Genomic DNA, 99658 nt, shown 5'->3' with positions numbered 1-99658 from the left:
GTGAAACGATGCATCGCCGATGGTAGTGTGGGGTTTCCCCATGTGAGAGTAGGTCATCGTCAAGATTAAATTCCGAAACCCCATTTGCGAAAGCAGATGGGGTTTTGTTTTGGGCGGTTGGAAAGTCTAATGATGCCTCTGCTGCCATTCTCAGTGCCAGTGTTCGGCCTTTCTATGCAATGACTCTGCGCATGGCTATCATGCGTGCCTCTTTGTGAGGCGATACTTGCATGCTGACGTTGTTGAAACTTCTAAAAGATGGTCGATTCCACTCGGGAGAATCGCTTGGCGCTGCTTTGGGGATTAGTCGCAGTGCTGTCTGGAAGCAGCTGCAGAATCTTGAGGCGGAGCTGAATTTACCCATCCATAAGGTCCGCGGCCGCGGATATCAGTTGGCCTCGCCGCTGGTGTTCCTGAATGCTGAAGAGATCGTGCTGAATACGGCTCCTCTGTCATGGGCAGTTCAGGTTTTCGATTCAATCGACTCTACCAACGCCGAGGCTCTTCGCCTTGTCAATGCGGGTATGGAACCCCCATTTATCGTGCTGTCGGAGCAGCAGACAGCGGGTAGAGGCAGGCGCGGCCGCAAGTGGGTGAGCCCATTTGCGCAGAACATCTATTACAGCCTCGTGTTGCGCATCGAAGGTGGGTTGCGGCAACTGGAGGGGTTGAGCCTGGTTGTCGGGTTAGCTGTAATGCATGCCTTGCGAGAATCTGGGGTGCAAGGTGCTGCCCTGAAATGGCCGAACGACGTTCTAGTCGGGCAGAAGAAAATTGCCGGTATCTTGCTGGAGTTGGTGGGCGATCCCGCTGACATCTGTCACGTTGTCTTGGGCATTGGTATCAATGTCAACATGCAGAAGGCCGACGATGTTGATCAGGAATGGACATCGGTGCAATTGCAGACGGGTGTTTCCATTAATCGTAATCACTTGGCCGCGCAACTGAGTCGTCATCTAAACAGCTACCTCGAGCGACACAGGGCCTCCGGCTTTTCGGAGCTTCAGGAGGAGTGGGAGCTGAATCACCTGTGGCAAGGTAAGGCGGTGTCTCTTATTGCCGGTATCAACCACATAGATGGTGTTGTTTTGGGAGTGGATCGTCAGGGTGCTTTGCGTCTGGATGTTGATGGTGTCGAAAAAATATACAGTGGCGGTGAGTTAAGCCTGAGGTTGCGTGATGATTCTTGAGCTCGACTGTGGGAATAGCTTTATCAAGTGGCGCGTGATCAGTTCGGGTAGCGCGAGTGCCTGTGCGGAGGGCATTGTAAGCTCAGATAGCGCACTGATTGACAGTCTGTTGGCCCTTCCGGGCCTGCTCCTTACGCGCTGCCGGCTTGTGAGCGTCCGCGCGTTAGAGGAAACCAACAAGTTGGTCGCGACGTTGGAGCAGGCATTTGGAGTTGTTGTGTGCTGTGTGGCTTCCTCCAGGGAGATGGCCGGGGTGCGCAATGGCTACGAAGATTACGAGCGTCTTGGGCTTGATCGCTGGCTGGCGGTGCTTGGCGGATATAGGCTGGCTACGGGCGCATGCCTTGTACTCGATTTCGGAACCGCCGCAACTGCAGATTTCGTTACGGCCGATGGCGAGCACTTGGGCGGATTCATTTGTCCTGGCATGCCGCTGATGCGCAACCAGTTACGCACCCATACCCGCAAGATACGTTACGACGATGCGGCGGCCGAAAAAGCCCTTGAATGTCTTCATCCTGGTCGAACAACCGTCGAGGCTGTCGAGCGCGGGTGTACTCTGATGCTCCGAGGGTTTGTGCTGACCCAGCTTGAGCTGGCCCGTCACTATTGGGGGGATGACTTTACGGTCTTCCTGACGGGTGGGGATGCGAATCTGGTAGCTGACGCGGTTCCACAAGCCCGGTTGGTTCCTGACCTTGTATTCGTCGGGTTGGCAATGGCATGCCCTTTATCTTGAGGTGATTATGCGTTGGCTGTTTTTGCTTTTGCTCGTTCTCAACATTTTTTATTACATATGGCATCAGCAAGAGGCGCCGCTGCGTGCCAAGGACGTCACTCCGCTGAGTTTGTATCGGGGCACCCAGCAGGACATTCGCCTTTTGAGCGAGTCGGCTGATGCTACGACGCGCGCGGATAGAGCAAAACTGCCAGAAGTGCAAAATACATGTATGTACATCGGTGGTTTCACTGACAAGCGTCAGGCACAGGCCCTTGAGCAGCGACTGATCAGTCTGGATATAAAGGTCAGGATTCAACTGCTAAGTACGACTGATGCTTCGGGTTACTGGCTTAGAATCGCCCCCGAAAGTCGGCGCCTGGCTAACGATCTACCCTTTGAAAACCTTGCTAAGGAATTCAACGAGTTAAAACATAAAATAATGCTGTGCGAAGGCATTGCAACTCGCGAATAGTTTGCATAGAATGGCGCCCGCTTCGCAGTGAAGAGCTTTTAAGAGCTTCAGTGTGAAACACGTCAACGCAGCTAACCTCATATTTTTAAATGAGAAAATGCTTGACAGAAGGCCGGCCTAATGTAAAATGCCGGCTCGCTTAGGAGGGGTTCCCGAGCGGCCAAAGGGATCAGACTGTAAATCTGACGTCTACGACTTCGAAGGTTCGAATCCTTCCCCCTCCACCATTTTTAGCGTGAGCTGCAAGCTCCGCGGGTATAGTTTAGTGGTAGAACCTCAGCCTTCCAAGCTGATGATGCGGGTTCGATTCCCGCTACCCGCTCCAGATTTGCAGGTTGTGCAAGGTGTTTTGCTCTTGTAGCTCAGTTGGTAGAGCACACCCTTGGTAAGGGTGAGGTCAGCGGTTCAAATCCGCTCAAGAGCTCCATATAACAAGGCAGATATGAAAATATCTGCCTTTGTTTTAACGGCTGCCTCGGCTTGGTTGTGTTGCTTCTGGCTTTAAAGGCTGGGTGGATTCAAGTCTCGTGGGGTTGGTTGTTGTAAAGTCTTTTTCAGGCCTGCATAATGGTCGGCCTGATTTTGTTTTAGGTCAGTAGCTCAATTGGCAGAGCGACGGTCTCCAAAACCGTAGGTTGGGGGTTCGATTCCCTCCTGACCTGCCAGATTCACGTAATGTGTCTGGCTTTCTTTTCACAGGATCTTCATAGATGACTCCTAAGGCTGAAGCTCAAAGCTCTCGTTTCGATCTGGTCAAGTGGCTTGTTGTTGTCGCTTTGGTGGTCGTAGGCGTTGTTGGCAATCAGTACTATTCTGCTTCGCCGATCCTGTACCGCGTACTCGCTTTGCTCGCCCTGGCTGCTGTAGCTGCATTTGTCGGTCTGCAGACCGCAAAGGGTAAGTCTTTCGCAGTATTGGTGAAGGAAGCTCGCACAGAAATTCGTAAAGTCGTTTGGCCGACTCGCCAAGAAACCACGCAGACCACATTGATTGTCGTGGCTGTTGTTCTGGTTATGGCGTTGCTGTTGTGGGGGCTTGATTCCCTGCTCGGTTGGCTTGTTTCCTTGATTGTTGGCTAAGGGTGTCCCGTGGCTAAGCGTTGGTACGTTGTGCATGCTTATTCGGGTTACGAGAAGCATGTGATGCGCTCTTTGCTGGAGCGCGTAAAGCTCGCAGGCATGGAAGATGGCTTTGGCGAAATTCTCGTTCCCACTGAAGAAGTGGTTGAAATGCGGAATGGTCAGAAGCGCAAGAGTGAGCGCAAGTTCTTCCCTGGCTACGTGCTGGTTCAGATGGACATGAATGAAGGTACTTGGCACTTGGTCAAGGACACTCCTCGTGTGATGGGCTTCATTGGCGGTACTGCTGATAAGCCTGCTCCGATCACCGACAAAGAGGCGGAAGCGATTCTGCGTCGTGTTGCTGATGGCAGCGACAAGCCAAAGCCGAAGACCTTGTTCGAACCGGGTGAGGTTGTTCGTGTCACAGATGGTCCGTTCGCTGATTTCAACGGTACTGTCGAAGAAGTTAACTACGAAAAGAGTCGTGTCCAGGTGGCAGTGCTCATTTTCGGTCGCTCCACTCCAGTGGAGTTGGAGTTCAGCCAGGTCGAAAAGGTCTAGCTGGCAAAGCATCCCAACCCCGCAGCCTTAGGCTGTGGGGTTTTGTCGTCACTGGGATAAACGCGCAAGTAACCGGGGAGCCTTTCGAGGCGTTCGAACCCGTAATTGGAGTGCCTCATGGCCAAGAAGATTACCGCTTACATCAAGCTGCAAGTGAAGGCCGCTCAGGCCAACCCTAGTCCACCCGTCGGCCCAGCTCTGGGTCAGCACGGCGTGAACATCATGGAATTCTGCAAGGCTTTCAACGCCCGTACTCAGGGTCTTGAGCCAGGTCTGCCGACTCCAGTGATCATTACTGTATACAGCGACCGTAGCTTCACTTTCGAAACCAAGTCGACCCCGGCTTCGGTTCTGTTGAAGAAAGCTGCTGGTCTGACTAGCGGTTCCGCTCGTCCTAACACCGTTAAGGTTGGCACTGTTACCCGTGCTCAGCTGGAAGAAATCGCGAAAACCAAAAACGCGGATTTGACTGCAGCTGATATGGATGCAGCCGTGCGTACCATCGCCGGTTCTGCTCGTAGCATGGGCCTTAACGTGGAGGGTGTGTAATGGCTAAGCTGACCAAGCGCCAAAAGGCTATCGCCGGCAAAATCGAAGCAGGCAAGGCCTACAACTTTGTAGACGCTGCTGCCCTGCTGACCGAGCTGTCGACTGTCAAGTTCAGCGAGTCGGTTGACGTTGCTGTAAACCTGGGTGTTGACCCGCGTAAATCCGACCAGGTCGTTCGTAGCGCTACTGTGCTGCCACACGGTACTGGCAAGACTGTACGTGTAGCTGTCTTCACCCAAGGCCCGGCAGCTGAAGCTGCTCTGGCCGCCGGCGCAGATCGCGTTGGCATGGACGACCTGGCTGCCGAAATGAAAGGCGGCGACCTGAACTACGACGTAGTTATTGCTTCCCCGGATGCAATGCGTGTTGTAGGTCAGTTGGGTCAGATCCTGGGTCCGCGCGGCCTGATGCCTAACCCTAAAGTCGGCACCGTAACTCCAGACGTAGCCACCGCTGTTAAAAACGCCAAGGCTGGTCAGGTTCGTTATCGCACCGACAAAAACGGCATCATTCACACCTCCGTTGGCAAAGTCGGCTTTGACGCCGTCAAGCTGAAGGAAAACGTTGAAGCGCTGATCGCTGATCTCAAGCGTATCAAGCCAGCTTCCTCGAAAGGCATCTACGTCAAGCGCGTCACCCTGAGCACCACTATGGGCCCAGGTCTGGTCATCGACCAAGGCTCGCTGGACGTATAAGACACAGGTTGGCGCAAGTGATTGCGCCAATTGAAAGATTGGGGTCCCTGCCTGGCGGGGGCTATCCAAGACCGTAGGCGACGCAAGTCTTAAACCAACAAGCCTACGCAGATGGTGCTCCCGGTTCCTTACCGAATCAGACACCAAAACGACATCCGGCTCCGGCCAGATGAAACGGTAACAAGCAGGAGTTAAACCCGTGGCAATTAATCTCGAAGACAAGAAGGCCATCGTCGCTGAAGTCAACGAGGCTGCCAAAGCTGCTCTGTCCGCTGTCGTGGCTGATGCCCGTGGTGTGACAGTAGGCGCTATGACCGGACTCCGTAAAGAGGCTCGTGAAGCTGGCGTATACGTACGTGTTGTACGTAACACCCTGCTCAAACGCGCCGTTGCTGACACTGAATACAGTGTTCTCAACGACGTGTTCACCGGCCCGACTCTGATCGCGTTCTCCAAGGACCATCCAGGCGCTGCTGCCCGTTTGTTCAAGGAATTCGCCAAGAGTCAGGATAAGTTCGAGATCAAGGCAGCTGCGTTCGAGGGCAAGTTCCTCGCAGCTAACCAAATCGACGTACTGGCAACACTGCCGACCCGCGACGAAGCCATTTCGCAGCTGATGAGCGTGATTCAAGGCGCTACCAGCAAGCTGGCTCGTACCCTGGCTGCAGTTCGCGAGCAAAAAGAAGCTGCCGCAGCCTAAGGCTGAGTCACTTCTCTCGCGTATTTTTGTTTATTTCGATGGCCGCGTAGGCCGTCCCCCAATTCAGGAAATACAGCAATGTCTATCTCCCAAGACGATATCCTCAACGCCGTAGCTGAAATGTCGGTTCTGCAGGTTGTTGAGCTGATCAAAGCTTTCGAAGAAAAATTCGGCGTTTCCGCTGCCGCTGCTTCCGCCGGTCCAGCTGCTGCTGCTGCCGTTGTTGAAGAGCAAACCGAATTCAACGTCATGCTGCTGGAAGCTGGCGAGAAGAAAGTAAACGTGATCAAGGCAGTACGTGAACTGACCGGTCTGGGCCTGAAAGAAGCCAAGGCTGTAGTTGACGGCGCTCCTGCCATGGTTCTGGAAGCAGTGACCAAAGATGCCGGCGACAAAGCCAAGGCAACTCTGGAAGAAGCAGGCGCTAAAGTCGAGCTGAAGTAAGCATCGACCTTGCGTCTCCAGCCCAAGCGTCAAGCTTAAGGCTGATGGCTGGTGGCTCTTGCCACCGGCCTTTTTCCGTTCTTGGCTGTCGACTCGGTCGCCGCCATTAACGCGCTGTAGCCACCCGAAGCGGTGGTGCAAACCATGGGGTTTGCAAGATTTTCTGGCTGCTCCCGTCGGAGGGGCCAAACAAGCAGGTGACCAAGCTGGGGAACGCTGATGGCTTACTCATATACTGAGAAAAAACGTATCCGCAAGGACTTTAGCAAGTTGCCGGACGTCATGGATGTCCCGTACCTTCTGGCTATCCAGCTGGATTCGTATCGTGAATTCTTGCAGGCGGGAGCGACCAAAGATCAGTTCCGCGACGTGGGCCTGCATGCGGCCTTCAAATCCGTTTTCCCGATCATCAGCTACTCCGGCAATGCTGCGCTGGAGTACGTCGGTTATCGCCTGGGCGAACCGGCATTTGATGTCAAAGAATGCGTGTTGCGTGGCGTAACGTACGCCGTACCTTTGCGGGTAAAAGTCCGTCTGATCATTTTCGACAAAGAGTCGTCGAACAAAGCGATCAAGGACATCAAAGAGCAAGAAGTCTACATGGGCGAAATCCCATTGATGACCGAGAACGGTACCTTCGTTATCAACGGTACCGAGCGCGTAATCGTTTCCCAGCTGCACCGTTCCCCGGGCGTGTTCTTTGACCACGACCGCGGTAAGACGCACAGCTCCGGCAAACTCCTGTACTCCGCGCGGATCATTCCGTACCGCGGTTCGTGGTTGGACTTCGAGTTCGACCCGAAAGACTGCGTGTTCGTGCGTATCGACCGTCGTCGCAAGCTGCCGGCCTCGGTACTGCTGCGCGCGCTCGGCTACACCACCGAACAGGTACTGGACGCTTTCTATACCACCAACGTATTCAGCCTGAAGGATGAAACCCTCAGCCTGGAACTGGTGCCTTCGCGCCTGCGTGGTGAGATTGCCGTTCTGGATATCCAGGACGAGAAGGGCAAGGTCATTGTTGAGGCTGGCCGTCGTATTACTGCGCGCCACATCAACCAGATCGAAAAAGCCGGTATTACCTCTCTGGACGTGCCTCTTGACTACGTCCTGGGTCGCACTACCGCCAAGGTTATTGTTCACCCGGCTACAGGCGAAATCCTGGCTGAGTGCAACACCGAGCTGAACACCGAGATCCTGGCAAAAATCGCCAAGGCCCAGGTTGTTCGCATCGAGACCCTGTACACCAACGACATCGACTGCGGTCCTTTCGTCTCCGACACCCTGAAGATCGACTCCACCAGCAACCAATTGGAAGCGCTGGTCGAGATCTATCGCATGATGCGTCCTGGCGAGCCACCTACCAAAGACGCTGCCGAGACCCTGTTCAACAACCTGTTCTTCAGTCCTGAGCGCTATGACCTGTCTGCGGTCGGCCGGATGAAGTTCAACCGTCGTATCGGGCGTACCGAGATCGAAGGTTCGGGCGTGTTGTGCAAGGAAGACATCGTTGCCGTATTGAAGACCCTGGTCGACATCCGTAACGGCAAAGGCATTGTCGATGACATCGACCACCTGGGTAACCGTCGTGTTCGCTGTGTCGGCGAAATGGCCGAAAACCAGTTCCGCGTTGGCCTGGTACGTGTTGAGCGTGCGGTCAAAGAGCGTCTGTCGATGGCCGAAAGCGAAGGCCTGATGCCGCAAGACCTGATCAACGCCAAGCCAGTGGCTGCAGCGGTGAAAGAGTTCTTCGGTTCCAGCCAGCTCTCGCAGTTCATGGACCAGAACAATCCGCTTTCCGAGATCACCCACAAACGCCGTGTTTCTGCACTGGGCCCGGGCGGTCTGACCCGTGAGCGTGCAGGCTTTGAAGTGCGTGACGTTCACCCGACGCACTACGGTCGTGTTTGCCCGATCGAAACGCCGGAAGGCCCGAACATCGGTCTGATCAACTCGCTGGCCGCTTATGCGCGCACCAACCAGTACGGCTTCCTCGAGAGCCCGTACCGTGTGGTGAAAGACGCTCTGGTCACCGACGAGATCGTGTTCCTGTCCGCCATCGAAGAAGCTGATCACGTGATCGCTCAGGCTTCGGCCACGATGAACGACAAGAAAGTCCTGACCGACGAGCTGGTAGCGGTTCGTCACTTGAACGAGTTCACCGTTAAGGCGCCGGAAGACGTCACCTTGATGGACGTTTCGCCCAAGCAGGTAGTTTCTGTTGCAGCGTCGCTGATCCCGTTCCTGGAACACGATGACGCCAACCGTGCGTTGATGGGTTCCAACATGCAGCGTCAGGCTGTACCGACTCTGCGTGCTGACAAGCCGCTGGTAGGTACCGGCATGGAGCGTAACGTAGCGCGTGACTCCGGCGTTTGCGTCGTGGCTCGTCGTGGCGGCGTGATCGACTCTGTTGATGCCAGCCGTATCGTGGTTCGTGTTGCCGATGACGAAGTTGAAACTGGCGAAGCCGGTGTCGACATCTACAACCTGACCAAATACACCCGCTCGAACCAGAACACCTGCATCAACCAGCGTCCGCTGGTGCGCAAAGGTGATCGCGTTCAGCGCAGCGACATCATGGCCGACGGCCCGTCCACCGACATGGGTGAACTGGCACTGGGTCAGAACATGCGCATCGCGTTCATGGCATGGAACGGCTTCAACTTCGAAGACTCCATCTGCCTGTCCGAGCGTGTTGTTCAGGAAGACCGCTTCACCACGATCCACATTCAGGAACTGACCTGTGTGGCGCGTGACACCAAGCTTGGCCCAGAGGAAATCACTGCAGACATCCCGAACGTGGGTGAAGCTGCACTGAATAAACTGGACGAAGCCGGTATCGTTTACGTAGGTGCTGAAGTTGGCGCAGGCGACATTCTGGTGGGTAAGGTCACTCCGAAAGGCGAGACCCAACTGACACCTGAAGAGAAGCTGTTGCGTGCCATTTTCGGTGAAAAAGCCAGCGACGTTAAAGACACTTCCCTGCGTGTACCTACCGGTACCAAGGGCACCGTCATCGACGTACAGGTCTTCACCCGTGACGGCGTTGAGCGTGATGCTCGTGCACTGTCCATCGAGAAGACTCAACTCGACGAGATCCGCAAGGATCTGAACGAAGAGTTCCGTATCGTTGAAGGCGCGACTTTCGAACGTCTGCGTTCCGCTCTGGTAGGCCACAAGGCCGAAGGCGGCGCAGGTCTGAAGAAAGGTCAGGACATCACCGACGAAGTACTCGACGGTCTTGAGCACGGCCAGTGGTTCAAACTGCGCATGGCTGAAGATGCTCTGAACGAGCAGCTCGAGAAGGCCCAGGCCTACATCGTTGATCGTCGTCGTCTGCTGGACGACAAGTTCGAAGACAAGAAGCGCAAACTGCAGCAGGGCGATGACCTGGCTCCAGGCGTGCTGAAAATCGTCAAGGTTTACCTGGCAATCCGTCGCCGCATCCAGCCGGGCGACAAGATGGCTGGTCGTCACGGTAACAAGGGTGTGGTCTCCGTGATCATGCCGGTTGAAGACATGCCGCACGATGCCAATGGCACCCCGGTCGACGTCGTCCTCAACCCGTTGGGCGTACCTTCGCGTATGAACGTTGGTCAGATCCTTGAAACCCACCTGGGCCTCGCGGCCAAAGGTCTGGGCGAGAAGATCAACCGTATGATCGAAGAGCAGCGCAAGGTCGCAGACCTGCGCAAGTTCCTGCATGAGATCTACAACGAGATCGGCGGTCGCAACGAAGAGCTGGACACCTTCTCCGACCAGGAAATCCTGGATCTGGCGAAGAACCTGCGCGGCGGCGTTCCAATGGCTACCCCGGTGTTCGACGGTGCCAAGGAAAGCGAAATCAAGGCCATGCTGAAACTGGCTGACCTGCCGGAAAGCGGCCAGATGCAGCTATTCGACGGCCGTACCGGCAACAAGTTTGAGCGCCCGGTTACTGTTGGCTACATGTACATGCTGAAGCTGAACCACTTGGTAGACGATAAGATGCACGCTCGTTCTACCGGTTCTTACAGCCTGGTTACCCAGCAGCCGCTGGGTGGTAAGGCTCAGTTCGGTGGTCAGCGTTTCGGGGAGATGGAGGTCTGGGCACTGGAAGCATACGGTGCCGCATACACTCTGCAAGAAATGCTCACAGTGAAGTCGGACGATGTGAACGGTCGTACCAAGATGTACAAAAACATCGTGGACGGCGATCACCGTATGGAGCCGGGCATGCCCGAGTCTTTCAACGTGTTGATCAAAGAAATTCGTTCCCTCGGCATCGATATCGATCTGGAAACCGAATAACACGTGACGCGAATCGAGAGCGTGGCAGCGATGCCCGCTCTCTGCTCCGCCAGGAGGAAAGGCCTTGAAAGACCTACTGAATTTGCTGAAAAACCAGGGTCAAGTCGAAGAGTTCGACGCCATCCGTATTGGATTGGCATCGCCTGAGATGATCCGTTCGTGGTCGTTCGGTGAAGTTAAAAAGCCGGAAACCATTAACTACCGTACGTTCAAACCTGAGCGTGACGGCCTGTTCTGCGCCAAGATCTTTGGCCCGGTAAAGGATTACGAGTGCCTGTGCGGTAAGTACAAGCGCTTGAAGCACCGTGGTGTGATCTGCGAGAAGTGCGGCGTTGAAGTTGCACTGGCCAAGGTTCGTCGTGAGCGCATGGCGCACATCGAGCTGGCTTCGCCGGTTGCCCACATCTGGTTCCTGAAATCGCTGCCGTCCCGTATCGGCTTGCTGATGGACATGACCCTGCGTGATATCGAACGCGTTCTCTACTTCGAGAGCTATGTCGTTATCGATCCAGGCATGACCACCCTTGAAAAGGGTCAGCTGCTGAACGACGAGCAGTACTTCGAAGCGCTGGAAGAATTCGGTGACGATTTCGATGCCCGCATGGGTGCCGAAGCTGTCCGTGAACTGCTGCACGCTATCGACCTGGAACACGAGATTGGCCGTCTGCGTGAAGAGATTCCGCAAACCAACTCCGAAACCAAGATCAAGAAACTGTCCAAGCGTCTGAAGTTGATGGAAGCCTTCCAGGGTTCCGGCAACCTGCCAGAGTGGATGGTGCTGACCGTTCTGCCGGTTCTGCCGCCAGACCTGCGTCCGCTGGTACCGTTGGATGGCGGTCGCTTCGCGACTTCCGACCTCAACGACCTGTACCGTCGCGTGATCAACCGTAACAACCGCTTGAAGCGCCTGCTTGATCTGTCCGCTCCGGACATCATCGTGCGCAACGAAAAGCGTATGTTGCAGGAAGCTGTCGATGCCTTGCTCGACAACGGTCGTCGTGGCCGCGCTATCACCGGTTCGAACAAGCGTCCTTTGAAATCCCTGGCTGACATGATCAAGGGTAAGCAAGGTCGTTTCCGTCAGAACTTGCTCGGTAAGCGTGTTGACTACTCCGGTCGTTCGGTAATTACCGTAGGCCCGACCCTGCGTCTGCACCAGTGCGGTCTGCCCAAAAAGATGGCACTTGAGCTGTTCAAGCCATTCATCTTCGGCAAGCTGGAAATGCGCGGTCTTGCGACCACCATCAAAGCGGCCAAGAAAATGGTCGAGCGTGAACTGCCAGAGGTTTGGGACGTTCTCGCTGAAGTGATCCGCGAACACCCGGTTCTCCTCAACCGTGCACCGACCCTTCACCGTCTGGGTATCCAGGCGTTTGAACCGGTACTGATCGAAGGTAAGGCTATCCAGCTGCACCCTCTGGTCTGTGCTGCGTACAACGCCGACTTCGACGGCGACCAAATGGCCGTGCACGTACCGCTGACACTGGAAGCTCAGTTGGAAGCGCGTGCGTTGATGATGTCGACCAACAACATTCTGTCGCCAGCCAACGGTGAGCCAATCATCGTTCCGTCGCAGGACGTTGTATTGGGTCTGTATTACATGACCCGTGAAGCGATCAACGCCAAGGGCGAAGGTCGTGTCTTCGCGGACCTGCAGGAAGTTGACCGTGTGTTCCGTGCCGGCGAAGCCGCACTGCACGCCAAGGTCAAAGTGCGGATCCACGAAACCGTCAACGACCGTGACGGCGGCAGTGTGAGCAACGTGCGTATCGTCGACACCACTGTTGGCCGTGCGCTGTTGTATCAGGTTGTGCCAAAAGGTCTGTCGTACGACGTCGTCAACCTGCCGATGAAGAAAAAGGCGATCTCCAAGCTGATCAACCAGTGCTACCGCGTGGTTGGTCTGAAAGAGACCGTGATCTTCGCTGACCAGTTGATGTACACAGGTTTTGCTTATTCGACCATCTCCGGCGTTTCCATCGGTGTTAACGACTTCGTTATCCCGGATGAAAAAGCCCGCATCATCAGTGCCGCCACCGATGAAGTGAAAGAGATCGAAAGCCAGTACGCCTCCGGCCTGGTAACCCAGGGCGAGAAGTACAACAAGGTGATCGACCTTTGGTCCAAGGCCAACGACGAAGTGTCCAAGGCAATGATGGCCAACCTCTCGAAAGAGAGAGTCATCGACCGCCATGGCGACGAAGTTGACCAGGAGTCCTTCAACTCCATGTACATGATGGCCGACTCGGGCGCACGGGGTTCTGCTGCGCAGATCCGTCAGCTCGCCGGTATGCGTGGCCTGATGGCCAAGCCGGACGGCTCCATCATTGAAACGCCGATTACTGCGAACTTCCGTGAAGGTTTGAGCGTACTTCAGTACTTCATCTCCACTCACGGTGCTCGTAAAGGTTTGGCGGATACCGCGTTGAAGACGGCTAACTCCGGTTACCTGACTCGTCGTCTGGTAGACGTTGCACAGGATCTGGTTGTTACCGAGATCGACTGCGGCACCGAACACGGCTTGCTGATGACGCCGCACATTGAAGGCGGCGACGTTGTTGAGCCGCTGGGTGAGCGCGTACTGGGTCGAGTCATTGCCCGTGACGTGTTCAAGCCGGGTACCGAGGAAGTTATCGTTCCTGCTGGCACCCTGGTTGACGAGAAGTGGGTCGAGTTCATCGAGCTCAACAGCATCGACGAAGTGATCGTTCGCTCGCCGATCAGCTGCGAAACCCGCTATGGCATTTGCGCCAAGTGCTACGGCCGTGATTTGGCTCGTGGTCACCAGGTGAACATCGGTGAAGCGGTCGGCGTTATCGCTGCCCAGTCCATCGGTGAGCCGGGTACCCAGCTGACCATGCGTACGTTCCACATCGGTGGTGCGGCAAGCCGGACCTCCGCAGCCGACAGCGTTCAGGTGAAGAATGGCGGTACTGTCCGTCTGCACAACCTGAAACACGTTGAACGAGTGGATGGCCACCTGGTTGCTGTGTCCCGTTCCGGTGAGCTGGCAATCGCTGATGACTACGGTCGTGAGCGTGAGCGTTACAAGCTGCCGTACGGTGCTGTGATTTCGGTTAAAGAAGGTGACAAGGTCGACGCTGGCGCAATCGTGGCCAAGTGGGATCCGCACACTCACCCAATCGTTACCGAAATGAAAGGTACCGTGACCTACGTGGGCATGGAAGAAGGCATCACGATCAAGCGTCAGACCGACGAATTGACCGGTATGACCAACATTGAAGTACTCGATGCGAAAGATCGTCCAGCTGCCGGTAAAGACATCCGTCCTGCCGTGAAGATGGTCGACGACAACGGTAAGGACTTGTTGCTGCCAGGCACTGACGTAATCGCTCAGTACTTCCTGCCAGCCAACGCCCTGGTCGGTGTGGCGGATGGTGCGAAGATCGCGATCGGTGATGTTATCGCGCGTATCCCGCAGGAAACTTCGAAGACCCGCGACATCACCGGTGGTCTGCCGCGTGTTGCCGACTTGTTCGAAGCGCGTCGTCCGAAGGAAGCGTCGATTCTGGCTGAAGTCAGCGGCACCATCGCGTTCGGTAAAGAGACCAAGGGCAAACGCCGTCTGGTCATTACCCCGAACGACGGTACCGATCCGTACGAAGAGCTGATTCCGAAGTGGCGTCACCTGAACGTCTTCGAAGGCGAACAGGTAAACCGCGGCGAAGTTATCTCCGACGGCCCGAGCGATCCACACGACATCCTGCGTCTGCTGGGTGTGAGTGCGCTGGCCAAGTACATCGTCAACGAGATCCAGGACGTTTACCGCCTGCAGGGCGTGAAGATCAACGACAAGCACATCGAGACCATCCTGCGTCAGATGCTGCGTAAAGTTGAAATCGCTGAATCCGGCGATTCCAGTTTCATCAAGGGCGACCAGATGGAACTGACTCACGTACTGGTAGAGAACGAGCGTCTGGGCGCGGATGACAAGTTTGTCTCCAAGTTCACTCGCGTGCTGCTGGGTATCACCAAGGCGTCGTTGTCCACTGAATCGTTCATCTCGGCGGCCTCCTTCCAGGAGACCACTCGCGTACTGACCGAAGCAGCGGTAACCGGCAAGCGCGATTACCTGCGTGGCCTGAAAGAAAACGTGGTCGTGGGTCGTCTGATCCCGGCTGGTACCGGTTTGGCTTACCACAGCGAGCGCAAGCGCCGCCGTGATGCTGACAAGCCGCTGCGCGTAAGCGCCAGTGAAGTGGAAGCTGCACTGACCGAAGCGCTGAACTCAAGCGGTAACTGAGTTCTGCGATAGATGAGACTGGGCCCTGGCAGCCCCATTCGTCGGATCGAGGCATTTATGCCCCGATTCGACGGGCGGGGAGGTCGGGGCCTTGCCTTGACTGGGGGCAAGATCCTCTTTAGACTCTTGTACCCCTAAATTTGGCGGGAATTCGTTCCTGCCATTTTGCTTTTCTTGCAAGACAATAGCGTCGCAAGACAACAGTGGAGCTAGTAGATGGCAACTATCAACCAGCTGGTACGTCAGCCGCGTAAGCGTATCGTCGAGAAATCCGACGTGCCTGCGCTGCAGAACTGCCCGCAACGTCGTGGCGTATGCACCCGTGTGTATACCACCACGCCGAAAAAACCTAACTCGGCACTGCGTAAAGTATGCCGTGTGCGCCTGACCAACGGTTTCGAGGTTTCCTCGTACATCGGCGGTGAAGGTCACAACCTGCAAGAGCACAGCGTGGTACTGATCCGCGGCGGTCGTGTAAAAGACTTGCCAGGTGTTCGTTACCACACCGTACGCGGCTCCCTGGATACTTCCGGCGTTAAAGGCCGTAACCAGGGTCGTTCGAAGTACGGTACCAAGAAGCCTAAGTAGTAGTCGCTTCTTGTAAAACTGAATCATCTTATTTTCTGAGTCGATAAGAGTAAGGTCGGAGGCGCCCCGAAAGGGCACTGATTCCGAACGAACCTGAAGACCGTTTGAGGGCTTATCCATGCCAAGAAGACGCGTAGCAGCCAAGCGCGAAGTGCTTGACGATCCAAAATACGGAAGCCAAATTCTGGCCAAGTTCATGAACCACGTAATGGAAAGCGGTAAAAAAGCCGTTGCCGAGCGTATCGTTTATGGCGCGCTGGAAAAGGTTAAAGAACGCAAGAACAGCGATCCCCTGGAAATCTTCGAGAAAGCTCTCGACGCCATCGCTCCGCTGGTCGAAGTGAAGTCGCGCCGTGTAGGCGGTGCTACTTACCAGGTTCCGGTCGAAGTTCGTCCGTCCCGTCGTAACGCCCTGGCAATGCGCTGGTTGGTAGACTTCGCCCGCAAGCGCGGCGAGAAGTCTATGGCTCTGCGTTTGGCCGGCGAGCTGTTGGACGCTGCTGAAGGTAAAGGTGCTGCTGTTAAGAAGCGTGAAGACGTGCACCGTATGGCTGAAGCCAACAAAGCTTTCTCGCACTACCGCTTCTAATCTTAGCTTCACTAATTTTGCGAGGGCTTTATGGCTCGTACTACACCGATTAGCCGTTACCGTAACATCGGTATCGTCGCTCACGTGGATGCTGGTAAAACCACCACCACCGAGCGCGTGCTGTTTTACACCGGCAAAAGTCACAAAATGGGCGAGGTGCATGACGGCGCCGCGACCACAGACTGGATGGTTCAGGAGCAGGAGCGTGGTATTACCATTACTTCTGCTGCTATTACCGCCTTCTGGAAAGGTTCCGAGAAGCAGTACAAAGATGAGCACCGCTTCAACGTAATCGATACCCCGGGCCACGTAGACTTCACCATTGAAGTTGAGCGTTCCCTGCGTGTACTCGACGGCGCTGTTGTTGTGTTCTGCGGTACCTCGGGTGTTGAGCCGCAGTCGGAAACCGTATGGCGTCAAGCCAACAAATACGGCGTTCCACGTCTTGTTTATGTAAACAAGATGGACCGTGCTGGTGCCAACTTCCTGCGCGTGATCGGTCAGATCAAGCAGCGTCTGGGTCACACTCCGGTGCCAATCCAGTTGGCTATCGGTTCCGAAGACAACTTCCAGGGCCAGATCGATCTGCTGACCATGGAAGCTGTTTACTGGAACGATGCTGACAAGGGTATGGTTCCTGTTCGTAAGCCTATCCCTGCTGATATGCAGGAGCTGGCTGACGAGTGGCGCAACAACATGGTTGAGGCTGCTGCCGAAGCCAATGAAGAGCTGATGAACAAGTACCTCGAAGGTGAAGAGCTCACCAACGTGGAAATCAAGGCCGCTCTGCGTCAGCGTACTATCGCTGGCGAAATCGTCCTGGCTGTTTGCGGTTCTTCGTTCAAGAACAAGGGCGTTCCCCTGGTTCTCGATGCTGTGATCGACTATCTGCCGGCCCCGGTTGATATTCCAGCCATCAAGGGTACCGACCCGGATGACGAGACTATCGAGCTGGAGCGTCATGCAGACGACGCAGAACCGTTCTCCGCTCTGGCATTTAAAATTGCCACTGACCCATTCGTGGGTACCTTGACCTTCGTCCGTGTTTACTCGGGCGTGTTGAACTCCGGCGACGGCGTGATCAACTCGGTTAAAGGCAAGAAAGAGCGCGTGGGTCGTATGGTGCAAATGCACGCAAACGCCCGTGAAGAGATCAAGGAAGTACGCGCTGGTGACATCGCGGCCCTGATCGGCATGAAGGACGTCACCACTGGTGAAACCTTGTGCAACGCTGATAAGCCAATCATCCTCGTTCGCATGGACTTCCCGGAGCCGGTTATTTCGGTTGCCGTAGAGCCCAAGACCAAGGATGACCAGGAAAAAATGGGTATCGCTCTGGGCAAGCTTGCTCAGGAAGATCCATCTTTCCGCGTCAAGACTGATGAAGAGACTGGTCAAACGATCATCTCCGGCATGGGCGAGCTTCACCTGGACATCCTGGTTGACCGGATGCGCCGTGAATTCAACGTCGAAGCCAACATCGGTAAGCCTCAGGTTTCCTATCGTGAGCGCATCACGAAGAACTGTGAAATCGAAGGCAAGTTCGTTCGTCAGTCCGGCGGTCGTGGTCAGTTCGGTCACTGCTGGATCCGTTTTGCTCCTGCTGACGAAGGTCAGGAAGGTCTGCAATTCGTGAACGAAGTAGTGGGTGGTGTGGTTCCTAAGGAATACATCCCTGCTATCCAGAAGGGTATCGAAGAGCAGATGAAGAACGGTGTTGTTGCCGGCTATCCGCTGATCGGCCTGAAAGCAACCGTTTTTGACGGTTCTTACCACGACGTCGACTCCAACGAGATGGCGTTCAAGGTGGCTGCTTCCATGGCAACCAAGCAACTGGCCCAGAAGGGCGGTGGTGAGTTGCTTGAGCCAATCATGGCGGTAGAAGTTGTTACACCTGAAGACTATATGGGTGATGTCATGGGCGACCTTAACCGTCGTCGCGGCATGATCTTGGGTATGGAAGACACGGTTTCCGGCAAAGTGATTCGCGCCGAGGTTCCGTTGGGTGAGATGTTCGGTTATGCGACCGACGTTCGCTCCATGTCCCAGGGTCGCGCAAGCTACTCTATGGAATTCAAAAAATACAACACAGCTCCGGCGCACATCGCTGAAACTGTATCCAAAAAACAAGGCTGATTCAGTCCTTTAGGCAAGGAGTTAATTGTCGTGGCTAAAGAAAAATTTGATCGTTCCCTACCGCACGTCAACGTTGGCACTATCGGTCACGTTGACCACGGTAAAACCACTCTGACCGCAGCTCTGACTCGCGTCTGCTCCGAAGTTTTCGGTTCCGCAGTCGTTGATTTCGATAAAATCGACAGCGCTCCAGAAGAAAAAGCTCGTGGTATCACCATCAACACCGCGCACGTAGAGTACAACTCTTCGATTCGTCACTACGCTCACGTTGACTGCCCAGGTCACGCTGACTATGTGAAGAACATGATCACCGGTGCTGCCCAGATGGACGGCGCAATCCTGGTTTGCTCGGCCGCTGATGGTCCGATGCCACAAACCCGTGAGCACATCCTGCTGTCCCGTCAGGTAGGCGTTCCGTACATCGTGGTTTTCCTGAACAAGGCTGACCTGGTAGACGACGCTGAGCTGCTGGAACTGGTTGAGATGGAAGTGCGCGATCTGCTGAGCACTTACGACTTCCCAGGCGACGACACTCCGATCATCATCGGTTCCGCTCGTATGGCTCTGGAAGGCAAAGACGACAACGAAATGGGCACTACCGCTGTTAAGAAGCTGGTAGAGACTCTGGACAGCTACATCCCAGAACCAGTTCGTCTGACCGACAAGCCGTTCCTGATGCCAATCGAAGACGTATTCTCGATCTCCGGTCGCGGTACTGTTGTGACTGGTCGTATCGAGCGCGGTATCGTTCGCGTTCAGGATGCACTGGAAATCGTTGGTCTGCGTGACACCACCAACACCGTCTGCACAGGTGTTGAAATGTTCCGCAAGCTGCTCGACGAAGGTCGTGCTGGCGAGAACTGCGGCGTTCTGCTGCGTGGTACCAAGCGTGACGACGTTGAGCGTGGCCAGGTTCTGGTTAAGCCAGGTTCGGTCAAGCCGCACACCAAGTTCACCGCAGAAGTTTATGTTCTGAGCAAGGAAGAAGGCGGTCGTCACACTCCGTTCTTCAAAGGCTACCGTCCACAGTTCTACTTCCGTACTACTGACGTGACTGGTAACTGCCAGCTGCCAGAAGGCGTTGAAATGGTAATGCCAGGCGATAACATCCAAATGGAAGTTACCCTGATCAAGACCATCGCAATGGAAGACGGTCTGCGCTTCGCGATTCGTGAAGGCGGCCGTACTGTTGGTGCTGGTGTTGTAGCTAAAATCATCGAGTAAGCATCTCTTCTGAGATAGCTTCGGATGTTTGAGAAGGCCCCCGCTCAGCGGGGGCCTTTTTTATTGAGTTGACACCTATCTGGAGCGTCTATAGAATTGCGCCTCCTTTTAACGGGCGTATTGCGCTCGCTGGGAAAAGCAGCCGGAGTCTGAAATCCAATGCAAAATCAGAAAATTCGTATCAGGTTGAAGGCTTTCGACCATCGCCTGATCGACCAATCCACCCAGGAAATCGTGGAAACCGCGAAACGTACTGGGGCTCAGGTGCGTGGTCCTATCCCACTGCCTACTCGTAAAGAGCGGTTCACCGTTCTGGTCTCTCCGCACGTCAACAAAGACGCGCGCGACCAGTACGAGATCCGTACTCATAAGCGCGTACTGGACATCGTCCAGCCAACGGATAAAACCGTTGATGCACTTATGAAGCTAGATCTGGCAGCCGGTGTGGAAGTACAGATCAGCCTCGGCTAAGACTTGGGTCTTAGTCGTGTAACGCTCTGAAATGGGCGGCCATAGCGGGTGAAAGCCCCGTACACTCATGAGGTTTACAACATGACTATTGGTGTAGTCGGTCGTAAATGCGGTATGACCCGTATTTTCACCGAAGAAGGTGTCTCCATTCCGGTCACGGTCATTGAGATCGAGCCGAATCGCGTCACCCAGTTCAAAACTGAAGAAACCGATGGCTATCGTGCAGTGCAAGTCACTGTCGGCGAGCGTCGCGCTTCGCGTGTGACTGCTGCTCAAGCAGGTCACTTCGCTAAAGCAAACGTTGCAGCTGGTCGTACTGTCATGGAGTTCCGTCTTGAAGACGGCGACTACCAGGCTGGCGATCTGATCAACGCTGAAATCTTCGCCGCTGGTCAACTGGTTGATGTAACCGGTCAGTCCAAGGGTAAAGGCTTCCAGGGTACGATCAAGCGTTGGAATTTCCGTGGTCAAGACAACACTCACGGTAACTCCGTTTCCCACCGCGTCCCGGGCTCTATTGGCCAGTGCCAGACTCCTGGTCGTGTATTCAAGGGCAAAAAAATGTCCGGTCATATGGGCGCTGAGCGCGTGACCGTGCAGTCCCTCGAAGTAGTGCGCGTCGACGCTGAACGCAATCTGTTGTTGGTCAAGGGTGCTGTTCCTGGCGCTACTGGCGGCAACCTGGTTGTACGTCCAGCGGCCAAGGCTCGCGGTTAAGGGGAAGCTGACATGCAATTAAATGTAAATGACGCTCAAGCGATCGAAGTTTCCGAACTGACATTTGGCGGCGAATTCAACGAGACGCTGGTTCACCAAGCAGTCGTGGCCTACATGGCCGGCGGCCGTCAAGGTAGCAAGCAGCAAAAGACCCGTTCCGACGTACGTGGTGGCGGTAAGCGCCCTTGGCGTCAGAAAGGCACTGGCCGTGCTCGTGCCGGTACTATCCGTAGCCCAATCTGGCGTGGCGGTGGTACCACTTTCGCAGCACGTCCACAGGATCACTCTCAGAAGCTCAACAAGAAGATGTACCGCGCAGCTCTGCGCTCCATCCTTGCTGAACTCGTGCGTACTGATCGTCTGGTCGTGGTTCAGGACTTCGTTGTTGAAAGTCCAAAAACCAAAGATCTGCTGGGCAAACTGAACAACATGAGCCTGACCGACGTTTTGATCGTGTCTGAAGCTGTTGATCAGAACCTGTACCTGGCTGCTCGCAACCTGCCACACGTTGATGTACGTGACGTGCAAGGTTCCGATCCAGTTAGTCTGATCGCATACGACAAGGTGTTGATCACCGTGTCGGCCGTGAAGAAATTCGAGGAGCTGCTGGGATGAACCAGGAACGCGTATTTAAAGTTCTGCTTGGCCCGCACGTTTCCGAAAAGGCTACGGTTCTGGCTGACAAGAAAGGCCAGTTCGTTTTCAAGGTTGCAACTGACGCAACCAAGCTGGAAATCAAGAAGGCCGTCGAAAGCCTGTTCAGCGTGAAAGTAGAGCGTGTTACTACCCTGAATGTTCTGGGTAAGAGCAAGCGCACTGCTCGCGGTCTGGGCAAGCGTAATGACTGGAAGAAGGCAGTTATCTCCCTTCAGCCAGGCCAAGATCTCGATTTCAGCAGCAGTGCTGAGTAAGGAAGGGGTGCATCATGGCAATCGTTAAATGCAAACCGACTTCCCCTGGCCGCCGTTTCGTGGTCAAGGTGGTCAACCAGGAGCTGCATAAAGGCGCTCCTCACGCACCGCTGCTCGAGAAGAAATCGAAGACTGGTGGTCGTAACAACAATGGTCGCATTACCACTCGTCACATCGGTGGTGGCCATAAGCAGCATTATCGTATGGTCGATTTCCGTCGCAACGACAAAGATGGCATCTCTGCCACTGTCGAGCGCATTGAATACGATCCAAACCGTACTGCTCACATCGCTCTGCTGTTGTACGCAGATGGCGAGCGTCGCTACATCATCGCGCCTAAAGGCGTGAGTGCTGGCGACCAGCTGATCGCAGGTGCCCTGGCACCGATCAAGCCGGGCAACGCTCTGCAACTGCGTAACATTCCAGTTGGTAGCACCGTACACGGCATCGAATTGAAGCCAGGTAAAGGCGCGCAAATCGCTCGTTCCGCTGGTGCTTCGGCTCAGCTGATCGCTCGTGAAGGTGTCTACGTGACCCTGCGTCTGCGTTCTGGTGAGATGCGTAAAGTATTGGCTGAATGCCGTGCGACCCTGGGCGAAGTCTCGAACTCCGAGCACAGCCTGCGTTCGTTGGGTAAAGCCGGTGCCAAACGCTGGCGTGGCGTTCGCCCAACCGTTCGTGGTGTTGCCATGAACCCGGTTGACCACCCACACGGTGGTGGTGAAGGTCGTACCTCTGGTGGTCGTCATCCGGTATCGCCATGGGGCTTCCCGACTAAGGGCGCGAAGACTCGTGGTAATAAGCGTACCGACAAAATGATCGTCCGTCGTCGCAAGTAAATAGAGGGATACGACAGTGCCACGTTCTCTGAAAAAAGGTCCTTTTATTGATCTTCACCTACTGAAGAAGATCGAAGTGGCGGCGGAAAAGAATGATCGCAAGCCGGTGAAAACCTGGTCGCGTCGTTCGATGATCCTGCCACAAATGGTCGGTCTGACCATCGCTGTACACAACGGTCGCTTGCACGTCCCAGTTCTCGTGAACGAAGACATGGTCGGCCACAAACTAGGCGAGTTTGCCGGTACCCGCACTTATCGTGGGCACGTGGCAGACAAGAAAGCCAAGCGTTAAGGGGTTAGGAAATGGAAGTAGCCGCTAAGTTGTCGGGCGCTCGAATCTCCGCCCAGAAAGCCCGCTTGGTCGCCGACCAGATCCGCGGGAAGAAGGTGGGCGAAGCGCTCAACCTGTTGGCTTTCAGCAGTAAGAAAGCCGCCGAGATCATGAAGAAAGTGCTGGAGTCGGCCGTAGCCAACGCCGAGCATAACGAAGGCGCAGACGTTGATGACCTGAAGGTCAGCACCGTTTTCGTCAACGAAGGGCGTTCGCTGAAGCGAATCATGCCACGTGCCAAAGGCCGTGCTGATCGCATCGTCAAGCGGTCTTGCCATATCACTGTCAAGGTTGCTGACAAGTAACGGAGTCGAAGAGATGGGTCAGAAAGTACATCCCATTGGCATTCGCCTGGGAATCGTCAAGGAACACACCTCCGTCTGGTATGCAGACGGCCGGACTTATGCGGACTATTTGTTCGCTGATCTGAAGGTGCGTGAGTATCTCCAAGACAAACTAAAAAGCGCGTCCGTAAGCCGTATCGATATCCATCGCCCGGCGCAAACCGCACGTATCACCATCCACACCGCTCGTCCAGGTATCGTTATCGGGAAGAAAGGTGAAGATGTTGAGAAACTGCGTCAGGACCTGACCAAGCAAATGGGTGTGCCTGTGCACATCAATATCGAAGAGATCCGCAAGCCGGAGCTCGACGGTATGCTGGTTGCGCAGAGCGTAGCTCAGCAGCTGGAGCGTCGTGTAATGTTCCGTCGCGCTATGAAGCGCGCTGTACAGAACGCCATGCGCATTGGTGCCAAAGGCATCAAAATCCAAGTGAGCGGTCGTCTCGGCGGTGCTGAAATCGCACGTACTGAATGGTATCGCGAAGGTCGTGTGCCACTGCACACCCTGCGTGCCGACATCGACTATGCCAACTACGAAGCTCACACCACTTACGGTGTGATCGGTGTAAAGGTTTGGATCTTCAAAGGCGAAGTAATTGGTGGTCGCCAAGAAGAACTGAAACCACAAGCACCAGCGCCTCGTAAAAAAGCTGCTAAGTAAGGGGTACGCCAAATGTTGCAACCAAAGCGTACGAAGTTCCGCAAGCAGATGACAGGCCACAACCGTGGTCTGGCTCAGCGCGGTAGCAAAGTCAGCTTCGGCGAGTTCGCGCTGAAGTCTGTAGCTCGTGGTCGTCTCACCGCTCGTCAGATCGAGTCAGCGCGTCGTGCTCTGACCCGTCACGTTAAACGTGGCGGCAAGATCTGGATCCGTGTGTTCCCGGACAAGCCGATCTCCAAAAAGCCTCTCGAGGTTCGGATGGGTAAAGGTAAGGGTAACGTGGAATACTGGGTAGCCCAGATTCAGCCAGGCAAAGTCCTGTATGAAATCGAGGGTGTAACTGAAGAGCTGGCGCGTGAGGCTTTTGCCCTGGCTGCTGCAAAGCTGCCGCTCGCCACCGCCTTTGTTAAACGGACGGTGATGTGATGAAAGCGAATGAACTTCGTGAAAAATCCGCACAGCAGCTGAACGAGCAACTGCTCGGCCTGCTGCGCGACCAGTTCAATCTGCGTATGCAGAAAGCAACTGGCCAGTTGGGGCAGTCTCATCTGCTCTCGCAAGTTAAGCGTGACATCGCTCGCGTGAAGACTGTGCTCAACCAGCAGGCAGGTAAGTGATCATGGCTGAAGCCGAAAAGACTGTCCGTACGCTGACTGGCCGTGTTGTCAGCGACAAGATGGACAAAACCATCACCGTTTTGATCGAGCGTCGCGTTAAGCACCCGATCTACGGTAAATATGTTAAGCGTTCGACTAAGCTGCACGCGCACGACGAAACCAATCAGTGCCACATCGGCGACAAAGTCACTATTCGTGAAACTCGTCCGCTGGCCAAGACCAAGTCTTGGGCACTGGTTGATGTTCTCGAACGCGCTGTGGAAGTCTAAGGACTAGGGGTCGGAGAAATTATATGATTCAGACTCAATCCATGCTCGATGTGGCCGATAACAGCGGCGCTCGCCGTGTTATGTGCATCAAGGTGCTGGGTGGCTCCCATCGTCGTTACGCTGGTATCGGTGACATCATCAAGGTTACCGTCAAGGAAGCAATTCCTCGCGGTAAAGTGAAAAAAGGCCAAGTGATGACTGCTGTTGTAGTCCGCACTCGTCACGGCGTACGTCGTGCTGATGGCTCCATTATCCGCTTTGATGGCAACGCTGCTGTTCTTTTGAACAACAAGCAAGAGCCGATCGGCACCCGTATCTTTGGGCCAGTGACCCGTGAACTTCGTACTGAGAAGTTCATGAAGATCGTCTCGCTCGCCCCAGAAGTGCTGTAAGGAGATCCGACATGCAAAAGATTCGTCGTGACGACGAGATCATCGTGATCGCCGGCAAAGACAAAGGTAAGCGCGGTAAGGTGCTCAAGGTTCTCGCTAATAACCGTCTGGTTATCGGCGGTCTGAACCTGGTCAAGCGTCATACCAAGCCAAACCCGATGTCGGGCGTGCAAGGCGGTATCGTCGAAAAAGAAGCTCCACTGGACGCTTCTAACGTCGCCATTTTCAACGGCGAAACCAACAAGGCTGACCGCGTTGGTTTCAAAGTAGAAGACGGCAAGAAAATTCGTGTCTTCAAGTCGACCCAAAAAGCGGTTGATGCTTGAACACTGCTAGGTAGAAGACCATGGCACGACTAAAAGAGATTTACTGGAAAGAAATCGCACCGAAACTTAAGGAAGAACTTAAGCTTTCGAACGTGATGGAAGTTCCACGCGTTACCAAAATCACCCTGAACATGGGTCTGGGCGAAGCGGTCGGTGACAAAAAAGTCATCGAGCACGCTGTTGCTGACCTGGAAAAGATCACCGGTCAGAAAGTCGTTGTGACTTACGCTCGGAAATCCATCGCTGGCTTTAAAGTCCGTGAAGGTTGGCCGATCGGCGTCAAAGTGACTCTGCGCCGTGAGCGTATGTATGAATTCCTGGATCGTCTGCTGTCGATCTCCCTGCCTCGGGTTCGCGACTTCCGCGGCCTGAATGCCAAGTCCTTCGATGGTCGTGGTAACTACAGCATGGGCGTGAAAGAGCAGATCATCTTCCCGGAAATCGACTACGACAAGATCGATGCTCTCCGCGGTCTGGACATCACCCTGACCACCACTGCCAAGAACGATGATGAAGGTCGCGCCCTGCTGCGTGCTTTCAAATTCCCGTTCCGCAACTGATTGGAGTAGGACCATGGCCAAGATGAGCATGAAAAACCGCGAGCTGAAACGTCAGCTCACGGTTGCCAAGTACGCCAAGAAGCGTGCAGCACTGAAAGCAATCATCGTGGATCTGAACGCAAGTCCAGAAGCACGTTGGGAAGCGACAGTAGCTCTGCAGAAGCAGCCACGTGACGCAAGCGCTTCGCGCATGCGTAACCGCTGCCGCCTGACTGGTCGTCCGCACGGCGTTTACCGCAAGTTCGGCCTCGGCCGTAACAAACTGCGTGAAGCGGCAATGCGTGGTGACGTACCAGGTCTGGTTAAAGCCAGCTGGTAAGTACGTTCAGCGTCCCGGCGTCCTTTATCGCAAGATACTGACCGCCGGTGGCCTTGAATCTGGAACAAGCCCCTTTTGGGGCTTGTTTCATTTCCGGAGTGTGTCTAAAATACGCGGCTCGCCTGAGCCCGTGTTTTTTATGGCCGGAGATTCTCGGCGACATATGTAGCCGCAAGGCTAATTTTTTTGTATTAGGAGCGTCTAGCCCATGAGTATGCAGGACCCGTTAGCGGACATGCTAACTCGTATCCGTAATGCCCAGATGGCTGAAAAGTCCGTCGTAAGCATGCCATCTTCCAAGTTGAAGGTAGCTGTTGCCAAAGTCCTGAAAGACGAAGGCTACATTGCGGGTTATCAGATCAGCAGCGAAATCAAGCCACTGCTGTCCATCGAGCTGAAGTACTTCGAAGGCCGTTCGGTCATCGAGGAAGTGAAGCGCGTTAGCCGTCCAGGCCTGCGTCAGTACAAGTCCGCTGAAGATCTGCCGAAAGTTCGTGGCGGTCTGGGCGTGTCTATCGTCTCCACCAACAAAGGTGTGATGACGGATCGTGCTGCGCGCGCTGCCGGTGTCGGCGGCGAAGTTCTTTGCACTGTGTTCTAAGGGGGGATAAGCATGTCTCGCGTCGCTAAGAACCCCGTTAAGCTGCCAGCAGGTGTCGAAGTCAAATTCGCAGGCCAACAGCTTTCGGTGAAGGGTGCCAAGGGCACTCTTGAACTGAACATCCATTCGTCCGTTGAGATCGTTGAAGAAGCTGGTGAGTTGCGTTTCGCTGCTCGCAATGGCGATCAACAAACTCGCGCAATGGCCGGTACCACGCGTGCGTTGGTAAATAACATGGTCCAAGGCGTAAGCCAAGGCTTCGAGCGCAAGCTCCAGCTGGTCGGTGTTGGTTACAAAGCGCAAGCAAAAGGCACGGTTTTGAACCTGGCCCTTGGCTTCTCGCACCCAGTGGATTACGAACTGCCGGAAGGCATCACCGCTGAGACCCCTAGCCAAACCGATATCCTGATCAAGGGTATCGATAAGCAGCTGGTAGGTCAGGTGGCCGCTGAGATCCGCGACTTCCGTCCACCAGAGCCGTACAAAGGCAAAGGTGTGCGCTACGCGGACGAAGTCGTCCGTCGTAAAGAAGCCAAGAAGAAGTAGGGCATAGCAAATGACCGACAAAAAAGTTACTCGACTGCGTCGCGCTCGCAAAGCACGCCTGAAAATGCACGAACTCGAAGTCGTGCGTCTCTGCGTGTATCGCTCGTCGCAGCACATTTACGCCCAGGTCATCTCGGCCGACGGCAACCAGGTCCTGGCAAGCGCCTCGACTTTGGATAAAGAACTGCGTGATGGTGCCACCGGCAACATCGACGCGGCCACAAAGGTTGGCCAGCTGGTCGCTACGCGTGCTAAGGCCGCTGGCGTCTCGCAAGTGGCTTTCGACCGCTCTGGCTTCAAGTACCACGGCCGCGTTAAAGCGCTGGCTGATGCTGCTCGTGAAGCTGGGCTGGAGTTCTAAGTTATGTCAAATAACGACCAAAAGCGCGACGAAGGCTACATTGAGAAGCTGGTTCAAGTTAACCGCGTAGCCAAAACCGTTAAAGGCGGCCGTATCTTCACTTTCACCGCGTTGACCGTGGTGGGTGATGGTAAAGGGCGTGTTGGCTTCGGCCGTGGCAAGTCACGTGAAGTGCCTGCTGCGATCCAGAAGGCAATGGAAGCTGCTCGTCGCAACATGATCCAAGTTGATCTGAACGGCACCACGCTGCAATACGCAATGAAGTCCGCCCATGGCGCTTCGAAGGTGTACATGCAGCCTGCTTCTGAAGGTACCGGTATCATCGCTGGCGGCGCTATGCGTGCTGTCCTCGAAGTTGCTGGCGTTCAGAACGTTCTGGCCAAGTGCTACGGCTCGACTAACCCGGTAAACGTGGTTCACGCCACTTTCAAGGGTCTGAAAGCCATGCAATCTCCTGAGTCCATTGCCGCCAAGCGTGGCTTGACCGTCAAGGAGATCTTCTGATCATGGCTACCGTTAAAGTAACGCTGATCAAAAGCATGACCGGCCGCATTCCTAACCACAAACTGTGCGTTAAGGGTTTGGGTCTGCGTCGCATCGGTCACACTGTAGAAGTCCAGGATACTCCCGAGAATCGCGGGATGATCAACAAGGCTTACTACATGCTGCGTGTAGAGGGTTAATCGATGAAACTCAATGATCTGAGTCCAGCGCCGGGTTCCCGTCGCGAAAAGCATCGTCCGGGCCGTGGTATCGGTAGCGGTTTGGGTAAGACTGGTGGCCGTGGCCACAAGGGTCAAACCTCCCGCTCCGGTGGCACCATCGCTCCAGGCTTTGAAGGCGGTCAACAGCCGCTGCATCGTCGCCTGCCCAAGTTCGGTTTCGTTTCCCTGAAAGCCATGGACCGCGCAGAAGTGCGTCTGTCCGAGCTGGCTAAAGTGGAAGGCGACATCGTTACTGTGCAGACCCTGAAAGATGCCAACGTGATCAACGTCAACGTACAGCGTGTGAAAATCATGCTGTCCGGTGAAGTGACTCGCGCTGTCACTATCGGCAAGGGAATCGGCGCCACCAAAGGTGCGCGTTCGGCTATCGAAGCAGCTGGCGGCAAGTTCGAGGAATAAATGGCTAAGCAAGGTGCTCTCTCAGCGCTCGGCAAAGGCGGTATGTCTGAACTTTGGGCTCGTCTGCGTTTTCTGTTCCTGGCGATTATCGTCTACCGAATAGGCGCACACATCCCGGTTCCAGGTATCAACCCGGACCGACTCGCAGACCTGTTTCGACAGAATGAGGGGACCATTCTTAGCTTGTTCAACATGTTTTCCGGCGGCGCGCTGGAACGGATGAGCATCTTTGCACTGGGGATCATGCCGTACATTTCGGCATCGATCATCATGCAACTGATGACCGCCGTCAGCCCGCAACTGGAGCAGTTGAAGAAGGAAGGTGAAGCTGGTCGTCGCAAGATTAGCCAGTACACCCGCTACGGCACTGTCGTCCTCGCCCTTGTTCAAGCTATCGGCATGTCCGTTGGCCTGGCAGGGCAGGGCGTTGCGTTCACTGGTGACTTTGGCTTCCATTTCGTCGCGGTATCCACTTTTGTGGCTGGTGCGATGTTCATGATGTGGCTGGGTGAGCAGATTACTGAGCGTGGTGTTGGTAACGGTATCTCGATGTTGATTTTCGCAGGTATCGTCGCCGGTCTTCCGAGAGCAATCGGGCAGTCTTTCGAGTCTGCACGTCAGGGTGATATCAATATCTTTGCCTTGGTTGCCATCGGTTTGCTGGCAGTAGCGATTATCGGTTTTGTGGTGTTCATTGAGCGTGGCCAGCGTCGTATTGCTGTTCACTACGCCAAGCGTCAGCAGGGCCGCAAGGTCTTTGCTGCGCAGACAAGCCACTTGCCGCTGAAAGTGAATATGGCCGGTGTTATCCCGGCAATTTTCGCGAGCAGCATTTTGCTGTTTCCGGCTTCGTTGGGTACCTGGTTTGGTCAGTCCGAAAATATGGGCTGGCTGCAGGACCTCTCTCAGTCGATCGCTCCTGGTCAGCCGTTGAATATTCTGCTGTTTAGTGCAGGGATTATTTTCTTCTGCTTCTTCTATACGGCGTTGATGTTCAATCCGAAAGACGTAGCGGAAAACCTGAAGAAGTCCGGTGCCTTTATTCCGGGCATCCGTCCAGGTGAGCAGTCTGCACGCTACATTGATGGCGTTTTGACTCGCTTGACCCTGTTCGGTGCTCTATATATGACGGCCGTGTGCCTGTTGCCCCAGTTTCTGGTGGTTGCAGCAAACGTTCCGTTCTACCTTGGCGGGACCTCGTTGCTGATCGTGGTCGTGGTTGTGATGGACTTCATGTCCCAAGTACAATCGCACCTCGTTTCGCACCAGTACGAATCCCTGATGAAGAAAGCCAACCTGAAGGGCTACGGCAGCGGCATGTTGCGCTGAGTACCCCATAAGGTTCGAGGAGTTGGTGATGAAAGTTCGTGCATCGGTGAAAAAGCTGTGCCGTAACTGCAAGATTATTCGCCGCGAAGGTGTTGTTCGAGTAATTTGCAGCGCGGAACCGCGTCACAAACAGCGCCAAGGCTGAGTGTGATCCGCTTGAAGCCCGGCAGCTAGTGCGCTGCCGGGTTGATTATTTGTTATTACAGCGATATTATCTCGCGCCCTATTTCTTGGCTTCCGGGGCGTAGGTAGCTGTCAATTGGAGTCCCACTGAATGGCCCGTATTGCAGGCGTTAACATTCCAGATAACAAGCACACTGTTATCTCGCTGACCTACATCTATGGTGTTGGTCGCACTACTGCGCAGAAAATTTGCGCAGATACTGGGGTAAACCCAGCCGCAAAGATCAAGGATCTGAGCGACGAGCAGATTGAGCTGTTGCGTGGCGAAGTGGCGAAGTTCACCACTGAAGGTGACCTGCGTCGCGAAATCAACATGAAAATCAAGCGTTTGATGGACCTCGGTTGCTACCGTGGTCTGCGTCATCGTCGTGGTCTTCCAGTGCGCGGTCAGCGTACCAAGACTAACGCGCGTACCCGTAAAGGTCCGCGTAAGCCGATCCGCAAGTAATCGCCCACGCGAATCGACAGGAAAATTATCATGGCAAAACCTGCTGCTCGTCCTCGTAAAAAAGTTAAAAAGACAGTGGTTGATGGCATCGCCCACATCCATGCATCTTTTAACAACACAATCGTGACCATCACCGACCGTCAAGGTAACGCGCTTTCTTGGGCTACCTCCGGTGGTTCGGGTTTCCGCGGTTCCCGCAAGTCCACCCCGTTTGCTGCTCAAGTAGCTGCTGAACGTGCTGGTCAAGCTGCGCTGGAATATGGCCTGAAAAACCTCGACGTTAACGTCAAGGGTCCAGGTCCAGGTCGTGAGTCTGCTGTCCGTGCTTTGAACGGCTGTGGCTATAAGATCGCCAGCATCACCGACGTGACGCCAATCCCGCACAACGGGTGCCGTCCGCCGAAGAAGCGCCGCGTGTAATCCAGGAGATTGTAAAGAATGGCTCGTTACATTGGTCCAAAATGCAAACTCGCTCGTCGTGAAGGCACCGATCTCTTTCTGAAGAGCGGCGTGCGCGCGATCGAATCGAAGTGCAACATTGAAGCAGCACCTGGTATCCACGGCCAACGCCGCGGTCGCCAGTCCGACTACGGCACCCAACTGCGTGAAAAGCAGAAGGTACGTCGTATCTACGGCGTTCTCGAGCGTCAGTTCAGCGGCTACTACAAAGAAGCTGCTGGCAAGAAAGGTGCAACCGGTGAAAACCTGCTGCAACTGCTCGAATGCCGTCTGGACAACGTTGTATACCGTATGGGCTTTGGTTCGACTCGCGCCGAATCCCGTCAGCTGGTATCGCACAAATCCGTCAGCGTAAACGGCCAAACCGTTAACGTACCGTCTTACCAGGTTCGTGCTGGTGACGTGGTCGCGATTCGCGAGAAAGCAAAAAACCAACTTCGCATTGTCCAAGCTCTCGATCTGTGTGCCCAACGTGGCCGCGTAGAATGGGTAGAAGTAGACACTGAGAAGAAGTCGGGCGTTTTCAAGAACGTTCCTGCTCGCAGTGATCTGTCCGCCGACATCAACGAAAGCCTGATTGTCGAGCTCTACTCCAAGTAAGGGCTAGAAAATAGGTGCATCCATGCAGATTTCGGTAAATGAGTTCCTGACACCCCGCCACATTGATGTGCAGGTTGTCAGTCCAACCCGCGCCAAGATCACTCTCGAGCCTCTCGAGCGTGGTTTTGGCCACACCCTGGGCAACGCGCTGCGACGCATCCTGTTGTCCTCAATGCCCGGCTGTGCAGTAGTCGAGGCCGAGATTGACGGTGTGCTCCACGAGTACAGCGCCATCGAAGGTGTACAGGAAGACGTAATTGAAATCCTGTTGAACCTTAAAGGTCTGGCTATCAAGCTGCACGGTCGTGACGAAGTTACGCTGACCTTGTCGAAGAAGGGTTCGGGGGTGGTTACCGCTGCCGATATTCAGCTGGATCATGATGTCGAGATCGTTAACCCCGATCACGTAATCGCTAACCTGGCGTCTAACGGCGCCCTGAACATGAAGCTCACTGTAGCTCGTGGTCGTGGTTATGAACCGGCCGACTCGCGTCAGAGCGATGAAGATGAAAGCCGCAGCATTGGTCGCTTGCAGCTTGACTCTTCGTTCAGCCCGGTTCGCCGTATCGCATACGTGGTGGAAAACGCCCGTGTCGAGCAGCGTACTAACCTGGACAAGCTGGTTATTGATCTGGAAACCAACGGTACTCTGGATCCTGAAGAGGCTATCCGCCGCGCTGCAACCATTCTGCAACAGCAGTTGGCTGCGTTCGTCGACCTCAAAGGTGACAGCGAACCAGTGGTAATCGAGCAGGAAGACGAGATCGATCCGATCCTGCTTCGCCCGGTTGACGATCTGGAACTGACTGTACGTTCGGCTAACTGCCTTAAGGCGGAAAACATTTACTACATCGGCGACCTGATTCAGCGTACCGAAGTAGAACTGTTGAAGACTCCGAACCTGGGCAAGAAATCCTTGACTGAAATCAAGGACGTTCTGGCCTCCCGCGGTCTGTCCCTCGGCATGCGCCTCGACAACTGGCCGCCTGCAAGTCTTAAGAAGGACGACAAGGCGACTGCCTGATCGTCGTAATCACCGAACGTGAGTTTGGTAAGGAATGAACCATGCGTCATCGTAAAAGTGGTCGTCACCTGAGCCGTACCAGCTCGCACCGCAAGGCCATGTTTCAAAACATGGCGGTGTCGCTGTTCGAGCACGAGCTGATCAAAACTACACTGCCGAAAGCTAAAGAACTGCGTCGCGTTGCTGAGCCGCTGATCACTTTGGCCAAGACAGACAGCCTGGCTAACCGCCGTCTGGCTTTCGACCGTACTCGCTCGAAAGCTATCGTTGGTAAGCTCTTCAACGACCTGGGCAAGCGTTATGCTACCCGTGAGGGTGGCTACCTGCGCATCCTCAAGTGCGGTTTCCGCGCTGGCGACAACGCGCCTATGGCGTATGTCGAGTTGGTTGATCGTGCTACTGCCGGCGAAGCTGTAAGCGCCGAGTAAGACGACAAGCTGTATCGAAGAACCGGGCCTAGTGCCCGGTTTTTTGTGGGCGTAAATAAACCCACTATCCTCATCAGACTGCCGCGCTTACAAGCCGATATCTATTTGTGCTGTGACGCGTTAGTTATTTTCTATCAAAGACCATGATTTAATGAATTTGATGGTGTCATCTTGATGGTCGATACTCCTTCCAAGCCGATTAGCCGGCAGTTCCATGACTGACCTGAGGAAGATTGAGCATGAGCCAGAACAAAATCCTTACCACCGCCAGCGGCGCGCCCGTCGCGGATAACCAGAATTCCCGCTCGGCGGGGCCACGTGGTCCGTTGCTGCTCGATGATTTTCACCTGATCGAAAAACTCGCTCACTTCAATCGCGAGAACATCCCTGAACGTCGCGTCCACGCCAAGGGTTCGGGCGCGTACGGCACGTTCACCGTTACCCAGGACATCACTCAATACACCAGCGCCAAGCTGTTCGAATCGGTCGGCAAGCAAACGCCTACGTTCCTGCGATTCTCTACTGTGGGGGGTGAACGTGGTTCTGCGGATACCGAGCGTGATCCGCGCGGTTTTGCCTTGAAGTTCTACACCGAAGAAGGTAACTGGGACATTGTGGGCAATAACACGCCCGTGTTCTTCATCCGTGACCCGCTGAAATTCCCGGATTTTATCCACACTCAAAAACGTCTGCCGCAGAGCAACTTGAAAAGCGCCCAGATGATGTGGGACTTTTGGTCGCACTCCCCCGAGGCGCTGCACCAAGTCACCATTCTGTTTTCCGACCGTGGTATCCCGGACGGCTACCGTCACATGCACGGCTTCGGCAGCCATACTTACAGCCTGATCAACGCCCGGGGCGAGCGTCACTGGGTCAAGTGGCATTACAAAACCCAACAGGGCATCAAAAACCTGGCGCCGGCTGAAGCTGCTCGCCTGGCGGGCACCGACCCTGATTACGCCCAGCGCGACCTGTTTGGCGCAATCGAGCGCGGTGATTTCCCGAAATGGCGCGTCTGCATTCAGATCATGACTGAGGCCCAGGCCAACGCTCACTACGAGAACCCTTTCGACGTGACCAAGACTTGGTCGCAAAAGGAATTCCCGCTGATCGAAGTCGGCGAGCTGGAACTCAACCGCAACCCGCAGAACTACTTCGCTGAGGTAGAGCAGGCCGCCTTCGGCCCAAGCAACATGGTGCCAGGTGTGGGGTTATCCCCAGACCGCATGCTGCAAGGTCGCGTCTTCGCTTATGCCGATGCTCATCGCTACCGTGTCGGTACCAATCACCAGCAGTTGCCGGTGAATGCTCCACGCAATCAGGTGAACAGCTATCAGCGCGACGGCTCAATGGCGTTTGGCAGCAACGGTGGCTCGGCACCCAACTACGAGCCCAACAGCTACGCCGATGCTCCCAAACAAGCGCCGCAGTACGCTGAGCCTGCTCTGGCACTGAACGGTACGGCTGATCGCCACGATCACCGCGAAGACACCGATTACTACAGCCACGCCGGTGCATTGTTCCGCCTGATGACCGACGATCAGAGAGCGCTGCTTACCAGCAACATCGCCGGTGCAATGGCGGGTGTATCCAGTGAGGTAGTTCAGCGTCAGTTGCAGCACTTCTACAAGGCAGATCCTGCTTATGGAGAAGCAATCGCAACCGCACTGGGTGTATCGCTTAACTAACTCTAAACGATAAGCAGAACCGCCCTCATTTGGGCGGTTTTTGCGTTATTTCAGCCACTTTTCTCAGGAAATCTTCACTTTTCTGCCGTTGGTCTCGTGACCAGAACGTCGGCATGGTTCAAACTACAGACTTTCAAGCAGGGAGATGTAGGGCGATGCAAGGTCACCCCGACGTAATCGATTACCTCAACACGTTGCTGACGGGCGAACTGGCAGCTCGTGACCAATACTTCATCCACTCGCGCATGTACGAAGACTGGGGCTTTACCGAGCTCTACGAGCGTATCAATCACGAAATGGAAGAAGAGGCACAGCACGCCGACGCTTTGATGCGCCGCATTCTGATGCTCGAAGGCACGCCACGCATGCGTCCTGACGACCTGGACGTGGGTACCACGGTGCCTGACATGCTCGCCGCCGATTTGCGCCTTGAGTACAAGGTGCGTGCCGCGCTCTGCAAAGGCATCGAACTGTGCGAGCAGCACAACGACTATGTCACCCGGGAAATCCTGCGGGTGCAGTTGAATGACACCGAAGAAGATCACACTTACTGGCTCGAAAAGCAGCTGGGCCTGATCAAGCTGATTGGTCTGGAAAATTACCTGCAATCGCAGTTCTGACGTCAGACGGTAAAAAGCCCCTGACACCGATGAGGTGACAGGGGCTTTTTATTGGCCGATCCATCAGGCCCTGTCGCGCGCCAACAACGGTTTCAAGTAGTAACCGGTGTGTGATTGCGACATCTCGGAGACTTGCTCCGGCGTACCCACCGCAATAATCTGACCCCCCTTGGAGCCGCCTTCCGGCCCCAGGTCCACCAGCCAGTCTGCGGTTTTGATCACATCGAGGTTGTGCTCAATCACCACCACCGTGTTGCCGTGATCGCGCAAGCGGTGCAACACATCCAGCAACTGCTGGATATCCGCAAAGTGCAGGCCTGTGGTGGGCTCATCGAGGATATACAAGGTTTTACCCGTGTCGCGCTTGGACAGCTCGCGAGACAGCTTCACCCGTTGCGCCTCGCCACCAGACAGCGTGGTCGCCGACTGGCCCAGCTTGATGTACGACAAACCCACATCCATCAGCGTCTGCAGCTTGCGCGCCAGCGCCGGAACCGCGTCGAAGAACTCCCGCGCTTCCTCGATCGTCATTTCCAGGGTTTCGTGGATGTTCTTGCCCTTGTACTTCACCTCAAGGGTTTCGCGGTTATAGCGCTTGCTCTTGCACACGTCGCATGGCACGTAGATGTCCGGCAGGAAGTGCATCTCCACCTTGATCAGACCATCGCCCTGGCAAGCCTCGCAGCGACCGCCCTTGACGTTGAACGAGAAACGCCCAGGCCCATAGCCCCGCGAACGGGATTCCGGCACGCCGGCGAACAATTCGCGAATCGGCGTGAACAACCCGGTATAGGTGGCTGGATTGGAGCGCGGCGTACGGCCAATCGGGCTTTGGTCGATATCCACCACCTTGTCCAGATGCTCCAGGCCCTTGATGCTGTCATGCGCTGCGGCTTCCAGCGTGGTCGCGCCATTGAGGGCCGTCGCGCTTAACGGAAACAGCGTGTTATTGATCAGCGTGGACTTGCCCGAGCCGGACACGCCGGTAACGCAGGTCAGCAGGCCCAGCGGGATTTCCAGGTCGACATTGCGCAAGTTGTTGCCACGCGCGCCCTTGAGGTGCAGCGCCATCTTCTTGTTACGCGGCGTACGCTTGGCTGGTACCTGGATCTTCACGCGGCCAGACAGGTACTTGCCGGTCAGCGAGTCCGGGTGAGCCATGACTTCGGCAGGTGTGCCTTCGGCGACAATGTGCCCGCCATGCACGCCGGCCCCCGGGCCGATATCGACCACATAGTCCGCCAGACGAATCGCGTCTTCATCGTGCTCTACCACGATCACGGTATTGCCGATATCGCGCAGGTGTTTCAACGTTCCCAGCAGACGGTCGTTGTCGCGCTGGTGCAAGCCAATGGATGGCTCATCAAGAATGTACAACACGCCGACCAGACCCGCGCCAATCTGACTGGCCAGGCGGATCCGCTGTGCCTCACCGCCCGACAGCGTGTCTGCGCTGCGATCCAGCGACAGGTAATCGAGCCCAACGTTGACCAGAAACTGCAGGCGCTCGCGGATTTCCTTGAGGATCTTGTCGGCAATTTCCCCACGGCGGCCGGTCAGTTTGAGTCCGCCAAAGTATTCACAGGCATCACCGATCGGCAGGCCGGTCACCGCTGGCAAGGTCTTTTCTCCCACCCACACGTGGCGCGCTTCGCGGCGCAGGCGAGTGCCACGGCAGTCCGGGCAAGGCTGGGTGCTGAGGAACTTCGCCAGCTCTTCACGCACACTCGCCGATTCAGTCTCACGGTAGCGACGTTCCAGGTTCGGTACGATGCCCTCGAACGGGTGTGAGCGCTTGACGATATCGCCTCGATCGTTGAGGTATTTGAAATCGACGTTCTGCGAGCCGCTGCCGGTGAGGATGACCTTCTGCTGCTCTGCCGGCAGTTGGTTGAAGGGCACTTCAAGGCTGAACTTGTAGTGAGACGCCAACGAGCCAAGCATCTGGAAGTAATAGACGTTGCGCCGGTCCCAGCCGCGTATCGCCCCCTCGGCCAGTGTCAGTTCCCCATTGACCAGGCGCTTGATGTCGAAGAACTGCTTCACCCCCAGGCCGTCACAGGTCGGGCAGGCGCCGGCCGGGTTGTTGAAGGAAAACAACTTGGGTTCCAGCTCGCTGATGGCATGCCCGCAGACCGGGCAGGCGAAGCGTGCGGAGAAGATGATCTCTTCGCCCGGCTCGTCGTCCATCGGCGCCACCAGGGCGATACCGTCCGCCAGCTTCAGTGCGGTCTCAAAAGACTCTGCCAGGCGCTGCTGCAGGTCAGCGCGCACCTTGAAGCGGTCGACCACCACATCGATGGAGTGCTTCTTCTGCTTGTCGAGCTTCGGCGCTTCGTCCAGCTCATAGAGCTTGCCGTTGATCCGCGCGCGCACGAAACCCTGGGCACGCAGCTCTTCGAAAACAGAAAGGTGTTCACCCTTGCGCTCGCGAATCACCGGCGCCAGCAGCATCAGCTTGGCGCCTTCCGGCAGGGCCAGCACCAGGTCGACCATCTGGCTGACGGTCTGGGCTTCCAGCGGAATGTCGTGATCCGGGCAGCGGGGAATACCCACGCGCGCGTACAGCAGACGCAGGTAGTCGTAGATTTCGGTGATGGTGCCCACGGTGGAGCGCGGGTTGTGGGAGGTCGATTTCTGTTCGATGGAAATGGCCGGCGACAAGCCTTCAATGGTGTCGACGTCGGGTTTTTCCATCATCGACAGGAACTGGCGGGCATAGGCCGACAGCGATTCCACGTAGCGACGCTGGCCTTCGGCATACAGCGTGTCGAACGCCAGGGACGATTTGCCCGAGCCGGACAGGCCGGTGATGACGATCAGTTTGTCCCGGGGCAGGGTCAGGTCAATGTTCTTCAGGTTGTGGGTTCTAGCCCCACGAATCAGGATCTTGTCCAAGATGGCCTCGCACGGCGGGCGTAAATAATGCCGGAGTATACGGCTAAAGACTGGATGAATATACACTGTCAAAAGGCCGCTTGCAGCCTTGCATGAAAGCTGCGCGGCAAAGCGCCGCATATACCCTCTCAATCGATGGGACTGGTAGAATCGCCGCCGGTTCACACGAGGTTTTTCCATGCACGATCCCCACAGCGAACGCATGAGTAGCGGCGAGACCCGAGCGGCAAGCGGTCTGGCCCTGGTGTTCGCCTTCCGTATGCTTGGCATGTTTATGGTGTTGCCGGTGCTGGCGACCTATGGAATGGATCTCGCAGGAGCGACCCCCGCACTCATCGGCCTGGCGATTGGCGCCTACGGTCTGACCCAGGCCATTTTTCAGATTCCGTTCGGGATCATTTCCGACCGCATCGGCCGCCGCCCCGTGATCTACCTCGGCCTGATCGTCTTCGCGCTCGGCAGCGTGCTCGCGGCCCAGGCCGATTCGATCTGGGGCGTGATCGCCGGACGCATCCTGCAGGGCGCTGGCGCGATTTCCGCGGCGGTCATGGCGCTGCTCTCGGACCTGACCCGCGAACAACATCGCACCAAGGCCATGGCAATGATCGGGATGACTATCGGGCTGTCGTTCGCCGTGGCCATGGTGGTCGGCCCGCTGCTGACCAGTGCGTTCGGCCTGCATGGGCTGTTCCTGGCCACCGGCGGCATGGCGCTGATCGGCATTGTCATCGTCGCGTTCATGGTGCCGCGCTCTACCGGCACCTTGCAGCACCGTGAGTCCGGTGTGGCGCGCAAGGCGCTGCTGCCGACGCTCAAGCATCCGGACCTGCTGCGCCTGGATTTAGGTATCTTCGTGTTGCACGCCATGCTGATGTGCAGCTTCGTCGCCTTGCCCCTGGCGCTGGTGGAAAAAGCCGGTCTGCCCAAGGAGCAGCACTGGTGGGTCTATCTCACTGCGTTGTTGATTTCGTTCTTCGCCATGATCCCGTTCATCATCTATGGCGAGAAGAAACGCAAAATGAAACGAGTTCTGCTCGGCGCCGTCGCGACATTGATGCTCACTGAACTATTCTTCTGGCAGTTCGGCGACAGCCTGCGGGCGCTGGTGAGCGGCACGGTGGTGTTCTTCACCGCGTTCAACCTGCTGGAGGCGTCATTGCCTTCGCTGATTAGTAAGGTTTCACCGGCCGGAGGCAAGGGCACGGCGATGGGGGTGTATTCCACCAGCCAGTTCCTCGGTTCCGCGTTGGGCGGCATCATGGGCGGCTGGATGTTCCAGCATGGCGGTCTGTCGGTTGTGTTCCTCGGATGCGCCGGGCTGGCTGCACTTTGGCTGGCCTTTGCTGTTACCATGCGCGAACCTCCCTACGTCACCAGTCTGCGTTTACCGCTGTCGCCCGAGGCGATGCGCGAAGCCGGTCTGGCAGAGCGCCTGAAGGCCGTCGTTGGAGTAACGGATGCAGTAGTGGTCGCTGAAGAGGCGGCCATTTACATTAAATTGGACACCGAATTATTGGATCGCGCGACGCTCGAGCAACTGGTCAACCCAGTGCCGACAGCGCGCCCAGCCTAGGAGAACGTTATGGCCCGTGGGGTTAACAAAGTCATATTGGTCGGTACATGCGGCCAGGATCCCGAAGTTCGCTACCTGCCTAACGGTAACGCCGTGACCAACCTGAGTCTGGCGACCAGCGAACAGTGGACCGACAAGCAGACCGGCCAGAAGGTCGAGAAAACCGAATGGCACCGTGTGTCGATGTTCGGCAAGGTTGCCGAAATCGCCGGTGAATACCTGCGCAAAGGTTCGCAGGTCTACATCGAAGGCAAACTGCAGACCCGCGAGTGGGAAAAGGACGGTATCAAGCGTTACACCACTGAAATCGTGGTCGACATGCAAGGCACCATGCAACTGCTGGGCGGCCGTCCACAGGGCGACCAACAGGGCCAGGGCGGCATGTCCAACTCGGCACCGCGTCCACAGCAGTCGCGTCCACAGCCAAGCCAGCAGCCACAGCGTGAGTCGCGTCCAGCGCCACAACAGGCCGCGCCACAGCCGGCTCCGGATTTCGACAGCTTTGATGACGATATTCCGTTCTGATCGACGCCCGCGCTGGCACCCAGCGCTCAGTTGATCCCAACGCCCCTGCGGATTGCAAAATCCCAGGGGCGTTTTCGTATGCGCTCAAATAGTCGCAACGCTCGCCGCCATTCTCCTGCACAAAATCGTCACACAGCGTTGATATCAACGCGACATCACTTTTCTTCAAGCGTTCCAGAGTTGTACAAATATAAAAAAATGTACAACTTTTCTTAAAGTTCTCAATCTCAATGCCGACACCGAGCATGAAACGATTAGTTACATGCACAGCGTGATTAGCCAAATGTGCCAGACAGAGCCAGGCATTTGAGAGAAAACGGACAGTTCTCACCTATAAACCTTCCACAAACTGTCCCATTGCGGGCTGTGAGAACTGTATGAATATCCTTGCTCCTGCCGTACACCTGGCCAGCCGTTTACGTTTCCCCACCAAATTCGGCGTGCTGGCAATCATCGTCCTGATCCCTCTGGTGCTGCTTGGCTCCCGTATCGTCCACCAGATCAACGACAGTCTAGAAGTCATCCGCTCCGAACAATCGGGCCAACGCTACCTGTTGGACGTGACCCCTGTGCTGCGCTTGTCGATGTTGCAACGCGCACTCACCAACCGCCTGCTCAGCGGTGACAAGAGCGCGCAGCCCGATCTTTCCGCCAACCAGGCAAAGCTGGAAGACGCGTTTTCTAAACTGGCCACCACCGACCGCCAGTTCAACGCCCAGCTCGAAACCGGTGACCGCGTGCAGCGCCTGCGTGCCGGGGCGCAGCGCCTGATTGAGCTGGCCAAGGGCGACGCCAACCCGAGCACTACCTTCGACGAGTGGAACGATCAACTCACCGAAACCCTGAACTTCGTTTATTACGTATCGGCCACCTCGGGCATGGTGCTCGATGAAGACTTTGCCTCGCTGTTCATGATCGACCAGAGCACCTTGCGGTTGCCGCGCCAGATCAATATCGTCGGCCAATTGCGCGGTCTGGTCAGTGGGCTGCATGAGGGGCAGGTATTGAGCCCGGGCACGCGTGGCGTGATCAGGGCGATGCTCAAGAACGAGGTGATGATCCACAAGGAGCTCCAGCAGAGCCTGGACCTTTTGCGTCGTCGCGAGCCGGCCCTGGCCGATCGCATTCAGGCACCGATTACCAGTGCCTTTGCGAGCCTGGAGGGTTTTCGCGCCGATCTTGATCTGATGATTGGCTCCACCACCGACACCATCAGTGGCGTGCAGAACCTGCCGGCCAAGGGCAACGCGGTAGTCGCCGAGTTGTACAAGGCGCAGGACACCCTGCAAGACGCGCTGTTGAAGAGACTCGAACGCCGTGTCCAGGAAAAAAGCGCAGAGCGCCTGCTCATCCTCGGCATGCTGGCCGGGCTTGGCCTGTTGCTGGTGTACGCCTTCAGCGGCATCTACAGCGCCATGCGGCGCACCCTCAACGATGTGTTGAGTGCCACGCAGCTGATTGCCCAGGGCGACCTGAGCACGCGCATTCCGGTGCGCGGCAACGATGAAATGGCCGACGTGGGCAACGCTCTCAACGCGATGGTGCAGGCCTTCAGTGCGTCGCTGGCGCAGGTTGAGCGCAGTTCGCAATCGGTGTCCGAGGCGGCCGCGCGCATGGGCGTGTCTATCGACGTGGCCAAACGCTCGATGAATGTGCAGCAAAGCGAAACCGAGCAAGTCGCCACGGCCATCAACGAGATGACCGCCAGCGTTGCCGATGTGGCGCAGAACACCGAGGGCGCCGCCCATGCCGCCGGGCATGCCAGTCAGTCTTCGATCGCAGGCCTTGCGAAGATGCAGGAAACCCGCGTCACCATCGAAGCCCTGGCCGAAGAAGTGGAGCGCAGCGCGCAGAAAGTCTCCGCGCTAGCCCAGCACAGCCAGCAGATCGGCGGGGTTATTGAAGTGATCCGTAACATCGCCGATCAAACCAACCTGCTGGCGTTGAATGCCGCCATCGAGGCGGCCCGTGCCGGTGAGCAGGGCCGCGGCTTTGCGGTGGTGGCGGACGAGGTCCGAACCCTGGCCTCGCGCACGCAGAACTCAACCGAAGAAATCCGCACCATTATCCAGGAGCTGCAACTGGCGACGTCCGCGGCCGTGGAGCAGATGAAGTCGGGCAAGTTGCGCGCGCAGGCCTGTCTCGAGTCTGCTCAACAAGCCTCGACCAGCCTGGATGCAATCAATGATGGCGTTGACCAGATCGTCGGCATGAACACGCAGATCGCCAGCGCAGCGGTGCAGCAACACGCCGTGTCCGAAGACATCAACCGCAACGTGACCGAAATTCGCAACGGCAGTATCACGTTGATGGAGGGCATCGAAGACAACGCTGCGACGGCGCAGGAGCTGTCGTTGCTGGCGGGGGAGCTGCGTACGGTGGTTTCGCGGTTCAAACTGTAGGGAAACAAAAGGACGCATTTATTGGCAGCCGTCGTGTGAATGAGTTCTGGCAGACTGGTGCAGTTTTTACACCACGCAGAAGGAAAACCGCGATGACCTGGTCTGCCAAGCAATACACCTTGTTCGAGCAACAACGTACCCGTCCCGTCCGCGATCTGGTCGCGGCCATCCCGAATGTCGACGTGCACAGCGCCGTCGACCTGGGCTGCGGCCCCGGTAACTCAACGCAGGTGTTGGCCGAGCGCTATCCGCAGGCGCAGGTCACCGGCATGGACAGTTCCGATGACATGTTGCTCGACGCCCGTCAGCGTCTGCCTAACCTTGATTTCGAGCTGGCGGATATCGGCGCCTGGAACCCGGCGCGGCAATTCGATGTGATTCTCGCCAACGCCTCTCTGCAATGGCTGCCCGACCACGCCACGCTCTACCCGCACCTGGTCAGTCATCTGACGCCGGGCGGCACGCTGGCGGTGCAAACGCCGGATAACCTCGACGAGCCTGCCCACCAACTGGCCCGCGACGTGGCGGCACAGGGGCCCTGGTCGGCGAAGATCGGAGCGTTCAAGCACAATCCGCGTCACCCCGCGAGCTACTACTACGAGTTGCTGAGCCAGCATTGCAGCACCGTGGATGTTTGGCGCACCACCTACCAGCACCCGCTGGCCGACCACGCGGCGGTAGTGGAATGGTTCAAGGGCTCGGGGTTGCGGCCGTTTCTCGCGCCTTTGAGCGATGACGAAAAGGCCGCGTTCCTACGCGAATACCAGACGAGGATTACCAAAGCCTACCCAGCCCTGAGCGACGGCAGCGTGCTGTTGCCATTTCCGCGCCTGTTCATCATCGCCACTCGCTGACGCTTCACAGGGCGGTCACACGGCCGCCGTCTGCGCCTTCAGGTACTCATCCGCCGACACCACGCTCGCATAACCGAACGCCAGCGCCGCCATGTATGCATCATGCACCTGCGTCGCCGGGATGACCTTGCCATTGAATTCAAGATCCCGCGTGGCGCAGGCATCGTGGATCACCGTGACCTTGTAGCCCAGGTCCGCCGCTGCGCGCACCCCCGCATCGATGCACATATGGCTCATGCTGCCGACCACCACCACGTCGGTGATGCTGCGTCGTTCCAGCAGAGCGCGCAGATCGGCTTCGCGAAACGCATTCACGAAATGTTTAAGCACCACCGGCTCGCTGCCTTCGTTGAGTGCCTTGGGGTGCAACTGCGCGCCTTCCGAGCCTGGAGTGAAGAAGGGCGCATCCTCGGCGGTGAATTCATGGCGCACGTGAATCACGGCATCGCCCGCCTGACGAAACGCCTGCAGCACCTGCGCCGCCTTGTCCGCCGCCGCGTCCACGTCGACGAGCGGCCACTTGCCCTGGGGGAAGTAGTCGTTCTGGATATCGATCAGAATGAGCGCCTGCTTGGCCATGGGTATTGCCTCGTGATGAGTTGAGCAGACCGCTATCTTAGCTGGCGCCCTGGCCTTTCGCCCACTGGATTGGCGCGCTCCTTGTGGCGGTGAATCGTGCAGAACGCCACGCCCTGCACGTGGCGTCGTGCAAAATAAAACAGGCCAACTGCTATCGCCCATTCGGCAACTGATTGATTTTAAAACCCTGCGCCTCAACCGCGCCTTGGCCTGATCCCTGCAACCTCTCATTTACATACCTGGCAGGAAGCAAGGGGGCCGCATGAACGCGACTCAACGCAGGAAACTGGTGGTCGCTCACTCCACAAGAGAGGGCGCGCCGCAGCATGAAGTGGAAACCAACCGTGCACTGGCCCGTTGGCTGGCGCAGATACTGGGGCTGGAGTTCGGCGGCAGCTTCGATCCCAAGGTCCATGCCGGCCGCGAACTTTACATACTGCCCACGCAGACGCTGGTGGGTCCGGCCCAGGCCCGCGCGCTCAACATCCAGGGCCCCGAAGACCTGTGGGGCGGTTATGTCGATCACGACTTCATCTGCACCAAAGCCATCAGCCATGGCCTGCTCGGGCCCGATGCAACGGCGCCGGAGGGCTGGTCGCCGTTGTTCTGCGAACTTGTCAGGCCCGTCGTGCTCGACGGCCTCAGCGTATTCGCCTTGCAGGACGCCCGTGCCGCCGCTGAGCGCCTGCTCTACAGCGGGCCGATTCGCCTGAAACCGGTGCATGCCTGCGCCGGGCGCGGCCAGGAAGTCATTCGCAGCCTTGATGAGTTCGATGCGCTGCTCAAACGGGACGGCGCCGAGCAATTGTTCAGCGATGGCGCAGTGCTTGAGCAGGACTTGCACGAGGTGATCACCCACAGCGTGGGCCAGAGCTATATCGGCGACCATGTGTTCAGCTACTGCGGCGAGCAATACCTCACGCATGACGCAAACGGTGATGAGGTGTACGGCGGCTCCGACCTGATCGTGGTGCCCGGCGACTACGACGACCTGCTCGCCCTCGGCCTGCCCGTCGACGTGCGTGAAGCCATCGAACAGGCCCAGGTTTTCGACAGCGCCGCCGATGAGGCCTACCCTGGGTTCTATGCCTCGCGGCGCAATTACGACATCGCCCAGGGCCTGGACAGCGACGGCCAGCGCCTTAGCGGCGTGCTCGAACAATCCTGGCGCATGGGCGGGGCCAGCAGCGCGGAAGTCGCGGCGCTGCAAAGTTTCATCAACCACCCGGGCCTCAAAGCCATTCATGTGTCATCGGTGGAAACCTACGAGGACCAGCCGCTTCCGGCGCAGGCCATCGAGGTGTATCGCGGCCCGGCCGAAAACAGCGACTTTCTTCTCAAGTACGTAACGGTTAAATCTTATGACGGCTAGAAGCGAAAGCATTGCAATCGAGATAGACGACGAACACATGAGCGGGACATTCCTCAGTCCCAAATCCAAAGTCCCCGGCGTGTTGTTCGTGCACGGCTGGGGCGGCAGCCAGGAACGCGACCTGGAACGCGCTAAAGGCATCGCAGGTCTGGGCTGCGTGTGCCTGACCTTCGACCTGCGCGGCCATGCCGGCGCCGGCATTCCGCTGGCCCGCGTGACCCGCGAAGACAACCTGCGCGACCTGCTGGCGGCCTACGACCGTCTGCTCGCCCACCCGGCCATCGACACCTCGGCCGTGGCGGTGGTGGGCACCAGCTATGGCGGCTACCTCGCGGCGATTCTCACCTCATTGCGCCCGGTACGCTGGCTGGCGCTGCGCGTGCCGGCGCTGTACCGCGACGAAGAATGGCTCAAGCCCAAGCGTGACCTGAACAAGATGGACCTGATGGATTACCGCAGCACCCTGGTGCGTGCCGACACCAATCGCGCCTTGCACGCCTGTTCGGCGTTTACCGGTGATGTGTTGATCGTCGAGTCGGAAACCGACGACCACGTGCCCCACGCCACCATCATGAGTTACCGCGCGGCGTGTCAGCAGACCCATTCCCTGACGCACCGCATCATCGATGGCGCCGACCATTCGTTGAGCGATCCGGTGTCGCAGCAGGCCTATACCTCGATCCTGGTGGACTGGATTACCGAGATGGTGGTGGGTGAACGGTTGAGCATTATCCAGGCTCGATAACCGTCATCGGGAGCAAGCCCCTTCCACATTTGAAATGCATTCAACGTGTGGGAGGGGGCTTGCTCCCGATGGCGGTATGTCAATCACCCACAATCAAGCCGGCGTCTTCTTCACCCGCAGCGCCTTGGCCTTCGCCTCCACGCCCAGGTACATCACCAACGCAATCAGCAACGGGCAAATAAAATAAATCGCCCGATACGCAATCAACCCCGCCAACAAACTGCCCCGCGACGCCTCATGTTGCAACAGCCCGATAAACACCGCCTCGAGCACCCCAAGCCCGGCCGGGATATGCGTCACCACCCCGGCAATCGCGCTGATCAGCAACACCCCCAACACCAGCGGGTAATCCAGCTTGGCAGGCAGCAGGGTGAAAATCACCGCCGCCATCAGCGACCAGTTCAATGCGCCCAGCGCCAATTGCAGGCACGCCATGCGCAGCGAAGGCAGGTTGATCTCGATGCCGCGAATCGACCACGCGCGCTTCTTCGAGAACTGACAGGCCGCCAGGTAGCCCAGGCTGACCAGCACCAGCAGCGCGCCAATCCCCTGCAAGGCCGTCGTGCTGACCTTCCATCCCGGTGGCATGGTCACCAGCCCGCTGCTGAACACCACCCCGGCCAGGGCCATGTAGCCGAACCAGTTGGTCGCCAGGCTCAGCCCGAGGATCTTGGCGATATTGCCGGTGCTCACCCCCAGCCGCGAATACAACCGATAACGCATGGCGATCCCGCCGACCCACGCGCTCAGGTTCAGGTTGAACGCATAGCTGATAAAGCCCACCGGCAAAATCTGCTTCCAGCGCAATGGCTGGCCGATGTAGGTGCGGCCGATCAGGTCGAAGCACGCGTACACCAGAAAACTGCACAAGGTCAGCCCGGCGGCGATCAGCAAGGTGCGCCATTTGAAATCGCCCAGGGTCTGGATCACTTCGCTCCAGTCGATCCGCCGCGCAAGCAGGGTGAACAGCACAATCAACAGCAGGAAGAAGGCGATGGTCAGTGGCTTCTTCCAGCGCTTGAAGCGTGAGCCTGTGTGGTCAGTCATGGGCCTGGCTCTCGAAAGGTTTCAAGCGGGGTTTGTGCGCTGGCAGCCAGCCGGTCAGCGCCGGGAAGTGGCGCATCACATGGAACACCAGGAAGCCGACGGTCAGGCGCCACAGCCACAGGCGCGGCTTGTGCTTTGCCGGGATGACCTGGCAGTGGTTTTTGCTGAGGGTTTCCAGGCTGTCGTACAGCTGCTGATTGAACGCGCGGTCGCGAATCAGCACGTTGGCCTCCAGGTTCAGCGCCAGGCTCAACGGGTCGAGGTTGCTCGAACCCACCGTGCTCCAGTCGTCGTCCACCAGCGCCACCTTGCCGTGCAGCGGGCGCTGGCAGTATTCGTGGATCACCACGCCGTCCTTGAGCAGATAGTCGTAGAGCATGCGCGCCGCCAGTTTGGCCAGCAGTACATCGGGCTGGCCCTGCATGATCAACTGCACCTGCACGCCGCGCCGTGCCGCATTGCGAATTTCGCGCAGCAAACGGTAACCGGGGAAGAAATACGCATTGGCGATCACCGCGCGTTTTTTCGCCTGGCTCAGGGCGTAGATATACGCTTCTTCGATGTCGTCGCGATGCTGCAGGTTGTCGCGATAGATCAGGCGAACCAGGCCCTCACCGCTGTCGGTGGCCCACGGCGAAGGCCGCTGCTGGCGACGACGCCAGCCACGCCGCGTGCGCACCTGACGACCGCTTTGCGCCAGGGCAAAGTGATGCAGGTCGGCCACCGCCGGGCCTGTCACCTGCACCGAATAATCCTGCTTGGCCTCGGGGCCGAAATCGCCCAGATGGTCGGCCGAAAAGTTGATCCCGCCAATAAACGCGACCTCGGCATCCACCACCACGATCTTGCGGTGCAGGCGGCGAAACCAGTTGGTGCGAATGCCCAGGGTCTTGGACGCCGGGTCGAACATCTGCACCATCACCCCGGCATCTGCCAGCGCTGCAAGAAACACCGCGCTCAGCTCGCCACAGCCGAAGCCATCCAGGCTGACCACCACCTTCACGCCACGTTGGGCTGCCTCGATCAGAATGCCTTGCAGCTCATGGCCGACCTTGTCCTCGAACAGGATAAACGTCTCCAGCAGGATCTCCCGCTGCGCCGCGCGCATGGCATCGAAGACCCTGGGGAAGTACGCCTCGCCGTTCTCCAGCAACTCCACCTGGTTGCCACTCTGCCAGCCGTAATCCAGGTCGCGGGCCTTGGCCTCATCCGGCGGCTGATCGGTCGCGATATGCTCCACCGCAATATTCATAGCTCAATCTCCACCGACAGCGGCACATGGTCTGAGAGGTGGGACCAGGGCCGGGTATTCAGCACGCGGGGGTTATGCACCGTCACGTTGCGCACGTAGATGCGGTCCAGCGCCAGCAGCGGCAAGCGCGCGGGGAAGGTGCGCGCGTGTTTGCCCGAAGACTGCATGAATACTTCCTGCAGGCCGCTCTGGCTGAGGTCGGCACGCTGGCGCCAATCGTTGAAGTCGCCGGCGACCACCAGCGGCGCGTCGGCGGGTATTTCGCCAATGCGCTGCTCGAGCAGGCGCAGTTGCTGCTGGCGATGCACTTCGCGCAGGCCCAGGTGCATGCAGATCGCATGCACCTCCTGGCCGCTGCCGGGCAGGCGCAACACGCAATGCAGCAGGCCACGGTTTTCGTGGCCGCTCTGGGAAATGTCGAGGTTCTCGTAGCGCACGATCTGGAATTTCGACAGCAGCGCATTGCCATGGTCGCCATGGGGGTAGACCGCATTGCGGCCATAGGCGAATTGCGGCCAGATACTGTCGGCGAGAAATTCGTACTGCGGCATGTTCGGCCAATCGCTGTAGCGCTGGGGATGCTGCTCATGGGTGCCGTGGATTTCCTGCAGGAACACCATGTCGGCGCCGACACTGCGCACTGCTTCGCGCAGCTCGGGCAGGATGAAACGCCGGTTCAGCGCGGTGAAACCCTTGTGGATATTGACCGTGAGCACCGTAAGACGGGCGACGGCAACGTCCGGCGCCACCACCGGGAGCGGTTCTGGATGGGTCATGCCAGCACCCCGGGTTCAGGCAGCTGTCCGGGCACTGTGGCCAGGTGCTGGTCCAGGCCGAAACGCTGCAGCAACTGGCGCGCGTCGAAAGGCGCGCGCACCTTGAGGTCATTGTCGAAGAAACAGAACACATCGCGTTGCTTGCGGGTGCGGGGTTTATGCTGCGGGTCGACCAAGTGTGCATCCTCCGGTTGTTTGCCATGGGCCCACCGCTCAATGCGGTCGCCCCAGCGTTCGAGGGCTTGAGGGGTGTAGCCGCTGGCGTACAGCTGCTTGTCGCCGTGCAGACGCAGGTACATGAAGGTGGCGGTGACGTCTTCGATAGACGGCCACTTGCCGGCGGTATCGGCCACCACCAGCGCGACGCCATATTTTTCGAGCATCTTTACGAACGCCGGCACGGCGAAGCTTTTATGGCGAATTTCCACGGCGTGACGCAGGGCTCTCTTGCCATGGGCCTGCATGCTCGCCTTGCCGTTCAGGCGGGGCTCATGCTGGCGGGCGAGGGCGGCGGCCTGTTGCGTGTCGCCGGGCAGTTGCTGCAAAAAGGCTTCGAACAGCGGCGCATCGAATTTAAAGCTGGGCGGGAATTGCCACAGGATCGGCCCCAGTTTCTCCTTCAATTCCAGCACGCCGGATGCAAAGAAATTCGCCAGCGGCGCATGCACATCCTTGAGCCGCAGGATGTGCGTGATATAACGCGGCGCCTTGACGCTGAACATGAAACCCTCGGGTGTATCGGCGTACCACTCGGCGTAGCGCTTGGGCGTTTGCAGCGCGTAGAACGAGCCGTTGATTTCGATGCTGTTGACGGCACGTGACGCAAACTGCAACTCGCGTTTCTGGGTCAGTCCCTCGGGATAGAAGTCCCCGCGCCAAGGCGTATAGCGCCAGCCGGATATGCCGATATGAATCGCCGCCATGGTTGGGTCCGTGGGAAAGAGTGCGTGGTTTGATGACTGTGATTTTTGTCGGAAAGTTTCCCGATTCCTACAAACGGCATGCTTCCAATGCAGTAGATCCAGTGTGGGAGCGAGCGAGCCCCCTCCCACAGGGAACGATCAGGGCTCAAACCCGTCAGTTCCTTACAGACCCTTTCCCAGGAGCCCGGTGTTTTGCTGAATCTAAAGACTGCATGGCTACTCGGCGCGCTGCTGTTTTGCGGCAGCGGCGCACTTCAGGCGGCGGCGACCGCACCCGCCACCGCCCCCGAAGCCGAGGCCCCGGCCAAGCCGGAGTTGCTGGTGGAAGGCGGACTGCTCGGCGCGATCAGTTCCAGCATTGACGACGTGCAGCAGAAGCTCGACCTCAATCAGAACTTCATTGACGAGTGGCGTCTGCGCGCCGACCGCGCCGCCAACGAAGTCGGGCGCCTGGTCAATCAGACGTCAGCCCGCTCACCGTGGAGCGTGGCTGGGGATTTCCTGTTGTTGTCCGGCGTCTGGATCGGCGCCTTTACCCTGTTGACCTTGCTGGGCCGGATGATGGTGCGACGCCTGGGCCAGCGCGCGTTTTTTGAACGGCGCGGGCGGTTGCTGGATGTGCTGGGCTACGTCGTGCCCTATACGCTCCCGGCGCTGATCTGCCTGCCGCTTACCTTGTACGTCAGCCATTTTCTCGCCACCTCCGTGGGGCGCGCGCTGGCGCTGTGCCTTGCCTACGCCACCAGCAGCGGCATCTTTTCCACCTCAATGCTGTTGTGCGTCATCGTCATGTTCAACGTGGGCCACAAGCGTCCGGCGGTGCAGATCATTTGCGACTACTGCCCCAAGCCGCTGTTCCTGATCGGCTTCCTCGCCGCCCTCAGCGATGCCTTGACCAGCCCACAGATCGCCCGCCAGTTGGGCGGCAATATCACCAGCAGCATCGCGGTGTTCACCGGACTGTTCGCCACGGTGATCTTCGGCGTGCTGGTGGTGCGCCTGCGCCGTCCGGTCGCCCACTTGATCCGCAATCGGTCGTTGGCCCAACGCATCAAGCACCCGGCGTTGCAGCAATCGCTGCGTATCTTCTCGGGGCTGTGGTACTGGCCGATCCTACTGATGGTGCTGGTCTCGGCGATCAACCTGATCGGTGCCGGCGACGATAATCAGAAGGCGCTGCGTTGTGCGCTGTTCACCACAATCCTGCTGATCGGCACGGTGTTTCTCAGCACGGTGCTGCAACACCTGTTCAAGTCGCGCAGCCAGGTGGCGATCCAGCGCAGCAGCGCCTACAAGGAGCGCTTCCTCAGTTTGCTGCACGCGATCCTGCGTATCGCGATGGCCGTGGCGTTTATCGAAGTGCTTGGGCGTATCTGGGGCGTGTCGCTGTTCGAGTTCGCCGAGCGCAACTCGATCGGGCGCGCTATCAGTGACTCGCTGAGCAGCATCGGCCTGATCCTGCTGATGACCTGGCTGTTCTGGGTGGTGCTCGACACGGCGATTCAGGAAGCGCTCAAACCGCCGGTCAACAAACGCTCCAGTCGCCAGCCCAGCACGCGGGTCAAGACCATCCTGCCGCTGCTGCGCAATGCGGTGAAAATCATCCTCGTGGTGATCTGCGCGATCACCACCATGGCCAACCTGGGCATCAACGTCGCGCCGCTGCTGGCCGGTGCCGGGGTGGTCGGCCTGGCCATCGGTTTCGGTTCCCAGCAACTGGTGCAGGACGTGATCACGGGCCTGTTCATCATCATCGAAGACACCCTGTCGATCGGCGACTGGGTGGTACTCGACTCCGGCCACGCCGGCACCGTCGAAGGCCTGACCATCCGCACCCTGCGCCTGCGCGACGGCAAGGGCTTTGTGCATTCGGTGCCGTTCGGGCAGATCAAGGCGGTCACCAACCAGTCGCGACAATTTGCCTACGCGTTTTTCTCGGTGCAGTTCACCTACGACACCGATGTGGACAAGGCCGTGGAACTGATCCAGGAAGCGGGGCAGTCGATCCGCGACGACGCGTTCCTCAAGTACAACCTGCAAGGGCCGCTGGAAGTGTTCGGCGTCGACAAGATGGACCTCAACGGCGTGGTACTCACCGCGCAGTTCCGCACCGTGTCGGGCGGGCAATATGCAGTCAGCCGCGCGTTTAACCAGCGGTTGAAAAAGCTTGTGGATAACTGTGATGAGGTGCATTTCGCGCAGACTTATCCACAGCAGGTGCTGTTGCCCAAGCGGGTGGGGCAGGCGGAAGAAGTGGTGGAAATTACCGAGCCGCCGCGTAGCCAGTAAGGATGCTATCGGGAGCAAGCCCCCTCCCACATTTGAATGGGTTCACACATCGAACTATGTGAACCCAATCCAGTGTGGGAGGGGGCTTGCTCCCGATGAGGCCCTCAAGACCGCCCAAGCAACTTCTCCTGCACCGCCTGCTGATCCACCTCAACCAGCACCTGCTGCTTGCCGCCAACCATAACCGCCGCCGGCAACCCGTCGCGGTACACAATCCGATTGCCACTCACCGCCGGCACCTTGCTGCCCGGTAACAGCGTGCCCACCAGGTTCAGCGGGTCCGCCCCACACACCGCCACCAGGCTCCCGTCGTGCGCGCGCCGCCGTACCTCGCGCAGCAGAGGAATCGCCTCGGGCAACGCAAACTGCTCACCCGCCAAGCCGCTCACAAATCGCCCGCCGCGGATCTCCCCGCGCGCCTCCAGGCGGTGGAAGGTGCGCAGCAATTCGCGCCAGCTCGGCAACCAGTCCGCCTCGCGTTCCAGCAGGCGCCAGAACACCACGCCGTAGCGGCGCAGCAGCGTCATGGCCACATGTTCGAGGGTTTCGGCAGCGTGCGGGCCGGCGGCGGTGGGCGGGCGGCGGATCAAGGCCCAGCGTCCGGCATCGTCCATGCCGCCGATAAACGCACCGCGCCCGCGCCGGCTGCTGCGCGCCTGGCGCTTGCTGGCGGGCGTGGTCAGGGCGCGCAGCCCGGCAAAGCTGTCGGCATTCACCAGGCCCGCGCCCACCAGTTCCTGCAGCACTGTTTCCAGCTCGCTGCGCAGCAGACGGGCTTCGTGCACCAGTTCATCAAAAAACAGCGCGCCGTGCTCGCGCAGGGCCAGGTGGACCTTTTGTGCCTTGGGCGACAGCGCGGTGCTGTCGACGGGGTCGGTCAGGCCGCTCCACAATCCCACCTGGCTGCGCGGCAACAGCACCACCGGTGTGCTGCGCAGGGCCATGGCGCCGGCCTTTTCGCTCAAGCGCATCCACACCAGCTTGCCGCTGCGGCACAACTCATCGAGCCAGGTGGAGGAATAGTCCTTGATGCGCGCACTGAGCAGGTCACTGTCCCAGGCCGAGGTGGCGGCCGCAAAGCCTTCGAACTGGCCGACGATCTGCGGCAACACCGCGCTGCCCTGGCCACGGGTGGCCTCGGACACGTGATGCCAGTCGAACAGAAAGCGCATGAAATCCTGCAGCGCCACCGGTTCGATTTCGCGGCGCAGGCGCTTGACCGTGTAGCGGTGAATACGCGCCAGCAGGTGCCGTTCGCACCATTGCTCTGCGCTGGCGCCGGGGCTGAAATGCCCGCGCAACACATAGCCTTCCTGCTCCAGCCGGGCCAACGCCTGGGTCACGGCGGCCACCGGCAACCCGATGGGCGCGGCGATCTCGATCACACTCAACGGACCAAAACCACCGAGGCGCGCACGCAGCACTTCGAGCACTGCGTCCTCGAAGGTCCAGGGCTCATCGAAGCCGGGCAATAACGGCAAATCGTGAGGATAAATCGCCTGCCAACAGCTCAGGCGTTCGACGGCGACCCACAACCCGTTGGGCAATTGATAGGCGCGCCCGGCCTTCGCCAGCGCGTTCAGCCACTGTGCCCATGGCGGCGAGACTTCGCTTTCGGCGATGCACGCCAGGCTCATCAGCGCTTCATGCATTTCGTCCGGGCCATGGGGCGTTGGCCAGGCCTCCTCACGCACGCCAGCAATGGCCTCGGCATCCAGGGCGCCAAGGTCGTCGGTGCTTTGCGGGTCGCTCCAGCGCCGGTTGAGCACGGCCTGGGTGCGGCGCTCTTCCAGCGGCGCATCGTCGAGAAAGGTGTAGGGCCGCGCGCTGAGAATTTCCGCCGCCATGGGCGAGGGCGCCGGCAAGTCGCGGCTGATCAGGCGCACCTCGCCGCGTTCCATGCGCCGCAGCAGGGCCAGCCAGGCGTCGCTGTCCATGGCTTCGTGCAGGCAGTCGTCGAGGGTCTGTTCCACCAGCGGGTGTTCGGGCACTTCACGTTCGCCGGCGAGGTTTTCCAGGCAGGCGATCTGGTCGGGAAACACGCTGGCGATCAGGTCTTCGCTTTTCATGCGCTGGATCTGCGGCGCCACCTTGCGCCCGCCGGTAAAGCGCGGCAATGCCAGCGCCACCCCGGCATTCCAGCGCCAGCGCACGCCGAACAGCGGAGCGTCCAGTACCGCCTGGATCAGAATGTGTTCGGCGCTGTGGCTGTTGAGGTAACGCCACACCTCATCCAGCTCAAAGCTGTGGCTGGTGGACAGCGACAGCACAATCGCGTTTTCACTGGCCGCCGCTTGCAGCTCGAAGTTGAACGTGCGGCAAAAACGCTTGCGCAGCGCCAGGCCCCAGGCGCGATTCAGACGGCTGCCGAACGGCGTGTGAATGATCAACTGGGTGCCGCCGGACGCGTCGAAAAACCGCTCCATGATCAGCGTGTCCTGGGACGGTAATGCGCTCAGCGCCAGGCGCGCGCGGGCCAGGTAATCGAGGATTTGCTCGGCGCTGGCGCGATTCAGGCCCAGGGTGCCGGTGAGCCAGTCCTGCGCCGGTTGCAGGTCGCCGGGGCTGGCGCCGAGCAGGCGGTCCAACTGGCCCTGCAAGCGTGCCACGGCGGCGGACAGCTCGTTGCTGCGCCCGGGCATTTCGCCGAGCCAGAACGGAATGGTCGGCGGCTGGCCATGGGCATCCTCGACCCGTACCTTGCCGGCTTCGACGCGCAGGATGCGGTAGGAGGTGTTGCCCAGCTGGAAGATGTCCCCGGCGATGCTTTCCACCGCAAAGTCTTCGTTGACGCTGCCGATGTTCAGGCTCTGGGGTTCGAGCAAAACGCTGTAGTCGGCGTTGTCGGGGATGGTGCCGCCGCTGGTCACGGCGGTCAGCCTGGCGCCCCGGCGACCGCGCAGGGTGCGGGTCAGGGCGTCGCGGTGCAGGTAGGCGCTGCGAATGCCCTGGCGCCCGTTGTAGCCCTCGGCGAGCATCTGCAACAGCGCCTGGTAGTGGCGTTCATCCAGCGCGGCGTAGGGCGCGGCGCGGTGGATCAGTGCCAGCAGGTCTTGTTCGGGCCATTCGCGGGCGCTGACTTCGGCAATGATCTGCTGGGCCAGCACGTCCAGCGGCGCGACCGGAATGTGCAGGGTGTCCAGTTCGCCACGGCGCACGCAGTCGAGCAGGGCGGCGCATTCGATCAGGTCGTCGCGGGTGGTGGCGAACAGGCGCCCCTTGGGTGTGCCGCCGACCTGATGGCCGGAGCGTCCAACTCTTTGCAAAAAACCGTTGATGGAGCCGGGCGAGCCGATCTGGCACACCAGGTCCACCTCGCCGATATCGATCCCCAGCTCCAGCGACGCGGTAGCGATCAGCACTTGCAACGCGCCGGCCTTGAGCCGTTGCTCGGCGTCCAGGCGCAACTCCTTGGCGAGGCTGCCGTGGTGCGCGGCCACGGCGGTCTTGCCCAGGCGCTCGCTGAGGTGGCGGGCCAGGCGTTCGGCCAGGCGCCGGGTGTTGACGAAAATCAGCGTGGTGCGGTGTTCGCGGGCCAGTGTCGCGAGGCGATCGTAGACTAGTTCCCAGACGTCATTGGCCATGACCGCCGAGAGCGGCACTGGCGGCACTTCGATGCCCAGGTCGCGCGGGCGGGCATGGCCGATGTCGACAATGGCGCACTCGCGCGCGCTGCCCACCAGAAACCGCGACACCGCCTCGATGGGTTTTTGCGTGGCCGACAAGCCGATGCGCGTCAGCGGCTCGGCGCACAGGCCTTGCAGGCGCTCCAGGCTCAGCGCCAGGTGGCTGCCGCGCTTGCCGGCGGCGATGGCGTGGATCTCGTCGACAATGACCGTGCGCGTGCTGGCGAGCATCTGCCTGCCGGAGTCCGAACCGAGCAGCACATACAGCGACTCCGGGGTGGTCACCAGGATATGCGGCGCGCGTTTGCGCATCAACGCGCGGTCTTTTTGCGGGGTGTCACCGGTGCGCACGGCGGTGCGGATCTCCAGCGGCGCCAGGCCCTGGCGCTGCAACTGCGCGCTGATCCCGGCCAGCGGGTTTTGCAGGTTGATCTGGATATCGTTGGACAGTGCCTTGAGCGGCGACACGTACACCACCTGCGTCGCGTCCGGCAGGTGGCCGCCGTTGGCCAGGCCCTGTTGGACCAGGTCGTCGAGCACCGCGAGGAAGGCCGTGAGGGTCTTGCCCGAGCCGGTCGGCGCGGCGATCAGCGTCGAGCGCCGCTGGCGGATCAGCGGCCATGCCTGGGCCTGGGCGCCGGTGACTGCGGGGAAGGTGCTGCGAAACCAGGCGCTGACGGCGGGGTGGAAACCGTCCAATGCCCTGTCCGTTGATTCAGGAAGGTTCATGCAATGATTGATGCCACCGGCTCCAACAAGTTGCAAAGGCTTACTTTATCCGTGACGGTTGCGCTACAAACCCGCAAAATGCAACGATTCCGGCTACACCCCACGGTATGGCATACACGTCTGCCGACACTAACCATCGTTCCAAACAGACTGGGCCTGCACAATCTATGCGAATGCGCCTTATGTTACTGGGCGGCGGGAATGCCCTCGGGCAGGCGCTGATTCGCCTCGGTGCAGAGGAAGACATCGGGTTCCTCGCCCCCAAACCGCCCCAAGACGGCTGGGATGCCGCGAGCCTCACCCAATTGCTCGACGACACCCGTCCCGATGCATTGATCAACCTCGCCTACTATTTCGACTGGTTCCAGGCCGAGGCCGTCAGCGAAACCCGTCTGGCTGCTCAGGAATACGCCATCGAGCGTCTGGCCGAATTGTGCCAGCACCACAGCATCACCTTGCTGCAACCGTCCAGCTACCGCGTATTCGATGGCTCGCGCGCCACTGCTTACAGCGAAAAAGACGATCCAGTGCCATTGGGCCTGCGCGGTCAGGCGTTGTGGCGCATCGAGCAAAGCGTGCGCGCCACCTGTCCGCAACATGTGCTGCTGCGGTTTGGCTGGCTGCTGGATGACAGCGCCGACGGCACCCTCGGGCGCTTTCTGGCCCAGGCCGAAAAGCCGGGCGAGTTGCCGATGGCCGATGACCGACGCGGCAACCCGACGCCGGTGGACGATGCCGCGCGGGTGATCATTTCGGTGCTCAAGCAACTCGATTGCGCAGCGCCTTTGTGGGGCACGTACCATTACGCCGGCCACGAGGCCACCACGCCGCTGGCGCTGGGCCAGGCGATCCTCACCGAAGCGCGCAACTTCCGTGCGCTGGCCATCGAGTCGCCCGCCGCCCAGGCCCACGCCGCGCGGCCGGACGCGGCGGACGAACCGCAGCACGCGGTGCTGGCCTGCAAGAAAATCCTCCACACCTTCGGCATCAAGCCCCGGGCATGGCGGGCGGGGTTGCCGGCATTGCTGGACCGGTTTTACCGGCATACCTGACACACCACACAACCCAAAGTGGGAGGGGGCAAGCCCCCTCCCACTTTGGTTTTGTGCTGTCTGTGAACGACTGCTTAGAACTTGTAGCCAATCCCCACCATGTACACCATCGGGTCGACATCCACATTGACCTTGGCCCGGGTGCCCTGGCCCAACGCGTTGTTATCCACTGTCGCCTTGGTGCTGATGTCGATGTAGCGCGCCTGGGCGTTGATCATCCACTTGTCGTTGATCATGTAGTCGGCGCCGATCTGCGCCGACCAGCCCCAGGAATTTTCCGCCTTGAAATTGCTGAAGCCAGCGTTGGAGGCGCGGCTGCCGACGTGCTCGTCGTAGATCCAGGTGTAGTTGATGCCCGCGCCGACGTAGGGTTGGAACGCTGATTTGTTGTCCAGCGGGTAGTACACGACGCTCAGGGTCGGCGGCAGGTGCTTGAGGGTGCCGAGCTTGCCGTTGGCAGCACCGAGGGCGGTGTTTTTGATTTTTACGTCATGCTCGAATGGCGTGGCCGCGAGCAGTTCGAGGCCGACGTGGTCGGTGAGCATGTAGGCGAAGTTCAGACCCAGCTGGGTATCGCTGCTCATGGTCGCCTTGCCGCCCAGGTTGGCACCGGCCAAGGGGCCTTGATCGACCTTGACGCTGCTGCTGTCGGCCTTCGGATTCACAGTGATCGCACCGGCGCGAATCAGGATGTCGCCCGCTTCGTGAGCCTGGGCGAGCGGGGCGGCGAGTGCCAGCGCGAAGAGCGACGCGCCGAGCAGAGACTTGTTCATGGGAGCTCCAAAAGGACGTTAAAAGGTGTACGTCCAATGGTAAAGATCGTACCGCCCGATCTTTTGACTCAGCTCAATGAAAGGCGCTATGCGTGCATTAAAACGGTGGGAGGGGGCTTGCTCCCACCGTTGTTCGTTGGTGTGCTTGGGTGCGGGACTATTCCTGCAGTTCGTACAGGTAGATCTTCTCGGCATCCATCTGGTAACCGGCATCGGCCAGCTCACTGGACGACGGCTTGACCTGCATCGCGCCCTCGATCCAATAAGGCTGGTACAGCTCATCGAGCTTCACGCCGACTTCGCTTTTCACATGCACGATCTGGTTCGACGGCGGCGGCGGCACGTGGATGCACGCGCCGAAATACGGCACCAGCAAGAACTCGGTGGTGCGGCCTTCTTCGCTGACTTCCAGTGGCACGATATAGCCCGGCAGGCGAATGTGCTTGCCGTCCAGGCTCTGCACCACCGGCGCGTTGGGCAGGTCCTGCTTGGCGGCGGGCGCGGCCTCGACGGACAGGGCATCGGCCATGTTCGACAGGTCGTGCAGCGGTTTCATATTGGGGATTTCCGGCGGCGCGTCCGGCGGGATCATCTCCTGCCAGGACAGATCCCTGGGCTGGTCCTGCGCCCAGACGGGCACGCTGATCAGCAGCAAGCATGCAAACAGGGCACGACGCATCAAAGCCTTCCTCATAAACGTATGGACAGGCCATCGGCCAGGGATTGTCGATAAGCGCGCCAGGCCGGCACGCTGCCCATCAACAACGCCGCGGCGAGAATACCCGCCAGCAGGGTCCATTCATATTGGCTTGGCCAGGACATCGGCAGGTCCAAACCGTAATTGGCCTGCAGGTACCCGCGAGACGCGGCGATGCACACGTACAGCAAGCCGACGCCGGCGATCACTCCGGACAAGGCCAGGGCGAACGCTTCGAAAATCAGCAGGGTTGCGATATGCCAAGGCCGCGCGCCCACCGAGCGCAAAATCGCCATTTCGCGGCGGCGCTCGTTGAGGCTGGTGAGGATTGCCGTGAGCATGCCGATCAAACCGGTCAGCACCACGAACAGCGAGATGACGAACAACGCCTTTTCGGCGGTGCCCATCATGCTCCACAGCTCTTGCAGTGCGACGCCGGGCAGGATCGCCAACATCGGCTCGCCACGGAACTCATTGATCTCCCGTTGCAGGGCGAAGGTGGAGATCTTGTTGTTCAGGCCCAGCATGAACGCGGTGATCGCCTGCGGGGTGAGGTCCATATTGCGCGCCTGATCGGCACTGATGCGGCCTTTGCCCTGGGCCGGCACGCCGTTGTGCCAGTCGATATGGATCGCTTCCATGCCGCCCAGGCTGATGTGCAGCGTGCGGTCGACCGGCGTGCCGGTGCGCTTGAGAATGCCGACCACGGTGAAGGGTTTGTCGTCGTGCTTGACCAGGCTGACCACCGCCACGCCGTGGGCCAGCACCAGTTTGTCGCCCAGTTTGTAGTGCAGTGCGTCAGCCACTTCGGCGCCCAGCACCACTTCGAACGGGTCAGTGGCGAAGGCGCGGCCGCTGGCCAGTTCCAGGTTCTGCTTGCGGCCGTACTGGTAGTGCTCGAAGTAGGATGAGTTGGTGCCCATCACGCGGTAGCCGCGATGGGAGTCGCCGAGGGAAATCGGGATCGCCCATTTCACCTGCGGGCTGGCGGCGAAGTGCTCAAAGCTGTCCCAGCGGATGTTGTTGGTGGCGTTGCCGATGCGAAACACCGAGTACAGCAGCAGGTTCACCGAACCCGAGCGGGCGCCGACAATCAGGTCGGTGCCGCTGATGGTGCTGGCAAAGCTGTTGCGCGCCTCGACCCGCACGCGCTCCACGGCCAGCAGCAGGCACACGGAAAGCGCGATGGCGAAAGCGGTGAGCGTCGCGGTGAAGCGGCGGTTAGCCAGACTGGCCATGGCTAGACGGAACAGATACATCTCAAACCTCTGCGGGCATGGCGGCGCGATTGAGTTCGGCCAGCGACAGGTTGCGGTCGAACAGCGGTGCCAGGCTCTGGTCATGGCTGACGAACAGCAGGCTGGCGCCGGCGTCGCGGCATTCGGCGAACAACAGCTGAAGGAACGCCTCGCGGGCGTCGTAGTCCAGGGCCGAAGTGGGTTCGTCGGCGATCACCAGTTCCGGCTGGCCGATCAGCGCCCGGGCGGCGGCCACCCGTTGCTGCTGACCGATGGACAGCGAGTCGGCGCGGCGTTCCAGCAGGTCTTTATCTTTGAGGCCCAGGTGCGCGAGCAGGGCGGCGGCGGCCTTGTCCACACTGCCGTGGCGCTGCCTTGCCCGCTGCGCGCGCACGTTGGAAAAGTGGCAGGGCAGCTCGACGTTCTCGCGCACCGACAAAAACGGCAGCAGGTTGAACTGCTGGAAGATATAGCCGGTGTGGTCGACGCGAAAGCGGTCGCGGGCGCCGGCCGAGAGTTCGGTCAGTTCCTGGCCGAGCAGGCGAATGCTGCCCTGGCTGGGCTTCTGCACACCGCCGAGGAGCCCGAGCAGGGTGGTCTTGCCACTGCCGCTGGGGCCTTTGAGAAACAGGGTTTCCCCGCGTTCCAGGCGGAACGCGGGGATGTCCAGCAACTGCGGGTGACCGGGCCAGTTGAAGCTCAGGTCAGACAGTTCGATCAAGGCGTGGGTCATGGGCAATCAGAACTTCAGGGTGGTTGCTGTGGCCGTTGCGTCGACCCCTTGTTGGCCGCTCGGGCCGATCAGTTGTACCTGAATTTTTTTGGTGGCGGGGAAGGTCTTGAACACCTGGCTCAGGTCCAGGTTGCTCAGCGCCGTCGGCGTGGCGCAGGTGAACTGGTAGTGCGCGTGGATTTCGCTGTGGTCGTGGTGATGTTCGTGGGCCGCTGCGCCCTTGCCGTCGGTGGCGTGGTCATCGGCATCATCGTCGTGATCGGCTTCAGGCTTGTCGCCAAACAACGGGCTGTTGAGTTCCTGCGTGCTCACTGCGCAGCCGGCGGCCTTGGGCAGGTTGAACAGCGCCAGTGGGTTCTCCAGCTGCTTGCGCGCGGCGGCGACCTTGGCCTTGTCGGCGGCGGTGGTGGCCAGGTGTTCGAAACCCACCAGGTTCATCGCCGGGCTTTCCAGCTCAAGCTCCAGGGTCTGGCCATCGAGCACGGCGTTGAGGCGGCCGACGCCATGTTCATGGGCGCCGAGGCTGCCGTGTTCGTGGTCATGATCTTCATGGGCATGGGCCACGGCCAGTGGCAGCAGGGCAAACGGCAAAGCGAGCAGCAGACGGCGCATGGGAAGGCTCCAGAACATGAAAGGTTTGTTATGTGATCTTATAACAATAGTGGCGAGAGTTTGACCGCGCGCTTGGCGTTGCGCAAGCCGCATGGGAGCATGCCCGTCAGAAAAAATGCAGGAGAAAGACGATGTTGCGAATTCGTGGAACCGTCGGCGACCTGCCGGTGGACTTGACCCTGGAGCTGGACGACGGCGACTGGGCACGGCTGGGCGCGCAATTACAGACCGCTCCGGCGCCGAGTACGCCGGCTGCGGTGCCGCCGGTTAAACAGGATGACGACCTGTGGCAGAACGCCCAGGCGCTGTTGCGCAAGGCCGGGCAGTTAAGCGGCCTGGAATTGCTTGATCAACTGGAAGGTTTGGCCGGTGATGCCGCGACGGGCAAGCGCCTGCTGGTGCGCCTGCGCCATAGCGCCAGCGTCAAGGTGAGCAGCGGCGGGGATACGCCGCTGTTCCATTGGGTCGGCGATTAATACAGCGCGGCGAACAACTTGCGGCGGTACACGGTCACCAGCGGGTGTTCATTGCCCAGCAACTCGAACACTTGCAGCAGGGTCTTGTGCGGCAGGCCTTCGCTGTAGCTGCGGTTGCGGATGAACAGCTTGAGCAGGCCTTCGAGCGCCGCGTCGTATTGCTGGCGCGCCAGTTGTTGAATGCTCAACTGGTAGGCCGCTTCGTCGTCTTGCGGGTTCTGTGCCAGACGGCTTTTCAGGTCGGCGGCGTCCGGCAGGTCGGCGGCCTGGCGCAGGAAGGTGATCTGTGCCTTGGCGCCGGCAAGGGCGGCTTTGTGATCGTCGCCGCTGACGGCGTCCAGCACGGCCTGGGCTTCGCCCAATTCACCGCGTTCGGCCAGGCAGCGCGCATACAGGATCAGCGCGGCAGCGTTGGTATTGTCTTCACCGAGCAGCGTCACCAGCAGCGCTTCGGCATCGCTGATACGGCCTTCGGCAAACAGCGCCTGGGCCTGCTCCAGCGGGTCCGCCGCCGCCGGTGGCGGCATCTGCACGTGGGGCTCAAGCATCGCGCGCACCGCCGATTCCGGTTGTGCCCCGGCAAACCCGTCCACCGGTTGGCCATCCTTGAACAGCACCACCGTCGGCAGGCTTTGAATGCCGAAACGCGCGACGATGTCCGGCTGCGCCTCGCAATCGACCTTGGCCAGCAACAACTCACCCCGATAACTCTCGGCGATCTGCGCCAGCATCGGCATCAACGCCTTGCACGGCGCACACCACTCGGCCCAGAAATCCACCAGCACGGGTTTTTCGAAAGAATTCTGAATCACCGCCTGTTCGAAGTTGGCGGTGGTGACGTCGAAGATGTATGGGGAGGGTTCACTCATGGGGCGTCTCGAATAAAGCGGGAATGATGGCAACTATAAGGGCTGGCGCCATTGGCTGAAAGCGCAGTGCATGCAAGACGCTATCGCAGGCAAGCCAGCTCCCACAAAAGAATGCGGCCACCTGTGGGAGCGGGCTTGCCCGCGATGGCCTCAAGCGCGCCGCGAATGGTACAGGCTCACCCTGCGAAACTCCCAAGGCTCGGCCAGGTCCGGCAGTGTCAGCGCGTCAAGGATCTCCAGCCGCCGGTAATCGGCATGCTGAAAGTCCCGCACCCGCGAATCCGCCACCAGTGCTTCCCGGCCTCGGGTGAGGAAGTGATCCAGCAGCGGCAGGTTGGCGCGGTCGTACAGCACATCGGCGACGAGGATCAGATCGAACCGATCGGTTTCGGCAAAAAAGTCCGCCGAATAACCCAGTTCCACGCCGTTGAGTTCGGCATTCGCCCGGCAGGCCGCCAGTGCCAGCGGGTCCAGGTCGCAGGCCACCACTTCCAGCGCGCCCGCTTTGGCCGCTGCAATCGCGGCCACACCGGAACCGGCGCCAAAGTCCAGCACGCGCTTGCCCGCGACCCACTGCGGGTTCGCCGCCAGGTAGCGCGCCAAAGCCAGGCCGCTGGCCCAGCAAAAGCTCCAGTACGGCGGCTCATGGAGGATGCGCCGGGTTTCTTCCTGGCTGAATGCGCGGTCCATATTGTCGGCGTCCAGCAGCCACAGCGACAGCGCGGTGCCCGGCAGCGCGCAGGGCAGCAGTTGCGCGTCACCGATCAGTTCGCTCAAGGCGCGTTGCAGGTCCAGCGGTGCAATCATGGCGCCTTGACGAGTTGCAGGGGGCCGGTGGTCTGGGTGATCGCCTGGGTGATGCGCACGGCGGGCAGGTGCAGGATCAACTGGCCGGACTGGCTGGCGCGGCCACGCAATTCAACCCGTGCACCGGCCGGGAAGGCCTCGGGGTTGAAGCGCAGGCGGAAGGCCAGGGGTTTGCCGTTGCCGGTCAACACGCTGCTGGCGAGCAGTTGTTGCGGGCGCGAACGTTCGTCGATCACCAGCAGGGCCATCTCGACTTCGGCGCCGGCCGGCACGTTGGTCAGGTTGCCGCTGATTTCACGCTGATAGGCGGGCAGGGGGCCGACCTCTTCAATGCCCGGCACTTTTTTCTCCTGCGCGGGCGCAGGCACCGGTGCGGCGGGCTTGGGGGCTTCGCTGCTGCAGGCGACCAGAAAACCGAGCAGGGTGAGCAAAACAAGTGGTCGTAACTGCATGTAAAGCTCCAGAAAGGACTAAATCCGTGACGTGAAAGGTAACAAACATATAAGCCTGCCTATATACCGTAAAGGCTATGGCTTGTCTTGCCACGGGGATGCGCTACCATGGCCCTCCCATTTTTTGTTGCCTGCCAACCATGCACTGTCCCTTCTGCGGTGCCAACGACACCAAAGTCATTGATTCGCGTCTGGTCGCCGAGGGCGATCAAGTGCGTCGCCGGCGCGAATGCCTGGCGTCTGGCTGCGGTGAACGTTTCACCACCTTTGAAACCGCCGAACTGGTATTGCCCCGTCTGATCAAGTCCGACGGCAGCCGCCAGCCTTTCGACGAAGACAAACTGCGCGCCGGTATGCAGCGCGCCCTGGAAAAACGCCCGGTGAGTGTCGAGCGCCTGGAAGCGGCGCTGGTGCACATCAAGCACAAGCTGCGTGCGACCGGCGAGCGCGAGGTCAAGAGCCTGGTGGTGGGCGAACTGGTGATGGGCGAGCTGCAAAAGCTCGACGAAGTCGCCTATATCCGTTTCGCCTCCGTGTATCGACGCTTCCAGGACCTCAACGAGTTCCGCGAAGAGATCGACCGCCTGGCGCGTGAGCCGTCCAAACAATGAGCAATGAACAGGCTGTGCTCGACGCTCACTACATGGCCCGCGCCCTGGAACTTGCGCGCAAGGGCCTGTACACCACCCATCCCAACCCCCGCGTGGGTTGCGTGATCGTGCGTGACGGGCAGATTGTCGGCGAAGGCTGGCATGAGCGCACCGGCGAACCCCATGCCGAACCCAACGCCCTGCGCGCCGCAGGTAGCAAGGCGCGCGGCGCCACGGTGTACGTCACTCTCGAACCCTGCAGCCACCACGGCCGCACGCCGCCCTGCGCCGATGCGCTGGTGACGGCCGGCGTCGCGCGGGTTGTGGCCGGCATGCAGGACCCCAATCCGGAAGTGGCCGGGCGCGGCATGCAGCGCCTGGCGCAGGCCGGTATCGAGGTGCGCAGCGGTGTGCTGGAAGCCGAAGCGCGGGCGCTTAACCCCGGCTTTCTCAAGCGCATGGAACATGGCCTGCCGTTCGTGCGGGTGAAGCTGGCGATGAGCCTGGACGGGCGCACCGCGATGGCCAGCGGTGAAAGCCAATGGATCACCGGCCCCGCCGCCCGCGCCGCCGTGCAGCGCCTGCGCGCCCAGGCCAGTGTGGTACTGACCGGCGCCGACACGGTGCTGGCCGACGGTGCGCGCCTGACCGTGCGCGCCGCCGAACTCGGCCTCGATCCCGAAACCACCGCCCTGGCCATGTCGCGCCCGCCGCTGCGCGTGCTGATCGACGGCCGTCTGCGCGTGCCGCTCAATGCGCCGTTCTTCAAGGCCGGCCCGGCGCTGGTGATCACCTGCGTCACCGCGCAAAACCAATTCCCCCGTGGCCCCGAATGCCTGGTGGTGCCGGGCGTGGAGGGGCAGGTCGACCTGCGCTCGGCGCTGGTGGCCCTGGCAGCCCGTGGCGTCAACGAGGTGCTGGTGGAAGCCGGGCCAAGCCTGGCCGGTGCATTTGCCCGGCAGGGCCTGGTGGACGAATACGTGATTTTCGTCGCCGGCAAGTTTCTGGGCTCCGCCGCCCGGCCGTTGCTGGACTGGCCGCTTGAGCAACTGGCCGACGCCCCCCAACTCAAGATCACTGACATGCGCGCTGTGGGCGACGACTGGCGAGTCACTGCCATCCCTGTGCCAGCAGCGAGCGTATAATTCTGACCGGGCTCAGGCGCCCGTCCCCCGTTTTCAGGAGAACGACATGTTCACCGGCATCATCGAATCCATCGGCAGCATCCGCGCAATGACCCCCAAAGGCGGCGATATCCGCTTGCTGGTTGAAACCGGCAAGCTCGACCTGGGCGACGTCAAACTGGGCGACAGCATTGCGGTGAGCGGCGTATGCCTCACCGTCGTTGAACTGCCGGGCAATGGCTTTGCCGCCGATGTGAGCCGCGAAACCCTGGACTGCACCGCGATGAGCGACCTCAAGGCCGGCAGTCCGGTGAACCTGGAAAAAGCCCTCACGCCGACCACGCGTCTGGGTGGCCACCTGGTCAGCGGCCACGTCGACGGCGTCGGCGAAGTGGTCGCGCGCAGCGAAAACGCGCGGGCCGTGGAGTTTCGCATCCGCGCGCCCAAAGAGCTGGCCAAGTACATCGCCCACAAAGGTTCGATCACCGTGGACGGCACCAGCCTGACCGTTAACGCCGTGAATGGCGCCGAGTTCGAGCTGACCATCATTCCCCACACCCTCAGCGAAACCATCATGGCGTCCTACCAGCCGGGCCGCCGGGTGAACCTGGAAGTGGACTTGCTGGCCCGTTACCTGGAGCGCCTGTTGATGGGCGATAAGGCCGCAGAGCCCACCGGCAGTAACATCACCGAAAGTTTTTTGGCCGCCAACGGCTACCTCAAATCCTGACCAAGGGGGTGCCGCGTGGCGCTCAACAGCATCGAAGAACTGGTTGAAGACATCCGCCAAGGCAAGATGGTCATCCTGATGGATGACGAAGACCGCGAGAACGAAGGCGACATCATCATGGCCGCCGAGGCCTGCAAGGCTGAACACATCAACTTCATGGCCAAGCATGCCCGCGGGCTGATCTGCATGCCCATGAGCCGCGAGCGCTGCGAACTGCTCAAGCTGCCGTTGATGGCGCCGCGCAACGGCTCGGGGTTCGGCACCAAGTTCACCGTGTCCATCGAGGCCTCCACCGGCGTTACCACCGGGATCTCCGCTGCCGACCGCGCGCGCACCGTGCAAGCGGCCGCCGCACGCGATGCCAGGGCCGAAGACATCGTCAGCCCCGGCCATATCTTCCCGCTGATGGCCCAGCCGGGCGGCACCCTGGCACGCGCTGGCCACACCGAAGCGGCCTGCGACCTGGCGCGCATGGCCGGGTTCGAGCCCAGCGGTGTGATCTGCGAAGTGATGAACGACGACGGCACCATGGCCCGTCGCAGTGAACTCGAGACCTTTGCGGCAGAGCACAACCTCAAGATCGGCACCATCGCCGACCTGATCCACTACCGCATGATCCACGAACGTACCGTTCAGCGGATTGCCGAGCAGCCGCTGGACAGCGAACTGGGCCAGTTCAATCTGGTGACCTACCGTGACTCGGTGGAAGGCGACGTGCACATGGCCCTCACCCTGGGCAGCATCAGCGCCGACGAACCGACCCTGGTGCGGGTGCACAACATGGACCCGCTGCGCGACCTGCTGATGGTCAAGCAACCGGGTCGCTGGAGCCTGCGCGCCGCCATGGCTGCGGTGTCCGAGGCCGGTAGCGGTGTCGTGCTGCTGCTCGGCAACCCGGTGGATGGCGATGTTCTGCTCGCGCATATCCGCGAAACCGCCGAACACTCGAAGATCAAGACGCCGACCACCTACAGCATCGTCGGTGCCGGTTCGCAGATTCTGCGCGACCTGGGCGTGCGCAAAATGCGCCTGATGAGCGCACCGATGAAATTTAATGCGATATCCGGATTCGACCTGGAAGTTGTAGAATACGTGCCCTCCGAATAAAGCCTGGCGATTTTTGCCCCTTGTTCGCGGTTAACACATCACTGAGGGACGCATTTTTCGCGTCCCTGCTCTTTAAGAGATTTGTCGAATGACCCTGAAGACCATCGAAGGTACCTTCATCGCCCCCAAAGGCCGCTACGCCCTGGTGGTTGGCCGCTTCAACAGCTTCGTGGTTGAAAGCCTGGTAAGCGGTGCCGTGGACGCCCTGGTTCGCCACGGTGTGAGCGAAAGCGATATCACCCTGATCCGTGCCCCTGGCGCCTTCGAAATTCCACTGGTTGCGCAAAAAGTTGCTCAGCAAGGTGAATACGCGGCGATCATCGCCCTGGGCGCTGTGATTCGTGGCGGCACCCCGCACTTCGAATACGTTGCCGGTGAATGCACCAAGGGCCTGGCCCAGGTGTCCATGAAGTTCGGCGTGCCAGTCGCGTTCGGCGTGCTGACCGTGGATTCCATCGAGCAGGCCATCGAACGTTCCGGCACCAAAGCCGGCAACAAGGGCGCAGAAGCTGCCTTGTCCGCCCTGGAAATGGTCAGCCTGCTGTCGCAGTTGGAGGCCAAGTGATTTCCGACGACGGCGACAACTTCAACCCACGCGACCCGCGCCCTGCGGACGCCGGCAAGCCTTCGAAAAACGAAAAGCGTCGCGCTGCGCGTCAACTGGCCACCCAGGCGCTGTACCAGCGTCAGATGGCGGGCACCTCGTTGACCGAGATCGAAGCGCAGTTTCGCGTCGACAACGACTTCACCTTCGCTGACCTGCCGTACTTCCACGACATCCTGCACGGTGTGCACGCCAACCTGAGCGAGATCGACGCGGCCCTGGCTCCGTGCCTGGACCTGACCATCGAAGAACTCGACCCGGTTGAACTGTGCGTCATGCGCCTGTCCGCCTGGGAACTGCTCAAGCGCGTCGACGTGCCGTACCGCGTGGTGATCAACGAAGGGATCGAACTGGCGAAAGTCTACGGTTCCACCGACGGCCACAAGTTCGTCAACGGCGTGCTCGACAAGCTGGCCCCGCGCCTGCGTGAAGCCGAAGTCAAGGCGTACAAGCGCTGATCTGCGCTTGAGTCCGGCATGGGCGAGTTCGAGCTGATCCGCAATTACTTCGCCGCCGCGCCCTGTGCGCAGGGCGGCGAAGGCATTGCCCTGGGGATCGGCGACGACTGCGCCTTGCTGGCGCTGCCTGCCGGTGAGCAACTGGCGGTCTCCACCGATACCCTGGTGGCCGGCGTGCATTTTGCCGACCCCTGTGACCCGTTCCTGCTCGGCCAGCGCTCGTTGGCCGTGGCGGTGAGCGACCTGGCCGCCATGGGCGCCAGCCCCCTTGCATTCACCCTTGCCCTGACCACCCCGACCGTTGATGCCGATTGGTTGCAACGCTATGCCCAGGGTTTGAACGCCATGGCGCAACACTGCGGCGTTGGGTTGGTCGGCGGCGACACCACGCGCGGCCCGCTGAGCCTGACCCTGACTGTGTTTGGCCGTGTGCCGGCCGGTCAGGCATTAACCCGCAGCGGCGCGCAGCCGGATGATCTGCTCTGCGTGGGCGGCGAGCTGGGCAATGCCGCCGGCGCTTTGCCGTTGGTGCTGGGCCAGCGCACGGCGGATGCCGCCATTGCCGATCCGCTGCTGGCCCATTACTGGTCGCCGCAACCGCAGCTGGCCCTGGGTATGGCGCTACGCGGCAAGGCGACCTCGGCGATGGATATCTCCGACGGGCTGTTGGCCGACTGCGGGCATATCGCCAGGGCGTCGGCGGTCAGCCTGTTGATCGAGCGTCAGGCGCTGCCGTTGTCTGCAGCCTTGCTGGCGTTTGTCGGCGATGACGAGGCCCGTGTGGCCGCGTTGAGTGGTGGTGATGATTACGTGCTGGCGTTTACGTTACCGGCGGCCGAGCTGACGCCGTTGCTGGCCGCCGGCTGGCCGATCCATGTGATCGGTCGGGTCGCGGCGGGGCAGGGCGTGACGCTGCTGGATGCCGATGGGCACGACGTTACCCCGCGGGTTCGTGGCTATCAGCATTTTCATGAAGCGCCGTAGTCCGGCGACCTGCGCTACCCTTTAATCCATTAATACCTATGGAAGACCGTCACCATGGATGTGCGCCGCTGGCTGCTGATCCTCCTTTGCGTCGTGGCGCCCCTGGTGCACGCGCACGAATCGCCGGTGCCGGGAAAAATCACGCTGGCCAGTGAGGAGTGGGACAATTACACCAACCGCGACGGTAGCGGCCTGGGTTGGGACGTATTGCGCCAGGTGTTCGAGCCCGCCGGCATCGCCCTGCAAACCCGCAGTGTGCCGTACACCCGTTCGGTCGGCCTGACCCGGCGCGGAGAAGTGGACGGCTGGGTCGGTTCCTACCATGACGAAACCGAAGGCGTGTTGTACCCGGATTTGCCCTTCGACGCCGATCACGTCTACGCCCTGGGGCTTTCCACTACACCGGCGCCGACCCCGGCGACGGTGGGCAATTACCGTCTGGCCTGGGTGCGTGGCTATAAATACGAGGATTACCTGCCCAACGTACACCGCTTCAACCAGATTCAGCGGCGCGACGGGATCCTGCCGATGCTGGAGCACGGTCGCGCCGACTTCTATATCGATTCGCTCACCGAAGCCCGATACGTTCTCAGCCAGGCCGACGATCCCGGAAAATTCAGGCTCACCCCCATCATCGAACTGCCGCTCTACGTGGGCTTTGCCGACAACGAGCGCGGGCGAGCATTGATGGCGGTATATAACCAGCGCATGGCCGCGCTGGTTAAAAGCGGCGAGCTGAAGCCGATCTTTCAGCGCTGGAAGCTGCCGTATCCGTTCTGACGTGCATAGAACCGTGGCGAAGGCCAATCGAACCGATTGATCTTGATCAGCGCGCATTCAACTTAAGCGTCTGCCGGAACCTGCTGTACAATGCCCGCCTCTGTGAAATCTGAAATCAGGAGCACACGGTGCCCGTCGTTTTCGTCGCCGCTTCCAAGCTGCCTACCCCTTTTGCCACGTTCACCATGAACGGCTTTCTCGAAGAAGCCACCGGGCGCGAGCACGTTGTGCTGAGCCTGGGCGATATCGCTGATGGCGAGCCGGTGCTGGGCCGTGTGCACTCCGAGTGCCTCACCGGCGACGCCTTGTTCAGCCAGCGCTGCGACTGCGGTTCGCAACTGGAAGCGGCGTTGCAGGCCATCGCCCGCGAAGGCCGTGGCGTGTTGCTGTACCTGCGCCAGGAAGGCCGGGGCATCGGCCTGATGAACAAGATCCGCGCCTATGAGTTGCAGGACGGCGGCGCCGACACCGTTGAAGCCAACGAGCGCCTGGGTTTTGCCGCCGATCAGCGCGATTATGGGATCTGCCTGCCGATGCTGGAGCACCTGGGGGTGAAATCCCTGCGCCTGATGACCAACAACCCGCGCAAGGTCAAGGCCCTGACCGAGATGGGCATCACCGTTGCCGAGCGTGTGCCGCTGCACACCGGGCACAACCCGCACAACAAGCTTTACCTGGCGACCAAGGCCAGCAAGCTTGACCACATGATGGGCAACGAGCACCAGGGCGAGGTCGACCGCGCGTGACTCGCGGCCAGGTGAAACGGCGACTGTCCATCAACTGGTGGCAGTACCTGGCCCTGGCCTTGCTGCCGTTGTTCGTGATCAACCTGGTGTTCGGCCGCGCCCAATCCCTGCTGCCCATGCTGGCCATGCCGTTGTTCATTGCCGGCGTGGCCTCGATGTTTCTCAGCCTGCGCTATTTTCATGGCTATAAACAGGCGCTGATCGTCACCTCCAAAGCCCTCGACACCGCCGAAGAACCCGCCGCCTGGATTACCCTCGCGGCCCGTCGACGCACGGCCTTGCTGGTGGCGGCGCTGCCTGCCTGGATCGGCGCGCTGGCGGTGTTCGTCGGTCTGGAGGCGGTGCCGTTGTTCCTGCTGGCGCTGTCGACGACGGTGTTGTTTTATCTCTACCGCATTCCGCGTCAGTTGGGATGAAACGCTACTGGCTGGCGCTGCTGTTGGCATTCAGTGCCCAGGCATTGGCCGCCGAGCGCGTCGTCAGCCTGGCGCCGTCACTCTCTGAAATCATGCTGGAACTGGGCGCCGCCGATGTATTGGTGGGCGTGCTCGATGGCGGCGAGCGCCCGGCGGCGCTGGCGAACGTGCCCTCGGTCGGGCGTTACGGGCAGTTGGACATGGAGCGCCTGCTGAGCCTGCAACCCGACCTGATCCTGCTGTGGCCCGGCAGCGTCGGCCCGGGCCAGCGTGAGCAGCTGCAACGCCTGAAGATCCCCGTGTACGTCGCTGAACCCCACAGCCTTGAGCAACTGGCCAGCCAAGTGCAGACCATTGCCGAGCAGGTGGGCCGTGCCGACGCAGGTCGTCAGCTCGCCACCCGGCTGCGCCAGCGCCTGCTTGAATTGCGCCAGCGCTACCAGCGCGCCGAACCGCTGCGGGTGTTTTATCAGGTATGGAATCAGCCGCTGTATACCGTGGGCGGTGGGCAGATCATCAGTGATGCCCTGGCGGTGTGCGGGGCGCGCAACGTGTTCGACGACCTTACGCTGCCGGCACCGCAGGTCAGCGTCGAGTCGGTACTGCAGCGCAACCCTGAGGTGATCGTGGCGGGGGATCAGCTTCAACTGGAAGCCTGGAAGGTCTGGCCGCAGATCGCCGCGGTAGCGCAAGGGCGCTTGCTGCAGGTGCCCGATAAAGGCCTGGAGCGGCCCAGCGGCCAGATGGTCGACGCGGTGGCCAAACTCTGCGAGTTGATTGCGCCGCAACGTGAGTAGGCACGCACGGTAAACGTTTTCCTACCTGTTATTGAGACTTGTCGGTCGGGTGATTTCGGCGATGTGACGCTACGCTGCTGCGCGCGATGCGTACTGCATAGCGATCGTTCAATAACAGGAGGTGACCATGCGACGTTTGATCATTGGTAGTTGCGCCGCCATTTTGCTGACCGGGTGCAGCACGTTGGAAGGTATCTCTACGATCATGAATTTCAACGACCACGCTATTCCCACCAGAATCTACGCAGGTGGCGCCACGAAGCAGGACATGCTTGCGATCCAGCAGCCCCGGCGTGTTATCGCGGCGCGCAACGGTGTTTTGGAGTGCCTTGACTACCAGCTGGAAAACAAAGGCAAAAAACAGGACTTTTACGTCGGCATTACCGACGCGGGCCGTGTTGGCGCGTACGGGTTCATAGGCTGTGAACGGGCAATCAAGGAAGGTTATCTGGATGCCGGCAAGGCGTCTGTCCGCTAAAGGTTGCCGGGTCGCTACAACCGAGGTGTCCAGGTCAGGCCCAGCATCCAGGTGCGGCCTTCTTCGCGGTAGTTCTGGTTATTGGAAAAGTCCGCTGCGTTGTAGCTGTAGCGGGCGCGGGCGTATTGGCGGTCGAGCAGGTTGTCGACGTTGAGCGAAACGCTGACTTCGCGCGTGACCGCCCACCTGCTGCGCAACCCGAGCAGCGCGTAACCGCCCAGGCGGTCCTGATTGTCTTGAGCGTTGTAGCTGTTGCTGATTGCCTGCCAGCTTGCGCCCACGCCCAACGCGTCAAATTGCCGGTCCAGATCCAGGCTTAACGTGCGGCGCGCGCGACGGGCCAGGGTGTGGCCGGTATCGCGATCACGCGGGTCGATGAATGAAACGCCCACATTGCCCTGCCAACCGAACAGCTCCTGCTTGAGCGCCGCTTCAAAGCCATTGATGCGCGCCGAGGCGACGTTCTGCGGTTTGCTGGTGCTGTCCAGAATGATCGCGTCGCTCAAGTTCGTGCGGTACAGCGACGCTTCCAGGCGGGCGTGGTCAGACAGTTGGCTGCGCCATTGCAGCTCGTAGCTCTTTGAGGTTTCGGGCCGCAGGTTGGGGTTGCTGTACTGCGTATCCGGGTAATAGAGGTCGTTGAAGGTCGGCGCGCGAAAGCCTTCGCTGTAGCTCAAGAGCACGTCGTTGTCGGGGTTGATCGGTACGCTCAGGGTGCCGCTCCAGCTGTTCTGGCTGCCGAACTGCTGGTTCTGATCGCGGCGCAGGCCCAGCTCGGTGGAGAACCACTCGCCGTGAAAGCGATGCTGCACAAAGACTGCGCGGTTCCAGCGGCTGTTTTCGCTGAAGGTGGTGGAGCCGTGGAAGCGGTCCTCGTACCAGTCGCCGCCGAGGATCAGGCTGTTGCGGTCATTGAGCGTCAGGTCATTCTGCCAGTTGAGCGAGTCGCGGTAGGTGTTGAATACGCTGAAATCATCGCTGAGGGTGTCGCGCTTGGTGTCACGGTTTTCGCTGTGGCCCAGTTCCAGGCGCGATTGCCAGCCCTCGCTGAGCCTCGCATCCACGTAGCCGCTGGCGCTGCTCACGGTGTAGTCGGTGTAGGGCTTTTGTCCGACGCTTTGCCCGGTGGCAAGGTCGTAGCGGCCGAAGCTGTTGTCGTATTCCGACTTGCCATGGTTATCCAACAGGTTGAAACCCGCTTCCCAGTCATCGCTGAACGAATGGCTGAGGTTCAGGCTGACGGACTGGTTGCGGTAGGCGTCGCGGTCGCCGTCGCTGGCAAACGACTCATGGCTCGAGTTGATGCCAGCCGTTTCATCCAGGCTCGCGCCGAGGTTGAAGCGCGTGTGTTCGTCGCCACCAGACAGACCGACGCTGCGCTCCCAGCTCTGGTTGCTGCCAAAACCCAGCTTCAGGCGCGGTTGCAGGCCTTGCTCGGCATTACGCCGGGTAAATACCTGGATCACCCCGCCAATCGCATCACTGCCGTAGATCACCGAGCGTGAGCCGCGCAGCACTTCCACCCGCTCAATCTGGTCGACATTCAGGTATTGCAGGCCGCTGTCGCCGGACGTGGCATTGGCAATGCGCTGACCGTCCACCAGCACCAGGCTTTGTGCGGATGTCGTGCCACGGATGTAGACGCCCGGCAAACTGCCACGCCCTCCGGTGCGCGCGATTTGCACGCCTGGGACGCGGCTGAGCAGGTCGGTGAGGCTGGTGGGTTGCAGGCGGACGATGTCGTCGCGGGTGAACACCGTGTTGGCGGCGCTGCTGTCATTGCGGGCCTGGACCTGGCGGTTGGCGCTGATCACCACGTCGGGGAGATTGAGGGCATCGTCACGGCTGGCGGCGAGCAGCTCCGAGGCGGGCAGAAGCAGGAGGGCAAGATGAAGAGGCTTCATGGCTGTCCATAGCATTGAAAGTTAACCCAAAACCAATGTGGGAGGGGGGTTGCTCCCGATTGCGGTGGGTCATTCAACTCGAATGTCGCTGACCCACTGCTATCGGGAGCAAGCCCCCTCCCACCTATTGGTTCCTGTTTCTACAGGCCCAGCAACGCCATGCGCTGGCGCACCGAGGCTTCGATACCGGCCTCGTCCAGCCCGCATTCGGCGAGCATCTGTGCAGGTTTGGCATGTTCGACATACACGTCCGGCAAGCCCAGGTGCAGCACCGACTTGAGGATATTCTCCCGCGCCAGGCACTCACTGACCGCCGCACCGGCGCCGCCCATGATGGCGTTCTCTTCGAGCGTGACCAGCAGCTCATGGCTGCCGGCGATCTCGCGCACCAGCGCTTCATCCAGGGGTTTGACGAAACGCATGTCGACCACCGTTGCGTCGATCTTCTCGGCGACTTTGAGCGCCTCGGCCAATTGCACGCCGAACACCAGGAAGGCGACCTTGCTGCCCTGGCGACGCACGATGCCCTTGCCGATCTCGATGGGTTCGAGGTCTTTTTCGATCACTGCGTTCGGGCCGGTACCGCGCGGGTAGCGCACGGCGGCGGGGCCGTTGTACAGGTGGCCGGTGCTGAGCATCTTGCGCAGTTCGTTCTCGTCGCTTGGCGTCATCACCAGCATGCCGGGGATGCAGCGCAGGTACGACAGGTCGAAACTGCCGGCGTGGGTCGGGCCGTCTTCGCCCACCAGGCCCGCACGGTCGATGGCAAACAGTACGTCGAGGTTCTGCACCGCCACGTCGTGAACCAGCTGGTCATAACCGCGCTGCAGGAATGTGGAGTAGATCGCCACCACTGGCTTGGCACCTTCACAGGCCATGCCGGCGGCGAAGGTCACCGCGTGTTGCTCGGCAATCGCCACGTCGAAGTAACGCAGCGGGAAACGCTCGCTGAACGCCACCAGGTCGGAGCCTTCCTTCATCGCCGGGGTAACCCCCACCAACCGTGGGTCGGCGGCGGCCATGTCGCACAGCCATTCGCCGAACACTCCGGAATATTTGGGACCGCTGGCTTTTTTTGGCGCGGCGGCGGGGGCGTCCAGGGGGTCGAGTTTGGTGATCGCGTGGTAGCCGATCGGGTCGACCTCCGCCGGCGCGAAGCCTTTGCCCTTCTTGGTGACGATATGCAGGAACTGCGGGCCCTTGAGGTCGCGCATGTTGCGCAGCGTGGCAATCAGGGTGGGCAGGTCATGACCGTCGATGGGGCCGATGTAGTTCCAGCCCAACTCTTCGAACAGTGTGCCGGGCACCAGCATGCCCTTGGCGTATTCTTCGGTGCGCCGGGCAATTTCCCAGGCGCCGGGCAGACGCGAGAGCACCTTCTTGCTGCCTTCACGCATGCTGGCGTACGTGCGGCTGGAGAGGATTTTTGCCAGGTAATTGGACAGGCCGCCGACATTGCGCGAGATCGACATGTCGTTGTCGTTGAGGATCACCAGCATGTTGGCGTCCACTTCCGGCGCATGGTTGAGCGCTTCGAACGCCATGCCGGCGGTCAGCGCGCCGTCACCGATCACCGCAATCGCCTTGCGATCGCTGCCTTGCAGACGGGCGGCAATCGCCATGCCCAGCGCGGCGCTGATGGAGGTGCTGGAGTGGCCGACGCCAAAGGTGTCGTACTCACTCTCGGCGCGGCGCGGGAAGGCGGCGATGCCGTCCTTCTGGCGCAGGCTGTTCATGCGCTCGCGACGGCCGGTAAGGATTTTATGCGGGTACGCCTGATGGCCCACGTCCCACACCAGCCGGTCATCCGGGGTGTCGAAGACGTAGTGCAGCGCGATAGTCAGCTCGATGACGCCCAGGCCGGCACCGAAATGCCCACCGGTCTGGCCGACCGTGTAGAGCAATTCCAGGCGCAGTTCATCGGCCAGGGTTTCCAGCTCGGCTTCAGCCAGTCGACGCAGGCCGTCCGGCGTGGCAGCACGGTCGAGCAGCGGCGTGGACGGGCGTATGCGGGGAATCTCTTGAAACGTCGTGGGCATCAGGCGAATCGTTATAGGTATAGAAGAGGCGGCAGTTTACCTCAAGCATCGCAAACTGCCCACGCGGAGCGCCGAAGTTGAGCGATAGGCGGCGCAAATGGCCGCCGTTGATCAGTGGCGACGTTCGACGATATACCGCGCCAGCTCGCGCAGTGGCGCGGCCGCCGCGTCGAACGGTCGCAGGGCATCCAGGGCCTGATCGCGCAGTTCCAGGGCGTACGCCTTGGCCGCATCGAGCCCGAGCAGTGCAGGATAAGTCGGTTTGTCCCGTGCGATATCGGCGCCCTGGCGTTTGCCGAGGGTGGCGGTATCACTTTCCACGTCGAGAATGTCGTCCTGCACCTGAAAGGCCAGGCCGATGGCCCGCGAGTAGGTCTGCAGCGCCGCCAATTTTGCGGGCTCGGCGCGACCGCTGGCCAGGGCACCCAGGTGCACCGCAGCCTCGATCAGCGCGCCGGTCTTGTGGCGATGCATGTGTTCCAGGGCAGCCTGGTCCAGCTTGAGACTGACCGAACCCATGTCGATGGCCTGCCCGCCGACCATCCCGGCCGGGCCTGCTGCCAGGGCCAGGGCGTTGACCATGCGCAGGCGTGTTTCGGCATCGACGCGGCTCAGCGCCGGGTCCAGCAATGCGCTGAACGCCAGGCTCTGCAAGCCATCACCGGCGAGGATCGCATACGCTTCATCAAAGGCTTTGTGGGTGGTCGGCTGGCCGCGCCGCAGATCGTCATCGTCCATGGCCGGTAAATCGTCATGCACCAGGGAGTAGGCGTGAATCAGCTCCACCGCACAGGCCGCGCCGTTGGCCTGCTCGGCCGGCGCGCCCAATGCCTCGCACGCGGCATAGGCCAGCAACGGGCGCACACGCTTGCCGCCATTCATCACGCTGTAGCGCATGGCGTCATAAAGGCGGTTGAGTTCAGGGCCCGGCGCAACAAACAAGGGCGCAAGCGCCGCATTGACCCGGGCTTGGCTACTGGCCTGGTACGCATCGATCATTCGGGCTGTTCCGCATCGAAAGGTTCTTCGGCCAGCTCCCCGTCACGTTCCAGCAGCACCTGCACCTTCTGCTCCGCCTGCGCCAACGCGCTCTGGCAGTCACGGGTCAGGCCGATGCCTTGCTCAAACGCCGTCAACGAGTCTTCCAGCGACAACTCGCCGTTCTCCAGACGCTCGACCAGGGTTTGCAGGTCGGCGAGGGATTGTTCGAAATCGAGTGCAACTTTTTTGCGGGCCATGGCGGCTATTCCGGTAGACGGTAAACCGGCGCGACACTAGCAGACATGGGGGATGGGGGCAAATGAGCGGGGCTACGAAGCTTCTAATGGCGATGAGTGCAAGACTAAATACGGATGATGTGCTGAGGGTGGTTTGGGTGCCCGATCATCTGGGAAGGAGCGCCATTGTCTGAGACGTGGGTATTCGGATCGTTAACTATAACGAGGTTGTCTATCTTTGGTGGATGTAGCTGTATACATCGTCTTGCTTGATTTGCTTGATGTTCATTGCTTTAAGCATGCTATCGGCAAGTTGTACGTTTTCGGAATGACCTATGAGTTGTACTGCGCCATGTGTTTCCATGTCATAGAATCTAAAGTAAATTGAATCGTCATCGGTGAGCATCAGTTCGAAGTTTTTTATTGTGGATACACTTTTAAGGTGGCTAAATTTATGCCATATACTTTCAAGGTTCGAAGGTTGCTTTTGCATAATGACAATGGACGTGCGATAAGCCGTCAACGTTGTGGCATCTATATTCGCTGGGTTGGGGTTCAGCTGCATCACTTCGGAATAAATTAATGTGATCCTGTTTTTTTTAAAGATGTCTCCATGTGTTGAATGGCGGCTGAATTCTCTCAACGCTAAATATTCTTGAGTTTTACTGCTGAAGGGTGTCATCAGTGTGCTCCACTGAATGATCGTGGGCCACTCGCGTGTAAGCAGTGTACTTAATTCGCACCACAGTTTCCAAACGTCTGCAAAATTTTGATTAAGTAGAGTTATGGTTGTGAATTTGGCGTCGGTGTTCGCGTGTAGTTGATCCCATGGGTGAATGCCGAGTTCTTTGATGTGTACGGACTTCATTGTTTATCTCTTAAGGCAGCTGTGAGTATCAGTTTCCAAATGTGCCAATTGGATATTTTTACGAGAGCTCATGGCTGATTGGTTTTTCGGCGGAAACTATAAGGTTATGCCGCTGCACAATGGAGTATTGGTTTTATATTCGTTCAACGCTGTAGCCTTTTGCAACTATAATAAGCACAACTGCGTCTCCATTGCTGGCTTTGAAAAAATAGCTTGTTCCTGTTTCATCTGGGTCAACGCGTGCCGCGTCTTCCGAAAGCGTGGAAGTTTCCTCCTCATACATCTCGCCTATCTCACAGCCGACTGCACATAGCCCCTGAAAAGCAATTAAGTCATGGAAGGTTATTAGTAAAGACTGCTCTTGCCAATCAGTAAAAACCATTAGTAGCTCGTTTCGTGTACTTGTGATTTGTTCGATGGTGCCATCCGAGAAAGCAACGGTTTCTATTTTGCATAGGCTTTTTTCTGATGATTCGGGGCTCCATAACTTCAGGTCTAGCAAATATCTCTCTATATCGTCCATGTCATCATCGCCAATGGATTCATCAAAGCTCTTAGATATTATGGTGCGAACCTTTGCGAGGCGTTTTGTAACTTCAAAATTATCGATGAAGTCGGTGGTTGCTTTTCTGTATTCTTCCAGCTTTACAGGGTTGTCAGAGTAATGGCTCCCCATTTTGTGTAGAGATAGCAGTATGAACTCTATCTCTCTCAAAGCGCTCAGCGCTTCTTCGCCTGCAAGTACTATTTTCTTGTTTTGTTCTAACATTACTTTCGCCTCGTGAATGTGGGATTGTTTGTTTTCAGGTTTCCTTCCAGCCCATCGCTCACTGAGTCCAGCGCGCGCGAATACCAGGCGTCCATCTGCTGGCGATAAATCAGCAGGCTCTGATGAAAGTCATTGAGCTCATGCTCGATAAAAGCGATGTGGGCAGCGTGGGTCATCCGTGACGTCTCGGCAGGGGTCAAGGCGTCGGATTCTGCCCCGGCGAAATAGGGCTGGATGAACGGTTTGCAAAATCAGAATGGGCTTACGACAGCAGCGCAGAAGTCAGCGGCAACTCATGCTGGACGGCTACTTCAGATAGCGATCCTGCTTATTGACTGACACCGCCACCGCAGTGTCGGAGGGGAGCCAATGAACGATTGCCGTAGGGGTGCCTCTAACCACCGCAGCGCATGCCTGCGGGTGTACGCTGAGGCGTCAGGAAAACAGCGAATATTCGCTGCTGCTATCAAGAGACAGACGGGCACAAGATTTCCTTTGTTTACCTTGCCGGGCCGCAATGCCCCGCGCATCCTTTTCTTTCACGGACTGATCGCGACGTATGCAGATGCCTCATCTTCCTGCCCCGCCTCCTGCCAACGAGCATGAGCGCATCCGGTCCCTGGAGCACCTGGGCATTCTGGACAGCGTTCCTGAGCAAGGTTTCGACGACATCGTGCTGCTGGCGACCGGCCTGTGCGATGTGCCGATTGCGCTGGTGTCGCTGGTGGACAACGAGCGTCAGTGGTTCAAGGCCTGCATTGGCCTGGACGTGCGCGAGACCCATCGCGACCTGGCGTTCTGCGCCCATGCCATCCTCGCGCCCGATGAAGTGCTGGTGGTTGAAGACGCCCTCTGCGACCCGCGTTTCGAGCACAGCGCACTGGTGCTGGGCCCGCCGTATATCCGCTTTTATGCAGGTGCGCCGATTCGCGATGATCGAGGTTTTGCCTTGGGCACCGTGTGCGTCATCGACACGCGACCGCGCACGCTGACCATTGCGCAACACAGCGCGCTGCAGGCCCTGGCCCGTCAAACGGCCTCGTTGCTGCAGTTGCGCCTGCTCAGCGAACAACGCGAACAACGCGCGCGCAGCCTGGAGAGTGAACTCGCCCAGGCGCAAGCCCTGGGCCGCCAGGCCGAACAGTTTCTTCATCATGCCAAGCGCGTTTCGTCCCTGGGCATGGTAGCCGCCAGCATCGCCCACGACTTCAACAACTTGCTCCAGGCCCTGAGCGCCAGCCTGCAAATGATCCGCCTGCGCGCACGCAGGCCGGCGGATGTCGAACGCTTCAGCGATGCCGGCATGCAAGCCGTGGATCAAGGCCGATTGCTGGTCAACCACCTGCTGACCAGCGTGCGCCACGACAGCCCCAACCTGATGTGCATCGACGTGAACGAGCGTCTGGAGAGCATGCGCGACGTGCTGTTGCGCACCGCTTCGGACGGTGTCGAGTTCTCAATGGCATTGGCGCCGCCGGGCACCGGCGTATTGTGCGAAGAAGCGCAGTTGAGCGCAGCGGTGATCAACCTGCTGACCAACGCCCGGGATGCCCTGGGCGGCAAAGGCCGTATCCACATCACCTCGCGTCTGGTCAACCTGACCCAGGACGAAGCGCTCGCAGCAGGCAACTACCTGTTGCTCAGCGTCAGCGACGACGGCCCGGGCATCCCCGAAGCCCTTGCCGCGCAGATTTTTGAGCCCTTTTTCACCACCAAGTGCGCAGGCAAAGGCACCGGGCTGGGATTATCCCAAGTGATGGAATTCGCGCAGCGCGCGGGTGGCACGGTGAAAGTCCACACGGCATTGGGTGAGGGGACCACCATGAACCTGTACATGCGGGCTCTTGGGCGTATCGATCCACATTTGCTTGTCGATTGAGACGTGAAAAGCCTGCTTTTCAGGGCAGGCTTGGCAGATCACTTACTTCTGCTGGGCTGTCAGCGCCGCATAGCCATTCATCAAGTTGCGATAGTTGGGAATGCGCTGGGATAACAGATTCCCCAGTCCTTCGATATCGTTGCGCCAGTCGCGGTGCAGCTCGCACGCCACCGAGAACCAGTTCATCAGTTGCGCACCGGCCTGTGTCATCCGGCTCCAGGCCGCCTGTTGCACCGTCGTATTAAAGGTGCCCGACGCATCCGTCACCACAAACACCTCGAACCCTTCCGCCAGCGCCGACAAGGTCGGGAACGCCACGCACACATCCGTGACCACACCGGCAATGATGATCTGCCTGCGGCCGGTGGCCTTGATCGCCTTGACGAAGTCTTCGTTGTCCCACGCGTTGATCTGACCAGGACGCGCGATGTAAGGCGCATCCGGGAACATCTCCTTCAACTCCGGCACCAGCGGGCCGTTGGGGCCTTGCTCGAAGCTGGTGGTGAGGATGGTCGGCAGGTTGAAGAACTTGGCAAGGTCGGCCAGCGCAAGCACGTTGTTCTTGAACTCGTTGGGGGAGAAGTCCTGCACCAGCGAGATGAGGCCGGTCTGGTGGTCGACCAGCAGAACGATGGCGTCGTCTTTGTTCAAGCGACTGTAGGTTGGAGTGCTCATGGTTGAAGTCCTTTTTGGTTGGTTGGATGTTTTGTTCAACATGGGCACAGGTTAAAGCGTGGGTGTTGGGGGATAAATCGGGTGGCGGGCGTCTTACTGTCAACTTGAAGGGGACAGTAGGCGGTGGCCGCTTTCTCGTGTATTGAATAGCCAGCAGGTCCGATCCCTTTCATTTGCAGGACGTTTCCTAGAGAATCCCAGCGGCTTGCGCCAGTGAAATCCCGCGACTAGGCTGCGGTCCGTCACTGCCTATTCAGTGATCGGGTTTAGTCGCCCGGATATCGCTAGGCGCACGTGCCATCCCAAATTCAGGTTTCTTCTCGCCTGAACATTATGGTGGCTGTGCGCAGGGCACCTTCGGGTGCGCCGGTGCCTAGCGGCCGGTCGACTAACCTGCGTTCAGCCGCCACCTCTATTCGTTTAGTCGCGAAATGACGGTGGTATCCACTTACTGCTAGGGGTTTTGCTATGGATAACGTTCGTTCGGATTCGCTGTCATCGACTTCAACTAACCCATTCACTGTCAATGAAGAACTGAGCTTTGAAGATGCCTGGTTGCGGGTAGCCGAGCTGCTGCAATGTGCAGTGGCAACTTCGCAGGCGCTCGCACAGCCGGTAGCTGCGCCGCAGCAGGCGGTGATGCATTTGGTGGATATGGCGAAAATGGTGGCGGAGCGGGCTGTGGAGTGCATGCGGCCGGCTTGATGCAACGGCTGGAGTGAGGTTTTTTACAGGCATTAAAAAGCCGGCTTGTGGGCGGCGTTATTGTTGAATTTAGGCCTTATTTTGTTGGCGATTACGGAATCATCTATTTCTGTCCCCCCATTTGTCCCCCCATCTGGAGTGCGCATCTCAAAGTCATCGCTCAACTACTAATGCTGACGCTGAATATCTCTGTGGTCATTGCCCACCGATGAGACACGCGCCGCCTCACTCAGGCAAAATGCACACCATGCAACGAGCCAGAACAAAAGGAACAGCTGCAAATGCCTACATTGACCTGGGTTGGCAAGGATAAAGTCGTCAATCACCATCATGACGTACCATTCCGTGTTCTCAACCGAACCGAGCAGTTCCGTTCGACTGCGGCAGGCGCGCCAACGAATTCCTTTAACAACCGGATCATTCAGGGCGACAACCTGGAAGCCTTGAAGTCGCTGCTGCCCGAGTTCGAGGGACAGGTGGATTGTATCTATATCGACCCCCCTTACAACACTGGTAATGAGGGATGGATCTACAACGACAATGTCAACGATCCAAAGCTGAAAAAATGGCTAGGCCAGGTTGTGGGTAAAGAAGGCGAGGATCTCTCACGCCACGACAAGTGGCTTTGCATGATGTATCCAAGGCTGAAGCTTTTGCACCGTCTGTTGGCTAAGGATGGTTTGATTTTTATCAGTTTAGACGATACCGAGGCCAGCCACGCTCGCGTGATGCTTGATGAAATGTTTGGCTATGGGAACTTCATGGCCGCGATCGCTTGGGAAAAGCGGTACACGCGAAGTAACAATGCCAAACTTTTTTATTCGCTCAAAGACACAATTCTGGTTTACCGCAAAAGCTCGCACCTTACGGAAGTCAAGGAAGGACGGACGGCGAAGGCTGACGCAAATTATAGTAACCAAGATGATGATCCTCGGGGACCGTGGATGACCTCGTCCTACGTTAATCCAGCGACCCGTGAGCGTCGGGCGAATTTAGTCTATGAGATCGAGGCGCCTGACGGTCGGATCATCGAGCATCCGACCCATGCCTGGAAATACTCGTATGAGGAACACTGCAAGCACAAAGCTGAAAAGCGTCTTTGGTGGGGCCAAAGCGGTGACGCGATTTACCCCCGACTGAAGCTGTATTTGTGGGAAGCATCCGGGATGGTTCCTGTTGACCTTTGGTCCTATCGGGACGCGGGAACTACTGATTTAGGGGGGCAGGAGATTAAAAGTATCTTCGGCAGTGCCGTTTTCGATACGCCGAAGCCTACAACCCTAATAGAACGCATACTTAAAATTGCAGCTGCTCCGAATGCAATTGTGCTTGATAGTTTTGCCGGTTCCGGATCAACAGCGCATGCAGTTTTAAAACTTAACGCCGAAGACAAAGGAAATCGGCGGTTTATCCTGATTGAGACCATGGATTACGCTGATACCATCACTGCGGAGCGCGTCAGACGCGTTATGAACGGATATGGTGAGGGAGAGGGGCGAACTCTTCCTCTCGGTGGCGGGTTTGATTACTTCACAATCGGTGAGCCGATTTTTGAATCGGAGGATCAGCTAAACGAAGAAGCTGGGATTCAGGCAATTCGTGATTACGTGGCATATGCAGAAGGTATTCCTAACGAGTATCGGACAGACGTCGACAATCCATTTTCCCCACATGTTTTGGGGCTCAGCCCTGAGATGGCATGGATCTTTAATTATTCTCCGGGAGAAGCTACGTGCCTGAATATGGATTATCTAGCGACTCTTAATTTTGGAGCGGAGAAGCCACCGAGGGCAATTGTTTACGCCGACCGTTGCTTGCTAACCAAGGAATTCATGATGCTTCACGGATTAACGTTCAAAAAAATCCCTCGCGATATAACGAGGTTTTGAACAAATGGAACTTAAAGATTATCAGAACAAAGTGATTTCGGATTTGACAGGGTATCTAGATATCTTGTCTGAGTCTCAAGACTTGCGTACTTCCTTTGCAGATTATTGGAAGCAAAAGGGCATTAGTGCTGAGCCTTACAAAAATAACGTACCTGGCGTTCCACACGTTTGCGCCAAAGTTCCCACAGCGGGCGGAAAAACTTACATTGCCGTAAATGCCCTAAAAAGCATTTTTGATGCCCTGGCTACTAAGCATCCCACTCGGCCCCAAGTAGTAGTTTGGCTAGTACCTACGTTAACTATACTTGATCAGACAATAGAAAATCTAACAGATCCTCACCATCCTTACCGTCAGCGCCTCAATCTTTTATTCAGAAATCGAGTCGCTATCTACGAGCGGGCCGATTTGTTAATGGGCGCTGGGTTTTCTGCTGATACGGTGAAAGAGCAACTATCCATAGTTGTGATGTCTTTTGATAGTTTGCGGGCGAAAAATAAAGAAGCCAGAAAAATCTATCAAGATAACGGCTATTTGGCCTCTTTTCTTAGTGACGGCCATGACGCAGATTGGTTGCTGCCGGATCACGACGCTTCATCTTTGATAAATGTTATTCGAGGGCTAAAACCTGTAGTGGTGGTGGATGAGAGTCATAACGCAGAGACTGACCTGTCTGTGGAGATGTTGGTTAATTTAAACCCCCATTTCATTTTTGACCTCACTGCTACGCCTCGCAATAATAGCAATATAATCAGCTACGTAGATGCCATGGCTCTCAAGAAGCAGCATATGGTTAAACTGCCTGTGATAGTAGCCAATCGAGGAAGCAGAACCGACGTTATCGAGAGCGCGGTAATACTGCGTCGGCAGCTCGAACAGTTGGCACTTGAACAGGAAAAAACGGGCGGAAAATATATTCGCCCGATTGTACTCTTCCAAGCACAACCTCGGACAGGGGAAGATAAAACTACCTTTGAGAAAGTCCGTGAACAGTTAGTGAAAGCTGGAATTCCAGAGGATCAAATCAAGATAAAAACGGCTGAGCTGAATGAGCTGAAAGGTCTTGATTTGATGAGCCGCGATTGTCCTGTGCGTTACATTATTACAATTAACGCTCTCAAAGAAGGCTGGGACTGTCCATTCGCTTACATCCTGGCTTCGTTGGCAGATAAATCCTCAGCGGTAGATGTGGAGCAGATACTCGGTCGCGTGCTCCGTATGCCTCATGTGCAACAACATGGCCATGATCTACTGAATTTGTCATATGTTTTTACGGCTAGTAATCGCTTTTCGGATACTCTTCAAAGTGTTGTAAAGGCGTTGAACCGAAGTGGGTTTTCGAATAAGGACTATCGTTCAGCCGACATCCTTAATGCCACACTAAGTTTGGCGCCGGCGCCATCTACCGCCGATATCTTCGAGTTGCATCAGCCTTCTATAGGCTCAGATCAGGCCCCATCAATTAGTACGACCAATTCGGAAGGTCAGCCGCCGAGTAAAGAGTTAGATGAGGACTGGCCTGAGGTTCCACTGGTCGTCGCGGAAGACAGAGACACGACGTCTATAGCGCCTTCAGCAAGCGATGTGTCTGTTGCTTTTGTAGAGGTCCTCAAGAAACAAGCGACGATAGAAAATAAAGAATTCGAGGCCAAGGCGGCGGTAGCTAGTGATGTGCCGGTCGAGCTGGAGGAAAAAGTGAATCGGCACAAACTCAAAGAAATTTTTAAGGACGACGCACTCTCTTTGCAGATACCGCAGTTTTTTGTGGAAGTTGCAAATAGTGGATGGTTTTCTGAAAAAGATGAAATGCAGCTACTTGAGCGCGATGAGCTGTTGCAAGATTTCCGATTGGACACGGCCGACGCTACAATCAGTTTTGAAGATGTAGTAGCTGAAGTTTATCGAGTCGATCTTGAACAATCGGGAGAGGGTGACTATGCACCAAAACCCTTTAAAGTCGACGCAGCTGGCCGCCAAAAATTTAACAACTTGATTGTTTCACTGTCCCGCGAAAGCCAGATTCGTGACGTTGCTGCTCGGCTCGCTGGCCTGATCGGTAATATGTGGCCGATAACGGACCCTGAGTTACGTAAATACGTTTCTAGAATTATCGAAAGCTTTACTCCAGAGCAGATTCGCGATTGTCTTGATCGTGATGTTGCTTATGCTCGTAAGATAAAGGTCAAAATTGAACAGCTAGCCACCGCGCATGCACAGACGGTTTTCAGTGACATGCTGGATTTAGATAAAATCAAGGTGCTACCTAGTTTCACTATACCCGATTTTATTATCCCATCTGCTAATGCCCCATCGTTACCGAAGAGCCTTTACACTACGGAAGCGTCGATTGGTCAATTTGAGGCACGTGTGATTGAGGCCGTGGCAAATCTAGAGAGCGTTCAATGGTGGCATCGCAATCTATCCAGGGGTAAAGGTTTTCGAATAAACGGGTTTATCAATCATTATCCTGATTTTGTAATCAAGCTGAAGTCTGGAAAGATAATAATTTTGGAGACTAAAGGCGATGATCGGGATAACTCTGACAGCGCTGCCAAACTGAAGCTGGGGAAGCTTTGGGAGGCTAAAGTTTCACAAGGAGGTTATCGTTATATGATGCTGTTTGAGAAAAACGCCATTGAGGGCTCCGAGACGCTCGCCAATGCGTTGAAAAAAATCGCACAACTTTGAAGCTGAGTATTTTGAACAGAACGTCCTAGCTGGAATGTCTGGCTAGACCATTAAAATTAAAGTTGTGATTGTAAAATGTGCTCGATTGCGTTGGTTCAATCGAGCACTCTAAATATTTCAGTCAGATCAAAATGGTAGTTCTTCATCTGCGGGGTCCGCAGGCAGAATGCTTCTCGGCCTGGCTGCGGTTAAAATTGAGTCGCTAGGTAAGCTTCCTTGGTCGATCTGGATGGCTTGTGCCATATCAGCTATCGTTGGTTCGGGCTCGACCCTTACAGCTGCAACTACCACAGGCGCGACGTTTTCTGGGTCCAAGTCGATATAATGATCACCCATCATCATTTCGTAATGCGGTAACTGCTTTGTGACTTTGAATATTTTGAAGAAGATTTTGGTATAGCTAGCAACCATGGGTTCTTCGATTGCAACGTATAGATCGTCGTGGCTGAAATGGGAACCATCATTGACCCAAGAAATTAAAGATTTGCAATGAATCATTTCCTCCCCCTCAAATTGTTCATACAAATTATTGAGGTCGATGCCACCCAGAATTTTAAAATAGTTTTCCAGAATTCTACGCAAAGTGTTTTGTATTGTAAGATTTTGTATTGCGGGTTTTTTTAGCTCAGACCATAGCAATTCGTAAGAAGTTTTTATTGGGTTCGTGGGGCATCGCTCTACTGTCGAGTACATTCCTGGCTTTCGTACAATCCAGAAGCTTTCATACCGAAGCGCAACTGCACGACGATCTTGGTTAAACGTGATTTCTTTGTGAAAATATACGTTGTGGGTCAATACGAATATTTGTTTCAGATTTCCAGTGTTGTCCTTGATTTCGGCGAATAGTTTTTTGATAAGACTGCCAACGATAAAGAGAATGTCGCTATCAAGGCTTGATACTGGATCGTCTATTACCACAATTCGGTCGGTTGTCATTCCACTATTGGTGGGGCTCCCTTTCAGTAGTTGATAAAAGTATAGAAATGTAACGAAGGTCTTTTCCCCCTCGCTGAGAGTGTTTTTAGCGTCAGTACCATCAGCCCTGACTAACTTATAGGAACTTCCAGTTGAAGCTACTGCTAGTGAAAATCCTTTGAATCCAAAACTTTTCAATAGGTGGTTAATTGCCGTTACCGTCGGCTGAATACTTGTCGTTGTTTTTTCAAGTTCCTTGATTTCTGTGTCTTTATCTTTGATTTCCGTGTTTACTTTTTCAATTTGTATTTCAAGTGCAGATGTGGCCTTGATCAACGAATCTCTTTTCTTGTCATAGTCAGCCAAGGCATCCTTAAGCTCTACTTCAAGAAGGTATTTCCAAATCTGGTTGGTTAGCTTTTTCTGCTCAGTCGTGAAACTAGCAACAATTCTGTTCTGCTCGGCGATTTTGTTGTTGGCGGTGTCGATAATTTTCGCTAAATCAATTGTTACTGCCTCGATCGGTTCTAATTCGACGCTGGAGCTAGGCTCGGTTTTTTTACTTTCAATTTTCTGCTGGTTGATGGTGATGAGCGAGTTTAGCAGTCCGAGTTGAAGCTCAAGTTTTTCTTGATCTATAAAATCCGATTTTAAATCAATAATGCGAGCTGCTTGCTGATTTAAGGACTCTGCACTCAAGTTATAGGAGCTCTGTAGCGTGTTAACCGAGGATGTATCAGCTTCGAAAGTTTTGTCGAAGTACTCGTTAAGGCTGCGTTCAAAGTCTTTAGATGTTTTTTGTTGGCAGAATGGACAGTTGTCTTCATTTTCCTTGAAGTATTTTACGCCTTGACGGACCCAGTCACTGTTGTTGAGTTTTTCAATCATCGAAGCGATATCAACATCACTTTTCCCCAGGACTTTCTTCTTCAGAATAGGGGCGCTTTCAAGCTCAATCAGTGTATTGACAGTTATAGAGGGGATTATGCTTACGAATTCGGGCGCATCGCCATACAGCAATTTTGCTTTTTCTTTAAGGACTTCAATTTCAACCAAGTCCGAAGTATTTGACTTGTGTTCTGTCAATACTCTGGCCTTGAAGTTGTCTGAGTTATTCCTCAGTCCTGTGAATGCGCCTTGGAAGGCGCCGTCGTGTTCTCGCTTCTGGGCCCAACACTTTTCCTTTAGATCTGTTTCAATAGCTGTAATTTCGGCTTTCTTACCACCGGCACCATTCGTTCCGGTTAGAGTTTCTTGATGTCTATCTCGAAGGACAGTCAGTTTGGTTAATGCACTCTTAGCGGCGGCAATTTGATCAATATGTGATTGTTCTGCCTCACCTAAAGTAAAGACTCCCTTGAGGTCCACTACTGAGGTGAAGTTCTTTTCAATAAACTCATTGTTGTACACCAAAGCCTGAAGCGGAGTATTTCGTCGCCACGTTACCTGAGAGGTTGGTGAAATTGAAGGGTCGTTGATTAAACGGCTGATACTGGTCTTGCCCGCTCCGTTAGCGCCATAAAAGAAGTTTATCTCCTTTAGGTCAGTTATCGCTTCTGGCGTACTCCCGTAGGTGGCGATATTTGCAAGGCGTATTGACTCGATCATTTTTCTCTCCCTTTTTTGAGAAGCCAGACTTGCGGTAGACGACGCTTTTTGGGGACCATCTTTATTTTTTCTGAGACCAATCGTGAAGCGGGCGCCGCATGCCAAACTACGCTTTGCGCATAAGGTCGTCTATAAGTTTTGAAAAGCGGCGATGCGTCCTGTTAGGCTCTGCACGAAATCTCCAAACCACCAGAGCCTGAGCTCTGAGATTCGGTAGGGTCCGCTATCATCGAAGGCAGGACGCAAAGATGTCGAGGCGGTACAAGGTTTCCGTCGCATCCTGTGTGTTGATTGCTGATTTTTTAAGCTGCGTCGGCGCAATGGCTGAAATACCGGCAGCGCAACATCCGTTAGCGCATGTTCGTTTGGCTCAAAGCGAGCTGCTGTATCGTCACTCTCTTGTAATGCTCGCGAAAAGCTCTGCCCGATATCCTTGCTAGCCTGTGTTGGGCGGTGTCTACGACTAACTGTAGTGGGTTGAGTACGAGAAGACGCTGTATTGTGCACGGCCAGTACGTAAGTCTCTTTGAGCTATCCTCCGGACTTATGCACTGGGACCGCCTAGTGTTTCTTTAAATTAATCTACTTAAAGTATTTTTTGTTTAGCCCCAAAAGTTTCATGCGTTTGTCAAAACACAATGGAACACTTTGACAGCTCCCGCCAGCACTTTTGACGTCTTGCTCTATTACTACCGGAAGGTATTTAGGCAAATCTTCATCTTCTATTTCTTTGTCATCAATTGAGCAATTAAAGCTGGCAGTCGGCATGCAAACCACATCGGGAAGAGTCTTAACCGATTTAGTATCTTTAGCTGCTTCAGCAGCTGCGAAGTGTTTTCCGCCAAATCCCGGTCCTGTTCCACTTTTATACGATACTGGATTACCTTGAGTGTCAGTTCCCAAATACCAGCCAAAAGTATAGTGATAACTTCCCGCTGGCGCATTTCCCGCAAAATTCCCCGAGTTTGAACAAACTCCCTGATCGTCACACATCGCATTTTGTTGACTGCTTATGCTCTCAACACGTTGCTGGCCTTGCTGGTCTGTGTAGACGTTGCTGATCCGGACCGGGGTATTAGGGACGCGGCAATCCCATTCTTTGAGCCCATAATACTGGTCTATCCGAATTAGAGTACAAGCTGCTACATCGTCTTGAGCCTGTGCTGCGCTGCCAAGAATCATCAAAAAAGGGAGCAGGACAAGTGCTGAGCGTTTCATGGGAGTCTTCCTTGTAAAGTTAGAAATGAGCGAAGTCTTGATGCATATCCGAGGGGTTTGCCTTGTCTCAGAGACCCGCTGAGGTGCGACGCTAATCCCGATACTACCAAAACGGTAGTATCGAGCGAAAGACAAGCAATCACGATGCCGTTTTGGCAAATGGGTTGTGTGCATGTCAGTCTTGGGAAAGCGCATCAAGCAGGCCCGCGTGCAGGCAGGCTTATCGCAGGAGCGGTTAGGTTTGGATGCTGGTCTGGATGAGATGTCTGCGAGCACTCGCATGAATCGCTATGAGCTGGGAAAGCGGGTTCCAGCTCCTGACTTTGTCGAGCGTTTGAGCAAGGTGCTCAACGTACCGGCAGCATTTTTCTATGCCGTTGAGGATGATGAGGCGGAGTTGCTGGTCAAGTTTCATAAGCTTCATGCGTTGGGACGCGTGGAGCTAATGAGTCGGTTGGATGAGATGCTTTTCGCTGCGCCCTCAGACTGACATTGTGGGTGCCGGGTCCCCGGCCTTTCTGGCTATAACTTCAAATATTACACATGAGACCACCACCGCGATCAGCAAGGGCCAAAAGCGCGCCAGGATGAACACAAGCAAAACTGCCAAGACACAGCTCGCCAGTATTCCGAAAAACACAAAAAGTAGACCGATAAAGCGTATTACATTCATCGCGATTTCCTTCAGGTATAGAGCTGCTTGAGCGGAAAGTGCTCAAGCAGCAGTGCTGGGGATAACGTTAGGCTACCAATCGAAGAGCAGAGTCGAGGGCGCGTTGTTTGATTGCAGCACCCTGACCGAACCACGCTGAATCTACCCGGTACTCTGAGCTCATGGCCCTGCGCTCGTGATCAACGTATTCAGTCACGGCGTTCAACAGACCCCATGCGGTGCCACGAGCCGATTCCAGGTCAGACCCCCGGCCTTTTCCTTCGTATAGGCTTTGCACCTTTTCCATTGCCCGTTTATTTGGCAGCACTTCGGGGATGGGGTCCCCAGAGCCGGTGTCGCACAGTACTTCCATGAAAAAGCCCATAGCCTCATGCCACTGTACTTTGCGTGCGGCGAGCATGTTCATTCGGTACATGAATTCGTCCCATTGCGAGACGGCGATGCCCAATTGTTTCTTCACTGTCTGTGGAACAAAACGTGTGCTGTGTGGGACCTTGATGGCGTGTGTGGCTCCATCCAATGCAACCGCCAGTGTGTTGTTGCAAACCACGCGAATGCTGGTAGGTGTTGCCGTGGTGGCGAGCGTGCCGTCGCAAGAGGTTGCCAGTAGTAGATAGCCGTTTACTTGATCGTTTCCTTTCAGAGTGCTCGTATGCCCTGTCCTGGCGAGAGCCCAGAATTTGCGGCCTCCTTTCAATACACCTGCCGTTTCCAACTCATACCCTGATACCTCAGTGAGATCTCGGTAGAACTCCAGCACTTCGCCAGGCTGGACCACTTGATAACGACTGGAAACCACCGACAACGGAGATTTTGTGTCGGAACGATAAAGGACTTTCTGCTCTGAAAAGGAGTGAATCGTGCTCAGGTGTCCGACGGCATCGGCTTTGAAATGTACGGGGCTTTCCTCGATCTGCCAGCTCATCCCGGCTTCTCGCTGCCATATCTCCAGAGGTTGCTTCGGCGAAAGACTGGAGCCCAAGCCGTGCCAGGGTGTTGCACCGCTGTACGCCATTTGTTCGATAAGGTGTGTCATGCAATGTCCTTAAAGTTATTGCCACAGCTCATCCTCCATACAGACTCATAGGGGCGACCGACGGTGGCGTATTTTTTAACGGGATGTGGAAACGTTATGGAGCTGGTGAGACTTAGGGCCCAGCCCTTATTTAACGGTGTCTGGCGAGGTTCAAGCAGCTTTGGCAGGCAATGGGAGATAGCGTGTTTTGAACGCTGTTATTTGCGTTGGTAAAGCTGGCAGCTTCCCTAGAAAGTGCGTGAAGGAAAGCTCCAGCGAACCCGGTGAATGGGCTGTTTCTGCTCAGCTTAGATTTCACGTCCTTTCCGTCAGCGATAGCCCGCAACGTGGCACCAGCCAGCGAAATAATTGAGAAAATTTTCCGAGAGGGTGTGTTCGAAGCTCTTGGATTTGGACTGCATGATGGGCAACTGAGTGGCATGCCTGTGCTCCTGTTGAATGGACAAATAGGTCTTGAGAGGCCTGCTCTTTGCAGGTTGGTTGCTGACGAGGATGCCCAAAAACTTGGACTCTCCTGTTCATGATGTGTGGCTGAGATTTTTTGCGTTGTTGCTTGGATCGGTTCTGGGCAACAACCGAGCTCTAGCATTGCAAGATGGGTTTTGAGCAACGCTGGGCCAGATCTGAAGCCATCGACCTCGTTGGCCGGTGGTGGGGAAGGGGGAGTTAGGGGCAAGGATTTGCTGCCTCGTGATGATGGCTTCGTGTCTCATTTCCAATGGCCCAAATCGTGTATTTTTTTAATTCGAGAAGAGCACAACCACGCCTGTTGATGTGCCGGTAGAGTTTTCTCTCCGCAACGATACGAGGTAGGCAAATGATGAGTTCAGATACCCCACCAACCGCCAGAATTTTGAGGCTCACACAGGTCCGCGAGCGTTTGGGGCTCTCACGTTCAACCATTTATGATCGGCTCAACAATCGCTCTCCTCGCTACGATGCTTCATTCCCTAAGCCCGTGAAAATAGGGATCTCTGCCGTAGGTTGGATCGAATCCTCGCTGAACGAATGGATAGGCAATCGCCCTAGCTGTTGACACCGTAAATCGAGTTGATCGAGGAGGTGGGTTTTGGCACTAACTCTTTAAGTTATAAATTTTTTAGCTATTAGTATTTACTAACAATTTTCCAGTCAAAGCGCCACCGCTATAGGCATAAGCCTTCAGGCGAGTTCTGGTTCATTTGTTATTGTTAATATGAATAAAAGAAATGCGTCTATAAAACTAATCTTGATAGCAGTCGGAAGGAATGGGGTTGGCCATGTACTCGGAAAATGAAATGGCACTATTTGCATCTTGTTATAAGACGGGGGGGAGTAATGCGGGTGGGGGAGAATTAGCTGTTCGTGTGCTAGGTGATGAGTGGCATGTTGCAGATTATATTTGCACGATAGAAAAAGTGTTGAAAAAAATAATATCGACTAAGAGTCCTTTGTTTTATGTGGTGCCGATTGGTCGGTCCGGTGGTCATAGATTGAAGATGAGTGAGCTCGGAGTTAAGTTCATTAATCTTCTACAGGCTGAACTTAAGTTGGTGTCCAGGAATTTCCCTTACTATGAATTTAACCCGTATGTTTCTATCTTCTTTGATGTTGCCTACAAACTTGAGCTAAATAACTTGGCTTGGGAGCTAAGGGGTAAGCTTGTACCAAACCTTACCTTGTCTGTGGCTACCCTAAATACAGCTATTGAAGAGCTTAGGCGCCTAGGTAAGGTGGAGAGATTTAAGGCTAAATTAAGAAATTTCCGTCGTGTTGCGGATAAGAATTTTATTGAGGTTAAAAGATATATAAACGGGATGTTCTCAGTTTATTCGCGGCTTATGGTTGTTCGTCTTGATCTCGGATACAGTAGGACGCTAGCAGATATAGACGTCGAAAAAGAAGTTGAGCACAGGAATGTAAGTAAAGATAGAGTGGAGTTTTTTAAGGCTTTAAATAAGTTGGCAAAAGATAAGATGGTCGGTTTTGTTTGGAAATTAGAGTATGGCCTGGATAAATTTTATCACTACCATTTGATGTTGTTTTTCGACGGGTCTCAGGTCCAGGAAGATGTCATGTGGGCCAAGCGGGCAGGAGAGATCTGGGTCAGCGAGGTTACAAACGGTGATGGTGTTTACTTTAATTGTAATAGTAAGAAATATCTTTACAGAGACTGCGGAATTGGAATTGTAGAGCATCATGATCAAAAAAAACGCGAAAACTTAATGCTGGCTGCCTCTTACTTAACGAAGCCCGACTATTATTTGCGAATGGTTCTCCCGGGAAAATCTCGAGCACTCGGTAAGGGATTAGCGCCTAAAATACCAGCTAAGAAGATGGGAAGGCCCAGGTCACTTGTTCAAGCCTCATAAAAAACAACTCAAGCCTAGCACTGGCTTGAGTTGTTTTTTTATGAGGTGAAGATCAAGATTTAAATCCAAACTCTTTGAATATATCATCATGGATAATCCACTTTCTTATGGTTTTTCCAGCATTGTCCCCTGAAAGGATGAACTCTTTATTTGATTGAAGCTCTTTCATGATGGAGTTAACGGCATCTGTTGCTGTAATCCAGTTGCTCGTTGATCGTTTGGCCGTTAAGAGTTTCTTGATTAGCAGCTTTACAGCGTCATAACGTTTAGCTGCTTTTATTCCGCCAGTTGAGTTGCTTGTTTTCTTTGATTGATTTTTTTCTTGTCGGATTGTCGCCATCTCTTTTTCTGCGAGTGTCCCGCTTAGAAATAAGGCCTCGGCAACGTAAGACCAAGCCTTTTCCGTTTCTCCCTCTTCCACAGCTAGGGTCGCCATTATGGTCAGCGTAAGCGAGGCGTAATAAAAGTACTCATAAGAATTTCTCGCGAGCCCTAGCGTATGTTTTACCCAAAGAACTTCGATCTTGTTGGTGAACTCGGGATTCATTCTTATGTCATTTTCTATTTCTTTTTTGAGTCGGTTGAAATTGGTTTTCTTGTCGATGAGCTTGGTACTCTCATCAAGTAACTGGAAATTCTTTTCAATTGCGTCTCGTGGAGTTCGGTGGGCTAGTGCTTGATAAAATTCTTCAGTTACGCCTAGCCCCGTTGTTTCATTTTTTTTAGGCTTCGGCGCGGCTACTTTTTTGTCAATGGTAGGCATCTAAAGTCCTGGTTTTTTGACCGCATAGTTAGTTTTAATTGCTGTTTGTCAAAGTTGTTATTCCGCTGTGGCGCTGGTTTTGCTTCCCATAAAGCTTGCCCAGTCGGTCATCAATGCTCTGCGTTTGTCTAGAAAATCTGAGCGAGAGTACGCCCCTTCAGTTTGGTCACGTTCATCATGCGCCAGAGCCATCTCGCAAACCTCCCGTGGGTAGTGAGTGCATTCACCGGCCCAGTCTCTAAATGAGGATCGAAAGCCGTGTCGGGTGATGTGTTCGTACCCGATGCCATGCAGGAGCGTCCGTACTGCGTTTGCGTGCATGACTCCTGTCTTGCCCTGGCCTGGAAATAGAAAGGCGCTTCCTTCATCTCGTGGAATGCTCTTCACCAGCTTTACGACTTCCTCGGCAAGCGGAATTACGAAAGCTACCCGCATCTTCATTCGCTCACCTGGCAGCGACCAAGTCCCAGCTTCTAGATCGAACTCATCCCAACGAGCGAACCTGACCATGTGCGCGCGTGCGCTAGTCATGATCAACAGTTGAGCGGCCCAAGACGGAGGCGTGGGGTTTGCCCTGAGTTTTATCATCAGATCCGGCACATCCTGCCAGCGCAACGCTTCAAAGTGCTCGCGCTTCCGGGCCTTCTTCTTCTCAGCACGGCTCAGCAGGTTGTCTAAATGCCCGCGCCAGCGAGCAGGGTTCTCCCCCTGTCGCAGGTTGCGTGCCTTCGCGGCGTCCAAAACTTGCTCAATTTGCCCACGTACCTCATCGGCGGTTCGCGTTTTGGTAGCCCAGATGGGTTGCAGCACCTTGAGCACTTCGGGAGTACCGATGTCTTCGGCTGACAGCTTGCCTATGTGATTAAACGCATACAGCTCCAGCTTCCGCAGCCACCCTTTACGCCACTTCTCCGACCACGCCGCGCCGTGAGCATCACGGTATTCCGTTGCGAGCGTTTCAAATTTCAGTTGCTTGGCTTCACTTACTCGCTCGGCTTCCCGTTGAGCTGCACGCTCTACGTCTCTGGCTGCCAGAGGATCGATGCCATCGCTCACTTGAGTGCGTTTGGCGCTGGCCGCGAGCCTGGCCTTTTTGAGAGTCACTTCAGGGAATGAGCCCAAGCCCATCTCTCTACGGCGACCTGCCAGTTGGAAGCGAAGTGTCCAGGATTTAGTCCCGCTAGGTTTGATTTCCAACCGTAGCCCATCACCATCTTCATAGGTGCCGGGATCGGTCAGGTTTTCGACTTGTTTCGGATTCAGCTTACCCATTGGATTTCCCCTGTCGTCCGCTTTGTCCCCCCACCTGTCCCCCCACTTCATCGTCGGATGAGGTCGAATGGCGTTGAACACCATCGGACAGGGGAATCCCTTGAACCCCCGGAATAGCTAAGCTATCAGGAAGATTCTTGGATGGGATAGGATTATTTCGGACAATTAAAAAGCCGGCTTGTGGCCGGCTTCTCGCTGACTGCTTCGGCTTGCTTCTGACAAACCTCACCAGCCTTCAAATCGCTCAGCCCACATCGAGTCGGGCTGAATAGTCGGGGCATCCGCGGGAACTCCTCCGCATCGCCTGGCAGGATAGATAGCGCAAAGCCACCCCCTGCCAAATGTGCGGCGGATGATACCCACATTCACCTCAGTTGCCCACCTCCGGATCCGATTTAGAGCCTTCCCAGCCCAATAAGTGATCGTCCAGCGGCACTGGTGGGCGGCGGTTATTCAGGGTGGACCACCAGAATACCCAGCCCACGATCAGGAAGTTCTGTTCGAAGCGCTCATCGTAGGTGAGGTATTCATCCGGATGCTCGGCGGCATTGTGGCTGCGCATTCGCAATCCGCCGCCGGGCCGGTTGTAGAGGTATTTGATGCGCAGCATGCCGTCATGCTCCACGGCGTAGATTTCGCCGTTGATGATTTGGGTGCGGCCTCGGTCGATGGCGAGGGTAGCGCCTTGCTGGATGATGTCGATCATGCTGTTGTCGACCATGTAGGCGCCTACCGCACGGTCGGGGTTTACGTTGAGGGCGTCAAGGGTGTGCAGGGAGACGCGGATGCGCTCGGTGGAGGTGAACGTGGGGTGGAGGGGGAGTTCCACGTCGAGTTTTTCCGGGAGACAGGCTGGGCCTGTGAGGTATTTTCCGCTTTCCTCGCGGACGTAGGTGAGTCCTTTCGTGGTTCCCGGGCCTTCCAGCAGGAAGTTGGCCGGTGGGTGTTTGGAGCCTTTGCCAGTGCGCAGCCAACGGCTGGAGACGCATAACAGCTCTGCGATCTCGTTGAGTCGGCCCATGGGCACGCCGCGTTTGAACCAGTTGTTCACGTGCTGGGGCGTGACGCCGCGGTTCTTGGCGAAGTCGGAGGCGGAAAGATGAACTTCCCTTAATAGTGCTTTTAAACGATCACCTGATGTATTCATAAACGCAGAGTTTACTGGCCAAGAAAACCAATCAAATAAACCATGCGTTGAATTGCGCCTGTAGGTTTTTACTTAGTTGTGGCCTGATTTTTCAACTTTATCGGTTTGCTAAACTCTGTTTGTTGTTAGTTGAACTTGACGTTTAGGTGCGTGTCTAGTCCTGAAATAGGTTTACACCTGTTTCAGTCTCAAAACGCCTGATGCACCGCATCGGGCGTTTTGTATTTCAGGGATAAGTGCGGCCGCTCCCCGTTGTAGATCAGCACCGACTCATCC

The 99658-nt window shown here is 57.4% G+C and carries 102 protein-coding genes and 4 tRNA genes; 77 read left to right on the top strand and 29 right to left on the bottom strand.

Annotated features, from left to right (window positions below):
• Positions 1–230 precede the first annotated feature (230 nt).
• From birA to bfr, 49 genes are all read left to right on the top strand, one after another.
• Complete coding sequence (birA, locus tag LUB09_RS20595; RefSeq protein WP_231423556.1) at positions 231–1190, top strand: bifunctional biotin--[acetyl-CoA-carboxylase] ligase/biotin operon repressor BirA; 960 nt, start codon at positions 231–233, stop codon at positions 1188–1190.
• Positions 1180–1929: a pantothenate kinase gene (locus LUB09_RS20590; RefSeq protein WP_231423555.1), complete on the top strand. Its 750-nt coding sequence runs from the start codon at positions 1180–1182 to the stop codon at positions 1927–1929. The genes birA and LUB09_RS20590 overlap by 11 nt, the downstream gene beginning before the upstream one ends.
• Before the next feature lie 7 nt (positions 1930–1936).
• Positions 1937–2383, top strand: a complete 447-nt coding sequence (locus LUB09_RS20585; RefSeq protein WP_209985413.1) for a hypothetical protein — start codon at positions 1937–1939, stop codon at positions 2381–2383.
• A 142-nt stretch (positions 2384–2525) separates the two neighbouring features.
• Positions 2526–2610 (top strand) — tRNA-Tyr (locus LUB09_RS20580).
• Positions 2611–2634: 24 nt separating this feature from the next.
• Positions 2635–2708, top strand: a tRNA-Gly gene (locus LUB09_RS20575).
• Positions 2709–2734: 26 nt separating this feature from the next.
• A tRNA-Thr gene (locus tag LUB09_RS20570) sits at positions 2735–2810 on the top strand.
• A 162-nt stretch (positions 2811–2972) separates the two neighbouring features.
• Positions 2973–3048, top strand: a tRNA-Trp gene (locus tag LUB09_RS20565).
• A gap of 45 nt (positions 3049–3093) precedes the next feature.
• Positions 3094–3462, top strand: a complete 369-nt coding sequence (gene secE, locus LUB09_RS20560; protein WP_003232399.1) for a preprotein translocase subunit SecE — start codon at positions 3094–3096, stop codon at positions 3460–3462.
• A gap of 9 nt (positions 3463–3471) precedes the next feature.
• The gene (gene nusG / locus LUB09_RS20555) at positions 3472–4005 is read left to right on the top strand and encodes a transcription termination/antitermination protein NusG (RefSeq protein ID WP_003232401.1); all 534 of its coding nucleotides are present in this window, start codon (positions 3472–3474) and stop codon (positions 4003–4005) included.
• A gap of 117 nt (positions 4006–4122) precedes the next feature.
• Positions 4123–4554 carry a 50S ribosomal protein L11 gene (gene rplK, locus LUB09_RS20550; protein WP_003176435.1) on the top strand — a complete coding sequence of 144 codons (432 nt, stop codon included), beginning with the start codon at positions 4123–4125 and terminating at the stop codon, positions 4552–4554.
• Positions 4554–5249: a 50S ribosomal protein L1 gene (gene rplA, locus LUB09_RS20545; protein WP_003232403.1), complete on the top strand. Its 696-nt coding sequence runs from the start codon at positions 4554–4556 to the stop codon at positions 5247–5249. The genes rplK and rplA overlap by 1 nt, the downstream gene beginning before the upstream one ends.
• A 199-nt stretch (positions 5250–5448) precedes the next feature.
• Positions 5449–5949, top strand: a complete 501-nt coding sequence (rplJ, locus tag LUB09_RS20540) for a 50S ribosomal protein L10 (protein ID WP_003232405.1) — start codon at positions 5449–5451, stop codon at positions 5947–5949.
• 78 nt (positions 5950–6027) lie between these two features.
• Positions 6028–6393 (top strand): 50S ribosomal protein L7/L12, encoded by a 366-nt coding sequence (gene rplL / locus LUB09_RS20535; RefSeq protein WP_053138313.1) that lies wholly within the window; start codon positions 6028–6030, stop codon positions 6391–6393.
• A 219-nt stretch (positions 6394–6612) separates the two neighbouring features.
• Entirely contained in the window at positions 6613–10686 is a 4074-nt protein-coding gene (gene rpoB, locus LUB09_RS20530) for a DNA-directed RNA polymerase subunit beta (protein ID WP_057010369.1), read from the top strand.
• Between the two features lie 64 nt (positions 10687–10750).
• Positions 10751–14950, top strand: a complete 4200-nt coding sequence (gene rpoC / locus LUB09_RS20525; protein WP_231423553.1) for a DNA-directed RNA polymerase subunit beta' — start codon at positions 10751–10753, stop codon at positions 14948–14950.
• Positions 14951–15166: 216 nt separating this feature from the next.
• The gene (gene rpsL / locus LUB09_RS20520; protein ID WP_002555494.1) at positions 15167–15538 is read left to right on the top strand and encodes a 30S ribosomal protein S12; all 372 of its coding nucleotides are present in this window, start codon (positions 15167–15169) and stop codon (positions 15536–15538) included.
• Positions 15539–15656: 118 nt separating this feature from the next.
• On the top strand, positions 15657–16127 hold the full coding sequence (rpsG, locus tag LUB09_RS20515) for a 30S ribosomal protein S7 (protein ID WP_002555493.1): 471 nt from the start codon (positions 15657–15659) through the stop codon (positions 16125–16127).
• A gap of 30 nt (positions 16128–16157) precedes the next feature.
• Positions 16158–18263, top strand: a complete 2106-nt coding sequence (gene fusA / locus LUB09_RS20510; RefSeq protein ID WP_003232412.1) for an elongation factor G — start codon at positions 16158–16160, stop codon at positions 18261–18263.
• Between the two features lie 30 nt (positions 18264–18293).
• A complete protein-coding gene (gene tuf / locus LUB09_RS20505; RefSeq protein WP_057010371.1) occupies positions 18294–19487 on the top strand; it encodes an elongation factor Tu in 1194 nt (397 codons plus the stop codon).
• Positions 19488–19646: 159 nt separating this feature from the next.
• A complete protein-coding gene (gene rpsJ, locus LUB09_RS20500) occupies positions 19647–19958 on the top strand; it encodes a 30S ribosomal protein S10 (protein WP_003232414.1) in 312 nt (103 codons plus the stop codon).
• An 81-nt stretch (positions 19959–20039) separates the two neighbouring features.
• Positions 20040–20675 carry a 50S ribosomal protein L3 gene (gene rplC, locus LUB09_RS20495; protein WP_003194649.1) on the top strand — a complete coding sequence of 212 codons (636 nt, stop codon included), beginning with the start codon at positions 20040–20042 and terminating at the stop codon, positions 20673–20675.
• A 12-nt stretch (positions 20676–20687) separates the two neighbouring features.
• A complete protein-coding gene (gene rplD, locus LUB09_RS20490; protein ID WP_209985407.1) occupies positions 20688–21290 on the top strand; it encodes a 50S ribosomal protein L4 in 603 nt (200 codons plus the stop codon).
• Positions 21287–21586: a 50S ribosomal protein L23 gene (gene rplW, locus LUB09_RS20485; protein ID WP_002555488.1), complete on the top strand. Its 300-nt coding sequence runs from the start codon at positions 21287–21289 to the stop codon at positions 21584–21586. Before rplD ends, rplW begins: the two co-directional genes overlap by 4 nt.
• A gap of 14 nt (positions 21587–21600) precedes the next feature.
• Positions 21601–22425 (top strand): 50S ribosomal protein L2, encoded by an 825-nt coding sequence (gene rplB, locus LUB09_RS20480; RefSeq protein ID WP_057010373.1) that lies wholly within the window; start codon positions 21601–21603, stop codon positions 22423–22425.
• A gap of 16 nt (positions 22426–22441) precedes the next feature.
• Positions 22442–22717: a 30S ribosomal protein S19 gene (gene rpsS / locus LUB09_RS20475; protein WP_003232420.1), complete on the top strand. Its 276-nt coding sequence runs from the start codon at positions 22442–22444 to the stop codon at positions 22715–22717.
• An 11-nt stretch (positions 22718–22728) separates the two neighbouring features.
• Positions 22729–23061, top strand: coding sequence for a 50S ribosomal protein L22 (gene rplV / locus LUB09_RS20470; RefSeq protein ID WP_003103908.1), 333 nt, complete (start codon positions 22729–22731; stop codon positions 23059–23061).
• Positions 23062–23074: 13 nt separating this feature from the next.
• Positions 23075–23761: a 30S ribosomal protein S3 gene (rpsC, locus tag LUB09_RS20465; protein ID WP_003176422.1), complete on the top strand. Its 687-nt coding sequence runs from the start codon at positions 23075–23077 to the stop codon at positions 23759–23761.
• A gap of 12 nt (positions 23762–23773) precedes the next feature.
• Positions 23774–24187: a 50S ribosomal protein L16 gene (gene rplP, locus LUB09_RS20460; RefSeq protein ID WP_003232424.1), complete on the top strand. Its 414-nt coding sequence runs from the start codon at positions 23774–23776 to the stop codon at positions 24185–24187.
• Positions 24187–24378, top strand: coding sequence for a 50S ribosomal protein L29 (gene rpmC, locus LUB09_RS20455; RefSeq protein WP_002555481.1), 192 nt, complete (start codon positions 24187–24189; stop codon positions 24376–24378). Before rplP ends, rpmC begins: the two co-directional genes overlap by 1 nt.
• Positions 24379–24380: 2 nt before the next feature.
• Complete coding sequence (gene rpsQ / locus LUB09_RS20450) at positions 24381–24647, top strand: 30S ribosomal protein S17 (RefSeq protein WP_003176419.1); 267 nt, start codon at positions 24381–24383, stop codon at positions 24645–24647.
• A gap of 23 nt (positions 24648–24670) precedes the next feature.
• Positions 24671–25039, top strand: coding sequence for a 50S ribosomal protein L14 (rplN, locus tag LUB09_RS20445; protein WP_002555479.1), 369 nt, complete (start codon positions 24671–24673; stop codon positions 25037–25039).
• A gap of 11 nt (positions 25040–25050) precedes the next feature.
• The gene (gene rplX, locus LUB09_RS20440) at positions 25051–25365 is read left to right on the top strand and encodes a 50S ribosomal protein L24 (protein ID WP_003176416.1); all 315 of its coding nucleotides are present in this window, start codon (positions 25051–25053) and stop codon (positions 25363–25365) included.
• A gap of 20 nt (positions 25366–25385) precedes the next feature.
• Entirely contained in the window at positions 25386–25925 is a 540-nt protein-coding gene (rplE, locus tag LUB09_RS20435; protein ID WP_003176415.1) for a 50S ribosomal protein L5, read from the top strand.
• Between the two features lie 13 nt (positions 25926–25938).
• Positions 25939–26244, top strand: coding sequence for a 30S ribosomal protein S14 (gene rpsN, locus LUB09_RS20430; RefSeq protein ID WP_003176414.1), 306 nt, complete (start codon positions 25939–25941; stop codon positions 26242–26244).
• A 208-nt stretch (positions 26245–26452) separates the two neighbouring features.
• Entirely contained in the window at positions 26453–26845 is a 393-nt protein-coding gene (gene rpsH / locus LUB09_RS20425) for a 30S ribosomal protein S8 (RefSeq protein ID WP_003176413.1), read from the top strand.
• A gap of 12 nt (positions 26846–26857) precedes the next feature.
• A complete protein-coding gene (rplF, locus tag LUB09_RS20420; protein WP_003176412.1) occupies positions 26858–27391 on the top strand; it encodes a 50S ribosomal protein L6 in 534 nt (177 codons plus the stop codon).
• A 10-nt stretch (positions 27392–27401) separates the two neighbouring features.
• Positions 27402–27752 (top strand): 50S ribosomal protein L18, encoded by a 351-nt coding sequence (gene rplR / locus LUB09_RS20415; protein WP_003176410.1) that lies wholly within the window; start codon positions 27402–27404, stop codon positions 27750–27752.
• A 3-nt stretch (positions 27753–27755) separates the two neighbouring features.
• Positions 27756–28256, top strand: a complete 501-nt coding sequence (gene rpsE / locus LUB09_RS20410; RefSeq protein WP_003176409.1) for a 30S ribosomal protein S5 — start codon at positions 27756–27758, stop codon at positions 28254–28256.
• A 2-nt stretch (positions 28257–28258) separates the two neighbouring features.
• Positions 28259–28435, top strand: coding sequence for a 50S ribosomal protein L30 (gene rpmD / locus LUB09_RS20405; protein ID WP_003176408.1), 177 nt, complete (start codon positions 28259–28261; stop codon positions 28433–28435).
• A 3-nt stretch (positions 28436–28438) separates the two neighbouring features.
• Positions 28439–28876, top strand: coding sequence for a 50S ribosomal protein L15 (gene rplO / locus LUB09_RS20400; RefSeq protein ID WP_003176407.1), 438 nt, complete (start codon positions 28439–28441; stop codon positions 28874–28876).
• Complete coding sequence (gene secY / locus LUB09_RS20395) at positions 28877–30205, top strand: preprotein translocase subunit SecY (protein ID WP_003194637.1); 1329 nt, start codon at positions 28877–28879, stop codon at positions 30203–30205.
• 28 nt (positions 30206–30233) lie between these two features.
• Complete coding sequence (gene rpmJ, locus LUB09_RS20390; RefSeq protein ID WP_002555468.1) at positions 30234–30350, top strand: 50S ribosomal protein L36; 117 nt, start codon at positions 30234–30236, stop codon at positions 30348–30350.
• Between the two features lie 129 nt (positions 30351–30479).
• The gene (gene rpsM / locus LUB09_RS20385) at positions 30480–30836 is read left to right on the top strand and encodes a 30S ribosomal protein S13 (protein ID WP_003210063.1); all 357 of its coding nucleotides are present in this window, start codon (positions 30480–30482) and stop codon (positions 30834–30836) included.
• A 30-nt stretch (positions 30837–30866) separates the two neighbouring features.
• Positions 30867–31256 (top strand): 30S ribosomal protein S11, encoded by a 390-nt coding sequence (gene rpsK, locus LUB09_RS20380; RefSeq protein WP_002555466.1) that lies wholly within the window; start codon positions 30867–30869, stop codon positions 31254–31256.
• A gap of 18 nt (positions 31257–31274) precedes the next feature.
• Positions 31275–31895, top strand: a complete 621-nt coding sequence (gene rpsD, locus LUB09_RS20375; RefSeq protein WP_003210056.1) for a 30S ribosomal protein S4 — start codon at positions 31275–31277, stop codon at positions 31893–31895.
• A 22-nt stretch (positions 31896–31917) separates the two neighbouring features.
• Entirely contained in the window at positions 31918–32919 is a 1002-nt protein-coding gene (locus LUB09_RS20370) for a DNA-directed RNA polymerase subunit alpha (RefSeq protein WP_003176403.1), read from the top strand.
• Between the two features lie 41 nt (positions 32920–32960).
• Positions 32961–33347 carry a 50S ribosomal protein L17 gene (gene rplQ, locus LUB09_RS20365; protein ID WP_003176402.1) on the top strand — a complete coding sequence of 129 codons (387 nt, stop codon included), beginning with the start codon at positions 32961–32963 and terminating at the stop codon, positions 33345–33347.
• 239 nt (positions 33348–33586) lie between these two features.
• On the top strand, positions 33587–35035 hold the full coding sequence (locus LUB09_RS20360; protein WP_231423552.1) for a catalase: 1449 nt from the start codon (positions 33587–33589) through the stop codon (positions 35033–35035).
• A 155-nt stretch (positions 35036–35190) separates the two neighbouring features.
• Positions 35191–35655: a bacterioferritin gene (gene bfr, locus LUB09_RS20355; protein ID WP_003176400.1), complete on the top strand. Its 465-nt coding sequence runs from the start codon at positions 35191–35193 to the stop codon at positions 35653–35655.
• 63 nt (positions 35656–35718) lie between these two features.
• On the opposite strand, the gene uvrA is transcribed toward bfr, so the two are convergent.
• Positions 35719–38553, bottom strand: a complete 2835-nt coding sequence (gene uvrA, locus LUB09_RS20350) for an excinuclease ABC subunit UvrA (RefSeq protein WP_209985401.1) — start codon at positions 38551–38553, stop codon at positions 35719–35721.
• A gap of 178 nt (positions 38554–38731) precedes the next feature.
• On the opposite strand from uvrA, the gene LUB09_RS20345 reads away from it, so the two are divergent.
• The 4 genes from LUB09_RS20345 to tam all read left to right on the top strand — a co-directional run bounded on the left by LUB09_RS20345 (position 38732) and on the right by tam (position 43907).
• Positions 38732–40126 (top strand): MFS transporter, encoded by a 1395-nt coding sequence (locus LUB09_RS20345; protein ID WP_209985398.1) that lies wholly within the window; start codon positions 38732–38734, stop codon positions 40124–40126.
• Positions 40127–40135: 9 nt separating this feature from the next.
• Complete coding sequence (locus LUB09_RS20340) at positions 40136–40651, top strand: single-stranded DNA-binding protein (protein WP_003232445.1); 516 nt, start codon at positions 40136–40138, stop codon at positions 40649–40651.
• 377 nt (positions 40652–41028) lie between these two features.
• On the top strand, positions 41029–43053 hold the full coding sequence (locus LUB09_RS20335) for a methyl-accepting chemotaxis protein (RefSeq protein WP_231423551.1): 2025 nt from the start codon (positions 41029–41031) through the stop codon (positions 43051–43053).
• 92 nt (positions 43054–43145) lie between these two features.
• On the top strand, positions 43146–43907 hold the full coding sequence (gene tam / locus LUB09_RS20330) for a trans-aconitate 2-methyltransferase (protein ID WP_209985391.1): 762 nt from the start codon (positions 43146–43148) through the stop codon (positions 43905–43907).
• Positions 43908–43922: 15 nt separating this feature from the next.
• Here the strand turns inward: tam and LUB09_RS20325 are convergent, their stop codons facing one another.
• Positions 43923–44486: a cysteine hydrolase family protein gene (locus tag LUB09_RS20325; protein ID WP_231423550.1), complete on the bottom strand. Its 564-nt coding sequence runs from the start codon at positions 44484–44486 to the stop codon at positions 43923–43925.
• A 262-nt stretch (positions 44487–44748) separates the two neighbouring features.
• On the opposite strand from LUB09_RS20325, the gene LUB09_RS20320 reads away from it, so the two are divergent.
• Both LUB09_RS20320 and LUB09_RS20315 read left to right on the top strand, forming a co-directional pair.
• Complete coding sequence (locus LUB09_RS20320; RefSeq protein WP_231423549.1) at positions 44749–45858, top strand: DUF3182 family protein; 1110 nt, start codon at positions 44749–44751, stop codon at positions 45856–45858.
• Positions 45848–46603 carry an alpha/beta hydrolase family protein gene (locus tag LUB09_RS20315; protein ID WP_231423548.1) on the top strand — a complete coding sequence of 252 codons (756 nt, stop codon included), beginning with the start codon at positions 45848–45850 and terminating at the stop codon, positions 46601–46603. The genes LUB09_RS20320 and LUB09_RS20315 overlap by 11 nt, the downstream gene beginning before the upstream one ends.
• Positions 46604–46696: 93 nt before the next feature.
• Here LUB09_RS20315 and LUB09_RS20310 read toward each other — a convergent pair whose 3' ends face one another.
• The 4 genes from LUB09_RS20310 to LUB09_RS20295 are packed head-to-tail and all read right to left on the bottom strand — an operon-like array spanning position 46697 to position 50601.
• Complete coding sequence (locus tag LUB09_RS20310; protein ID WP_231423547.1) at positions 46697–47650, bottom strand: lysylphosphatidylglycerol synthase domain-containing protein; 954 nt, start codon at positions 47648–47650, stop codon at positions 46697–46699.
• Entirely contained in the window at positions 47643–48902 is a 1260-nt protein-coding gene (clsB, locus tag LUB09_RS20305) for a cardiolipin synthase ClsB (RefSeq protein ID WP_231423546.1), read from the bottom strand. Before clsB ends, LUB09_RS20310 begins: the two co-directional genes overlap by 8 nt.
• A complete protein-coding gene (locus LUB09_RS20300; protein ID WP_209985374.1) occupies positions 48899–49678 on the bottom strand; it encodes an endonuclease/exonuclease/phosphatase family protein in 780 nt (259 codons plus the stop codon). Before LUB09_RS20300 ends, clsB begins: the two co-directional genes overlap by 4 nt.
• Positions 49675–50601, bottom strand: coding sequence for a DUF72 domain-containing protein (locus tag LUB09_RS20295; protein WP_231423545.1), 927 nt, complete (start codon positions 50599–50601; stop codon positions 49675–49677). The genes LUB09_RS20300 and LUB09_RS20295 overlap by 4 nt, the downstream gene beginning before the upstream one ends.
• A 192-nt stretch (positions 50602–50793) precedes the next feature.
• Between LUB09_RS20295 and LUB09_RS20290 the strand changes: the two genes are divergently transcribed.
• Positions 50794–52890: a mechanosensitive ion channel domain-containing protein gene (locus LUB09_RS20290; protein ID WP_231423544.1), complete on the top strand. Its 2097-nt coding sequence runs from the start codon at positions 50794–50796 to the stop codon at positions 52888–52890.
• 104 nt (positions 52891–52994) lie between these two features.
• Here the strand turns inward: LUB09_RS20290 and LUB09_RS20285 are convergent, their stop codons facing one another.
• Positions 52995–57245, bottom strand: coding sequence for an Lhr family helicase (locus LUB09_RS20285; protein ID WP_231423543.1), 4251 nt, complete (start codon positions 57243–57245; stop codon positions 52995–52997).
• Between the two features lie 167 nt (positions 57246–57412).
• On the opposite strand from LUB09_RS20285, the gene LUB09_RS20280 reads away from it, so the two are divergent.
• A complete protein-coding gene (locus tag LUB09_RS20280; RefSeq protein WP_231423542.1) occupies positions 57413–58297 on the top strand; it encodes a sugar nucleotide-binding protein in 885 nt (294 codons plus the stop codon).
• 74 nt (positions 58298–58371) lie between these two features.
• Here LUB09_RS20280 and LUB09_RS20275 read toward each other — a convergent pair whose 3' ends face one another.
• The 5 genes from LUB09_RS20275 to LUB09_RS20255 all read right to left on the bottom strand — a co-directional run bounded on the left by LUB09_RS20275 (position 58372) and on the right by LUB09_RS20255 (position 62350).
• Complete coding sequence (locus tag LUB09_RS20275) at positions 58372–59070, bottom strand: OmpW/AlkL family protein (RefSeq protein ID WP_209985360.1); 699 nt, start codon at positions 59068–59070, stop codon at positions 58372–58374.
• A gap of 157 nt (positions 59071–59227) precedes the next feature.
• Entirely contained in the window at positions 59228–59749 is a 522-nt protein-coding gene (locus tag LUB09_RS20270; protein ID WP_209985358.1) for a DUF3299 domain-containing protein, read from the bottom strand.
• A gap of 11 nt (positions 59750–59760) precedes the next feature.
• Entirely contained in the window at positions 59761–61026 is a 1266-nt protein-coding gene (locus LUB09_RS20265) for an ABC transporter permease (protein ID WP_231423541.1), read from the bottom strand.
• A 1-nt stretch (position 61027) separates the two neighbouring features.
• A complete protein-coding gene (locus tag LUB09_RS20260) occupies positions 61028–61738 on the bottom strand; it encodes an ABC transporter ATP-binding protein (RefSeq protein WP_209985351.1) in 711 nt (236 codons plus the stop codon).
• 6 nt (positions 61739–61744) lie between these two features.
• A complete protein-coding gene (locus LUB09_RS20255) occupies positions 61745–62350 on the bottom strand; it encodes a DUF2796 domain-containing protein (RefSeq protein WP_231423540.1) in 606 nt (201 codons plus the stop codon).
• Positions 62351–62481: 131 nt separating this feature from the next.
• Between LUB09_RS20255 and LUB09_RS20250 the strand changes: the two genes are divergently transcribed.
• Complete coding sequence (locus tag LUB09_RS20250; protein ID WP_209985345.1) at positions 62482–62826, top strand: hypothetical protein; 345 nt, start codon at positions 62482–62484, stop codon at positions 62824–62826.
• On the opposite strand, the gene trxA is transcribed toward LUB09_RS20250, so the two are convergent.
• From trxA to LUB09_RS20235, 3 genes are all read right to left on the bottom strand, one after another.
• Positions 62823–63695: a thioredoxin gene (gene trxA, locus LUB09_RS20245; RefSeq protein WP_209985342.1), complete on the bottom strand. Its 873-nt coding sequence runs from the start codon at positions 63693–63695 to the stop codon at positions 62823–62825. The two genes, LUB09_RS20250 and trxA, sit on opposite strands and share 4 nt — an antisense overlap.
• 150 nt (positions 63696–63845) lie before the next feature.
• Positions 63846–64502: a class I SAM-dependent methyltransferase gene (locus LUB09_RS20240; protein WP_209985338.1), complete on the bottom strand. Its 657-nt coding sequence runs from the start codon at positions 64500–64502 to the stop codon at positions 63846–63848.
• Positions 64499–64954, bottom strand: a complete 456-nt coding sequence (locus LUB09_RS20235) for a YbaY family lipoprotein (RefSeq protein ID WP_003232489.1) — start codon at positions 64952–64954, stop codon at positions 64499–64501. The genes LUB09_RS20240 and LUB09_RS20235 overlap by 4 nt, the downstream gene beginning before the upstream one ends.
• Before the next feature lie 140 nt (positions 64955–65094).
• On the opposite strand from LUB09_RS20235, the gene nrdR reads away from it, so the two are divergent.
• From nrdR to LUB09_RS20175, 12 genes are all read left to right on the top strand, one after another.
• Positions 65095–65565, top strand: coding sequence for a transcriptional regulator NrdR (gene nrdR, locus LUB09_RS20230; RefSeq protein ID WP_003232491.1), 471 nt, complete (start codon positions 65095–65097; stop codon positions 65563–65565).
• Complete coding sequence (gene ribD / locus LUB09_RS20225; protein WP_209985335.1) at positions 65562–66689, top strand: bifunctional diaminohydroxyphosphoribosylaminopyrimidine deaminase/5-amino-6-(5-phosphoribosylamino)uracil reductase RibD; 1128 nt, start codon at positions 65562–65564, stop codon at positions 66687–66689. The genes nrdR and ribD overlap by 4 nt, the downstream gene beginning before the upstream one ends.
• Before the next feature lie 46 nt (positions 66690–66735).
• Complete coding sequence (locus tag LUB09_RS20220) at positions 66736–67398, top strand: riboflavin synthase (protein WP_209985332.1); 663 nt, start codon at positions 66736–66738, stop codon at positions 67396–67398.
• Between the two features lie 15 nt (positions 67399–67413).
• Positions 67414–68505 (top strand): bifunctional 3,4-dihydroxy-2-butanone-4-phosphate synthase/GTP cyclohydrolase II, encoded by a 1092-nt coding sequence (gene ribBA / locus LUB09_RS20215; RefSeq protein ID WP_209985329.1) that lies wholly within the window; start codon positions 67414–67416, stop codon positions 68503–68505.
• Positions 68506–68593: 88 nt separating this feature from the next.
• Entirely contained in the window at positions 68594–69070 is a 477-nt protein-coding gene (ribH, locus tag LUB09_RS20210; protein WP_231423539.1) for a 6,7-dimethyl-8-ribityllumazine synthase, read from the top strand.
• The gene (gene nusB, locus LUB09_RS20205) at positions 69067–69567 is read left to right on the top strand and encodes a transcription antitermination factor NusB (protein ID WP_003232499.1); all 501 of its coding nucleotides are present in this window, start codon (positions 69067–69069) and stop codon (positions 69565–69567) included. Before ribH ends, nusB begins: the two co-directional genes overlap by 4 nt.
• 18 nt (positions 69568–69585) lie before the next feature.
• Positions 69586–70551, top strand: coding sequence for a thiamine-phosphate kinase (thiL, locus tag LUB09_RS20200; RefSeq protein WP_231423538.1), 966 nt, complete (start codon positions 69586–69588; stop codon positions 70549–70551).
• A 54-nt stretch (positions 70552–70605) separates the two neighbouring features.
• Positions 70606–71331 carry a substrate-binding periplasmic protein gene (locus LUB09_RS20195; protein ID WP_209985323.1) on the top strand — a complete coding sequence of 242 codons (726 nt, stop codon included), beginning with the start codon at positions 70606–70608 and terminating at the stop codon, positions 71329–71331.
• A gap of 128 nt (positions 71332–71459) precedes the next feature.
• Positions 71460–72077, top strand: a complete 618-nt coding sequence (gene ribA, locus LUB09_RS20190; protein WP_003232505.1) for a GTP cyclohydrolase II — start codon at positions 71460–71462, stop codon at positions 72075–72077.
• Positions 72074–72493 carry an MFS transporter gene (locus tag LUB09_RS20185; protein ID WP_209985320.1) on the top strand — a complete coding sequence of 140 codons (420 nt, stop codon included), beginning with the start codon at positions 72074–72076 and terminating at the stop codon, positions 72491–72493. The genes ribA and LUB09_RS20185 overlap by 4 nt, the downstream gene beginning before the upstream one ends.
• Positions 72490–73290, top strand: coding sequence for a cobalamin-binding protein (locus LUB09_RS20180; RefSeq protein ID WP_209985316.1), 801 nt, complete (start codon positions 72490–72492; stop codon positions 73288–73290). Before LUB09_RS20185 ends, LUB09_RS20180 begins: the two co-directional genes overlap by 4 nt.
• Before the next feature lie 127 nt (positions 73291–73417).
• Positions 73418–73768 carry a hypothetical protein gene (locus tag LUB09_RS20175; RefSeq protein WP_231423537.1) on the top strand — a complete coding sequence of 117 codons (351 nt, stop codon included), beginning with the start codon at positions 73418–73420 and terminating at the stop codon, positions 73766–73768.
• Between the two features lie 14 nt (positions 73769–73782).
• On the opposite strand, the gene LUB09_RS20170 is transcribed toward LUB09_RS20175, so the two are convergent.
• From LUB09_RS20170 to LUB09_RS20140, 7 genes are all read right to left on the bottom strand, one after another.
• Positions 73783–75672, bottom strand: a complete 1890-nt coding sequence (locus tag LUB09_RS20170; protein ID WP_231423536.1) for a TonB-dependent receptor domain-containing protein — start codon at positions 75670–75672, stop codon at positions 73783–73785.
• 140 nt (positions 75673–75812) lie between these two features.
• Positions 75813–77711: a 1-deoxy-D-xylulose-5-phosphate synthase gene (gene dxs / locus LUB09_RS20165; protein ID WP_231423535.1), complete on the bottom strand. Its 1899-nt coding sequence runs from the start codon at positions 77709–77711 to the stop codon at positions 75813–75815.
• A 111-nt stretch (positions 77712–77822) separates the two neighbouring features.
• The gene (locus tag LUB09_RS20160; RefSeq protein WP_231423534.1) at positions 77823–78710 is read right to left on the bottom strand and encodes a polyprenyl synthetase family protein; all 888 of its coding nucleotides are present in this window, start codon (positions 78708–78710) and stop codon (positions 77823–77825) included.
• The gene (locus LUB09_RS20155; protein WP_003176346.1) at positions 78707–78949 is read right to left on the bottom strand and encodes an exodeoxyribonuclease VII small subunit; all 243 of its coding nucleotides are present in this window, start codon (positions 78947–78949) and stop codon (positions 78707–78709) included. Before LUB09_RS20155 ends, LUB09_RS20160 begins: the two co-directional genes overlap by 4 nt.
• A 211-nt stretch (positions 78950–79160) precedes the next feature.
• Positions 79161–79796 carry a hypothetical protein gene (locus tag LUB09_RS20150; protein WP_231423533.1) on the bottom strand — a complete coding sequence of 212 codons (636 nt, stop codon included), beginning with the start codon at positions 79794–79796 and terminating at the stop codon, positions 79161–79163.
• A 133-nt stretch (positions 79797–79929) separates the two neighbouring features.
• The gene (locus tag LUB09_RS20145) at positions 79930–80565 is read right to left on the bottom strand and encodes a hypothetical protein (RefSeq protein ID WP_231423532.1); all 636 of its coding nucleotides are present in this window, start codon (positions 80563–80565) and stop codon (positions 79930–79932) included.
• The gene (locus LUB09_RS20140; RefSeq protein ID WP_231423531.1) at positions 80565–80741 is read right to left on the bottom strand and encodes a hypothetical protein; all 177 of its coding nucleotides are present in this window, start codon (positions 80739–80741) and stop codon (positions 80565–80567) included. The genes LUB09_RS20145 and LUB09_RS20140 overlap by 1 nt, the downstream gene beginning before the upstream one ends.
• A gap of 389 nt (positions 80742–81130) precedes the next feature.
• Between LUB09_RS20140 and LUB09_RS20135 the strand changes: the two genes are divergently transcribed.
• Complete coding sequence (locus tag LUB09_RS20135; protein ID WP_231423530.1) at positions 81131–82444, top strand: sensor histidine kinase; 1314 nt, start codon at positions 81131–81133, stop codon at positions 82442–82444.
• Positions 82445–82486: 42 nt separating this feature from the next.
• On the opposite strand, the gene ycaC is transcribed toward LUB09_RS20135, so the two are convergent.
• Positions 82487–83119, bottom strand: coding sequence for an isochorismate family cysteine hydrolase YcaC (gene ycaC / locus LUB09_RS20130; RefSeq protein WP_057010158.1), 633 nt, complete (start codon positions 83117–83119; stop codon positions 82487–82489).
• A 468-nt stretch (positions 83120–83587) separates the two neighbouring features.
• Between ycaC and LUB09_RS20125 the strand changes: the two genes are divergently transcribed.
• From LUB09_RS20125 to LUB09_RS20115, 3 genes are all read left to right on the top strand, one after another.
• Positions 83588–83824 carry a hypothetical protein gene (locus tag LUB09_RS20125; RefSeq protein ID WP_231423529.1) on the top strand — a complete coding sequence of 79 codons (237 nt, stop codon included), beginning with the start codon at positions 83588–83590 and terminating at the stop codon, positions 83822–83824.
• Positions 83825–84105: 281 nt separating this feature from the next.
• Positions 84106–85713 (top strand): site-specific DNA-methyltransferase, encoded by a 1608-nt coding sequence (locus tag LUB09_RS20120; RefSeq protein WP_231423528.1) that lies wholly within the window; start codon positions 84106–84108, stop codon positions 85711–85713.
• 4 nt (positions 85714–85717) lie between these two features.
• On the top strand, positions 85718–88399 hold the full coding sequence (locus LUB09_RS20115; RefSeq protein ID WP_231423527.1) for a DEAD/DEAH box helicase: 2682 nt from the start codon (positions 85718–85720) through the stop codon (positions 88397–88399).
• 126 nt (positions 88400–88525) lie between these two features.
• Here the strand turns inward: LUB09_RS20115 and LUB09_RS20110 are convergent, their stop codons facing one another.
• The gene (locus LUB09_RS20110) at positions 88526–90922 is read right to left on the bottom strand and encodes an AAA family ATPase (protein WP_231423526.1); all 2397 of its coding nucleotides are present in this window, start codon (positions 90920–90922) and stop codon (positions 88526–88528) included.
• Between the two features lie 582 nt (positions 90923–91504).
• Positions 91505–92140 carry a hypothetical protein gene (locus LUB09_RS20105; RefSeq protein WP_231423525.1) on the bottom strand — a complete coding sequence of 212 codons (636 nt, stop codon included), beginning with the start codon at positions 92138–92140 and terminating at the stop codon, positions 91505–91507.
• A 172-nt stretch (positions 92141–92312) separates the two neighbouring features.
• On the opposite strand from LUB09_RS20105, the gene LUB09_RS20100 reads away from it, so the two are divergent.
• Entirely contained in the window at positions 92313–92630 is a 318-nt protein-coding gene (locus LUB09_RS20100) for a helix-turn-helix domain-containing protein (protein WP_231423524.1), read from the top strand.
• Between the two features lie 250 nt (positions 92631–92880).
• Here LUB09_RS20100 and LUB09_RS20095 read toward each other — a convergent pair whose 3' ends face one another.
• On the bottom strand, positions 92881–93849 hold the full coding sequence (locus tag LUB09_RS20095) for a DUF932 domain-containing protein (RefSeq protein ID WP_231423523.1): 969 nt from the start codon (positions 93847–93849) through the stop codon (positions 92881–92883).
• Between the two features lie 817 nt (positions 93850–94666).
• Between LUB09_RS20095 and LUB09_RS20090 the strand changes: the two genes are divergently transcribed.
• Both LUB09_RS20090 and LUB09_RS20085 read left to right on the top strand, forming a co-directional pair.
• The gene (locus LUB09_RS20090; RefSeq protein ID WP_331282173.1) at positions 94667–94885 is read left to right on the top strand and encodes a helix-turn-helix transcriptional regulator; all 219 of its coding nucleotides are present in this window, start codon (positions 94667–94669) and stop codon (positions 94883–94885) included.
• Positions 94886–95108: 223 nt separating this feature from the next.
• The gene (locus LUB09_RS20085) at positions 95109–96200 is read left to right on the top strand and encodes a YagK/YfjJ domain-containing protein (RefSeq protein ID WP_231423522.1); all 1092 of its coding nucleotides are present in this window, start codon (positions 95109–95111) and stop codon (positions 96198–96200) included.
• A 52-nt stretch (positions 96201–96252) separates the two neighbouring features.
• Here the strand turns inward: LUB09_RS20085 and LUB09_RS20080 are convergent, their stop codons facing one another.
• From LUB09_RS20080 to LUB09_RS20070, 3 genes are all read right to left on the bottom strand, one after another.
• Complete coding sequence (locus tag LUB09_RS20080; RefSeq protein WP_231423521.1) at positions 96253–96963, bottom strand: hypothetical protein; 711 nt, start codon at positions 96961–96963, stop codon at positions 96253–96255.
• Positions 96964–97020: 57 nt separating this feature from the next.
• Positions 97021–98235, bottom strand: a complete 1215-nt coding sequence (locus LUB09_RS20075) for a tyrosine-type recombinase/integrase (RefSeq protein ID WP_231423520.1) — start codon at positions 98233–98235, stop codon at positions 97021–97023.
• Between the two features lie 370 nt (positions 98236–98605).
• A complete protein-coding gene (locus LUB09_RS20070; protein WP_209985258.1) occupies positions 98606–99382 on the bottom strand; it encodes a LexA family transcriptional regulator in 777 nt (258 codons plus the stop codon).
• Positions 99383–99658: the final 276 nt, after the last annotated feature.

This window comes from Pseudomonas sp. Leaf59 (assembly GCF_920984685.1).
In the GTDB taxonomy this organism is placed as follows: domain Bacteria; phylum Pseudomonadota; class Gammaproteobacteria; order Pseudomonadales; family Pseudomonadaceae; genus Aquipseudomonas.
The sequence above is the reverse complement of the archived record's forward strand: the minus strand, read 5'-3'. Positions and strand labels throughout refer to the sequence as shown.

Bases quoted from the DNA above. Each gene is read 5' to 3' on its own strand.
- LUB09_RS20175 (WP_231423537.1), top strand. From the start codon at position 73,418: ATGCGACGTTTGATCATTGGTAGTTGCGCCGCCATTTTGCTGACCGGG.
- LUB09_RS20340 (WP_003232445.1), top strand. From the start codon at position 40,136: ATGGCCCGTGGGGTTAACAAAGTCATATTGGTCGGTACATGCGGCCAG.
- rpsJ (WP_003232414.1), top strand. From the start codon at position 19,647: ATGCAAAATCAGAAAATTCGTATCAGGTTGAAGGCTTTCGACCATCGC.
- LUB09_RS20135 (WP_231423530.1), top strand. From the start codon at position 81,131: ATGCCTCATCTTCCTGCCCCGCCTCCTGCCAACGAGCATGAGCGCATC.
- nrdR (WP_003232491.1), top strand. From the start codon at position 65,095: ATGCACTGTCCCTTCTGCGGTGCCAACGACACCAAAGTCATTGATTCG.
- LUB09_RS20100 (WP_231423524.1), top strand. From the start codon at position 92,313: ATGTCAGTCTTGGGAAAGCGCATCAAGCAGGCCCGCGTGCAGGCAGGC.
- LUB09_RS20370 (WP_003176403.1), top strand. From the start codon at position 31,918: ATGCAGATTTCGGTAAATGAGTTCCTGACACCCCGCCACATTGATGTG.
- LUB09_RS20325 (WP_231423550.1), bottom strand. From the start codon at position 44,486: ATGGCCAAGCAGGCGCTCATTCTGATCGATATCCAGAACGACTACTTC.
- LUB09_RS20170 (WP_231423536.1), bottom strand. From the start codon at position 75,672: ATGAAGCCTCTTCATCTTGCCCTCCTGCTTCTGCCCGCCTCGGAGCTG.
- LUB09_RS20090 (WP_331282173.1), top strand. From the start codon at position 94,667: ATGATGAGTTCAGATACCCCACCAACCGCCAGAATTTTGAGGCTCACA.
- LUB09_RS20300 (WP_209985374.1), bottom strand. From the start codon at position 49,678: ATGACCCATCCAGAACCGCTCCCGGTGGTGGCGCCGGACGTTGCCGTC.
- LUB09_RS20585 (WP_209985413.1), top strand. From the start codon at position 1,937: ATGCGTTGGCTGTTTTTGCTTTTGCTCGTTCTCAACATTTTTTATTAC.
- bfr (WP_003176400.1), top strand. From the start codon at position 35,191: ATGCAAGGTCACCCCGACGTAATCGATTACCTCAACACGTTGCTGACG.
- LUB09_RS20195 (WP_209985323.1), top strand. From the start codon at position 70,606: ATGGATGTGCGCCGCTGGCTGCTGATCCTCCTTTGCGTCGTGGCGCCC.
- rplW (WP_002555488.1), top strand. From the start codon at position 21,287: ATGAACCAGGAACGCGTATTTAAAGTTCTGCTTGGCCCGCACGTTTCC.
- thiL (WP_231423538.1), top strand. From the start codon at position 69,586: ATGGGCGAGTTCGAGCTGATCCGCAATTACTTCGCCGCCGCGCCCTGT.
- rplF (WP_003176412.1), top strand. From the start codon at position 26,858: ATGTCTCGCGTCGCTAAGAACCCCGTTAAGCTGCCAGCAGGTGTCGAA.
- LUB09_RS20360 (WP_231423552.1), top strand. From the start codon at position 33,587: ATGAGCCAGAACAAAATCCTTACCACCGCCAGCGGCGCGCCCGTCGCG.
- dxs (WP_231423535.1), bottom strand. From the start codon at position 77,711: ATGCCCACGACGTTTCAAGAGATTCCCCGCATACGCCCGTCCACGCCG.
- rpmJ (WP_002555468.1), top strand. From the start codon at position 30,234: ATGAAAGTTCGTGCATCGGTGAAAAAGCTGTGCCGTAACTGCAAGATT.
- LUB09_RS20250 (WP_209985345.1), top strand. From the start codon at position 62,482: ATGTTGCGAATTCGTGGAACCGTCGGCGACCTGCCGGTGGACTTGACC.
- fusA (WP_003232412.1), top strand. From the start codon at position 16,158: ATGGCTCGTACTACACCGATTAGCCGTTACCGTAACATCGGTATCGTC.
- LUB09_RS20240 (WP_209985338.1), bottom strand. From the start codon at position 64,502: ATGATTGCACCGCTGGACCTGCAACGCGCCTTGAGCGAACTGATCGGT.
- rpsL (WP_002555494.1), top strand. From the start codon at position 15,167: ATGGCAACTATCAACCAGCTGGTACGTCAGCCGCGTAAGCGTATCGTC.
- LUB09_RS20295 (WP_231423545.1), bottom strand. From the start codon at position 50,601: ATGGCGGCGATTCATATCGGCATATCCGGCTGGCGCTATACGCCTTGG.
- ribH (WP_231423539.1), top strand. From the start codon at position 68,594: ATGACCCTGAAGACCATCGAAGGTACCTTCATCGCCCCCAAAGGCCGC.
- LUB09_RS20270 (WP_209985358.1), bottom strand. From the start codon at position 59,749: ATGCGTCGTGCCCTGTTTGCATGCTTGCTGCTGATCAGCGTGCCCGTC.
- ribD (WP_209985335.1), top strand. From the start codon at position 65,562: ATGAGCAATGAACAGGCTGTGCTCGACGCTCACTACATGGCCCGCGCC.
- clsB (WP_231423546.1), bottom strand. From the start codon at position 48,902: ATGAATATTGCGGTGGAGCATATCGCGACCGATCAGCCGCCGGATGAG.
- LUB09_RS20285 (WP_231423543.1), bottom strand. From the start codon at position 57,245: ATGAACCTTCCTGAATCAACGGACAGGGCATTGGACGGTTTCCACCCC.
- secE (WP_003232399.1), top strand. From the start codon at position 3,094: ATGACTCCTAAGGCTGAAGCTCAAAGCTCTCGTTTCGATCTGGTCAAG.
- rplP (WP_003232424.1), top strand. From the start codon at position 23,774: ATGTTGCAACCAAAGCGTACGAAGTTCCGCAAGCAGATGACAGGCCAC.
- rpsE (WP_003176409.1), top strand. From the start codon at position 27,756: ATGTCAAATAACGACCAAAAGCGCGACGAAGGCTACATTGAGAAGCTG.
- birA (WP_231423556.1), top strand. From the start codon at position 231: ATGCTGACGTTGTTGAAACTTCTAAAAGATGGTCGATTCCACTCGGGA.
- LUB09_RS20235 (WP_003232489.1), bottom strand. From the start codon at position 64,954: ATGCAGTTACGACCACTTGTTTTGCTCACCCTGCTCGGTTTTCTGGTC.
- LUB09_RS20115 (WP_231423527.1), top strand. From the start codon at position 85,718: ATGGAACTTAAAGATTATCAGAACAAAGTGATTTCGGATTTGACAGGG.
- rplL (WP_053138313.1), top strand. From the start codon at position 6,028: ATGTCTATCTCCCAAGACGATATCCTCAACGCCGTAGCTGAAATGTCG.
- LUB09_RS20095 (WP_231423523.1), bottom strand. From the start codon at position 93,849: ATGACACACCTTATCGAACAAATGGCGTACAGCGGTGCAACACCCTGG.
- rpsM (WP_003210063.1), top strand. From the start codon at position 30,480: ATGGCCCGTATTGCAGGCGTTAACATTCCAGATAACAAGCACACTGTT.
- LUB09_RS20260 (WP_209985351.1), bottom strand. From the start codon at position 61,738: ATGACCCACGCCTTGATCGAACTGTCTGACCTGAGCTTCAACTGGCCC.
- LUB09_RS20155 (WP_003176346.1), bottom strand. From the start codon at position 78,949: ATGGCCCGCAAAAAAGTTGCACTCGATTTCGAACAATCCCTCGCCGAC.
- secY (WP_003194637.1), top strand. From the start codon at position 28,877: ATGGCTAAGCAAGGTGCTCTCTCAGCGCTCGGCAAAGGCGGTATGTCT.
- rplA (WP_003232403.1), top strand. From the start codon at position 4,554: ATGGCTAAGCTGACCAAGCGCCAAAAGGCTATCGCCGGCAAAATCGAA.
- LUB09_RS20160 (WP_231423534.1), bottom strand. From the start codon at position 78,710: ATGATCGATGCGTACCAGGCCAGTAGCCAAGCCCGGGTCAATGCGGCG.
- LUB09_RS20255 (WP_231423540.1), bottom strand. From the start codon at position 62,350: ATGCGCCGTCTGCTGCTCGCTTTGCCGTTTGCCCTGCTGCCACTGGCC.
- rpsC (WP_003176422.1), top strand. From the start codon at position 23,075: ATGGGTCAGAAAGTACATCCCATTGGCATTCGCCTGGGAATCGTCAAG.
- LUB09_RS20080 (WP_231423521.1), bottom strand. From the start codon at position 96,963: ATGCCTACCATTGACAAAAAAGTAGCCGCGCCGAAGCCTAAAAAAAAT.
- rplE (WP_003176415.1), top strand. From the start codon at position 25,386: ATGGCACGACTAAAAGAGATTTACTGGAAAGAAATCGCACCGAAACTT.
- rplX (WP_003176416.1), top strand. From the start codon at position 25,051: ATGCAAAAGATTCGTCGTGACGACGAGATCATCGTGATCGCCGGCAAA.
- LUB09_RS20315 (WP_231423548.1), top strand. From the start codon at position 45,848: ATGACGGCTAGAAGCGAAAGCATTGCAATCGAGATAGACGACGAACAC.
- trxA (WP_209985342.1), bottom strand. From the start codon at position 63,695: ATGAGTGAACCCTCCCCATACATCTTCGACGTCACCACCGCCAACTTC.
- rplB (WP_057010373.1), top strand. From the start codon at position 21,601: ATGGCAATCGTTAAATGCAAACCGACTTCCCCTGGCCGCCGTTTCGTG.
- LUB09_RS20110 (WP_231423526.1), bottom strand. From the start codon at position 90,922: ATGATCGAGTCAATACGCCTTGCAAATATCGCCACCTACGGGAGTACG.
- rplQ (WP_003176402.1), top strand. From the start codon at position 32,961: ATGCGTCATCGTAAAAGTGGTCGTCACCTGAGCCGTACCAGCTCGCAC.
- rpsN (WP_003176414.1), top strand. From the start codon at position 25,939: ATGGCCAAGATGAGCATGAAAAACCGCGAGCTGAAACGTCAGCTCACG.
- LUB09_RS20120 (WP_231423528.1), top strand. From the start codon at position 84,106: ATGCCTACATTGACCTGGGTTGGCAAGGATAAAGTCGTCAATCACCAT.
- rplV (WP_003103908.1), top strand. From the start codon at position 22,729: ATGGAAGTAGCCGCTAAGTTGTCGGGCGCTCGAATCTCCGCCCAGAAA.
- rpsD (WP_003210056.1), top strand. From the start codon at position 31,275: ATGGCTCGTTACATTGGTCCAAAATGCAAACTCGCTCGTCGTGAAGGC.
- LUB09_RS20335 (WP_231423551.1), top strand. From the start codon at position 41,029: ATGAATATCCTTGCTCCTGCCGTACACCTGGCCAGCCGTTTACGTTTC.
- rplR (WP_003176410.1), top strand. From the start codon at position 27,402: ATGACCGACAAAAAAGTTACTCGACTGCGTCGCGCTCGCAAAGCACGC.
- LUB09_RS20275 (WP_209985360.1), bottom strand. From the start codon at position 59,070: ATGAACAAGTCTCTGCTCGGCGCGTCGCTCTTCGCGCTGGCACTCGCC.
- LUB09_RS20280 (WP_231423542.1), top strand. From the start codon at position 57,413: ATGCGAATGCGCCTTATGTTACTGGGCGGCGGGAATGCCCTCGGGCAG.
- LUB09_RS20345 (WP_209985398.1), top strand. From the start codon at position 38,732: ATGCACGATCCCCACAGCGAACGCATGAGTAGCGGCGAGACCCGAGCG.
- LUB09_RS20140 (WP_231423531.1), bottom strand. From the start codon at position 80,741: ATGACCCACGCTGCCCACATCGCTTTTATCGAGCATGAGCTCAATGAC.
- rpoB (WP_057010369.1), top strand. From the start codon at position 6,613: ATGGCTTACTCATATACTGAGAAAAAACGTATCCGCAAGGACTTTAGC.
- LUB09_RS20220 (WP_209985332.1), top strand. From the start codon at position 66,736: ATGTTCACCGGCATCATCGAATCCATCGGCAGCATCCGCGCAATGACC.
- rpmC (WP_002555481.1), top strand. From the start codon at position 24,187: ATGAAAGCGAATGAACTTCGTGAAAAATCCGCACAGCAGCTGAACGAG.
- LUB09_RS20085 (WP_231423522.1), top strand. From the start codon at position 95,109: ATGTACTCGGAAAATGAAATGGCACTATTTGCATCTTGTTATAAGACG.
- LUB09_RS20320 (WP_231423549.1), top strand. From the start codon at position 44,749: ATGAACGCGACTCAACGCAGGAAACTGGTGGTCGCTCACTCCACAAGA.
- rpsH (WP_003176413.1), top strand. From the start codon at position 26,453: ATGAGTATGCAGGACCCGTTAGCGGACATGCTAACTCGTATCCGTAAT.
- LUB09_RS20125 (WP_231423529.1), top strand. From the start codon at position 83,588: ATGGATAACGTTCGTTCGGATTCGCTGTCATCGACTTCAACTAACCCA.
- tam (WP_209985391.1), top strand. From the start codon at position 43,146: ATGACCTGGTCTGCCAAGCAATACACCTTGTTCGAGCAACAACGTACC.
- LUB09_RS20145 (WP_231423532.1), bottom strand. From the start codon at position 80,565: ATGTTAGAACAAAACAAGAAAATAGTACTTGCAGGCGAAGAAGCGCTG.
- LUB09_RS20150 (WP_231423533.1), bottom strand. From the start codon at position 79,796: ATGAAGTCCGTACACATCAAAGAACTCGGCATTCACCCATGGGATCAA.
- rplC (WP_003194649.1), top strand. From the start codon at position 20,040: ATGACTATTGGTGTAGTCGGTCGTAAATGCGGTATGACCCGTATTTTC.
- ycaC (WP_057010158.1), bottom strand. From the start codon at position 83,119: ATGAGCACTCCAACCTACAGTCGCTTGAACAAAGACGACGCCATCGTT.
- rpsK (WP_002555466.1), top strand. From the start codon at position 30,867: ATGGCAAAACCTGCTGCTCGTCCTCGTAAAAAAGTTAAAAAGACAGTG.
- LUB09_RS20590 (WP_231423555.1), top strand. From the start codon at position 1,180: ATGATTCTTGAGCTCGACTGTGGGAATAGCTTTATCAAGTGGCGCGTG.
- rpsQ (WP_003176419.1), top strand. From the start codon at position 24,381: ATGGCTGAAGCCGAAAAGACTGTCCGTACGCTGACTGGCCGTGTTGTC.
- LUB09_RS20105 (WP_231423525.1), bottom strand. From the start codon at position 92,140: ATGAAACGCTCAGCACTTGTCCTGCTCCCTTTTTTGATGATTCTTGGC.
- rpmD (WP_003176408.1), top strand. From the start codon at position 28,259: ATGGCTACCGTTAAAGTAACGCTGATCAAAAGCATGACCGGCCGCATT.
- LUB09_RS20265 (WP_231423541.1), bottom strand. From the start codon at position 61,026: ATGTATCTGTTCCGTCTAGCCATGGCCAGTCTGGCTAACCGCCGCTTC.
- rplO (WP_003176407.1), top strand. From the start codon at position 28,439: ATGAAACTCAATGATCTGAGTCCAGCGCCGGGTTCCCGTCGCGAAAAG.
- rplN (WP_002555479.1), top strand. From the start codon at position 24,671: ATGATTCAGACTCAATCCATGCTCGATGTGGCCGATAACAGCGGCGCT.
- rplK (WP_003176435.1), top strand. From the start codon at position 4,123: ATGGCCAAGAAGATTACCGCTTACATCAAGCTGCAAGTGAAGGCCGCT.
- LUB09_RS20070 (WP_209985258.1), bottom strand. From the start codon at position 99,382: ATGAATACATCAGGTGATCGTTTAAAAGCACTATTAAGGGAAGTTCAT.
- LUB09_RS20180 (WP_209985316.1), top strand. From the start codon at position 72,490: ATGAAACGCTACTGGCTGGCGCTGCTGTTGGCATTCAGTGCCCAGGCA.
- LUB09_RS20310 (WP_231423547.1), bottom strand. From the start codon at position 47,650: ATGACTGACCACACAGGCTCACGCTTCAAGCGCTGGAAGAAGCCACTG.
- LUB09_RS20075 (WP_231423520.1), bottom strand. From the start codon at position 98,235: ATGGGTAAGCTGAATCCGAAACAAGTCGAAAACCTGACCGATCCCGGC.
- rplD (WP_209985407.1), top strand. From the start codon at position 20,688: ATGCAATTAAATGTAAATGACGCTCAAGCGATCGAAGTTTCCGAACTG.
- rpsG (WP_002555493.1), top strand. From the start codon at position 15,657: ATGCCAAGAAGACGCGTAGCAGCCAAGCGCGAAGTGCTTGACGATCCA.